92 protein-coding genes (2 of these 92 only partly in view) are annotated in these 115,343 nt (G+C 64.7%); 34 read left to right on the top strand and 58 right to left on the bottom strand.

All coding sequences use genetic code 11. From position 1 onward, the window contains the following. Positions 1 to 1,147, top strand: the 3' portion of a protein-coding gene (locus tag A3CW_RS0111515) for an MFS transporter (RefSeq protein WP_081771611.1). 227 nt of this gene lie to the left of the window's left edge; only the last 1,147 of its 1,374 coding nucleotides appear in the window; the start codon falls outside the window, past its left edge; the stop codon is at positions 1,145 to 1,147. A 99-nt stretch (positions 1,148 to 1,246) separates the two neighbouring features. Here A3CW_RS0111515 and A3CW_RS0111510 read toward each other — a convergent pair whose 3' ends face one another. The 4 genes from A3CW_RS0111510 to A3CW_RS0111495 form a co-directional block, all read right to left on the bottom strand. Then, on the bottom strand, positions 1,247 to 2,692 hold the full coding sequence (locus A3CW_RS0111510) for an aldehyde dehydrogenase (NADP(+)) (RefSeq protein WP_028203705.1): 1,446 nt from the start codon (positions 2,690 to 2,692) through the stop codon (positions 1,247 to 1,249). 17 nt (positions 2,693 to 2,709) lie between these two features. Continuing rightward, positions 2,710 to 3,885 carry a fumarylacetoacetate hydrolase family protein gene (locus tag A3CW_RS0111505; protein ID WP_028203704.1) on the bottom strand — a complete coding sequence of 392 codons (1,176 nt, stop codon included), beginning with the start codon at positions 3,883 to 3,885 and terminating at the stop codon, positions 2,710 to 2,712. Between the two features lie 141 nt (positions 3,886 to 4,026). Next, on the bottom strand, positions 4,027 to 5,256 hold the full coding sequence (locus tag A3CW_RS0111500; RefSeq protein ID WP_028203703.1) for a porin: 1,230 nt from the start codon (positions 5,254 to 5,256) through the stop codon (positions 4,027 to 4,029). A gap of 57 nt (positions 5,257 to 5,313) precedes the next feature. Continuing rightward, on the bottom strand, positions 5,314 to 6,141 hold the full coding sequence (locus A3CW_RS0111495) for a MetQ/NlpA family ABC transporter substrate-binding protein (RefSeq protein ID WP_028203702.1): 828 nt from the start codon (positions 6,139 to 6,141) through the stop codon (positions 5,314 to 5,316). Positions 6,142 to 6,358: 217 nt separating this feature from the next. On the opposite strand from A3CW_RS0111495, the gene A3CW_RS0111490 reads away from it, so the two are divergent. Then, positions 6,359 to 7,321, top strand: a complete 963-nt coding sequence (locus A3CW_RS0111490; RefSeq protein ID WP_028203701.1) for a sulfonate ABC transporter substrate-binding protein — start codon at positions 6,359 to 6,361, stop codon at positions 7,319 to 7,321. A 60-nt stretch (positions 7,322 to 7,381) separates the two neighbouring features. Here the strand turns inward: A3CW_RS0111490 and A3CW_RS0111485 are convergent, their stop codons facing one another. Genes A3CW_RS0111485 through A3CW_RS0111470 form a run of 4 tightly spaced genes read right to left on the bottom strand, consistent with a single transcriptional unit; the run spans position 7,382 to position 12,435 of the window. Then, positions 7,382 to 8,578: an acyl-CoA dehydrogenase family protein gene (locus A3CW_RS0111485; RefSeq protein ID WP_051481392.1), complete on the bottom strand. Its 1,197-nt coding sequence runs from the start codon at positions 8,576 to 8,578 to the stop codon at positions 7,382 to 7,384. Between the two features lie 18 nt (positions 8,579 to 8,596). Next, positions 8,597 to 9,676, bottom strand: a complete 1,080-nt coding sequence (locus A3CW_RS0111480; protein ID WP_028203699.1) for an aldo/keto reductase — start codon at positions 9,674 to 9,676, stop codon at positions 8,597 to 8,599. 42 nt (positions 9,677 to 9,718) lie between these two features. Continuing rightward, positions 9,719 to 11,314 carry an ABC transporter substrate-binding protein gene (locus A3CW_RS0111475; protein ID WP_051481391.1) on the bottom strand — a complete coding sequence of 532 codons (1,596 nt, stop codon included), beginning with the start codon at positions 11,312 to 11,314 and terminating at the stop codon, positions 9,719 to 9,721. Positions 11,315 to 11,370: 56 nt separating this feature from the next. Next, positions 11,371 to 12,435: an ABC transporter substrate-binding protein gene (locus A3CW_RS0111470; protein ID WP_028203697.1), complete on the bottom strand. Its 1,065-nt coding sequence runs from the start codon at positions 12,433 to 12,435 to the stop codon at positions 11,371 to 11,373. Between the two features lie 324 nt (positions 12,436 to 12,759). On the opposite strand from A3CW_RS0111470, the gene A3CW_RS0111465 reads away from it, so the two are divergent. Then, positions 12,760 to 13,995: an acyl-CoA dehydrogenase family protein gene (locus A3CW_RS0111465; protein WP_051481390.1), complete on the top strand. Its 1,236-nt coding sequence runs from the start codon at positions 12,760 to 12,762 to the stop codon at positions 13,993 to 13,995. Positions 13,996 to 14,023: 28 nt separating this feature from the next. Then, the gene (locus tag A3CW_RS0111460; RefSeq protein WP_028203695.1) at positions 14,024 to 15,376 is read left to right on the top strand and encodes an LLM class flavin-dependent oxidoreductase; all 1,353 of its coding nucleotides are present in this window, start codon (positions 14,024 to 14,026) and stop codon (positions 15,374 to 15,376) included. Between the two features lie 44 nt (positions 15,377 to 15,420). Here A3CW_RS0111460 and A3CW_RS0111455 read toward each other — a convergent pair whose 3' ends face one another. Continuing rightward, positions 15,421 to 16,620, bottom strand: coding sequence for an LLM class flavin-dependent oxidoreductase (locus A3CW_RS0111455; protein WP_028203694.1), 1,200 nt, complete (start codon positions 16,618 to 16,620; stop codon positions 15,421 to 15,423). 294 nt (positions 16,621 to 16,914) lie between these two features. Between A3CW_RS0111455 and A3CW_RS0111450 the strand changes: the two genes are divergently transcribed. The 6 genes from A3CW_RS0111450 (at position 16,915) to A3CW_RS0111425 (ending at position 26,501) form a co-directional block, all read left to right on the top strand. Then, a complete protein-coding gene (locus A3CW_RS0111450; protein WP_028203693.1) occupies positions 16,915 to 18,516 on the top strand; it encodes an ABC transporter substrate-binding protein in 1,602 nt (533 codons plus the stop codon). A gap of 43 nt (positions 18,517 to 18,559) precedes the next feature. Beyond that, positions 18,560 to 19,540: an ABC transporter permease gene (locus tag A3CW_RS0111445; protein ID WP_028203692.1), complete on the top strand. Its 981-nt coding sequence runs from the start codon at positions 18,560 to 18,562 to the stop codon at positions 19,538 to 19,540. A 13-nt stretch (positions 19,541 to 19,553) separates the two neighbouring features. Next, positions 19,554 to 20,531, top strand: coding sequence for an ABC transporter permease (locus tag A3CW_RS0111440; protein WP_028203691.1), 978 nt, complete (start codon positions 19,554 to 19,556; stop codon positions 20,529 to 20,531). A gap of 9 nt (positions 20,532 to 20,540) precedes the next feature. Beyond that, a complete protein-coding gene (locus A3CW_RS0111435) occupies positions 20,541 to 22,244 on the top strand; it encodes an ABC transporter ATP-binding protein (protein ID WP_028203690.1) in 1,704 nt (567 codons plus the stop codon). Between the two features lie 133 nt (positions 22,245 to 22,377). Continuing rightward, the gene (locus A3CW_RS0111430) at positions 22,378 to 23,103 is read left to right on the top strand and encodes a haloacid dehalogenase type II (protein WP_028203689.1); all 726 of its coding nucleotides are present in this window, start codon (positions 22,378 to 22,380) and stop codon (positions 23,101 to 23,103) included. A gap of 50 nt (positions 23,104 to 23,153) precedes the next feature. Further along, positions 23,154 to 26,501, top strand: coding sequence for an AAA family ATPase (locus A3CW_RS0111425; protein ID WP_028203688.1), 3,348 nt, complete (start codon positions 23,154 to 23,156; stop codon positions 26,499 to 26,501). Between the two features lie 126 nt (positions 26,502 to 26,627). Here A3CW_RS0111425 and A3CW_RS0111420 read toward each other — a convergent pair whose 3' ends face one another. Then, positions 26,628 to 27,767 (bottom strand): porin, encoded by a 1,140-nt coding sequence (locus A3CW_RS0111420; RefSeq protein ID WP_028203687.1) that lies wholly within the window; start codon positions 27,765 to 27,767, stop codon positions 26,628 to 26,630. Positions 27,768 to 28,216: 449 nt separating this feature from the next. Here A3CW_RS0111420 and A3CW_RS0111415 point away from each other — a divergent pair, with 449 nt between their 5' ends. The 4 genes from A3CW_RS0111415 to A3CW_RS50865 all read left to right on the top strand — a co-directional run bounded on the left by A3CW_RS0111415 (position 28,217) and on the right by A3CW_RS50865 (position 31,612). Then, positions 28,217 to 29,815, top strand: coding sequence for a tetratricopeptide repeat protein (locus A3CW_RS0111415; protein ID WP_028203686.1), 1,599 nt, complete (start codon positions 28,217 to 28,219; stop codon positions 29,813 to 29,815). 219 nt (positions 29,816 to 30,034) lie between these two features. Then, positions 30,035 to 30,235 (top strand): hypothetical protein, encoded by a 201-nt coding sequence (locus A3CW_RS0111405; RefSeq protein ID WP_028203684.1) that lies wholly within the window; start codon positions 30,035 to 30,037, stop codon positions 30,233 to 30,235. Between the two features lie 408 nt (positions 30,236 to 30,643). Next, complete coding sequence (locus A3CW_RS0111400; RefSeq protein WP_028203683.1) at positions 30,644 to 30,949, top strand: DUF4148 domain-containing protein; 306 nt, start codon at positions 30,644 to 30,646, stop codon at positions 30,947 to 30,949. A gap of 195 nt (positions 30,950 to 31,144) precedes the next feature. Beyond that, the gene (locus A3CW_RS50865) at positions 31,145 to 31,612 is read left to right on the top strand and encodes a septal ring lytic transglycosylase RlpA family protein (protein WP_081771618.1); all 468 of its coding nucleotides are present in this window, start codon (positions 31,145 to 31,147) and stop codon (positions 31,610 to 31,612) included. A gap of 80 nt (positions 31,613 to 31,692) precedes the next feature. Here A3CW_RS50865 and A3CW_RS45970 read toward each other — a convergent pair whose 3' ends face one another. Genes A3CW_RS45970 through A3CW_RS0111370 form a run of 5 tightly spaced genes read right to left on the bottom strand, consistent with a single transcriptional unit; the run spans position 31,693 to position 36,631 of the window. Further along, positions 31,693 to 32,997 (bottom strand): MFS transporter, encoded by a 1,305-nt coding sequence (locus tag A3CW_RS45970; protein ID WP_051481389.1) that lies wholly within the window; start codon positions 32,995 to 32,997, stop codon positions 31,693 to 31,695. A 46-nt stretch (positions 32,998 to 33,043) separates the two neighbouring features. Continuing rightward, positions 33,044 to 33,643, bottom strand: a complete 600-nt coding sequence (locus A3CW_RS0111385; RefSeq protein ID WP_028203682.1) for a peroxidase-related enzyme — start codon at positions 33,641 to 33,643, stop codon at positions 33,044 to 33,046. Beyond that, positions 33,640 to 34,152, bottom strand: coding sequence for a CMD domain-containing protein (locus A3CW_RS0111380; RefSeq protein WP_028203681.1), 513 nt, complete (start codon positions 34,150 to 34,152; stop codon positions 33,640 to 33,642). Before A3CW_RS0111380 ends, A3CW_RS0111385 begins: the two co-directional genes overlap by 4 nt. Positions 34,153 to 34,184: 32 nt before the next feature. Then, positions 34,185 to 35,654 (bottom strand): flavin-containing monooxygenase, encoded by a 1,470-nt coding sequence (locus tag A3CW_RS0111375; RefSeq protein WP_028203680.1) that lies wholly within the window; start codon positions 35,652 to 35,654, stop codon positions 34,185 to 34,187. After that, positions 35,654 to 36,631, bottom strand: coding sequence for a LysR family transcriptional regulator (locus A3CW_RS0111370; RefSeq protein ID WP_028203679.1), 978 nt, complete (start codon positions 36,629 to 36,631; stop codon positions 35,654 to 35,656). The genes A3CW_RS0111375 and A3CW_RS0111370 overlap by 1 nt, the downstream gene beginning before the upstream one ends. Before the next feature lie 1,102 nt (positions 36,632 to 37,733). Between A3CW_RS0111370 and A3CW_RS45965 the strand changes: the two genes are divergently transcribed. From A3CW_RS45965 to A3CW_RS0111350, 4 genes are all read left to right on the top strand, one after another. Next, on the top strand, positions 37,734 to 39,020 hold the full coding sequence (locus A3CW_RS45965; protein WP_081771608.1) for an efflux RND transporter periplasmic adaptor subunit: 1,287 nt from the start codon (positions 37,734 to 37,736) through the stop codon (positions 39,018 to 39,020). Between the two features lie 11 nt (positions 39,021 to 39,031). After that, positions 39,032 to 42,250: an efflux RND transporter permease subunit gene (locus tag A3CW_RS0111360; protein WP_028203678.1), complete on the top strand. Its 3,219-nt coding sequence runs from the start codon at positions 39,032 to 39,034 to the stop codon at positions 42,248 to 42,250. 1 nt (position 42,251) lies between these two features. Further along, a complete protein-coding gene (locus A3CW_RS45960) occupies positions 42,252 to 43,745 on the top strand; it encodes an efflux transporter outer membrane subunit (protein WP_035512776.1) in 1,494 nt (497 codons plus the stop codon). 91 nt (positions 43,746 to 43,836) lie between these two features. Continuing rightward, positions 43,837 to 46,563 carry an MGH1-like glycoside hydrolase domain-containing protein gene (locus tag A3CW_RS0111350; RefSeq protein WP_028203677.1) on the top strand — a complete coding sequence of 909 codons (2,727 nt, stop codon included), beginning with the start codon at positions 43,837 to 43,839 and terminating at the stop codon, positions 46,561 to 46,563. Positions 46,564 to 46,768: 205 nt separating this feature from the next. On the opposite strand, the gene A3CW_RS0111345 is transcribed toward A3CW_RS0111350, so the two are convergent. Next, positions 46,769 to 47,620, bottom strand: coding sequence for a 3-hydroxybutyryl-CoA dehydrogenase (locus A3CW_RS0111345; RefSeq protein WP_028203676.1), 852 nt, complete (start codon positions 47,618 to 47,620; stop codon positions 46,769 to 46,771). A 34-nt stretch (positions 47,621 to 47,654) separates the two neighbouring features. Continuing rightward, positions 47,655 to 48,842, bottom strand: a complete 1,188-nt coding sequence (bktB, locus tag A3CW_RS0111340; RefSeq protein WP_028203675.1) for a beta-ketothiolase BktB — start codon at positions 48,840 to 48,842, stop codon at positions 47,655 to 47,657. A 316-nt stretch (positions 48,843 to 49,158) separates the two neighbouring features. Between bktB and A3CW_RS0111335 the strand changes: the two genes are divergently transcribed. Continuing rightward, a complete protein-coding gene (locus A3CW_RS0111335) occupies positions 49,159 to 49,761 on the top strand; it encodes a phosphatase PAP2 family protein (RefSeq protein ID WP_028203674.1) in 603 nt (200 codons plus the stop codon). Between the two features lie 22 nt (positions 49,762 to 49,783). On the opposite strand, the gene A3CW_RS0111330 is transcribed toward A3CW_RS0111335, so the two are convergent. Both A3CW_RS0111330 and A3CW_RS0111325 read right to left on the bottom strand, forming a co-directional pair. Beyond that, positions 49,784 to 50,437 carry a response regulator transcription factor gene (locus tag A3CW_RS0111330; protein ID WP_051481388.1) on the bottom strand — a complete coding sequence of 218 codons (654 nt, stop codon included), beginning with the start codon at positions 50,435 to 50,437 and terminating at the stop codon, positions 49,784 to 49,786. Between the two features lie 84 nt (positions 50,438 to 50,521). Continuing rightward, positions 50,522 to 51,184 (bottom strand): response regulator, encoded by a 663-nt coding sequence (locus A3CW_RS0111325; RefSeq protein WP_028203672.1) that lies wholly within the window; start codon positions 51,182 to 51,184, stop codon positions 50,522 to 50,524. A 614-nt stretch (positions 51,185 to 51,798) separates the two neighbouring features. Here A3CW_RS0111325 and A3CW_RS0111320 point away from each other — a divergent pair. From A3CW_RS0111320 to A3CW_RS50855, 4 genes are all read left to right on the top strand, one after another. After that, positions 51,799 to 52,962 carry a porin gene (locus A3CW_RS0111320; protein WP_063750823.1) on the top strand — a complete coding sequence of 388 codons (1,164 nt, stop codon included), beginning with the start codon at positions 51,799 to 51,801 and terminating at the stop codon, positions 52,960 to 52,962. 64 nt (positions 52,963 to 53,026) lie between these two features. After that, positions 53,027 to 54,019 carry a YncE family protein gene (locus A3CW_RS0111315; protein ID WP_028203670.1) on the top strand — a complete coding sequence of 331 codons (993 nt, stop codon included), beginning with the start codon at positions 53,027 to 53,029 and terminating at the stop codon, positions 54,017 to 54,019. A 148-nt stretch (positions 54,020 to 54,167) separates the two neighbouring features. Further along, complete coding sequence (gene oxlT / locus A3CW_RS45955) at positions 54,168 to 55,460, top strand: oxalate/formate MFS antiporter (RefSeq protein ID WP_035512774.1); 1,293 nt, start codon at positions 54,168 to 54,170, stop codon at positions 55,458 to 55,460. 222 nt (positions 55,461 to 55,682) lie between these two features. Continuing rightward, positions 55,683 to 55,943: a DUF4148 domain-containing protein gene (locus A3CW_RS50855; protein WP_081771606.1), complete on the top strand. Its 261-nt coding sequence runs from the start codon at positions 55,683 to 55,685 to the stop codon at positions 55,941 to 55,943. Positions 55,944 to 56,100: 157 nt separating this feature from the next. On the opposite strand, the gene A3CW_RS0111305 is transcribed toward A3CW_RS50855, so the two are convergent. Both A3CW_RS0111305 and A3CW_RS0111300 read right to left on the bottom strand, forming a co-directional pair. Beyond that, positions 56,101 to 57,666 carry an alpha/beta hydrolase gene (locus A3CW_RS0111305; RefSeq protein ID WP_028203669.1) on the bottom strand — a complete coding sequence of 522 codons (1,566 nt, stop codon included), beginning with the start codon at positions 57,664 to 57,666 and terminating at the stop codon, positions 56,101 to 56,103. 92 nt (positions 57,667 to 57,758) lie between these two features. Next, positions 57,759 to 58,505, bottom strand: a complete 747-nt coding sequence (locus A3CW_RS0111300) for a carbonic anhydrase family protein (RefSeq protein ID WP_028203668.1) — start codon at positions 58,503 to 58,505, stop codon at positions 57,759 to 57,761. Between the two features lie 337 nt (positions 58,506 to 58,842). On the opposite strand from A3CW_RS0111300, the gene A3CW_RS0111295 reads away from it, so the two are divergent. Next, positions 58,843 to 60,549, top strand: a complete 1,707-nt coding sequence (locus A3CW_RS0111295) for a site-specific integrase (RefSeq protein WP_028203667.1) — start codon at positions 58,843 to 58,845, stop codon at positions 60,547 to 60,549. 152 nt (positions 60,550 to 60,701) lie between these two features. On the opposite strand, the gene A3CW_RS0111290 is transcribed toward A3CW_RS0111295, so the two are convergent. Further along, complete coding sequence (locus tag A3CW_RS0111290) at positions 60,702 to 61,136, bottom strand: winged helix-turn-helix transcriptional regulator (RefSeq protein WP_028203666.1); 435 nt, start codon at positions 61,134 to 61,136, stop codon at positions 60,702 to 60,704. Between the two features lie 109 nt (positions 61,137 to 61,245). On the opposite strand from A3CW_RS0111290, the gene A3CW_RS0111285 reads away from it, so the two are divergent. Beyond that, entirely contained in the window at positions 61,246 to 61,866 is a 621-nt protein-coding gene (locus A3CW_RS0111285; protein WP_028203665.1) for an FMN-dependent NADH-azoreductase, read from the top strand. A 370-nt stretch (positions 61,867 to 62,236) separates the two neighbouring features. Here A3CW_RS0111285 and A3CW_RS0111280 read toward each other — a convergent pair whose 3' ends face one another. The 3 genes from A3CW_RS0111280 to A3CW_RS0111270 all read right to left on the bottom strand — a co-directional run bounded on the left by A3CW_RS0111280 (position 62,237) and on the right by A3CW_RS0111270 (position 68,012). Beyond that, entirely contained in the window at positions 62,237 to 63,853 is a 1,617-nt protein-coding gene (locus A3CW_RS0111280; protein ID WP_051481386.1) for a hypothetical protein, read from the bottom strand. A gap of 276 nt (positions 63,854 to 64,129) precedes the next feature. Next, entirely contained in the window at positions 64,130 to 65,881 is a 1,752-nt protein-coding gene (locus tag A3CW_RS0111275; RefSeq protein ID WP_028203663.1) for a thiamine pyrophosphate-binding protein, read from the bottom strand. A gap of 385 nt (positions 65,882 to 66,266) precedes the next feature. Beyond that, positions 66,267 to 68,012, bottom strand: a complete 1,746-nt coding sequence (locus tag A3CW_RS0111270; protein WP_028203662.1) for a methyl-accepting chemotaxis protein — start codon at positions 68,010 to 68,012, stop codon at positions 66,267 to 66,269. Positions 68,013 to 68,751: 739 nt separating this feature from the next. On the opposite strand from A3CW_RS0111270, the gene A3CW_RS0111265 reads away from it, so the two are divergent. Further along, positions 68,752 to 70,767 (top strand): hypothetical protein, encoded by a 2,016-nt coding sequence (locus A3CW_RS0111265; RefSeq protein ID WP_051481385.1) that lies wholly within the window; start codon positions 68,752 to 68,754, stop codon positions 70,765 to 70,767. 96 nt (positions 70,768 to 70,863) lie between these two features. Here the strand turns inward: A3CW_RS0111265 and bfr are convergent, their stop codons facing one another. Continuing rightward, entirely contained in the window at positions 70,864 to 71,340 is a 477-nt protein-coding gene (gene bfr, locus A3CW_RS0111260; protein ID WP_028203660.1) for a bacterioferritin, read from the bottom strand. 174 nt (positions 71,341 to 71,514) lie between these two features. Beyond that, the gene (locus A3CW_RS0111255) at positions 71,515 to 72,747 is read right to left on the bottom strand and encodes an MFS transporter (protein WP_028203659.1); all 1,233 of its coding nucleotides are present in this window, start codon (positions 72,745 to 72,747) and stop codon (positions 71,515 to 71,517) included. Between the two features lie 102 nt (positions 72,748 to 72,849). On the opposite strand from A3CW_RS0111255, the gene A3CW_RS45950 reads away from it, so the two are divergent. Continuing rightward, on the top strand, positions 72,850 to 73,515 hold the full coding sequence (locus A3CW_RS45950) for a TetR/AcrR family transcriptional regulator (RefSeq protein ID WP_051481384.1): 666 nt from the start codon (positions 72,850 to 72,852) through the stop codon (positions 73,513 to 73,515). Between the two features lie 47 nt (positions 73,516 to 73,562). Then, positions 73,563 to 74,798, top strand: a complete 1,236-nt coding sequence (chrA, locus tag A3CW_RS0111245; RefSeq protein ID WP_028203658.1) for a chromate efflux transporter — start codon at positions 73,563 to 73,565, stop codon at positions 74,796 to 74,798. Positions 74,799 to 74,808: 10 nt separating this feature from the next. On the opposite strand, the gene A3CW_RS0111240 is transcribed toward chrA, so the two are convergent. The 10 genes from A3CW_RS0111240 to A3CW_RS0111195 form a co-directional block, all read right to left on the bottom strand. Continuing rightward, positions 74,809 to 75,429: a DAK2 domain-containing protein gene (locus A3CW_RS0111240; RefSeq protein WP_028203657.1), complete on the bottom strand. Its 621-nt coding sequence runs from the start codon at positions 75,427 to 75,429 to the stop codon at positions 74,809 to 74,811. Then, positions 75,426 to 76,454 carry a dihydroxyacetone kinase subunit DhaK gene (locus A3CW_RS0111235; protein WP_028203656.1) on the bottom strand — a complete coding sequence of 343 codons (1,029 nt, stop codon included), beginning with the start codon at positions 76,452 to 76,454 and terminating at the stop codon, positions 75,426 to 75,428. Before A3CW_RS0111235 ends, A3CW_RS0111240 begins: the two co-directional genes overlap by 4 nt. A 58-nt stretch (positions 76,455 to 76,512) precedes the next feature. Beyond that, the gene (locus A3CW_RS0111230) at positions 76,513 to 77,517 is read right to left on the bottom strand and encodes an ABC transporter permease (RefSeq protein WP_028203655.1); all 1,005 of its coding nucleotides are present in this window, start codon (positions 77,515 to 77,517) and stop codon (positions 76,513 to 76,515) included. Beyond that, positions 77,514 to 79,052 (bottom strand): sugar ABC transporter ATP-binding protein, encoded by a 1,539-nt coding sequence (locus A3CW_RS0111225; protein WP_154677907.1) that lies wholly within the window; start codon positions 79,050 to 79,052, stop codon positions 77,514 to 77,516. Before A3CW_RS0111225 ends, A3CW_RS0111230 begins: the two co-directional genes overlap by 4 nt. A gap of 82 nt (positions 79,053 to 79,134) precedes the next feature. Beyond that, complete coding sequence (locus tag A3CW_RS0111220) at positions 79,135 to 80,250, bottom strand: sugar ABC transporter substrate-binding protein (protein ID WP_028203653.1); 1,116 nt, start codon at positions 80,248 to 80,250, stop codon at positions 79,135 to 79,137. 137 nt (positions 80,251 to 80,387) lie between these two features. Beyond that, positions 80,388 to 81,023 (bottom strand): class II aldolase/adducin family protein, encoded by a 636-nt coding sequence (locus A3CW_RS0111215; protein WP_028203652.1) that lies wholly within the window; start codon positions 81,021 to 81,023, stop codon positions 80,388 to 80,390. A gap of 71 nt (positions 81,024 to 81,094) precedes the next feature. Beyond that, the gene (gene mtnA, locus A3CW_RS0111210) at positions 81,095 to 82,171 is read right to left on the bottom strand and encodes an S-methyl-5-thioribose-1-phosphate isomerase (RefSeq protein ID WP_028203651.1); all 1,077 of its coding nucleotides are present in this window, start codon (positions 82,169 to 82,171) and stop codon (positions 81,095 to 81,097) included. A gap of 60 nt (positions 82,172 to 82,231) precedes the next feature. Beyond that, positions 82,232 to 83,491: an S-methyl-5-thioribose kinase gene (gene mtnK, locus A3CW_RS0111205; protein WP_028203650.1), complete on the bottom strand. Its 1,260-nt coding sequence runs from the start codon at positions 83,489 to 83,491 to the stop codon at positions 82,232 to 82,234. A 36-nt stretch (positions 83,492 to 83,527) separates the two neighbouring features. Further along, entirely contained in the window at positions 83,528 to 84,283 is a 756-nt protein-coding gene (locus A3CW_RS0111200) for a GntR family transcriptional regulator (RefSeq protein ID WP_245623603.1), read from the bottom strand. 85 nt (positions 84,284 to 84,368) lie between these two features. Then, a complete protein-coding gene (locus tag A3CW_RS0111195; RefSeq protein ID WP_028203648.1) occupies positions 84,369 to 85,049 on the bottom strand; it encodes a MarC family protein in 681 nt (226 codons plus the stop codon). A gap of 182 nt (positions 85,050 to 85,231) precedes the next feature. Between A3CW_RS0111195 and A3CW_RS0111190 the strand changes: the two genes are divergently transcribed. Then, positions 85,232 to 86,335 (top strand): serine hydrolase, encoded by a 1,104-nt coding sequence (locus A3CW_RS0111190; RefSeq protein ID WP_035512825.1) that lies wholly within the window; start codon positions 85,232 to 85,234, stop codon positions 86,333 to 86,335. Between the two features lie 20 nt (positions 86,336 to 86,355). Here A3CW_RS0111190 and A3CW_RS0111185 read toward each other — a convergent pair whose 3' ends face one another. The 15 genes from A3CW_RS0111185 to A3CW_RS0111115 form a co-directional block, all read right to left on the bottom strand. Beyond that, positions 86,356 to 86,976, bottom strand: coding sequence for a histidine phosphatase family protein (locus A3CW_RS0111185; protein WP_051481383.1), 621 nt, complete (start codon positions 86,974 to 86,976; stop codon positions 86,356 to 86,358). A gap of 183 nt (positions 86,977 to 87,159) precedes the next feature. Then, a complete protein-coding gene (locus A3CW_RS0111180; protein WP_028203645.1) occupies positions 87,160 to 88,275 on the bottom strand; it encodes a porin in 1,116 nt (371 codons plus the stop codon). 117 nt (positions 88,276 to 88,392) lie between these two features. Further along, positions 88,393 to 89,676: an MFS transporter gene (locus tag A3CW_RS45945; protein WP_051481382.1), complete on the bottom strand. Its 1,284-nt coding sequence runs from the start codon at positions 89,674 to 89,676 to the stop codon at positions 88,393 to 88,395. A 90-nt stretch (positions 89,677 to 89,766) separates the two neighbouring features. Continuing rightward, entirely contained in the window at positions 89,767 to 91,422 is a 1,656-nt protein-coding gene (locus tag A3CW_RS0111170) for a GMC family oxidoreductase (RefSeq protein ID WP_028203644.1), read from the bottom strand. Continuing rightward, positions 91,419 to 92,849, bottom strand: coding sequence for an aldehyde dehydrogenase family protein (locus tag A3CW_RS0111165; RefSeq protein ID WP_028203643.1), 1,431 nt, complete (start codon positions 92,847 to 92,849; stop codon positions 91,419 to 91,421). The genes A3CW_RS0111170 and A3CW_RS0111165 overlap by 4 nt, the downstream gene beginning before the upstream one ends. Before the next feature lie 55 nt (positions 92,850 to 92,904). Then, on the bottom strand, positions 92,905 to 93,801 hold the full coding sequence (locus tag A3CW_RS0111160; protein WP_028203642.1) for a TauD/TfdA dioxygenase family protein: 897 nt from the start codon (positions 93,799 to 93,801) through the stop codon (positions 92,905 to 92,907). Between the two features lie 180 nt (positions 93,802 to 93,981). Next, complete coding sequence (locus A3CW_RS0111155; RefSeq protein WP_035512772.1) at positions 93,982 to 94,770, bottom strand: enoyl-CoA hydratase/isomerase family protein; 789 nt, start codon at positions 94,768 to 94,770, stop codon at positions 93,982 to 93,984. A 63-nt stretch (positions 94,771 to 94,833) separates the two neighbouring features. Then, entirely contained in the window at positions 94,834 to 95,967 is a 1,134-nt protein-coding gene (locus A3CW_RS0111150; RefSeq protein ID WP_028203640.1) for an acyl-CoA dehydrogenase family protein, read from the bottom strand. A gap of 9 nt (positions 95,968 to 95,976) precedes the next feature. Then, positions 95,977 to 97,173: an acyl-CoA dehydrogenase family protein gene (locus A3CW_RS0111145; RefSeq protein ID WP_028203639.1), complete on the bottom strand. Its 1,197-nt coding sequence runs from the start codon at positions 97,171 to 97,173 to the stop codon at positions 95,977 to 95,979. A gap of 22 nt (positions 97,174 to 97,195) precedes the next feature. Beyond that, positions 97,196 to 98,344, bottom strand: a complete 1,149-nt coding sequence (locus tag A3CW_RS0111140; RefSeq protein WP_028203638.1) for an acyl-CoA dehydrogenase family protein — start codon at positions 98,342 to 98,344, stop codon at positions 97,196 to 97,198. A 28-nt stretch (positions 98,345 to 98,372) separates the two neighbouring features. Then, positions 98,373 to 99,203: an SDR family NAD(P)-dependent oxidoreductase gene (locus tag A3CW_RS0111135; protein ID WP_028203637.1), complete on the bottom strand. Its 831-nt coding sequence runs from the start codon at positions 99,201 to 99,203 to the stop codon at positions 98,373 to 98,375. A 32-nt stretch (positions 99,204 to 99,235) separates the two neighbouring features. After that, complete coding sequence (locus tag A3CW_RS0111130) at positions 99,236 to 99,652, bottom strand: MaoC family dehydratase (RefSeq protein WP_028203636.1); 417 nt, start codon at positions 99,650 to 99,652, stop codon at positions 99,236 to 99,238. Positions 99,653 to 99,677: 25 nt separating this feature from the next. Then, positions 99,678 to 100,124 carry a MaoC family dehydratase N-terminal domain-containing protein gene (locus A3CW_RS0111125; protein ID WP_028203635.1) on the bottom strand — a complete coding sequence of 149 codons (447 nt, stop codon included), beginning with the start codon at positions 100,122 to 100,124 and terminating at the stop codon, positions 99,678 to 99,680. Between the two features lie 14 nt (positions 100,125 to 100,138). Continuing rightward, entirely contained in the window at positions 100,139 to 101,323 is a 1,185-nt protein-coding gene (locus A3CW_RS0111120; protein ID WP_028203634.1) for a lipid-transfer protein, read from the bottom strand. 59 nt (positions 101,324 to 101,382) lie between these two features. Continuing rightward, positions 101,383 to 102,939 (bottom strand): long-chain-fatty-acid--CoA ligase, encoded by a 1,557-nt coding sequence (locus tag A3CW_RS0111115; protein WP_028203633.1) that lies wholly within the window; start codon positions 102,937 to 102,939, stop codon positions 101,383 to 101,385. Positions 102,940 to 103,291: 352 nt separating this feature from the next. Between A3CW_RS0111115 and A3CW_RS0111110 the strand changes: the two genes are divergently transcribed. Continuing rightward, entirely contained in the window at positions 103,292 to 106,036 is a 2,745-nt protein-coding gene (locus A3CW_RS0111110) for a LuxR C-terminal-related transcriptional regulator (RefSeq protein WP_051481381.1), read from the top strand. A 16-nt stretch (positions 106,037 to 106,052) separates the two neighbouring features. After that, positions 106,053 to 106,526, top strand: a complete 474-nt coding sequence (locus tag A3CW_RS0111105) for a PaaI family thioesterase (protein WP_051481380.1) — start codon at positions 106,053 to 106,055, stop codon at positions 106,524 to 106,526. An 80-nt stretch (positions 106,527 to 106,606) separates the two neighbouring features. Here A3CW_RS0111105 and A3CW_RS0111100 read toward each other — a convergent pair whose 3' ends face one another. From A3CW_RS0111100 to cyoA, 5 genes are all read right to left on the bottom strand, one after another. Further along, positions 106,607 to 106,804 carry a CsbD family protein gene (locus A3CW_RS0111100; protein WP_028203630.1) on the bottom strand — a complete coding sequence of 66 codons (198 nt, stop codon included), beginning with the start codon at positions 106,802 to 106,804 and terminating at the stop codon, positions 106,607 to 106,609. A 107-nt stretch (positions 106,805 to 106,911) separates the two neighbouring features. Then, positions 106,912 to 107,286 carry a cytochrome o ubiquinol oxidase subunit IV gene (cyoD, locus tag A3CW_RS0111095; RefSeq protein WP_028203629.1) on the bottom strand — a complete coding sequence of 125 codons (375 nt, stop codon included), beginning with the start codon at positions 107,284 to 107,286 and terminating at the stop codon, positions 106,912 to 106,914. Next, positions 107,283 to 107,891 carry a cytochrome o ubiquinol oxidase subunit III gene (cyoC, locus tag A3CW_RS0111090; RefSeq protein ID WP_028203628.1) on the bottom strand — a complete coding sequence of 203 codons (609 nt, stop codon included), beginning with the start codon at positions 107,889 to 107,891 and terminating at the stop codon, positions 107,283 to 107,285. Before cyoC ends, cyoD begins: the two co-directional genes overlap by 4 nt. Positions 107,892 to 107,894: 3 nt before the next feature. Continuing rightward, positions 107,895 to 109,904: a cytochrome o ubiquinol oxidase subunit I gene (gene cyoB / locus A3CW_RS0111085; RefSeq protein WP_028203627.1), complete on the bottom strand. Its 2,010-nt coding sequence runs from the start codon at positions 109,902 to 109,904 to the stop codon at positions 107,895 to 107,897. 7 nt (positions 109,905 to 109,911) lie between these two features. Beyond that, complete coding sequence (cyoA, locus tag A3CW_RS45940) at positions 109,912 to 110,934, bottom strand: ubiquinol oxidase subunit II (RefSeq protein ID WP_081771605.1); 1,023 nt, start codon at positions 110,932 to 110,934, stop codon at positions 109,912 to 109,914. 172 nt (positions 110,935 to 111,106) lie between these two features. Between cyoA and A3CW_RS0111075 the strand changes: the two genes are divergently transcribed. The 3 genes from A3CW_RS0111075 (at position 111,107) to A3CW_RS0111065 (ending at position 114,478) form a co-directional block, all read left to right on the top strand. Continuing rightward, positions 111,107 to 112,501, top strand: a complete 1,395-nt coding sequence (locus tag A3CW_RS0111075; RefSeq protein WP_028203626.1) for an aminotransferase-like domain-containing protein — start codon at positions 111,107 to 111,109, stop codon at positions 112,499 to 112,501. 194 nt (positions 112,502 to 112,695) lie between these two features. Further along, positions 112,696 to 113,592: a fructose bisphosphate aldolase gene (locus A3CW_RS0111070; RefSeq protein ID WP_028203625.1), complete on the top strand. Its 897-nt coding sequence runs from the start codon at positions 112,696 to 112,698 to the stop codon at positions 113,590 to 113,592. A 148-nt stretch (positions 113,593 to 113,740) separates the two neighbouring features. Next, positions 113,741 to 114,478, top strand: a complete 738-nt coding sequence (locus A3CW_RS0111065) for a transglycosylase SLT domain-containing protein (protein ID WP_028203624.1) — start codon at positions 113,741 to 113,743, stop codon at positions 114,476 to 114,478. A gap of 214 nt (positions 114,479 to 114,692) precedes the next feature. Here the strand turns inward: A3CW_RS0111065 and A3CW_RS50120 are convergent, their stop codons facing one another. Then, on the bottom strand, positions 114,693 to 115,343 hold the 3' portion of the coding sequence (locus A3CW_RS50120) for a ProQ/FINO family protein (RefSeq protein WP_051481379.1). The gene runs 336 nt beyond the window's last position; 651 of the gene's 987 nt are visible here — the last part of the coding sequence; its start codon lies off the right edge, out of view — the gene reads right to left on this strand; the stop codon is at positions 114,693 to 114,695.

Genomic DNA, 115,343 nt, shown 5'->3' with positions numbered 1-115,343 from the left:
GCTGGGCGCGATCGCCAGCTGCTCGCTGGCGGGCATGATGATCGGCGCAATGGGCGCGGGTACGCTCAGCGACGTAATCGGTCGGCGCCGCATGCTGCTCGGCAGCGCGGCGCTCTTTTCCGCGATGATGGCGGCCGCCGCGCTCGCGCCCACGCCAGCGTGGTTCGTCGTCGCGCGGATCGTGGGCGGACTTGGGTTGGGCGGCGTCGTGCCGACCGCCGCGGCGCTCACCGTCGAATACTCGCCGCCTGGGCGCCGTTCTTTCAACTATGCCCTGATTTACACGGGATATTCGCTGGGCGGCATTCTGGTCGCGCTGCTCGCGATGAACTGGTTGCCCACGCACGGCTGGCGCTTGCTGTTCGGCGTGGGCGCCGCGCCGCTCATCCTCGTGGCGCTCACGGCGCGCCATTTGCCGGAGTCGCTGGAGTTCCTGCTGGCGAGAAACCGCATGGAGGAGGCGCGCAGCGTCGCCCGAACGCTCGGCGTTCGTCATTCGGCGCTCGAGAACGAAGCGGGAGCGAAGGCCGTGCACGCTACAAACGCCGAGAAAGCCACGCCGATTCGCGCGCTGTTCGACGCGTCCAACATGCGCGCCACCCTGGCGTTCTGGATCGCGATGTTCATGGGCTTGCTCCTGCTCTACGGACTGAGCACCTGGCTGCCGCAACTGATGCGCAAGGCCGGTTTCCCGCTCGGATCGAGCCTCGCATTGCTGGTGACGCTCAATTCGACCGCGGCGTTAGGCTCCCTGCTTGGCGGCGCAGTAGCCGACCGCCTCGGTTCGAAGGCCGTGGTCAGCGTGCTTTATCTGCTTGCGGCAGCCAGCCTGTGCGCGCTGCCGTTCGCCCATGGCACGCTGCAAACGTACGTGCTCGTGGGTATTGCCGGGGTGGGCACGATCGGGAACACGATGCTGCTTGGCGCGTATATCACGCGCTACTATCCGCCCCGTAACCGGGCGACGGGCATTGGCTGGGCGCTAGGCATCGGGCGCTTCGGCGCAATCGCCGGACCGTTGATCGGCGGCGCGCTGGCACAAGCGGGTGCGCCGCTGCCGTGGAATTTCTACGCCTTTGCGGGCGCGGGCCTCGCAGCGGCGCTTGCGGTGCTCGCCGTTCCGAAGCACGCTGCTGGCAGCCAGTAACAAAGGGCGGCGTCGCAGGCGCTGAAAGTGAAAAGCGGAGACCGGATTCAATCTCCGGTCTCCGCTCTTTTTTGCTGCTTCAATCGTGCGCGTGGCGCCTTATGCCACTGCCGTTCCGCTCGTCGCGGCAATCGCCCACTGCGGCGCATCCTGCAACGCTACGGGGCGCAGGAAGCGCTCGATCGCCGCATAGCCGACCGAGGTGGTTTGCGGCTGCGTCGAAGCGGGCCACGGGCCGCCGTGCTGCTGTGCATCGCACACGGCGACGCCCGTTGGCACGCCGCCAAACAGCACGCGACCTGCGATACGTTGCGCAGCAACGGCGAGCGCGCGATTGGCCGGCGTATCGGCTTGCGCGCCCCACAGCGTGACTGTGAGCGAACCTTCGACCGCGCCGAGCACGTCGAGCGTCTGCGCCTCGTCGCGCACCTTCACGATCAGCGCGGCCGGGCCGAACATCTCTTCGTGCAGTGCCGCGTTGGCGATGAACGTCTGTGCATCGGTTTCGAACAGACGCGGCGCGGGCGCTGCGGCTTCTTCGTCGTGTGCCGGCGCGGCGAGACGCACGCGCACGTCCGTCTGGCTCGCGATATGCGCGGCGGCGCTTTCGAAACCGCGGCGCATGGCGGACGTGAGCATGGCATGCGGCTTTTGCGCGGACAACGCTTGCGCCAGCGCCGCTACGAAGCGCTCGCCATTTTCGTCGTCGCGCACGACGATCAACCCCGGGCTCGTGCAGAACTGCCCGCAGCCCATCGTGATCGAGGCAGCAAGGGTGGCAGCAGGCGTGTCGACGCCTTCGGCGAGCGCTGACGGCAGCACGACGAGCGGATTGATCGAGCCGAGTTCGCCATAAAACGGAATCGGCCGGCGACGCGCGTTGGCCGCGCGCCACAGGGCCACGCCGCCCTGATACGAACCCGTGAACGCCACCGCCGCGACGTCGGCATGACCGACGAGATGCACGGCCGCCTCGCGCGAAGCCTGATCGACGAACGCAATCACGCCTTCGGGCAAGCCCTGTTCGCGCAGCACACGCGCGGCAAGCGCATGCACGCGGCGCGACAGTTCGGGATGGCCCGAGTGCGGCTTGACGATCACGGTGCAACCCGCAGCGAGTGCAGAGGCCGTATCGCCGCCGAGTACCGAGAACGCAAACGGGAAATTGCTCGCGGAGAACATCGCCACCGGCCCCAGCGGCAATTGCACGCGCGTGAGGTGCGGGCGGCCCGCGGGCGGTGCGCCGGGCACGGCTGCGTCGTCGACGTGGCGATTGGCGATGCCCGCTTCCACGCGCTCGGCAAAGCCGCGCAGCTGAAACGCGGTGCGCGCGAGCTCGCCATTCAAACGTGCGGCGCCAAGCGACGTTTCTTCGTCGGCGATGGCGACGAGTTGCGCGGCGTCGCGTTCGAGCGCGTCGGCGAGGCCGCGCAACAGGGCGCTGCGCACGGCGCGCGAAGCCGCGCCGTAAAGGGCCTGCGCTTCATGCGCGAGCGCGGCGGCTTCGTCGATACGCGCGAACGTCACGTTGTTTTCTGTCTGCATTACGAATTCACTCCAGATTAAAAAAGACCGCGCTCGGCGAGATTGGTATAGAGGGCGCGCACGCCGAACGTCCACGGTTCGATTTCGGTGCAAAGGCGCACGGTGTTGACGATGGCGCCAAGCGGCGGCGCGCTGATCGTGACCCGGTCGCCGAGGTGATGCGTGAAGCCGCCGCCGGGCGCGTCGCGGTCCTTGATCGGCGAGAACATCGTGCCGAGAAACAGCATGAATCCGTCCGGATACTGATGATGGCGGCCCCATGCCTGCGAAACGAGATCGAGCGGGTCGCGGCTGATTTCCTGCATGTGGCTCACGCCTTCGAGCAGGAAGCCGTCGTCCGTGCCTTCCACGCGCAGCGAGACGCTGGTGGCGCGAACCGTGTCGAGCGTGAAGGCTTCGTCGAATAAACGAATGAACGGGCCGATCGCGCACGAGCCGTTGTTGTCCTTGCATTTGCCGAGCAGCAGGGCGGAGCGGCCTTCGATATCGCGCAGGTTGACGTCGTTGCCGAGCGTCGCCCCGACCACTTCGCCGCGGCTGTTGACCGCAAGAACGATCTCGGGCTCGGGGTTATTCCACGCCGAGGCGGGATGCAGGCCGATATCGGCGCCGAAGCCCACCGCGGACATCGGCTGGGACTTCGAGAACACCTCGGCGTCCGGACCGATGCCGACTTCCATGTATTGCGACCACGCGCCTCGGCGCTGAAGTTCTTCCTTCAGTTTGGTCGCGGCCTCGGACCCGGGCTTGATTGTCGAAAGATCGGTGCCGATCAGCTTCGTGATATCGGTGCGCACGTCCTGGGCTTTGGCGGGATCACCGCCGGCCTGTTCTTCGATCACGCGTTCGAGAAGACTCACCGCGAACGTCACGCCGCAGGCCTTGATCGCCTGCAGGTCGCAGGGCGCGAGCAGCCAGGGGCGATCCGCGGGGCGATCGCCCGCGAAGCTGTGTTCGAGCAGCGCCTCGGCCGTGCCGAGCAGCTCGCCGGGCGTGTGGCGCACGACATCGAGCAGATCGTCGTAGTCGAACAGGTCGGCCGTGGTGGGGGCCACCTCGGAAATATCGAAGACCATGCCCCCGCGCACGACGACGACGCAGGGTCCGTCACCCTCCGGGGTGGGCCGCCAGACGCGGCCGACGAGCAGCGCGCTATCGAGATCGTGCGGGAGATAAGCGGATGTTGAGGACATGGCAGGCATTCCGGAGTGAGTGTTGCGACACGCATCGTAGGGCGGATGCGCGTGCGCGTCCAAAGGAACGCCTCTTTGTCCAACAGGCTGGACGATCGCGCGGCCCGGTCAAACTGACCGGGCCGCGGCTCGTATTGCGGGTTAGAAGAGGTGCTTGATGCCGGCCGACACCGCAACCTGATTCGAGGTTGTCGAGGGCGAGAGATAGCCGATGTCCGCGACCGCCTGGCGGCCCCACGAGTCGACGCCGCTTGCATGCTGGTACGCAGCCGTTGTGTACAGTTCGGTGGCTTTCGAGAGTGAGTAGCCGGCGCCCAGATTCCACTGCTCATAGCGCGCGCCGCCCGTCCCGTTCAGGTTGCCGCCGTTCGTGTAATCGAACGAGGTGCCTACGCGCAGGAACGGCGTAACCTGGTAACGCACGCTCGCCCCCACCGTATTGAACGAGGCCGTGCCGTGGTAGTTCTGCGTGTTCAGCGCGGCAGTGGCGCCGAGGTCGCGATATTGCGTATTGGACCAGGCGAGGCCCAGGATGGCCGACCCGATCGTCCAGGTCGAGGCCACGGCGACCGTCTGCTGCGTGCGGGCGGAGGCGAAACCCGAGATGGACGGGTTCGATGCCGGCGTCGTGGCGGACCCGGCGGAGCCGAGATTGTTGCCGGTGGCGCTCGCATTCGCATTCGTGCCATAGAGCGAAGTGTTCGGGTTGCGCGCGTTGATGATGGACGCCGCGACCGCAACGCTCGGCCCGGTATAGCTAACGCCCGCGGACCAGTACTGGTTCTGCGTGAAGTTGCCGGCTATCCCGCCCAGGCTGTACAGCGCGCCGAACCGGAATCCTGCGAAGGAGTCCGAACTGTACTTGATCGCGTTGTTGATGCGGTGCGTGAAATTCAGATTGTCGTAGTCGGCCGGATGGATCGCGAGGTTGCCGAAGTACCAGGCGTAGAGCAGCGGCGACACATAATCCACCGCGGCGTCGGACTGGCGCCCGAGCGAGGCGATGCCGTAATTGGGTGCGGTGACCCCGATCCAGGCCTGACGGCCGAACAGGGTGCCGCCCTGGCCGAGCGTGCCGTTGCTGACGCTGAAGCCGCTTTCGAGCACGAACAGCGTCTTCACGCTGCCGCCCAGATCTTCGGTGCCTTTCAGGCCCCAGCGGCTCGAACTCGGGCCCGAGGTGCCGCTGTCGAACTGGGCGACCTGGCCGCCACCGGTGGGCTTGCCACCGGCAGGCGTTGCCGCCGTCTGAACGTTGTTCGTGTAGGTCACGTTGCCCGTGACGATGCCGTAGAGCGTCACGCTACTTTGGGCATAGGATGCGACGGGGGACAGTGCAATGGTAGTGAGCGCGAGAAGTGTTCTTTTCATGGTTGTGGGCTTATTCAAGCCGTGGTCGAGGCAAAAGCATCGGAAACATCGAACGAGTTAATGCGGAAAATAATCGGGCAGGCGATAGCCCTGGTAGGTCGGGTTGCGCAGGATCGCCGCACGGAACTCGTCCGAACGATAGGCCGCGACGATATCGGCCGTTTCCTGTGACTGACGGTTTGCCGATTTGACGACCACCTGATTCACGTAAGGCGAGCGCATTTGTTCGAGTGCGAGTGCTTCGGTCAGACGGTGCCCGCTGGAAATGGCGAAGTTGCCCTGGATGGCCGCGAAATCGACGTCCTCGAGTGCGCGCGGCGCCTGTGCGGTTTCGAGCGGGACGATGCGAATGCCGGCGGGATTGGCAACCACGTCACGTTCGGAGACATCGACGGGATTGGGATTCTCGCGAATGCGAATCCAGCCGATCGCCTGGAGAATCTTGAGCGCACGTTCGAGGTTGACGGGGTCGTTCGGCACGGCAACCGTTGCGCCGGCCTTCACCTCGGAGAGCGAATGATGGCGGGTAGAGTAGAGGCCCATGGGTGGCGTCGGCACTTGCACGACGCCGACGAGGTCGGTGCCGTTCCGGTCGTTGTATGCCTTCAGATAGACGCTGTGCTGCATCACGTCGGCGGCGATTTCGCCGTGCCACACGGCCTGGTTCGCCTCGAGCCCGGTGCTGAAGTTCACGTACTGGATGGTGTAGCCCTTGCGCTTGAGCTGCGGCTCGACGCCTTCGCGGAACTCGTCGGCGTACGGTCCGGGCACAAAGCCGACCCGCAACACGTGCGCGGCGTTATCGGCGGCGTGGACCGCCGGCGTTTGCAGCGCAAACAGCGCGATAGTGGAAAATAATATTTGGATAACTAATCGATATCGCATGATGAGTGACTTCGTGATCTGGAAAGGCCGATTATGGTTGGGGCTTTCGTGGGCGGCCAATATTAATTCGAGATTTACATATCGGATGCCTGCATGGATTACGAAACCGCGTGGTTATCTTTAGCGGGAATTAGAAGCGCAGGATTTGATGGTTTTCACGCTGCCGCGCGGCTTATAACATCGGCTTCTTTCTTATCTATCGCCGAGGCAGCCACGCATGAACGCACGCCGCAACTTCATTCGAATCTCAGCCAGAGCCGCTGCGCTCGCCGCCTTGCCGGTGCTCAGCGCGTTACCCGCGCGCGCGGCCAACGCATCGCGTACGCTGCGCATAGGCAATCAGAAGGGTTATCTGAGCCTGCTGAAAGGACGCGGCACGCTGGAGAAACGGCTGGCTCCCCTCGGTGTCGCGGTCACATGGACAGAGTTCGATGCAGGCCCGGTGCAACTCGAAGCCCTCAACGTCGGCTCGATCGACTTTGGCGACGTCGGCGAGGCGCCGCCCATCTTCGCGCAGGCGGCCGGCGCGCCGCTCGCCTATGTCGCGGCCACGGTGCCACGGCCGCAAGCGGAAGCGGTGCTCGTGCCGCACGCCTCGGCCATCCGCAACGTGGCGGATCTCAAGGGCAAGACCATCGCGCTCAATCGCGGCAGCAACGTCCATTATTTCCTCGTGAAGCTGCTGCAGGCGCACAACATTCAGTATGGCGATGTGAAAATCGTGTTCCTCGCGCCCGCCGATGCGCGCGCGGCGTTCGAGCGCGGCGCCATCGACGCGTGGGTGATCTGGGATCCGTTTCTCGCCGCCGCGCAAAAGACCCTCGACGCCCGCATTCTCGCCGATGCGAGCGGCGTGGTCGGCAACCGCGCCTACTATTTTTCGTCGCTCGGTTACGCGAAACAAAACCCGGATGTCATCAAGATCCTCATCGACGAATTGAGTCAGATCGATCAGTGGGGGCAGGCTAACCGGGCCGCGCTCGCCGCCCAGCTCGCCCAGGTGTGGGGCCTGCCGAACGATGTGGTCAGCGAGGCGATCGGGCGCGTGCAATTCGGCACGGGTCCGATCACGAAGGCCATCCTCGCCGAGCAGCAGCAGATCGCCAATACCTTCTTCGACCTCAAGCTGATTCCGAAACGCGTAAACGTGCTCGAAGCGGCAGCGCCAGGAATCGTTTAGCGCGACGATTTTTTCATCAGCCCCGGCCGCTTCCCGCGCACGCCGGGGCTTTCTCACAACTCACAAGCCCAGCGCGCGACGCGCCGCCATGGCGCGCAACAAGCTGTTGGAGGGCGCGTGAATGCGTGCGCACTGCACATTGCGGTGATGGCGCTCGAGCGGATTGTGCCGCGCAATCCCGTGGTTGCCCGCGAGTTCGAGCGCGATATCCACGGCCTGAATGGCGTTGTCCACCACGTTGTGCTTGACGACGGCAGACAGCTCGGCGGGCGCGGTGCCTGTGTCGATCGCTTCGGCATGGGTGCGCAGCAGCCAGTCGTTGCTCGCCAGCAGCATCTCGATGCGCCCCACGCTTTCCTGCACGATGGGAACGGTGGCGAGCGCGGCACCCCCTAACGCGGCGGGCTTGCGCTCGGTGAGGAAGGCGAGCAGCCAGTCGCGCGCCGCACGCGCCGCGCCGTCGTAGACCGTACCGACCAGGCTGAAGTACCACGCCGTGGCGTGCGGATCGCGCTGCACGCCGAGATGGGCCGGCCTCAAGCCGACCACATCGTCGACGGAAATCGCCACGTCCGTGAACACCACATCGTGGCTCGCACTCGCCCGCACGCCTAGCGGGTCCCAGGTCTCCACGATGCGCACGCCCGCCGCCTCGCGGGGCACGAGAAAATGGCCGAGACGCGGCTCCGGTTCGTCGGTGCGGGCGAGCACGTTGATCCACGTAAGCAAGGGCGCGCCCGTCACATAGAGTTTGTGTCCCGTGATGCGCCACGTGGCGCCTTCGCGGCGCGCGAGCGTTTCCGGCAGGCCGCCGTGCGAGGGCGAACCGAGCGCCGGCTCGACCTGGGCCGCGTTGACGAGCGCGCGGCCTGCCACGCTCGCCCGCGTGAGGCGCTGCGCGAGCGCCGCGGGCCAGTTGCCTGTGTTCTCGCGCGCGTCGTGCACGATCATGGCGTGCTGGCTGTAGTGCATCGAGAGAATGAGCGCGACCGACGGATCGCCATAGGCGATTTCGGCCACGATTGCGCGCGCCAATGCGAGCCCCGCGCCGAAGCCGCCGTCGCTGCGGGCGATATTCGCGCGCAGCAGGCCCGCTTCGCGCAACGCGTGGAATTGATCGAGCGGCGGGGCGGCATTGCGGTCATGCTCGTCGGCCACGGTGGCAAACGCGCGGCCGAGCCGCGCCGCGCGCTCGAGCAACGCGGTGGCCTGATCCTCGTCGCGCGCGAGCGCGGCGTCCGGAGTGAATGCGTTCACGGTGCTCTCCCTGGGCGATCAGCGTCCACCGCCCGGCGCACGCGGGTCTTGCGCGGCGCCGTGGCGCACGAGGCGTCCGAAGAACGGGTGACCGGGGTCGTTGAATCCCGGTGTCGAAGGATGTCCGCTTGCCACGAGCGAGTCGACAAATGCTTCGTCATCCTCATCGAGGCGATACTGCAGCGCGGGCAGATAGTCGCGCCATTGCGCTTCGGTGCGCGGCCCCGCGATCGCCGATGTGATATAGCGGCTATTGAGCACCCACGCCAGCGCGAACTGCGCGGCGGTGAGGTTGCGCGCCTGTGCATGCGCCTCCACGCGCCGCGCGAGTTCGATCGTTTCGGCGCGCCATTCGGTCTCGCTCAAGCGGCGGTCCTGCCGTCCCGCGCGCGTGTCGGCGCCGGGCTGGGCACCGGGCTCGTACTTGCCGGTCAGCACGCCGCGCGCGAGCGGGCTGTATGAGATCACGCCGAGTCCATAGTGCCAGGCGGCGCTCAACTGCTCCGCCTCGACCTGCCTGTTGGCAAGGTTGTAGAGCGGCTGGCTCGCAACGGGCCGCGGCACGCCCAGCAAATCGGCCACGCGGCTGAACTCGGCAATGCGCCAGGCGCGATGATTCGACAGCCCGTAGTGTCGCAGCTTGCCGGCCGCGATCAGATCGCCCAGCGCCCGCACGGTTTCCTCGACCGGTGTCTGGTGATCTTCGCGATGCAGATACACGAGGTCCAGATAATCGGTATTGAGCCGCGCGAGGCTCGCTTCGACCGCGCGGATCACATGCTTGCGCGACGCGCCGGCCGCGTTGATATCGCGGCTGCCGCTGCCGGGCGCGGAACCGGACGGGTTGCCGATGGGGTTGCCAAACTTCGTGGCGAGCACCCAGCGATCGCGTTGCCGGGCGATATGCCTGCCCACCACGCGCTCCGATGCGCCCTGGTGGTAGACGTCGGCGGTATCGATCGAATTCACGCCTTGCTCCTGCGCGGCGCCGATGATGCGTTCGGCCGTGGCGTCGTCGGTTGGTCCGCCGAACATCATCGTGCCAAGCGTCAGCGTGGAGATTTTCAGGCCGCTATGGCCCAGTTGCCGGTAGTCCATGTAGTATCCCTGGTTCATTCAAACAGTGCGACGTGAGCGCGCTCAGCGCGACAGCCAGACATCGGCGAAACTCGCGGCCGTGCCGTCGGGTGAATTGGAGTGGTCGTGCACGCGCTTCGAGGCCAGCGTCACCCACTGCGGCGCCACGAGATTCAGGTCCGGTAGATCGTGCTCCAGAATGCGCTGGATCTGCGCGAACTGCTGCTTGCGTTTCGTTTCATCGCTCTCGCGCGCGGCTTGCGCAAACAGGCCGTCGATTTGCGGGTTGCCGTAATGCGAGCCGTTGGTGAAGGGCACGCCGGGGCGGAAGTTGTCGGTCGTATACAAACGCGCCACACCCACCACCGGATCGAACAGATTGCTCATGCCATTCACGGTGAAGTCGAATTGCCGGTCGGTATAAACGCGTTTCAAATAGGCCGCCAGATCCTGGTTGCGGATCGTCACGGCGATGCCCACGCGGGCGAGCGCCGACTTGATGTACTCGCCCGTGCGCGCCGGCAGGTCGCCAATGGGCAGCGGGTCGAGCGTGAGCGCGAAGCGCGTGCCGTCCGCCTTGCGCGGATAACCGGCCTCGTCGAGCAGACGATTCGCGCGCGCCACGTCGAACGGGTAGGGCGCGGGCGCCGCGTCGTAGTAGGGGTTCGACGGCATCAGCGGGCTCGCGGTAGGCGTCGCGTAGCCGTAGTAGATCACCCTGCGGATGACTTCGCGATCGATCGCCGAGGCAATCGCCTGTCGCACCTTCAACGTCTTGAGCACCGGATTGTCGAGATTGAACTCGATCCGCGCCACGCCCGCCTGAAACTCGTAGCCGCGCGTGTCGATACCGAGCTTCGGATTGGCCTTGAGGCGGTCGAGGTCGGCGAGCCGCACGGGCGTATCGCCGCCGAGATCGACCGAGCTGTCCTCGAACGCCACGGCGCGCGCGGCGGGATCGGCGATGATCTTCACGATGATGCGATCCAGATACGGCTTGCCGGCGTTCCAGTAGTCGTCGTTGCGCGCATATTCGATGTAGCTGCCGCGCACCCACTTGACGAAGCGAAACGGGCCGGTGCCGATGGGCGCATTGTTGGCCGGATTGGCGAGCACGTCCTTGCCCTCGTAGAGGTGCTTCGGCAGGATCGGCGTTTCCGAAGCCGAGAACGCACGTATCAGCCATGGCGTGGGCTCGCTGAGCGTCAGCACGACCGTATAGGGGTCCGGCGTGGCGATCGCGGCGACGTTCGCGAAGGTGGTGCGCGCTCGCGGATGCACCCGGCGCAAGGTTTCGATCGACCATGCAACGTCGGCCGAAGTCAACGGCGCACCGTCGTGCCATTTCACGCCGTGCCGCAGATGAAACACGTAGCGGCGGCCGCCATCCTCGATCTCCCATGCGGTGGCGAGCAGCGGCTTGGGCTTCAGATCAAAGTCGTAGTCGAGCAAACCTTCAATCACTTTCGGGCTGACCTTGAGGACATTCACGGCCGTCGTGGCGACATCCACGAGCGCCGTCGGTTCCGGCGTCACCACGAAATTGAGCGTGCCGCCGCGCGTTTGGGCGTGCGCGGCAACGTGTGCGGCCACGCTCGCCATGACGAGGAGCATCAGAACGGCACGGCGTGGCGCCGTGCGCAGGAGGAGAGCAATCATCGGTTCGGCAACAGGCGATTGGAGAAAATGCGCGCTGGCAGGCAGCGCCCCTTGGATTAACCTGCGAGCACGCCGGCGCGCTGCGCGCGCCGCGCCAGCGCCGCCTCGAGCGGCGCCGGATCGACCCAGTGTGCGAAGTCGAAATCCGCCGCGATAAAGCCGTGCTCGAAGAGAAAGCGCTTGAAGTGCGCGAGCGCGTCGAGTGCCCCGGCATCGAGTCCGATCGCGAGTTGCCTGTGCAGGCCGGCGCCATACGCGCGTGTGACCCAGTGCTCGGCGCTGCGCACTTCGCGGGCGACATAGCGCGTGATTTCGCCGGGATGCGCGCCGGCCCACGCGGCCACGTCGAGCGTGCGCGCGAGCACGCGTTCGACGAGGTCGGGACGCTCGCGCAGGAGTTGCGCATCGACCGTGAGCGGGCGCGGCGTACCGTTGTTCGCGTGCGCCCGCCGGTCGGGATGCGCGCTGATGTCGACCAGCACGCACGCGCCGAGCACGTTGGCGATGTCGAGGCCCGTCGCGCCCTTGACGAACACCACGTCGGCTTCGCCGCGCAGCAGGGCCGCGGCCTCGCGCGAGAATTCGTGGGCGCGCTGTGCATCGAGCCACTCGGCGAGCGCTGCGGATTCGTCGGGCTTTGCGTGGGCGAGGCCACGGGGTTCGTGCGGCAGATCCACGCTCTCGACGTCGGCTGGCGAAACGCCGATGGCCTCAAGCAGCGTATGCAAGCCACGCAGCGCGGTGGCGCGGTGAAAATCGACCACTTCGCCGGCGGTATTGATCGGCAATCCGAATCGACGCCCCGCGAGCGAGGCGCGCGTGGGCGTGAGGTGCGGGTCGAGCGTGATGAGCGCCTGAAACTCATCGACCCAGCTCACGCCGATGAGCCGCGTGTCGCTGCCTTGCGCCCGCGCCCATAGCGCCGGAATGTTGCCGCCCTGACGAAACGACCACGGCTGCGTATGCGTGAAATGCGAGCGGCGGATGGCCGGGTCGTCGGCGTCCTGCAATGCCTTGACTTCGATGCCGTCGGCGGCGAATTCCTCCTGCAGCAATCCTTGCTGCGCGGCGATGCCAAATGGCGTCGGCGCAGGGCAACGGGTGTACCAGAGCAGCGTCATGAAGATTCCTCGGTCGCGAACAGGCGCATCGCGCAGAACCTCTGCGCGGGCGGCATGGAGCAATCGATTATCGGCAAGCGCCTGCGGCCAGGTCAAAGAACGAATCGTGAAATAGGTCCGCGCGCGGAGGTGATTTGCTTTGGCCGCAACCTCGTGCTGCCCGACTGCATGGACTGCGGGCCAATGCAGACAGGCGAATAACAAAATGCGAATTCGGTGGTTAGTCGCGCGCAATGTGCTCCCTATACTTTTCCTTCTGGCAAAACGCCTTGTGGCCGCCCGGGAATCCAATCCATTCGCGGGCCTGACAAAAAGGAAAACTCCATGTCTGCTCTTCCCACTCAACTTCCAGTGCGCGCTCGCGCGGCCAGTTTGTCGTTGCAGGAGGCGCTCGCCGACTTGCCCGCGCTTGCGAATGAAATCGGCAACGACGCGGCTGCGCGCGAAGGGCGCCGCGAATTGCCTTTCGAGGGCTTCGACGCGTTCCGGCGCTCAGGGCTGGGACGCCTCAGGCTGCCGGTGGAGTGGGGCGGCCTGGGCGGCTCGCTCGTGGACGAATTCGATGTGATCGCGACGCTGGCCGCGGCCGACAGCAATCTCGCGCACGCGCTGCGGATTCATTACGACCAGACCGAAGCGCTGCTGCTGTCGGCTCGCACGCCGTTCAACGATTTGCAGATCCAGCGCGTGATCGACGGCGCCATTTTCGGGGGCGCCTCGACCGAGCTGGGTACGTCGCGTCCGGGCGAATACACCACGGCGCTCAGGCGCGACGGCGAGCATTACCGGCTCGACGGCCGCAAATACTATTCGACCGGCACGGCCTTTTCCGACTACGCACGCCTGAGCGTGCTGAACGACGAGGGCCAGCCCGTGGTGGCGATCGTGCCGGTGCGGCGCGAAGGGCTCACGGTGCTCGACGACTGGGACGGCATGGGCCAGCGCATGACGGCGAGCGGCAGTCTCGTGTTCGAGAATCTGCTGGTGCGCGCGGACGAGATCACCGAACGCGGCCTTGCCACGCTCGCCGGCCGTCATGGCGGCGCGCTGCGGCAGCTCCACCTCGTGGCGGTGGCCGCGGGCATCGTTCGCAACGTGGTCGCGGATGCCAGGCGTTACGTGCTGGAGCACGGTCGCCCCGTACTGCACAGCACGGCGCCCTCCGCGCGCGAGGACGCCTTCATTCAGCAGGTCGTCGGCACGCTCTCCGCGCACAGTCATGCGATCGACGCGCTGGTGCGCGAGAACGCCCGCACGCTCGATCGATCGGCGCAGGCGATCCGCGCGGGTGCGCGGGACGCAGATCAGCTCGTGCTGGAAGGCGCGCTGGCGACGGCGCGCACGCAACTCGTGGTGAGCAAGCTGGCGCTCGAAGCCGGCGAGCGCCTGTTCGAAGCCGGCGGCGCGTCGGCCACTTCGCGTGCGCACAATTTCGACCGGCACTGGCGCAACCTGCGCACGATCTTCAGTCACAACCCGCTGCTGCACAAAGCGCGTGTGGTGGGCGACTATGCCTTGAACGGCGTGACGACGCACCTCACCGAAGGCCGCGTATTTTGAAACCCATGATCCAGGGAGAGTCCAGAAAATGAGCCGAACTACGTCGCGCCGCCTGCATTTGAACGTCAATATCCTGCATTCGGGCTTCGTGCCATCGGCGTGGCGTCTTGCCGATGCCGATCCGCGCGCGTTCGTGGACGTCGCGCACTATGTGCGGGTTGCGCAACTGGCCGAACGCGCGAAGTTCGACGCGGTCTTTCTCGCCGACAACGCGGCGATCATCGACCAGATCGACTTCCGTCCGATCACGGCGCTCGAGCCCACGGTGCTGCTGGCCAGCATTGCGGCGGCGACCACGCATATCGGCGTGATCGGCACGGCTTCGACGAGCTACAACGAGCCCTACAACATCGCGCGCCGCTTCGCCACGCTCGATCATGTCAGTCGCGGCCGTGCGGGCTGGAATGTCGTGACGACAGCCGATTTGCCGTCGGCGCGCAACTTCGGCCACGACACGGTGCCCGATCACGCGCAGCGCTATGCGCGGGCTGCGGAGTTCACGGAACTCGTCAAGGCCCTCTGGGACAGCTGGGACGACGACGCCTTCATCGGCGACAAGGCGAACGGCCGTTTCATCGACGCGACGAAGGTGCGGCCGGTCGCGCATGAAGGACGCTTTTTCAGGGTGCAGGGGCCGCTGAATCTTCCCCGTGCGCCACAAGGTCATCCTGTGCTCGTGCAGGCGGGCGGATCGGGGGATGGCCGCGATCTCGCGGCGCGACACGCCGAGGCCGTGTTTTCCGCTTCGCAATCGTTCGAGGAATCGGTGGCGTACCGGCGCGACCTCAATGCGCGCGCTTCGGCATACGGGCGCACGCAGGGCGTGCAGGTGCTCGCGGGCCTCACGACCATTATCGGCGCGACCGAGGCCGAGGCGCTGCGGCGGCGCGACGAACTCGTCGAGCAGATTCCGTGGCGCTACAGCCTCACGCGCCTGGCCGGCACGCTGGGCCTGTCGCCCGATCAGCTCGACCTCGATGCGCGCCTGCCGGAGGACCTCGCGCTACCCAACGGCGGCAACGGCAATCACACGTTCTTTCAGGCCACGATCGCCGAGGCGCGGCGAGGCGGCCATACGGTGCGCGAGTTGATCCGCGCGCTCGCGGGAGGCGGCGGGCATCGCGTGATCGTCGGTACACCTGAGCAGATCGCCGACGATATCGAGCACTGGTTCGAGGGCGAGGCCGCCGACGGCTTCAACCTCATGCCCGACGCGCTGCCGGACGGGCTGGAGGCGTTCGTGAACGGCGTGGTGCCGATCCTGCAACGGCGTGGGCTCTTTCGAACCGAATACGAAGGCAACACCTTGCGCTCGCATCTCGGGCTCGAACGGCCGGGCGTGCGTGGGGAGGCGATTGGCGCGGAACTCCAACGCGCCTGACGCGGGGCTTGCGCGGCGCGCTTCGGGCGCCGCGCGTACACGATTCAGCGGCGCAAGCCAGCCTCGTGCAACAGTGGCAGCACGCGTTCGCCGAAGAAATCGAGGTCGGGCTGAAAATCGTAGAAGCTCAGTTGCACGCCGTCGATGCCTGCCGCGTGAAGCTTGATGATCTTGTCGGCCACCTCGTCGGGCGAGCCTACGATCGTGATGTTGCCGCCCACCGCGCGTGAGGCCGCCTTCGCGCGATCCTCGAGACCGCCGCGCCATGCGTGCGCGTCGCTGTCGAAGCGGTGAAAGCTTCCTTCGTCGGCGTGCGCGACGATGGCGTCGTGATACGCGCGCGCCTCGGCAGACGTCTCGCGGCAGATCACCATCGGATTGATCAGCGTGCGCACCTCGCGCCCATACGCGCGCGCCGCGGCCTTCACGCGCGCGGTGTGTGCGGGCAGCGCTTCCAGCGCGCGATCGATCTGCGGTCCCGCCGGGCTCGTGATGAACACCACGTCGGAGTAGCGCGCGCCGAAGTCGATCCCCGCATCGGAGCCCGTCGCGTTGATGAGCAGCGGGCGTCCATAGCGCGGCTTGGGCGTGACGTACGCGCCTTGCAGGCGCCAGTCCGAGAGTTCCGGCTCGAAACTGAAGTTGTCCGGTTGCGCCCACAACTGCTGCACGGCGTCGAGAAATTCGCCGGCCATCTCATAGCGCCGGTCGTGCTCGATGCGGTTCCAGCCGAACATCTCGTGTTCGACGGCGCGGTGCCCCGTGACCACGTTGATGCCCCAGCGTCCGCGCGAGATGTGGTCGAGCGTGGCCGTGAACTTCGCGAAGTGCAGCGGGTGCCAGGGCCCATAGAGCACATGGGTCGTGGCGGCCAGGATGATGCGCTCGGTGCGTGCGGTCAGCGCCGCCAGCGTCATGAACGAGTCGAGCGCATGGCCGTCGAACACGCCGCCATAGCCGCCTTTCGGCAGCCATTGCGACAGGGCGAAAACGAGATCGAATCCGAGCGCTTCGCACTTCTGTACGAGCGCGGCGTTGTAGTCGAACGACCAGTCCGTGCCGCGCGGCAGCGTCGATGCGCTCCATCCGCCAGCCTGGATCGGCAGGAACAGTCCCAGCATGAGCGGCTGCGCGAAGGCACGCGCCACCGGGCTATCGGAGAAGGCGGCCGGGGAGGCTACGGACACAAAGGGCGTCGATGCAACAGAAGATGCACGCGGCGCGGCCACGGAAATTTCGCTCAAGACAGACACCCTGGAGGTTCGTTGCGGCGCCGGGCGCCGTGCAGGTCGATCCATCGATTAAACACGCGCCGCACGCGAATAACAAAGAAGCTTTTCTGCTTTCCAATTGCGTTGTCGTGCTGCTGCGTTTGCAGTTCGGCGCGCCACGTCATATGGATAGCAGCATCGCTTGGTTAGCGCGCGAGGAGGCCGTTGCTACGATTGCAGCACTGTCGCCACGGCGCGATTTTCCCGGCTCTCGCAGATCGCAACGTTTAGCCTCGCTTAGCCTCATTGATATCGGAACGCATCAGCATGTCACGTTTGACTCGTCGAGAATTTCTTGTTGCGACCGGCGCGGCCGCCGCCGCAGCGGGGTTGCCAGCGCTCGCCCGCGCTCAGGGCGCCATTACGCGCCAACGCGGTGGCACATTGAACGTGCTGATCAATCCCGAGCCGCCCGTGCTGGTATCGATCTTCCAGACCACGGGACCGGCGCTCGCCGCAAGCTCGAAGGTACTGGAAGGATTGCTTGCCTATGACTTCGACCTGCGAGCGCAACCGCAGCTGGCTACCGCCTGGACTGTGAGCCCCGACGGTCTGCGCTACACGTTCAAGCTGCGGCAGAACGTGCGCTGGCACGATGGTCAGCCGTTCACTTCCGCGGACGTGGCGTTCTCGGTCGATTTGCTCAAGGCGATTCACCCGCGCGGACGCAGTACCTTTGCGAACGTGACGAAGGTGCAGACGCCCGACGCGAGCACGGCCATCATCGAATTGTCGAAGCCCGCGCCATTTCTGCTCAAGGCGCTTTCAGCCGGCGAGTCGCCGATCGTGCCGAAGCACCTGTACGCCACGGGCGATCCGCTTACGAACCCGCACAACAACGCGCCGATTGGCACCGGGCCGTTTCGCTTCAAGTCGTGGACGCGCGGCGCGAGCATCGTCTACGAGCGCAATCCCGACTACTGGGATGCGGGCAAGCCGTATATCGATGCGCTCGTCTACAAGGTCATTCCCGATCCGGCCGCGCGCTCGGCGGCGTTTGAAACCGGCGCGCTCGATCTGGGCGGCGAGAATCCCGTGCCGCTCACCGACTTGCCGCGCCTCACGCAACTGCCGCAGCTCGTGACCGAAACGCGCGGCTACCGCTTCCTCGAGCCTTTGGCCGAGATCGATTTCAATCTCGATCATCCGGTGCTCAAGGACCCGCGCGTGCGCCAGGCCATCGCGCATGCGATCAATGCGCAGGTCGTGCAAAAGACCGTGGCCTACGGTTATGCGGACGTCTCGCCCACGCCCATCACGCCCGCTTCGCCGTATCACGATGCGCAGATCACACCCTACGCGTTCGACCCGCATGCGGCCGAGGCGCTGCTCGATGCGGCAGGCAAGCCGCGCGGCGCGGATGGCGTGCGCTTCAGGCTGACGCACGATTACCTGCCGTATGGCGACATGTACCAGCGCCAGGCCGGCTACGTGAAATCGGCGCTCGCGCGCGTGGGTATCGACGTCACGGTGCGCTCGCAGGATCTGCCGTCATTTCTCAAGCGTGTCTACGCCGACCGCCAGTTCGATTTCACGAGCATCGGTGTCAACACGCTGTTCGATCCGGCCGTGGGCGTGCAGCGCCTTTACTGGTCGAAGAATATCCGCCCCGGCGTGCCGTTCTCGAATGCGCCGCATTACAGCAGCGCGGAAGCGGACCGTCTGCTCGAAGCGGCGTCGGTCGAAATCGACGAAAGCCGCCGCGTGAGCCTCTACAAGCAGTTCCAGCAGACCGTGTACCGCGATCTGCCGATCCTCAATCTCGTCGCGCCGCGCATGGTCACGCTCGCCAACCGGCGCGTGCACGATCACACGGTGAGCGCGCAGGGTCTGGAAGGCAACTTCGCCGATGTCTGGCTGAGCGCCTGACTGCGCGCCTGCCGCGCATCGCAACCCTCGACGGAGCCCAACGATGAGCCGAAGCGCCCGCTGGCAAACGATCCTGCGCCGCACCGCCTGGCAGGCGCTGCCCACGGTGCTGGGCATCGTGATCCTCAACTTCTTCCTGCTCAAGCTGATGCCGGGCGACGCCGCCGACGTGATCGCCGGCGAAGCCGGCTCCGCGACGACGGAAACGATGACGATGCTGCGCGCGAAGTTCGGGCTCGACCAGCCCTTGCTCGTGCAGCTCGGGACGTATCTGAAGCATCTCGCGCATTTCAGCCTTGGCTATTCGCCACGCTACGACATGCCCGTGATGCAGCTGATTCTTTCGCGGTTGCCCAACACCTTGCTGCTGATGGGCGTGGCGCTTTCGCTCGCGCTCATCGCCGGCGTGGTGCTCGGCGCCGTGATGGCGCATTGGGCCGGCAAGTGGCCCGATCGCGTGCTGTCGGTGTTCGCGCTGCTGTTCTATTCGACGCCTGGGTTCTGGATCGGCCTGCTCGCCATCATTCTGTTCGCGGTCCGGCTAGGGTGGCTGCCGAGCGGCGGCAACGTCACGATCGGGGCGGACCTGCACGGCTTCGCATACCTCGCCGATGTCGCGAGGCACGTGTTGCTGCCCGCGGCGACGCTCGCCAGCTTTTTCGTCGCGATCTACGCGCGCATTACGCGTGCCGCGATGATCGAAGTGCAGCGCCAGGACTTCGTGCGCACGGCGCACGCGAAAGGTCTGCATCCGTGGCGCGTAACGTTGCGGCACGTGCTGCGTAACGCGCTGATGCCGCTCACCACGCTCGTGGGGCTGCATTTCGGCACGCTGCTTGGCGGCGCGGCGGTGACCGAGACCGTGTTCAGCTGGCCTGGGCTGGGCCGCCTGGCACTCGATGCGGTGCTGGCGCGCGACTTCAGCGTGCTGCTGGGTGTGCTCCTGCTGTCGTCGCTGCTCGTCATCGTCGCGAACGTCGTGGTCGATCTGCTGCAGGCGTGGCTCGATCCGCGCGTTGGCTAACGGAGGAACCTCAATGAGTTTCGAATCGCCGGATCTGCCGGTTGACGCACGACGCGCAGCCGCGCGCCAGGGTTCGCCGTGGCGGCGTCAGTTGGCGTTCGCGCTGCCTGGCCGCCGCGGTGTCGATCGCGAAAGCGCACCCACACGCCGCGCCGGACACGCTTTCTGGCGCGCGCTGCTGCGCAATCCTTCGGCCTGCGCAGGCCTGGCGCTGCTCGCGGCATTCGTTGTGCTCGCCGTGCTCGCGCCGCGGCTCTATCCGGGCGACCCGCTCGACATGGTGGGCGGGCCGTTCGAATGGCCGGGCAGCGACCCGCAATTCTGGCTTGGCACCGATTCGCTCGGGCGCGATGTGGCGGCCGGCATCGCACATGGTGCGCGCGTTTCGCTGCTGATCGGCGCGGCCTCGGCAGGTATCGGACTCGTGATCGGCACACTGGTGGGCGCCATCGGCGGCTATTTCGGAGGCCTGATCGACGACGCGCTGGTGCGTCTCACCGAACTGTTCCAGACCGTGCCGTCCTTCCTGCTGGTGATCGTGCTCGTGGCGATCGGGCGGCCCAATGTGGTGGTGATCGCGCTCGCCATTGGCATTGCCTCGTGGCCCACGGTCGCGCGGATCGTGCGCGCGGAATTCCGCACGCTGCGGCGTTCGGACTTCGTGCTCGCGGCGCGCAGCCAGGGGTTCAGCAACACCCGAATCATGTTTGGCGAAATCCTGCCCAATGCGCTGCCGCCCGTGATCGTCACGGCTTCGGTGATGGTGGCGAGCGCGATCCTGATCGAATCGTCGCTGTCGTTCCTCGGCATGGGCGACCCCAATGTCATGAGCTGGGGCGCGATGATCGGCGCGGGACGCGATTCGCTGCGCACGGCGTGGTATCTCACGGCGATTCCCGGCGCGGCCATCGTGCTCGCGGTGCTCGCCCTCAATCTGCTCGGCGACGGCCTGACCGAGGCCCTCAATCCGCGCCAGCGGCAACGACCGTAAAGGTGTCCCGTGAGCCAATTGCTTGAAGTGCGCGATCTGCGCGTGAGTTTTGGGGCGCACGAAGCGGTGCGCGGGGTGAGCTTCGACATCGCGGCGGGCGAGACGCTCGCGCTGGTGGGCGAGTCGGGCAGCGGCAAATCCGCCACGGCGCTTTCGCTCATGCAGCTCGTTCCCGAGCCCGGGCGCGTCACGGGCAGCGTGCGCTTCGAAGGGCGCGAGCTGTTGGGCTTGCCGCCCAGGTCGGTGCGCGAGCTGCGCGGCAAACAGATCTCGATGATCTTTCAGGAGCCGATGACCTCGCTGAATCCCGTGCTCAGCGTCGGCGCGCAGATCGTGGAAACGCTGCGCCAGCACGAAGCGCTGTCGCGCCGGGCCGCTCGCGCGCGCGCCGTCGAACTGCTCGATCTCGTGCGCATTGCCGAGCCGCAGCGCCGCTTCGACGACTACCCGCACGAGCTGTCGGGCGGCCAGCGACAGCGCGTGATGATCGCGATGGCCGTGGCGTGCCGCCCGCGTCTGCTGATCGCCGACGAACCCACCACCGCGCTCGACGTGACGATCCAGGCGCGCATCCTCGAACTGCTCGACACGCTGCGCCGGGAGCTGTCGATGTCGCTCCTGCTGATCACGCACGACCTGGGCGTCGTGGCCGATCATGCGGACCGCGTGGCGGTGATGCTGGCCGGGCACAAGGTCGAAGAAGCGCCGACGGCGGATCTCTTTGCGCATCCGCGCCACGCCTATACGCGAGGGCTCCTGGGCGCTTCGCTCAATCTCGCCGATGATCTGCACTACCGCTCGTGGACCTTGCCGGAAATCCGCCACACGGCATCGGCCGATCGGGCCAGCGAGGAGGCGGCCTTCGTGGTAGTGCCGCGCAAGGCGCCCGAGCGTACGGCGTCGGAGCTTAAGACGACGGACACCGCGCCGTTGCTCGCCGTGCGCGACCTGCGCGTGGCGTACCCGCAGCGCCATGGCGCACCGGCGCTCCACGCCGTCGACGGCGTCTCGTTCAATATCGGCCGGGGCGAGTCGGTCGGGCTCGTGGGCGAGTCGGGCTGCGGCAAGTCCACGCTTTCGCGCGCGATCATGCGCCTCGTGCCGGTTGCGGGCGGCTCGATTGCGCTTGACGGCACGGAACTCGTCCCGCTCCGCGAGCGCGCGTTACGTCCTTTGCGGCGCAAGGTACAGATGGTCTTTCAGGATCCCTATGCATCGCTGAACCCGCGCCGCACGGTGGGCGATATTCTCGAAACCGTGCTGGCCGTGAATGGGGTTGGCGACGCGGCGGCGCGCCGTGTACGTGTGCGCTCGGCGCTCGAACGTGTGGGTCTCCCCGCGGCGGCGCTCGCGCGCTTTCCGCATGAATTCTCGGGCGGGCAGCGGCAGCGCATCGGCATTGCGCGCGCGCTCGTGCTCGAACCCGCGTTGTTGATCTGCGATGAGCCGGTATCGGCGCTGGACGTCTCGATCCAGGCGCAGATCCTCAATCTGCTCGTCGAACTCAAACGCGAACTGGGGCTTTCCATGCTCTTCATCTCGCACGATCTTTCGGTCGTGCGCTACATCGCCGACCGAGTACACGTGATGCAACAGGGCAAGATCGTCGAGAGCGGCGACCATCAGGACATCTGGCGCGCGCCGCGCCACCCTTATACGCGTGCGCTGCTCGCCGCGATTCCAGGGCGCGAACTGGAGGCCGAAGCGGCCTGAAGCGCGCAGGGGAGAGGCGCAGCAGTCAGCGTGAATCCGGTTTGAATGCTTCAATGTGCATTGCGCCGCCTTTGCCGGTTGGCCGAGGCGGTTCGCCGTGCCGTGCTCCGATCCACTCCCAATTCTGGCCCCTATGACGAACCCTACCGAAATCAAGGCTCTTGTATTCGACGTCTTCGGCACCGTCGTGGACTGGCGAAGCGGCGTCGCGACGGAAGCCGCCGCTTTTCTGCAGCGCCACGCGCCGAACCTCGATGCTTTCGAGTTCGCCGACGCCTGGCGGCGCGAGTATTCGCCTTCCATGGAGGAAATCCGCAGCGGACGCCGGCCCTACGTGCGCCTCGACGTGCTGCATCGCGAGAATCTCGTAAAGGTGCTGGCGCATCACGGTATTGCCGGCGTGACTCACGCCGAGATCGACGAACTCAACCTGGCCTGGCATCGTCTCGATCCGTGGCCGGACGCGGTCGAGGCGCTGAATCGCCTGAAACGTCGCTTCATCATCGCCCCCTTGTCGAACGGCAACATCCGGCTCATGGTGGATGTGGCCCGGCGCGCCGGTCTGCCATGGGACGCCATTCTCGGCGCCGAAGTGGTGCGCGCGTACAAACCCTCGCCGCAGGTGTACAGCGAGACGGCGGACATTCTGGGTCTCGCGCCCGCCGAACTGTGCCTTGTCGCGGCGCATAACGGCGACCTGGCCGCGGCGCGCCGGCTCGGCCTTTCGACCGCTTTCGTCGTGCGGCCGACCGAGCACGGTCCCGCTCAGAAAACCGACCTGAAAGCGGAGCAGGCGTGGGATTTCGTGGTGGACGACTTAAACGAGCTTGCGAGTCAGCTTGATGCCTCGATAGATTGAGCTTTTAATGGTAATTGCCATGGAGGGCGTCTCTCGAGATCAGGGGCCATATGCGCTGCACAAACTGTGGCTTCGAATGCCGCGACGGCGCGAGATTTTGCGAGCAATGTGGCGCCATCGTCGCTCATACGCCGTCGCTTCGGCCCCCTGCCGATTACACGCCTTCGCACCTGGCCGAGCAGGTCCACGCCGCGCAGGCGGCGCTCGAAGCCCGCGGCAAGGCCGTCAGCGAACGTAAGACCATTACCGCGTTGTTTGCGGACATGGCCGGCTCGACGGCACTCATATACGGTCTGGATCCGGAAGAGGCGCATCGGCTGATCGCCCCCGTCCTCGAGTTGATGATGGAGGCCGTTCACCATTACGAGGGCTTCGTAGCGAAATTGCTCGGCGACGGCATTCTGGCCTTGTTCGGCGCGCCGATCGCGCACGAGGATCATCCGCAGCGCTCGCTCTACGCGGCGCTCAGAATGCAGCAGGCGATGCGTCGTCATAGCGACCGCATTCGCCTCGAGCGCGGCATTCCCTTGCAGATCCGGGTGGGTGTCCACACCGGAGAGGTTCTCATGCGCTCCATCCACAAGAACGACTTGCAAGCGGACTATGACCCGGTCGGCAACACGATCCACATCGCCTCGCGCATGGAGGCCATTGCTACCCCGGCATCGATACTGGTGAGCCAGTCCACCTACAGGCTGACCGAGGGGTATTTCGAGTTCAAGGCCTTGGGGCAGACACAGGTCAAAGGCGTGGTCGAACCGCTTGCCGTCTACGAGGTGCAGGGGCCGGGCGTGCTACGCACACGTCTTCAAGTGGCCGAGCGGCGCGGGTTGGCCCGGTTCGTCGGACGCGAGCCTGAACTCGAATCGCTGCGCAGGGCGCTCGATGCGACGCGAACCGGGCAATGCAGCATCGTCGGCGTAGTCGGCGATGCGGGCGTGGGGAAATCGAGGCTTTTTCACGAGTTCAAACGCTCGGCGTTAAAAGGGTGCCTCGTGGTGGAGACATTCTCGGTCTCGCACGGCAAGTCGTTCGCGTATTTGCCACTCGTCGAATTGCTGAAGAACTACTTTCAGATCACATCGGAAGACGACGAACGGCGATGCCGTGAAAAGGTGACGGGCCGGGTGCTTTCCCTCGACCGCAATCTCGAGGACGGTGTGCCGTATTTGCTTCATCTGCTTGCGATCGGCGATCCCGGTCCGGCTCTCGCGCAAATGGATTCGCAAATCCGGCGCGACCGAACGTTCGAGGCGATCACGCAGCTCTTCGTGCGCGAAAGCGCGAACGAACCCGTGGTCCTGGTGTTCGAGGATTTGCAGTGGCTCGACAGCGAGACGCAAGCCTTCCTTGCTTACCTCGTTGAGCGCGTATCGAGTGCGCACCTTCTGTTGCTGCTGAACTATCGCCCGGAGTATCAGCATGACTGGGGCGATCGCGCCGGGTATGCGCAACGGGTGCTGGAGCCGCTGGATCGTGCCGATGCGCAGGGGCTCATAAGCGCGCTCGTCGGCGACGACCGGACGCTCGTTGGCGTCAAGCAGCATGTGCTCGACAAGACGGAAGGCAATCCGTTTTTTATTGAAGAAGTGGTGCAGACATTGGCCGAGGAACGCGTGCTCGTGGGGGCGCCTGGCCACTACCGCATGGAAGTGGCGCCGGCTGCGCTACATATTCCGACCACGGTGCAGGGCGTGCTCGCGTCGCGTATCGATCGGCTGCTCGCCGTAGACAAAGATTTATTGCAGACGCTCGCCGTGATTGGGAAGACGTTCCCGGAAAATCTTGTCCAGTGTGTCGTCGACCTGCCCGACGACGAACTGCACGCGAGCTTGTCACGTCTGGAAGCGGGGGAGTTCATTTACGAGCAGCCCGCTTTTCCGGCTGTGGAATATGGCTTCAAACATGCGCTGACGCAGGAAGTGGCGGGCAACTCGATGCTTGCCGAGCGTCGCCGGCTGCTGCACGAACGCATCGGTCAGGCAATAGAGGCGCTTTTCGATGGACGCATCAAGGACTACTGGAACGAACTCGCGCATCACTACAGCCTCAGCGGCAACGTACCGAAAGCGGTCGAGTATTTGCATCGCGCCGGTCAACAGGCGTGGCAGCGCTCGGCAAACTCCGAGGCGCTTCGCCAGCTCGGCATGGCGCTCGATCTGCTCTCAGGGCTGCCTGAAACGCCCGAACGCGCCGATCGGGAGCTCGCATTGCGGCTCGCCATTGGGCCAGCCTTGATGGCCGCGAGAGGATGGGCCTCGCGCGACGTGGAGGCGACGTATTCGCGCGCGCTGGAGCTGTGCAGGCTGGCTGGGCAAACACCGCATCTGTTCCGCGCTCAAACCGGGCTGCGGATGTTTTATCAGTTGAGCGCCGAATATAAAACGGCCAAAGAAATCGCCGAGCGGCTGCTCGAACTGGCAGAGCGCGCTGAGAATCCCACGCAAGTCATGGAAGCGCACTATCTGCTCGGCATGAGCTTGTTCAGGCTCGGTGAGCTTCCATCCGCACATGCCTACCTGGCCGGCTTGGCGAAGTCTTCTATGCTGCAGGACACCGGGCACCTCGATGAGGAAATCTTTGCGCACGGGCGGGATCCGCGAAGCGTGGGCGAAGGCAGCCTGGGCCTCGTTCTTTGGCATATGGGCTACCCGGACGGGGCGTTAAGGCATGCAGAACAAGCGCTCACTCGCGCCCGCTCGTTACACGATCTGGTCAGTCTCGGACAAACGCTCATTTTCAAGGCCGAGCTTCATCAATTACGTCGCGAGGCCACGCAAACTGATGCCTGCGCCGAGGCTGCCATCGCCCTTGCGACGGAGCAAGGCTTTCCGATGATTCTCGCGTGGGCGACCATGCTCCACGGCTGGGCGCTATCGGAGGCAGGGAAAAAAGAAGAGGGGATTGCGCAAGTGCGCCGGGGCCTCACCGACTATGAAGCGACAGGCGCTCGCCTTGGCCGCTCGTACTTTCTGGCGTTGTTGTCTGAAACCTATGCAAGGGCGGGTTTGCGCGACGCCGGGCAACATGCGCTGTCCGAGGCACTCTCGGCTTGCGAAACGTCGGACGAACGGTATCACGAGCCCGAGCTGTACCGCCTGAAAGGCGAGTTGTCGCTGCTTTCAGCGGGTCTTGCCACCGGCGCAGCCGCGCAGCGCGATGCAGCGCAGGCGAGTTTCAACGAAGCCATGGCAACGGCTCGCGGCCGGGGTGCCAGATCGCTCGAACTTCGTGCGGCGTTGAGCCTGGCTGCGCTTCTCAAGGAAGAAGGAAGCATGCATGCAGCCCGGCAGATACTCGCTCCTGTGTATGACTCGTTCACGGAAGGTTTCGGAACGGCAGACTTGCAAGAAGCCAGGGAATTGCTTGACGCGCTCGCGACGAACCTGAATCGATAATCGCCTGTGTTTGCGCGTCAGCGTGGCGTATCGGGAAAGCACATGGGCGGGCAGGCGCCGAAACGTCTGCCCGCCCATGCTTAGTCCGCCGCTTGCGCGGCGCTCACGTTGCGAGCGATCGTCGCGTTAGAAGCGATGGCGAATGCCCACGGTCGCTACGGCTTGCGAGTTCGAATCCGACGCGGAAACACCCATGATGTCCGCGTGAATCTTGCCCTCGCCATCCACGACACGCTGATACGCGGCTTCGGCGTACAGGTCGGTACGCTTCGAAAGCGCGTAGTCGCCCTGCAGCGTGAACTGATGGAACTTCGGATTCACGCCTTCCAGGCTCGCGTCCGTGTACGTATAAGCGCCCGACACGGTGAACGCCGGCGTGAACGCATAGCGGCCATTGAGTTCATAGTTGCTGAAGCGCGCGCTGTTGCCGCCGAGCGACGTCGTCGAGCTCGAGCCCGAGTTCGACGAGTTGATGGCCGTGAGATTGCTCAGCTGCGTCTGCGTGAACACGAAGCCCACGTTGGCTGCGCCGAAGGCGTAGTTCAGGCCGGCGCCGTAGGTGCGCTGACGCGAAGCGGAGAAGGTGGCGTCGTCGCTGACCGCGCCGCTGCTGTTGATGGTCGAACCCGAGTTGTTCAGCTGAAGATAGCCCGCACCTGCCTTGAGGCCGCCGAACGAGTACGTGGCGCCGACGCTGTATGCGCGGTTGTTCGCGAAGCCTCCGGCGGCGTTCGAGAAGCCGTACAGTGCATTGAACTTGAGGCCGCCGTAGTTCACGCTCTGGTACTTGAGCGAATTGCTCACGCGGAACGAGTTGTTGAGGTTGTCGTTGTCGTACGGGTGCGCGGCGAGCGTGCCGCCGTACTGCGTGCCGTTCAGCGACAGTCCGCCCAGGTTGTCGACCACGCTGTCGTACTGGCGACCCAGCGTGACCGCGCCGGCCTGGTCGCTCGAAAGACCGATAAACGCCTGGCGGCCAAACATGCGGCTGCCTTGCTTCGCCGCGCCGGTCGAGATGCTGAAGCCGTTCTCGAGCACGAAGATCGTCTTGAGGCCGCCGCCGAGGTCTTCGCTACCGCGCAGGCCCCAACGGTTGCCGTTGAGTGCGCCGCTCGACTGTTGCACGTTCGAGCTGCCCGACTGGTTGCTCGTGTACAGGACGCCCGCGTCAATCAAGCCGTAAAGCGTAACCGAGCTTTGCGCGTGTGCGGCGCTGGCGAAAGAAGCTGCGGCGACTGCGAGAGCGGATAGGGTGTTCTTTTTCATCGTGACTCCATTGCTTTGTTTATCGCTCGAATGCGAGCGAGCGGAGCATAACGCGATATCCAGAATGATTTTCAGAAATTGTGGCATGCCTGCCACGATTATTGGCTAACATTTCCTTACCTGTTCCAGACTATTACATCCGCAGCTTGAACGATCGAAATATCCAGTAAAACAAGGGACTTTCCTCACGCCGATGCGCTACTGGAAACGCGCCATTTACCGTATTTTGATCGTAATTTCGGGAAACATTTTGCGATCCATATTCCTGATTATTACCGTGAATGAATAACGCGAAGAAATACACGTTGTTCCACGTTTCAAATCGACTGCGCGGTTCCCTGGCAAGATTCCCGGCGACGGGGTGCGACGAAACTGAGCAGGCGCGGCTGAGGTAAAATGCCGCCTTGAGCCCTCATCCATGCATTCGGGCGCGAGCGCCCCGCGTACCCATGACTGACACCATCGTCGCGCTGCTCGCCCAGGCGAAGCAGCATTTCACCGCCGGCCGCATCGACGCCGCGGAGCACGACCTGCAATCGATCCTGCAAGCGCATCCCGATCACGCGGGCGCACTGGAAGCGATGTCCTTCGTCTACGCCGCGCGCGAGGATTACGCGGGCGCCGCCGAGTTCGCCTGGCGCGCAGCACAGCCGGCCGCAACGCTTCCGGAGCAGTTGCAGCAGGCCGCGCGCATTTGCCAGCTCGCGCAGCGTCACACCCAAGCCGTCGCGCTCTACGAACGCCTGCTGGCGCTCGCGCCCGATCAGGCCGGAGCGCTGCACGGCGCGGCCATGTCGCTTATCCAGCTGGAGGAGACCGAGGCCGCGCTCGCGTATCTCGCGCGCCTCGCGCGTCGCTATCCGCACGCCGCGGAAGTGCACTACAACCGCGGCACGCTGCTCGGCGAGCTGGGCCGCTACGACGAGGAACTCGACGCGTATCGGCGGGCGATCGAACTCAAGCCGAATTTCGTCGCCGCGTACGTGAACCTGGGCGTCGCGTTGCGCGATCTGCATCGCTTCGACGACGCGCTGCGCCAGTTCAAGAAGGCATTGTCGATCGACACGAACGACGCCGGTGCGCGCACGAATCGCGCGCAGACCAATCTGCTGCTCGGTGAATTCGAGCACGGCTGGCGCGAATACGAATGGCGCTGGCGCGACGGCACGATGACGCACGATTTCCCCGACGCGACGCAATGGAAGGGCCAGCCGCTTGCGGGCAAGACCGTGCTCGTGCACGCAGAACAAGGTCTCGGCGACACCTTGCAGTTCGTGCGCTTCGTCGACCGCCTGCACGCGAAAGGCGCGAACGTGATCGTGCGCGTGCAGGACGCGCTGCTGCCGTTGCTGCAGAACGTAGCGGGCGCGGCGAGCGTAGTCGGCGACTCGTCGGCGCTGCCCGGATTCGACTACCACGTGCCGATGTTGAGCCTGCCGCACGCACTCGTGCTGCGCGAAGCGGATTTCGCGACTTCGGGCGCGTATCTCAGCGCCGACGCCGACGCCGCGGCGCGCGCGTCGTGGTCCGACGTGACCGGCGCCGAAACGAATGACGATCGACGGCTGCGCGTCGGCCTGGTCTGGTCGGGCAGCACGACGCACGTAAACGATCGCAATCGCTCGATACCGCTTGCGGACCTCCAGCCGCTTTTCGACGCCGATGTGCGCTTCGTGTCGCTGCAAAAAGAGCTGCGCGAGCGCGACCGCGCGTGCATGGACGAACTCGTGCAGCGTGGCCGGCTGATCGACGCCGGCGCGCGCCTGACGACGTTTTCGGCGACGGCGTCGCTCGTCGCGCAACTCGATCTGGTAATCGCCGTCGATACGGCGGTCGCGCATCTGGCGGGCGCGCTCGGCAAGCCCGTGTGGATTGCACTGCCGTTCACACCGGACTGGCGCTGGCAACTGAATCGCGACGACAGCCCGTGGTACGCGGATGCGCGTCTGTTCCGCCAAACGCGCCGCGGCGAGTGGGCCGACGTGGTGAGCGCATTGCGCACGGCGCTCGATGCGCGGATCGCCGCGCGCCAGGCCGCTCACGAATGACCGTACCTGGCCGACTGCCGCGCGACGCGGCCGGCCTGTTGGCGATTGCCCAACATCGCCTGGCCAGGTGATGGGCGCGCCCAGACTCGCATCATCGCGATGCACGTCGGGAAGGGCGCTGCGCGGAGCGCTCCCGGTTGGCATGACATCTGCATGACGTCCTGCAGGCGGCTTGCCGCTTGACTATTCCTGCAATCGTCCTGCTCCAGGAGACCCATCATGACCACGCTCACCATCCGCGACCTTCAAGAGTCGGTAGAACTCGATCACCGGGAGATGGCCAGGTTCCAGGGCGGCCGGATCAAAATCATCGGCCAGCACCCCGGCTCGCTGCTCACGTCCGCCGATGGCGACCCGGTTGGCGTATATGTCGACGGCGTGCTGGAAAACTCCGTCGGCGACGGCTACTACCACGGCTGAGCGTCCAACGACACATGAGGCGTGCAAGCGCTGCGCTGTAACCGGGGAGGCTGACGTGGACCCAACCTGGCTGGGTATGGCTGCCGGCACGATCGTACTCGCGATCGCGGTGGCTGGCGTGACGGCGCACTACCTCCGTGAGCGTCGCCGCGCCGATTTTCTGCGCAATTTCGATCACCATGCATGGTGGCAACGGACCCACGGTGCAGCCTGCGCTTCGGGTGGATTCGACACAGGCCGCTGGGCAGTGCAAACAAAAACGTGGCGGACACAACGAACGGGGAATCAGGCCTCCGTCAAGTAATGGAGGCCAGCGGGGGCGCGGGAAAATTTGCGAGAGTGTATTGAACCTGCGCATCAGTTCAAGCTTGTCGCACCCTACGTGGTAATCGTTAGAGGAACCTCATCATGAAATTCTTTGGTCAAACCTTCGTTATCCTTACCATCCTGGCTGCTCCGGCTGTCTCGTTCGCACAATCGAACAGCGCCGTGACGCCTGAACAGGTCCGCGCCGAGCTTATCCAGCTCGAACAGGCGGGCTACCGCCCAGGTGACGGCGACAACACCAACTATCCAGCCGATATCCAGGCTGCCGAAGCACGCGTGGCCGCGCAGAACGGCGCGAGCAGTTACGGCGGGATGGCGGGCGGTGCGTCGGCGTCGGGTGCGCCTGCCGCCGGTGACAGCATGAAGCCGGTTTACTTCGGCCAGTAAGCCATTGCGTTGGCGAGGCCCTTCCTCCGTAGCGAGGGGGGCTTTTTCGGGGGCTTGCCACGAAAAGAGGGTCGGACTTGCGAGCCCATTGCATGAAACCTGAAAAGTTGCCAGGATTTTAAATCGGCCGGGCACGCGGTATGCTCGGCACCTTTGAGAACCTTGAGCCATCGCTCACTGACTGACATGTGGTCCATGACGCCATCACTGCGCTATTTGAGCGTTTTCGCAATCTGTGCGTTATTCACAGCTTGCGGGCAAATGGCGTCCCGGCAAGCGGCGTGCCGGGGTGAATCCTGTCATATGCGGCACGAGGTGGTGCAATCCGGCGAGGCATCCTGGTATGCGGAGAAGTTCCAGGGGCGTGAGACCGCAAACGGAGAGCGCTTCAATACCGGCGCATTCACTGCTGCCCATCGAACCTTGCCGCTCGGCAGCTATGTGCGCGTCCGATCGGTCGCAACCGGAAAGTCGGTCGTGGTGCGCATCAACGATCGCGGCCCCTACGTGAAAGGCCGGATCATCGATCTCTCTTATGCCGCGGCGAAGGCGCTGGGGTTGACCGACGCACGGTCGATGCAAGTGCAGATCGAGCGTGTAGCGAACACGTCGAACGCACAGACGGGGTCGGACGGCGACGGAATCCTGGCGACAGGAAGGTGACGCGAGGGGGGCCGCGTCACGGCACGCGCCAGTCGCCACCTCCTCGACTTCCCCCCTTCAACCTGGAAAAGCCCGCTGCCTCATCCGGTGGTTTGAGCGGCGTTTGCGCTGCCCCGCCTGAAATGACCCGGCTTCAGCGCCACAACGGCCACGAGACTGAGCGCGACGCCGATCATCACATAGAGCACCGGCGCCAACGGTGAACCCGTGAGCACGATGAGCCAGGTCACGAACGTCTGCGCAAAGCCGCCGAAGATCAGGACGACGACGTTATTGACCACCGCGAGCGAGGTCGCGCGCGTGCGCTTGGGGAACATCTCGGCAAGCGTCGTGCAATAGACGCCGAGGAAGGTCGCGCTCAACACGCCGATCACGATCTGCGCGACGAGGAGCCGCGAGACGGACGGCGCTGCCACGATCCACGCATAGAGCGGATAGATCGCCACCAGGTAGGCCCCCAGCGAGCCGACCAGCAGCGTCTTGCGGTCATAGCGGTCGGAGAGCGCGCCCGCGATCGGCGTGACGATCAGCATGACGATGGCCGCGATCATTTGCACCATGAAGCTTTCCGAAACGGGCAGCTTGAGCACCTGCTTCGCATAGGTGACGGTGTAGCCGAACGTGACGTAGAACGTGACGGTGCTCGCCACCACCATGCCCATCCCGATCAGATAGTCGGACAGTCCGCGCCTGGCCGCGGCCGCCTCCGTCGCGCGGGCGTGGGGCGTTGCGTGGATGCGCGCATAGGTTTCACTTGCGTGGCGGCGCAGATAGATGGTCAGCGGCGCGATGAGCAGGCCCACCGCGAACGGGATGCGCCAGGCGCCCGCGAGTTGTTGCCCGGGCGTGAACACCTGCGTGACCACCATACCGAGCGCGGCGCCCAGCATCGTCGACATGAGTTGTCCGCTCATCTGCCACGAGCCGTAGAAGCCGGTGCGATTCGGCGGCGCCAGTTCGATCAGGAACGCGGTCGACGTGCCGAATTCGCCGCCTATCGAAAACCCTTGCAGCAGCCGGGCCGCGAGCATCAGGAGCGGCGCGGCGAGACCGGCCGTTGCATACGTCGGCGCGAAGGTCATGATCGCGGCGGCCAGCGCCATGATGCCCATGCCGAGCGTCATGGCCGCCTTGCGGCCATACGTGTCCCCGTAGAGACCGAGCAGCACGCCGCCCACGGGCCGCATGAAAAAACCCGCACCGAACAGGGCCGTGGTCAGCAGGATCGCGTTCAGATCGCCGCCCGCCGCGCCGTGCGAGGCCGGAAAGAATAGCTTGCTGATGATCGGCGTCATCGCGGCGAAGATGGTGAAGTCGAACCACTCCATCGCATTGGCCAGCACGGCGGCCACGATGACAGGCTTGATGCCAGGTTGAGTGCCCATCGGCTATCCCCGGGTATTGGTTGAAGGACGGTCCAGCGTTGGTCGGTCAGGAGGCGGGTGTCGGCGCGGGAAACACGGGTTCGCCGAGATTGAGCATCAGGCGGTTCGCCCACGCGAAAATGGCAATCGAATGGATCAGGTCGAGAATTTCGGCATCCGTTAGACCGGCCTCGCGCAATGCCTGCAACTGGGCCGCCTCGATCTCGTTTGGGTGCTCGGTCAACGCGGCCGAGAAGCGGGCGATCGCCTCTTCGCGCCGGGTCGTGCCGGCGCTGTGAGGATCGGCGAACACCTGCCGGATCACGTCGTTGCGCCGGGCGAGCTGCTCGAAACGCTGGGCGTGCACCGACGCGCAATACACACAGCCGTTGAGCCGCGAAACCACGGTGGTCGAGAGCTCCCGTTCCGCGCGAGGCAAGCCGCCGGGCGCGTACATGATCGCGTTGAACGCGGCGGAGCGCTGCCGCAGGATTTCGGGCTGATGGACGAGAAACCGGTAGTAGTCCGAGACTTTGGCCTTGGGGTGGCTTTCCTCGAGCACGGCGATCTGACCCGTGGTGGCCTGGTCGAGGTCGACGACGTCGAGCCACGCGTCCCATTCCAGCGATTCGTTCGTGAAGCCGTGCGATCGGATAATGTCGCTCATGATGCGCGCTCCAGCTGCTTGAGGGCTTGCAGACCCGCGACGAGGCGCGTCTGGTACGAAAGGAAGGCGATCAGCTGTGCGAGCGCGACGACGGCCGGCGTCGTCAAGCCGGCGGCGGGCAGCGTCTGCAGCGCGGCCTTGTCGCCAGCGACCGGATTTTCGATCAGCGTGCGCGTGAACGCGAGGATCGCGCGCAGGCGCGGCGCAGTGAGATCCTCGGGCGCTCCCGTTTCCACGGCGGCGAGTGTCGCCGCATCGACTTCGTGTGCGGCCAGTTCGGCGCGGTAGTGGACAGCGAGCGCCGGTGAAGGCGCGAGGCGGCTCGCGTAAAGCGCGACGAGCAACCGCTCGACTAGCGTGAGACCTTCCAGCGTGGGGGCGAACAGCGCGTCGTAGCTGCCTTGCGTTGCTTCCACCACCTTGGCGCGCTGGTGCCGCAATGCGCGGGTGGCCGAGTCGGGCGCCAGCTCGGCAACGCGATCGACGATGTCGTCAGTGTCGTATGTCATGGTCAACTCCGGAAAACGGCAGATTCACGCGCTCATTTCGCTTCGCGCTCGGCGAGTGCCGGAGGCGGTGGCGCGGGCGTCCATTCGTCGCCTTCGATTTCCGGCTCGGCGAAGGCCGCCATGTTGGCGTAATGCAATTCGACATCCTCTCGATAGAAGGTCGCGGCAAGCCCCTGTGCGAGCCGCTTCGCGCCTTCGCTGACAGCCGGGATGTCGCCCGACAGCGCGCCGTGCGAGAGCGTCGCGGGCGCGCAAAAGCAGTGGATGCGTTCGAGTCCGGGACACGCACCAGGCGTCTTTTCCTGGAACTCGAACACCGGTCCGAGGTCGGGCGAATCGGCAAGCTCGATGTCGTCGTCGCCGGCAGGCATCGCGTAGCGGTCTTTCCACGCACGGACGTGGCGGGCAAACGGCGCGAATTCGGCGCGGCTCGTCAAATCGATGCGGAAGCCCGTTGCGAACACCAGAAAGTCCAACGCAAAGTCACCTTTCGGCGTGCTTACGCACAGTTCGTCGTCCACTTGTTCGATGCCCGTGATTGGCGCACCGAGGTTGAATCGGGCGTTGGCGTGGCGCGACACGCGCAGCGTACTGCCGCGTGGCGGCGGCACCTGCTGCACGTTGATGTAGTGGCGGATGCGCCACTTCCACTCATCGGACAGCGCAGCATGGCCGTGCGTGAGGCCTGGATTGCCCGCGCCCTTGCCTTTGTTGATGCGCGGAATGTCCGCGCGGCGGATCAGCAGATCGACCGAGGCCGCACCTGCCTCCAGCGCGGTGGCCGCGCTGTCCATCGCCGATGCGCCCGCGCCGATGATGCCGACGCGCTTGCCGCGCAGCGTGCCATAGTCCATGACATCGGACGAGTGGGCGTAGAAGCGGCGCGGCAGATCGCGCACGAATGCCGGCACGGCAGGGCCGCCCAGGCCGTCACGGCCCGTCGCGAGGACGACGTGGCGCGCATGGACGGTCTCGCTGCCCGCTGCGCTCGTGACAGACAGCGCGACGCTGCCGTGCGCGCCTGGCGTGATTGCGATGACCCGGTGTTCGTTGCGCACGTCGATGTCGAGCACGTCGCGATACCAGCGCAGATAGTCCATCCATTGCAGGCGCGGGATCTTGTCGAGCGCATCCCACGCCGCTACGCCGAACTGCGCTTCGAACCACGCACGGAACGTGAGCGAGGGCAGGCCGAGCGCCGGGCCGGTCAGCTGCTTCGGAGAACGTAATGTTTCCATGCGCGCCGTGGTGGCCCAGGGCCCTTCGAAACCGCGCGGCGACTGATCGTAGATGACGGCGTCGATGCCGAGATGGCCGAGCGCGGCAGCCAGCGCGAGTCCGGCCATACCGCCGCCCACGATCGCCACGTCGATCACGGGTCGGCCTTCGAGGGTGCGTTCGGGTATCCAGCGCTTCGCGGGCAGTTCGAGCCACGCGAGATCCTCGCGCAGACGGGCTTCGAGCGCGGCGAGACCTGCGGACGATGGGGGGGTCGGATTCATTACGGCAAAGCTTCCTTGGTGGCGGGCAGATCGCCATACAGCGACTGCAGGACTTGGGCGTGCTCGGCGCTCGCGCGCAGCGCGAAATCGGGCAGCACGGCGCGGGCTGCGTCTGCGAGCGCGTCGATGAGCGTCACGGCCGCGGGGGGCAGCGCGATGGCGTCGCGCGAGATCACGCCGAAGAAATACGGAATGTCGGCGTCGATCGGGCGGATCGCGACGCCGGCAAGCGGCATGCCGTAGGCCGTGACCGGTTCGAGCACCGAGATGCCGAGACCGGCGCGAACCGCGGTCAGCGCGTTCATCGACGAATTCGTCTCGATGAGTCCGGCCGGCTCGACATCGGCCTGCGCGAACGCATGATCGAGCCGGCGGCGCAGGCGATACGGGTTCTGCATCGTGACGATGCGCCGGCCCTCGCAGGCCGACAGCGGCAGCCGGTCGGAGCGGGCAAGCGGATCGTCGTCGCGCAGCGCCGCAACGCACGCGGATTGCCCGATCCAGTGCACGACCACGCCGCGATGTTCGAGCGGCAGGCTCGCCACGCCGATGTCGGCCGCGCCGGTCAGGACATCGTGCACGACCTGTTCCGGGGCCATGCTGCGCAGCTGGATCGTCTGCGCGGCGACAGCGAGATCGGTGCGCGCGAGCGCGACGGGCACGAGGCCGGCGGCGAGGGCGGACGTCGCGGCAATGCGCAGCGGGCGGCTTTCGCCGCGGCCAATTTCGCCGGCGCGCTTGCGTATCTGTTGCACGCCCGTCAGCACGTGCTCGACGTCCTCGTAGAGCAGGATGCCTTGCCCGGTTGGCGTGACGCGCGGGCCGTTGCGCGTGAACAGCGCATAGCCGACCTCGGTTTCGAGCTCCTGGATCAGCCGCGTGATCGCTGGCTGTGAGCGCCCCAGCAGGCGGCCGGCGGCGGTGACGCTACCGGTCGTGATCACTGCGGCGAAGGCTTCGAGCTGGCGTAGTTCCATCTTCCGGTTGATGTTGGGATGCACAAGAATGCAGAAATCACATTCTGACGCAGTAAGAATGCGTTTTTCAAATAATTGATCTACCTATCGTTATTCCGGAAGAGGGGTTTCCCCTAACGACGGGCAGTGGTATCGGGTCGGTGGCCTTCGCCTGGCACACGACCTACACTCTTTGAGACGGCGACGGGATGGCGATCGACGCTTCATCGATCATGCGCCAGTCACGTTTTGGCAGAACCTTCGGGAGACCGCCATGAAGATCGTATTGCTAGTGGCTTGCTTAATCATCAGTTCAAGTGCATTTGCGGAATGCGCGACCAATAACCGTGGACAAACAGTCTGTGGCAATGGGTCCTCCGCGGGCGGTTACAACCGGAATACGGGCACCGCCTGGACATCCCAGACGAATCAGAACGGCGTTCGGACGACCCAAAACAATCGTGGCGGCGAGGCGAAGACGGCCAACGGAAAAGGCGTCGCGCGTGGGCCCGGCGGCACGACCTGTTATCGGACAGCGAATAGTCACGGTTGCAATTGACCGCGTCCGGCCACGCTCCCGGCGTGGCTTTCAACTTCAACGGTTGAGCAAAGTCCCATAGCCGGTTTGCGCCGCGCCTCCTGACCTGGGCGTGCCGCGTGGCGGTTGCATTGGCAACCGCTGCGTCTTCGCCGTGAACAGCAAGAGGCGTGCTCAGCGGGATATCGGACCAAAGTCCCATTGTTTTTGCCTCGGACCGCTACCAAACTTCACGACTACGAGCGCCGTGACCATCCGGCGCCGATACCAAAGCGCCGGGTGGCGCCGGTGGCGCTTTCGAGCGCGCCGCCTGCGCGGCACCCCAGCCAGGAGACAAAAAGTCATTCCGGTGTTCGCGCAAATCATCGGGGCGCGATGTATCGCGGAAGTCATAACCGGCGTGGGCAATTGTCCGGGAGCGGCAAGTCGGCTGGCCCCGTCCTGCCTCGGCCGGCGTCGCGTCTAGCGTAGTGTGCGGATCCTTGCCGATCCGGATCGCGAACAGTAAGCGGGCAACGAAGAGGTGACCATGGCGCGCGCGTACCGGGGCGATGCGCAGGTCCAGCGCGTTGCGGGAGGCCATTCATGAGCGGACCGTTCTTTCCCGAGCATCGATCGTTACCCCGGGTTGCGGCACGCCGGGACCGCCTGCCGCTAATCCTCGTCGCCATTGCGTTGACGCTCTTCGCCGGCTGCAAAAAGGCATCGGGGCCGCCGGCGCTCGGCGCGCCGGAAGTCACGGTGATGACGATCACGGCTCAGGACACCCCGGTCCAACTCGAGTTCACCGCGCAGACACAGAGTTCGCGGGAAGTGGAAATTCGTGCGCGCGTGGACGGCTTTCTCGACCGGCGGACGTACTCCGAAGGCGACAAGGTGAAAGCCGGCCAGACGATGTTCCTGATGGATCCGAAGCCGTTTCAGGCCGCGCTGCAAACGGCGCGCGGCGAACTTGCGCAGCAGCAGGCGCGGCTCACGGTCACGCAGCAGAATCTTGCCCGGGTCAAGCCGCTTGCCGCGCAACAGGCATTGAGCCAGAAGGATCTCGACGACGCGATCGGCAACGAGAAGCAGGCCCAGGCCGCGGTGATTTCCGCGCAAGGGCAGGTGGAGACGGCGGAGCTCAACCTCGGCTACACGACGATCAAGTCGCCGCTGGATGGCCTCGCGAGCTATGCGAGACAGCAGGACGGCAGCTATCTGATCGCCAATTCATCTGGGCTCCTTACCTTTGTCTATCAGCTCGATCCGATCTGGGTGAACTTCAGCATTTCCGAAAACGAAATGCTGCACTTTCAGGACGAGATTGCGGCGGGCAAGCTGCTCTTCCCGCCGAACAGCGAGTTCGTGGTGGCGGTGATACTCGCCGACGGCACGGAATTTCCCCAGCACGGCACTATCAGCTTTGCGAATCCGGCGTTCAGCACCGACACGGGCACGTTCCTCGTGCGGGCCTCGCTCGCGAACCCGAAGGGTACGCTGCGGCCGGGGCAGTTCGTGCGCGCACGCGTGTCGGGCGCCACGCGGCCGAATGCGATCCTCGTGCCGCAACGCTCGGTGCTGCAGGGCGCGAAGAGCCACTTCGTCTGGGTCGTGGACAATGAGTCGAAGGCGAAGCAGCGAGTGGTCGAAGTCGGCGACTGGAGCGGCGACAACTGGTTCATCAACGATGGTCTGAAGGCCGGAGAGCGCATCGTGGTGGACGGCGCGATCCGCGTCGTGCCCGACGTGCCGCTCAAGATCGCCGGAACGCTCCCCTCGACCCAGACCGGCGGCAAGACGGTCGTGGAGAAGGGCGGTGCGTCGGCGCCGCAGGTGAGCGGGGGCGAGCGAGCGATGGCGCCGGCCAAATCCAGCGGCGCGTCGCAGTAAGGGGCGACTCGATGAACATCTCGCACTTCTGCATCGACCGGCCCATCTTCGCGTCCGTCATCTCGATCGTGATCACGCTCGGCGGCGCGTTGACGATGCTCGCGCTGCCCATCGCGCAGTATCCGGACGTCACACCGCCGCAGATCACGGTCTCCGCGACCTACCCGGGAGCCAGCGCCGACGTCGTGGCGAACAATGTGGCCGCGCCGATCGAGCAACAGGTCAACGGTTCGGACAACATGATCTACATGTATTCGTCCGGCTCGTCGACCGGCAACTACACGCTCAACGTGTTCTTCGGCATCGGCACCAATCCGGAACTTGCCCAGGTCGACGTGCAGAACCGCGTGAACCTTGCGCTGCCGCAGCTGCCGCAGCAGGTGCAGTCGCAGGGCGTCCAGGTCCAGAAAAAGTCGAACGCCTTCATGATGGTGATCGCGATCTACTCGCCGGACGAGCGCTTCGATCCGACCTATATCGCGAACTACGCGAACGTCTACGTGCTCGACACGATCAAGCGGATTCCGGGTGCGAACCAGTCTTCGATCTTTGGCACTCCAGATTATGCGATGCGGATCTGGTTGAAGCCCGATCGCATGGCGCAGCTCGGCATTACCGCCGGCGACGTGCAAAACGCCGTACGTGGCCAGAACCAGCAATTCGCGGTCGGCACCGTCGGCCAGGCGCCAACCGGCAACCCGGTCGAGCAGTCGTTCGCGGTGACGACCACCGGGCGGCTCGCGACGCCCGCCGAGTTCGACAACATCATCATCCGCGCAGCGAGCACCGGCGCCGCGATCGTCCGGCTGAAAGACATCGGCCGGGCCGAGCTGGGTCAGAAGAGCTATTCGAACCGCACCACCTATCAGGGCAAGCCGGCGACGATCATCGCGGTCTACCAGCAGCCGGGCGCGAATGCGCTCGACGTCTCGAAGCAGGTGCGCGAGACGCTCGCGGAGCTCAAGACTTCGTTTCCCGAAGGGCTCGACTACCAGGTCGCGATGGACACGACGGAGTTCACGCGTGCGTCGATCGCCGACGTGGTCCACACCTTCTTCGAAGCGCTCGTGCTGGTGGTGATCGTCGTGTACGTGTTTCTGCAGAGCCTGCGCGCGACGCTCATTCCGGTGCTGGCCGTCCCGGTGTCGATCGTCGGCACGGCCATGGGGATGGCGGCGCTGGGCTTCTCGATCAACATGCTGACGTTGTTCGGGATGGTGCTCGCCATCGGCATCGTCGTGGACGACGCGATCGTCGTGATCGAGAACGTCGAGCGCAACATGACCGTCTTCAAGCTCGGTCCGAAAGACGCGGCCAAGCGGGCGATGGACGAGGTGTCGGGCCCGGTCATCGCCATCGTGCTCGTCATGTGCGCCGTGTTCGTGCCGGTTGCGTTCCTTGGCGGCATCACCGGACAACTGTACAAGCAGTTCGCGATCACGATTGCGATCTCGGTGGTGTTCTCGGGCATCGTGGCGCTCACGCTGTCTCCGGCGCTTGCCGCCATCCTGCTCAAGCCCACGCACCATGAGAAAAAGGGCTTCTTCCGGTGGTTCGACCATCAGTTCGAGCGCATGACGGCCGGCTACGGGCGCGCCGTGCGGTTCATGATCCGGCGCTACGTGCTGGGCCTCCTTGTTTTCGGTGCCGTGATCGTGCTTGCCGTCATGATGGGGAAGTCGATCCCAGGCGCTTTCCTGCCGCCCGAGGACCAGGGCTATCTGCTTGGCGCGATCATCATGCCGGACGCGGCGAGCCTCGACCGGACCGCGGGCGTGGGCGACAAGGTCACCGACTATTTCATGAAGCAGGCGGCGGTCAGCAGCATCACGATCGTGAACGGCTACAGCCTGCTCGACAGCGAGAACAAGAACAACGCGGGCACGTTCTTCGTCGGCCTGAGGAGCTTCGATGAGCGGTACAAGTTCTCGAACATCAGGGAGCAAAACGCGCGCGCCGTGCTGATCAAGGCTTACGAAACGCTCTCGAAAATTCAGGAGGGCCTCGTCATACCGGTGAATCCGCCGTCCATTCCGGGTCTCGGTACGACGGGCGGCAGCGAGATGTGGATCGAAAGTCACGGAGACGGCTCGATTCAGCAGCTCGCGGGCGTCGTGCAGGACTTCATTGCGAAGGCGAGGGCGCGCCCCGAGCTCACCGGCGTGACCACGACGTTCAACGCGAGCTCGCAGCAGTTGCTCGTGAACGTCGACCGCGACCAGGCGGAGACGCTCGGCGTGCCGGTCGAAGAGGTGTACAGCGCGATGCAAACGATGTTCGGCTCGCTTTACGTGTCGCAGTTCAACAAGGACGCGCGGCTCTGGCAGGTGATCGTTCAGGCCGATCCGCGCTACCGGCTCACGCCCGCCGACCTCGACCAGATCTACGTGCGCAGCCGCTCGAACAACATGGTGCCGATCAAGGCGGTGATGACCTACAAGTACGTCACGGGACCCGATCTGATCACACGCTTCAACAACTTCCCGGCGGTCAAGATTACGGCGAACGCAGCGCCGGGCTACAGCTCGGGCCAGGTGATCGGCACCTTGAAGGAACTCGCCGCGCAGATGCCGCCGGGCTACGCCGTCGGGTGGAGCGGCGAGGCGTTCGAGGAAATCAAGTCGGGTTCGGCCGGGGGGCTCGTGTTCGTGTTCGGGATCATCATGGTGTTCCTGATCCTCGCCGCGCAATACGAGAAATGGTCGCTGCCGGTCGGCGTGCTCATGGCGGTGCCATTCGCGCTTTTCGGCGCGCTGCTCGCGATCCTGCTACGCGGCCTGAACAACGACGTGTACTTCCAGATCGGGCTGACCATGCTGATCGCGCTCGCCGCGAAGAACGCGATCCTGATCTTCGAGTTCGCGGTGCTCAACCGGGAGGAGGGCAAGACGCCGTACGACGCTGCGCTGACCGCGGCGGAAGAGCGCTTGCGGCCGATCGTGATGACGTCGCTTGCGTTCATCCTCGGCTGTGTGCCGCTCGCGATTGCGCTCGGCGCCTCGCAAAACAGCCGCCATTCGATCGGCACCGGCGTGATCGGCGGGATGCTGGGGGCGACCGCGATCGCCGTGTTCTTCATTCCGATGTTCTACTGGGGGATCGAGTCGCTTGGTTCGCGCAAGGGCGGCGGCAAGGACACACCCGTGGCTGGCAGCGGAACGCCGCCGCCGGCATCCGGCGGCTCCGGCTCGCCGACCGTCACGCCGTCCGCGCGGCATGAGGACGACTGACATGCGCGCCGCTGCCTTCGTGCGCGTCGCCGCGCCGGTCCTCCTCATCGGCTTGTTGAACGGCTGTCTGCTCGGCCCCAACTACGAGCGGCCGAAAGTGGCCGTGCCGGCGACGTACCGGTTTGCGTACCCGGAAGTGGCCGACGTCGCCAACACCACGTGGTGGGAGCAGTTCGACGACCCGGTGCTGAACGACCTGGTGAAGACCGCGCTCGAGAACAACCTCAACGTGAAGCAGGCGGCCGCGCGTGTCGACGAGTTCATGGGCCAGTTCGTGAGCACGCGTTCGGCGCTGTTCCCGCAGGCGAGCGTCGGTTTCAGCGCGGCGCGCGAGCGCGCATCGCAGGATGGACCGACACCGATACCGGCCGGCGTCTCGCCGGTCTTCAACGAATTCCAGCCGAGCATCTCGGCCTTCTGGAACATCGACCTGTTTGGTCAGGTACGGCGCGAAACCGAGGCGGCACGCGCCAACGTGAACGCGGCCGAACAGAGCCACCGCGCGACGATTCTGACTCTCGTCGCGTCGGTCGCGACGTCCTATATCACGCTGCGCAGCCTCGACATGCAACTCGAGATCGCACAGAGCACGACCGCGAGCCGCGCCGATTCCGTGCACGTGTTCACACTGCGCCAGCAGTTCGGACAGACTTCCGATATGGAGCTTGCCCAAAGCCAGTCGGACTATGCGGCGACGAAAGCGACCATCCCGCAACTCGAGCAGCAGATCGGGCAGCAGGAGGACGCGCTCTCGGTCCTGCTTGGCAGCAATCCGGAGCCGATCCTGCGCGGCCGCGCGCTGGTGGATCTCTCGACGCCGGCCGTGCCTGAGGGCATGCCGTCGGAACTGCTCGAACGCCGGCCCGACCTGCTGCAGGCAGAGCAGAACCTGATCGCGGAAAATGCGCTGATTGGCGCGGCGCGCGCGCTGTATTTCCCGCAGATCTCGCTCACGGGACTGTTCGGCTCGGTGAGCACGCAGTTCTCCAATCTCTTCACCGGACCTGCGCGCGTGTGGTCGTTTGCCGGTTCGGCCGTGATGCCGATCTTCACGGGCGGCAACATCTACGGTCAGAACAAGCAGGCCGAGGCGCGCCAGCAGGAGGCGTTGTTCGCCTACGAAAATGCGATTCGGGTGGCGTTCCAGCAGGTCGACGACGCGCTGCTCGCCGTGCAAAAGTCACGCGAGCAGTTCGAGATCCAGACCCAGCAGGTCGGCTCGCTGCGCAAGTATCTGCGGCTCGCGCGGCTGCGTTACGAGGGCGGCTACACGAGCTACCTGGAGGTGCTGGATGCCGAGCGCAATCTGTTCAGCGCGGAGCTGCAGCAAACGCAGACCCGGGCCGCGACGCTGACGAACCTCGTCAGCCTCTACATGGCGATGGGCGGCGGGTGGGTCGTTCAGGCGGAGGAGATGAGCGTGCCGCAGCCGGCGAGCGGACCGCCGCCGGCGCAGCCCGCTACGCCGGAACCCGTCGCGCAGGTGCCGCAGTGATCCTCGCGGGGGCCTCGTGCGCGCCACAAAGGCGAGCGAAGGCCCATCACTACGGTAGTTCACGACTATCTCGCGGATCGGGAGGCGAGGCATGTGCCCTGCAAACGTCGACGCAGCAGAGGAAAGGCGTCTGAACGAGTCGCGTACCGCGCAGCTGCCGTGGAAGAAGTGGGGGCCGTATCTCAGTGAGCGTCAGTGGGGGACGGTCCGCGAGGACTATAGCGGCGACGGCGACGCCTGGCGTTATTTCACCCATGATCAATCGCGTTCGCGTACCTACCGATGGGGAGAAGACGGGATCGGCGGTCTCTGCGACGACAAGCAAAGGTTGTGTTTCGCGCTTGCAGTCTGGAACGAACACGACCCAATCCTGAAGGAGCGCCTCTTCGGTCTGACCAATAGCGAAGGCAATCATGGCGAGGACGTGAAGGAGTACTACTTCTATGTCGACAGCACGCCCACGCACTCGTACATGAAGTATCTGTACAAATATCCGCAGCGGGAATATCCATACCGGGATCTGGTCGAGACAAACGGAAAGCGTTCGCGCGGTGAACTCGAGTACGAACTGCTCGATACGGGCGTATTCGATGAAGACCGGTATTTCGACGTGTTCGTCGAATACGCGAAGGCGGCCCCAGAAGACATCTTCATACGCGTCACCGTGCACAACCGGGCAAGGGAAGGGGCGCGGCTTCGCGTCCTGCCGACGCTGTGGTTTCGCAATACCTGGTCGTGGGGCTACGACGATTACAGGCCTTCGCTATGCGAAGCGGATTCAGGCGTGATTCGCGCGACACATCGGGAACTGGGCGAGTACTGGCTCTATTGCGACGGGGAAACGGAACTGCTCTTCACGGAAAATGAAAGCAACGCACGGCGTCTGTGGAACCAACCCAACGCGTCGCCCTATGTGAAGGACGCGTTCCACGCGTATGTCATTGACGGGCAACGCGACGCCGTGAATCCGGCGAGGGCGGGAACCAAAGCTGCGGCGCATTACGCATGCGAGGTCCCCGCGGGCGGCGCCGCGACCATCAGGCTGCGCCTGAGCGCTGTCAAGCTGGACAACGCCTTCAATGACTTCGAGAGGACTTTCGACGATCGCATGACCGAAGCGGACGCGTTCTACGAACGTATTGCGCCAACGGTACTGACCGACGATGAGCGACGCGTACACCGTCAGGCGTTGGCAGGCATGTTGTGGAGCAAGCAGTATTACTACTTCGATCTCGAGCGGTGGTTGCGCGAGCACCAGAGCCATCCATTGCTCGAAGCCAGCCAGCACGCGGTGCGCAATACTGAGTGGTTCCATATGCTGAACGCCGACGTGATCTCCATGCCGGACAAATGGGAATACCCGTGGTTCGCAGCGTGGGACCTGGCGTTTCATACGATCGCGCTGGCCCCCGTCGATTTCGATTTTGCCAAGGAGCAGCTGCTGTTGATGCTGCGCATCCTGTATCTTCACCCAAGCGGGCAGATCCCGGCCTACGAGTGGAACTTCAGTGACGTGAATCCCCCCGTGCATGCCGCCGCCACGCTCTGGCTCTACAAGTATGAGAAAGCGTTGGGACGCGCCGATCCGCGCTTTCTCGAGCGCTCGTTCCAGGGCTTGATGCTCAATTTCAACTGGTGGGTCAACCGTAAGGATCCTTCGGGTCGAAGCGTCTTCGCCGGAGGCTTTCTTGGGCTCGACAACATTGGCGTGTTCGATCGCAGCGCCCAGCTTCCTACGGGGGGGGCGCTCGAGCAGGCGGATGGCACTGCGTGGATGGCGTTTTATTGCCAGAGCATGCTGGAGATGGCCATGCTCCTGGCCGAGCACGACCCCATGTACGAAGAGATTGCGTTCAAGTTCGTCCAGCATTTCATGTGGATTGCCTACGCAATGAACCGTCTTGGAGACCAGCCGGACGACATGTGGGACGAACAGGACGGATTCTTCTATGACCTGTTGCGTCTGCCTGACGGCCAGACGATGCGCCTGAGAGTCAGGTCGATGGTCGGCTTGCTGCCGCTGTGCGCGTCGACGGTTTTCGAGGCCGATTCAGTCTCGCGCTGTCCGAGACTCATGGAGCTGATCGCCCAGTTTCGAAGTCGTTACCCCGAGTTGCTTGCCCATGTGGCCCCGACCGATGCTGGCTTCATCGGCCATAGAGACCGCAGACTCCTGTCGATCCTGAATACGCGGAAACTGGAGCGCGTGCTCGGATATCTGCTCGACGAGAACGAATTCCTCGGGCCGTACGGCATCCGGTCGCTGTCTCGCTACCATCTCGACCACCCGTACACACTCAACGTGGGCGGACAGGAATACAAGGTGCAGTATCTGCCGGCGGAATCGAATACCGGCATGTTCGGCGGCAACTCGAACTGGAGGGGGCCGGTCTGGATGCCCGTGAATCTCCTGATCGTCAGGGCGCTGACGAATCTATACGGCTTTTTCGGCGACGAGTTCAAGGTTCAATGCCCGACGGGATCCGGGCAGATGATGACGCTGTTCGAGGTGGCGCAGGAGATCGTCCGCCGTCTGACGGGTACGTTTCTTCGCGGCGTGGATGGTCGACGCCCGGTTTATGGCGGGACAGGCATGTTCCAGGACGACCCGCATTGGCGTGACCTGATCCTGTTCTACGAGTATTTCCACGGCGACAACGGTGCGGGGCTCGGTGCAAGTCACCAGACGGGTTGGACCGGGCTCGTTGCGTCGCTTCTGGATCTGTTCAGGCGCATCGACGCACAGACCGTTCTGGAAAGCGACCGCTGGCGTGTGAAGGCAGGTGTCGTCGGGCAGCAAATGGATGAGGGGCGCTGAGGGAGTCGGATCGCGAGGAGCATGGCGCCGGAAGTTTGGCCGACGTTGCCTGTGGGCCAATTTTCCGTGTGAATGTCATTTTACATAATGCAAATTATCGCATTTTTATAATGTTCGCAAACATCAAAACTCGGTGCATCACAGCTCAACAATGACCTTCGACGCCCGCGGGCTGACCGCCCGCGGAACCTCCGCCACAATCTTTCTAGCTGTAACTGTAGACCCCGCGCCCAGTCTTCCGGCCCAGACGTCCTGCGGCCACCAGTTCACGAAGCAGCGGGCACGCGCGGTATTTCGAATCGCCGAAGTCATTGTAAAAAACGTCCATGACCGAAAGCACCACATCGAGTCCAACGAGATCGGCAAGCGCCAGCGGCCCAATCGGCTGATTCGCTCCGAGGCGCATGCCGGTATCGATATCCTCGGCTGGCGCGACGCCTTCGGCGAGCAGGAAGAAAGCCTCGTTGATCATCGGCACGAGAATGCGGTTCACCACGAAGCCCGGCGAATTGCGTACGCTGATCGGCGTCTTGCCGAGCCGCAACGTCAGCTCGTGGACCGCCTCCGCTGCGGCGCTACGGGTTTCGAGGCCCCGGATGATTTCGACGAGCGGCATCAACGGCACCGGATTGAAGAAGTGCATGCCGACGAGGCGCGACGGGTCGGCAAGCGCGGCGCCAAGCGTGGTGATCGAGATTGAAGACGTATTGGAAGCGAGAATGGCGTCGGGACGCGCGACCGCTTCAATCTGCTTCAGGATGCGCAGCTTCAGATCGAGGTTTTCGGTGGCGGCTTCGATAATCAGCCCCGCAGCACCGAGCCGCTGATAATCCGTGGATGTCTCGATGCGCGCGAGCGCGGCCTCGCTCGCCGCCGCGTCAAGCTTGTCTTTCGCAATGAGCCGATCGAGGCTTCCCTTCAGCGCGGCGAGACCTTTGTCGAGCGCGGCATCACTGACGTCGACCACGATCACGCGGAGGCCAGCGAGCGCGGCGACCTGCGCGATGCCGGAACCCATCGTCCCGGCGCCGACGATTCCCAATGTTTCGATTTGCATGGCTTTATATGGCGCGCCCGAAGGCGCACTCAACTTACTGGACGTTTTCGAAAATGGCGGCGATCCCCTGCCCGCCGCCAATGCACATCGTGACGAGCGCGTAACGGCCACCAATGCGCTTGAGTTCGTGCAGCGCCTTCACGGCGATCAGTGCGCCGGTCGCGCCAATCGGATGGCCGAGCGAAATACCCGAACCATTGGGGTTCACCTTTTCAGGGTCGAGACCCAGCTCCTGCGTGACCGCGCATGCCTGGGCGGCAAACGCCTCGTTCGACTCGATCACGTCGAGGTCCGCGACGGACAGTCCCGCGCGCTGCAACGCAAGACGCGTAGCCGGCACCGGGCCGATGCCCATGTAAAGCGGATCGACGCCCGCGTGTGCGTACGCCACGAGTTTCGCCATCGGCACGAGGCCGCGCGCCTCGGCCGCTGCGCGCGACATCAGCAGGACGGCCGCGCCTGCGTCGTTGATGCCGGAAGCGTTGCCCGCCGTGACCGTACCGTTTTCCTTCGCGAATACGGGCTTGAGCTTCGCGAAGTCGTCGATCGTTGCATCGTGGCGCAAATGTTCGTCGGTGTCGAAGACGATCTCGCGCCCTTTCACCGTGCGCTTGACCGGCACGATCTGGCTGGCGAAGCGGCCCTCGGCGATCGCTTGCGCCGCGCGGCGATGCGACTCGAGCGCGAGGTTGTCCTGACGCTCGCGCGTGATGCCGTAGCGGCCCGCGACATTTTCGGCCGTCACGCCCATCGGCACGGCGTGGAAAGGATCATTGAGCGCGCCCAGCATCATGTCGATAAGGCGCGCGTCGCCCATCCGTGCGCCGAAGCGCGCCTCGGTCGAGATGTACGGCGCGCGGCTCATGTTCTCGGCGCCGGCGCCGATCGCCACCTCAGCATCGCCGAGCAGAATGGTCTGGGCGGCGGAAACGATCGCCTGCAGGCCCGAACCGCACAGCCGGTTGACGTTGAACGCAGGCGTCGATTCGGGAATGCCGGCGTTGATCGCGGCGACGCGAGACAGGTAAAAATCCCGCGGCTCGGTGGCGATCACGTTGCCGAACACCACATGCCCCACGTCCTTTGCCTCGACGTGGCTTCGCGCGAGCAGTTCGCGCACGACGATTGAACCGAGTTCGGTTGGCGGCACGTCTTTCAGGCTGCCGCCGAATTTGCCGATCGCGGTCCGCACACCGCCTACCACCACGACTTCCCTGCTCATATGGATTCCTCAATTATCTGTTTGCCGCCTGCCAGGCGCCGGCACAGCCTGTTTCTACGCCTGGTCCCGACCCGTTCAGGAAGTCCCGAGGGCGCGTCGTGGCAATCCTAGCGCCAACAGGCGCCGGACAGACTGATCAAACCGGCCGACATACTGACAAAACTGGCCATGTCATGCCGTCCACGCCGGCCCGACCGTGGATCCCGGTCGCCCCTGTTAAGGTTTCGTTAAGGGGCCGGTGCGTAGAATCGCCTCTGACAACCGGAACCGCTTGCCAGCGGTGACGCAAGAACGGGCATGAAAACAGAGGGCCCCTATGGATGCAGTCGAAACATTGAACCGAAGCATTTTTCTCGCACTCAACGCCACACCCGCAACGCCGCATTGGCTCATTGCTGCGGGCACGCTGATCGCGGACTATGCGATCCTGCTGGTCCCGGCCATGCTGGTGGCACTATGGCTGACAGGCTCGGACGAGCGCCGCGCGTTGGCCGTGCGCGCCTGTTTTGCCGGCTTGCTGGCCCTCGGCATCAACCAGCTGATCGGTCTGGCGTGGTATCACCCTCGCCCTTTCGTTAGCGCAATGGGCCATACGTTTCTCGCCCATGCTCCCGATTCTTCGTTTCCTAGCGATCATGTGACGTTGCTTTCCGCAGTCTCGTTCACCTTACTGTCCGGCGGGAAGCGGGGAATCGGCTTGCTTGCCTTGATCGTCGATATCGCCGTTGCCTGGGCTCGCATCTTTGTCGGGGTGCACTGGCCATTCGACATGATCGGCGCGGCAATCGTCGCCTGGCTGGCCTGCATGGTTGGCAGCCCGTTCTGGCGCATTGCGGGCATGGCGACGACCCGCGCGTTGATCGCGCTGTACAGGAAAGTTCTCGCTGTGCCGATTGGCCTGCGGTGGTTACGGCCTTAGTGAGAAGTGAGCCGTGCCTGCGTCACGCGGCCTGGCGCATCCGATAGCCCACGCCTCGTATCGTCACGATCTTCTCCGGGCCAAGCTTGCGCCGCAAGCCGTGAACGACGACATCGACAGCGCTGCCCGAGGCCGCGCGCGTGCGTCCAAAGAGATGCAGCGCCAGCTCCGAACGCGAGAAGACTCGCATGGGCTCGTTGACCAGTGCAGTCAACAACCGGTATTCGCTCGGCCTCAAGGTCACCGGCATGTCGTCGAGCAGTACCAGATCGTCGAGTTGGTTCACTGTCAAATTTCCCAGCACCACCGGGCCTTGCACGCGATGCGGCCGCCGCATCAAAACGCGAACCCTCGACCTCAGATCTTCGAGATCGAACGGCGTGATCAGATAGTCGTCGGCCCCGCCGTCCAGCACGACCATCGGACTCGCCAGCAGACCGCGTGGAATCAGTGCGACGACCGCGGCATTTCCACCGAGCCTGCGATAACGGCGCAACAGCTCGAACGCGTCCACGCCAGATTCGCCGAAAGCGAGCAGCACGATGTCGTGGCATCGATACCGCAAACTCAGTTCTGCTTCGTATTCGCTGCTCGCCCAATCCACCTCGTATCCCGCGAGGTGCATTTGCGTCACGACCTGCAGCGCGATTGAATCGTCGTCATGGACCAGTAGCATCCTCACATGGGTCTCCAGCCACCGGGATGGCATTGTCGCTGCGTCATGCGCAACCGTTTTTCCAGGCCACCGCGCGCGCCTGCCTCACGCGAGTGTCCCGATGCGATAACCCACGCCGCGCACGTTCAGGATGGCGTCTCCCCCCAGTTTGCGGCGCAGATTGTGGATATGCACCTGGATGGCGTTGCTCTCGATTTCCTCGTTCCATCCGTACATCCGTTCTTCGAGCTGCGCCGGCGTGACGACGATTGCCGGATCGCGCATCAATTCATGAAGCAGCGCGAACTCTCGCGTCGTCACCGATACTTCCTTGTCGCGCAACCACACACGGTGTTGCGCAGGATCGAGCCGTAGCTCGCCCACTTGCAGCGACGACTGCACACGCCCCGTTCGATGGCGGCTCAGGGCGCGCATGCGCGCCAGCAGTTCATCGAGTGCAAACGGTTTGACGAGGTAGTCGTCGGCACCTCCGTCGAGGCCGGCGACAGCGTCCGGACCGGCATTGCGCGCTGTCATCACAATCACGGGCGTCGCATCATTGCGCCGCCGCAATCTCGCGAGCAGCGTCAGTCCGTGATTCCCGGACGACCCGATATCGAGCAGCACCAGACCATAAGAGGTCGTTCGAAGTGCAAGCATGGCCGTTTCGACATCATTCGCCCAATCGACGGCAAATCCCTCCTTGCGCAACCCGCGTTTCAACCCACCGTCTATCGAGGCGTCGTCTCCCACCACCAGTATGCGCATGGCGCTCCCCGTTGTTCACTCCTGTGCTGCACATAAAGTGGGTGAGGCTACCGCCGCCAACCTTAAGGGAAGGTTAACGCGCTAGCTCGCCGAATGTTTGAACAACAGCAGGCGCTCAGTGAATTCCCTGACCGTCGTCCCCTTGCGTCTAATCGATCGGCGAACACCGCTCTCTTCTCTTTACGTTTTCCTTCATCCGCTTCTTGCGCAAGCTCGTGCCGTGCGCAAGCAGACGCAGCCAGTGCGAACCGGCGTCTGCCTTTTCCCACGGCGCTTTCCAGCGTTCAGGCATGCAGGCCTTGTCAGGAAACGGTCAGGTTAAGACGGTCGCGCCGTAACCTTCAATCATTTAAACGGCTTTCAGACATAACGAACCTTTTATCGTGCACATAAAATTATTCGATTATCCGAAAGCTGGGCACGCCGTCAAAGTTCGACCCGGGACAGCCGATGCCCGCCTCGCATCCCCGCTGGACAGCACGCACCGCAGCGCACCATCCCCGGCGCCAGACAGGGTGACTCGCGTGGATCCGCAGGCCTGCCGCCCTGGCGCCGGGCACCAGCCCTAAGCACTGAATTCTTCATTACGCACTTCGCACTACAAATTATTATTAATGAAAGGAGAGGTTGTGAGACATTTCAGGTCAGGCTTTATTTGCGTCGGAGTACTTACCGCATTCTCATCCGCTGCCGTGCATGCACAGAGCAGCGTCACGCTATACGGTTCGCTCGACGAAGCCGTCGCCTGGTACAACAACACCGGCGGCCATTCTCTCGTGGCCATGCAAAACGGCGACAACGCAGCGACGTATTGGGGGCTCAAGGGCAAGGAGGAACTCGGCGGCGGTCTGAACGCGATCTTCACCCTGGAAAGCTCGTTCGACATCACGCATGGATCGCTTTCCGGCGGCCGTCTTTTCGGCCACCAGGCCACGGTGGGACTTTCTGACGATGCCTATGGCACGGTGACGATGGGACGCCAGTTCGACCCTACGGTCGACCTGATCCAGCCGATCACCGGCGACAACTTCGCGGGCCCGGTTTTCACCACCCCAGGCGACGCCGATAACAACGACAACTCGGCGTGGATCAATAGCTCGATCAAGTACGCGAGCCCCACTTACGCCGGCTTCCAGTACGAGTTGATGTACGGCGTTGGCGGCATTGCCGGCAATACGACGGGCGGTCACGCGTATGGCGCCGCCGCCGCGTACAACAACGGCGGCCTGACGCTTGCCACCGGCTATCTGTTCATGAAGAACGACGTGAACGGCAACGGCGCGGCGGACCTCATTCAGAACAACTCGGTGACGCCGCTGTACGGGGCGACGCCGATGTTCGGTTCCCGGCAGATCTTTCAGGTCGCCGCCCAATACGTCATCGGCAACCTCACCGCCAACATCCGGTACAGCAACGCGCAGTACAAGCCATACACGGACTATGGCGCGTTCAACCGCACGCAGACCTTCAACGTTGGCGGCGCGGCGCTTCAGTACCAGTTCAGTCCGGAACTGGCCGCCGCGCTCAACTATGTGTACACGCACTCGAGCGGGGCCTCGTCGGCGACGTACAACAACTTCGGCGTGAACGCCACCTACGCGTTGAGCAAGCGCACGAGCTTCTATACGGCCGTGGCCTATTCCCACGCCAGCGGCACGACGTTCAGCGAAGACGGCTCACAAATCGTCGCGGCGGGCGGCACGGTGGGCGATCTTGCGGCGAGTTCGAGCACACGCTCGCAAGTCGTGACGATCCTCGGCATCACGCATAAGTTCTGACCTCGCATCCAGGCCAGTCGATAGAACCAGGCACACAAACGCATACATTTCCTATGGAGGCAACATGGCTTTTCTCACGCACAAAGCATTGACGGTTTGTCTGGCAGCAATGGGGCTGTGCTCATTGGCGGCCCACGCGCAAACATCGCAGTATCAACTCGTCAAGACGATTGATTTGCCGGGGACCAAGGGCGGTCACGGCGATTGGGTCACCTATGACAAGGACACCCACGCGGTTTGGCTGTCCCAGTCGCCCGATCACAACGTCGTCGTGATCGACGCAAACAGCATGGCGGTGAAGAAAACGCTTGCGGGCGTCGATTCCGGCAACGGCATCGATTTCGACGCAGACCACGCCTATGTCACCGACGCGACGACCGGCAAGTTGATTGTCTATGACAAACATTCGTTCGAGCGCATCGCCGCCGTCGACAGCGGCGGCAAGACTCCCGACGGTGTCAACGTCGACACGAAAACGGGCACGATTCTGCTCGCGAACGACGACAGCAACAACGAGGCCGTTTTCGAGCCGAAGTCGCCGTACAAGCTGACCGCCACGTTCAAGCTGAAGCCCGAAGACGACAAGGACGGCCCGGACGTTGCGCTGTATGTGGCTTCCACCGACCGCCTGTATCAGCCGGTTGGCGGCAAGATCGACGTGATCGATCCGAACACGCACCAGATCGAAGCGGTGTGGGACTTCGGTTTGAAGAAGGACGCCAAGGGCGGCGTCTATGACAGCAAAACGAATCACCTGATCTTCGGCACCAGCGACAAGAAGATGCTCGTCGTGGACCCGGCAACGGGCAAGCTGGTCACGACCATCGCCGTTGCCGGCGCGGTCGACCAGACCGCGATCGACACCGACAAGCGCCGCGCATTCATCGGCGACAAGACCGGCAATCTCGAGGTGATCGATCTGGACTCCAATCAGATCGTCGACCACATCCGTACCGAGCCCAAAGTTCACACGCTGACGGTCGACACGGCCACCCATCGCGTCTACGTCTATCTCAACGAAAGCAACAAGGTTGGGGTGTACGAGAAGAAGTCGTGATATCGCAGGCCGGGCCCGGGTAGCGCGGCAGTCTGCGCTGCTGCCCTGCCCGCCCGGCGTCCGCACTGCATGCAACACGCTACGGCGCGCGCGTGGCGTGGCCCCCCTCGCGCCGTAGTCCGAACTTCAATTCGTGGGAGAAGTCGTCATGTCATCCGCTGCCTCGCCGGCAGGCAATGCTTTCCTGAGAAACCGGTGGACTCAACTCTTCATCGGCATTGCCTGTATGGCACTCGTCGCCAACCTACAGTATGCCTGGACACTTTTTGTGATCCCGATGAAAACGCAAAATCTCTGGACCGGCGCCGCGGTCCAGCTAGCGTTTTCCATCTTCATTCTGGTCGAAACCTGGCTCGTGCCGATCGAAGGCTGGCTCGTCGACCGCTTCGGCCCCCGCCCCGTCGTCATGTGCGGCGCGGCGTTCGTCGGGCTGAGCTGGGTGCTCGATTCGTTCGCCACGACTCTACCCATGCTCTACACCGCTTCGGTGATCGCCGGACTGGGAGCCGGCTGCGTCTACGGCACCTGTGTCGGCAACGCACTCAAATGGTTCCCCGACCGTCGCGGCCTCGCCGCGGGCCTGACCGCTGCGGGCTTCGGCGCCGGGGCCGCGCTGACGGTGATACCGATTGCCAACATGATTCACGACTCGGGCTATCGGCAAACGTTCTTCGTGTTCGGCGTATTCCAGGGCATCGCCATCTTCATTCTGAGCATCGCGTTGATCCGCCCGAGTCCTGGCCCCGGCATCAAGCCCGTCGCGCGCGTCGTGACGAGCAAAGTCGACTACACGCCACGCCAGATGGTCAAAACGCCCCTCTTCTGGATGATTTATCTGTTGTTCGTGCTCGTCGCCGCCGGCGGTCTGATCGCGACCGCCCAACTCGGCCCGATCGCGAAGTCATTTGGCTTTGCCAGGCTGCCCGTACAATTCTTTGGCGCGACGCTGCCGTTGCTGACGCTGGCGCTATCGATCGACAATCTGCTCAACGGGCTGACCCGCCCCATTTGCGGCCTCCTGTCCGACAAGATCGGCCGCGAAAACACCATGCTGATCGTGTTCGTTGGCGAGGGGCTGGCGTTGCTGGGCATGAATGCGTTCGGTCACGATCCCTATGCATTCCTGATCTTCGCGCCGCTGATCTTCCTGTGCTGGGGAGAAATCTTTTCGATCTTCCCGGCAATCTGCGCGGATACGTTCGGTAGCAAATACGCGGCGTCGAATGCGGGCACGCTCTATACCGCCAAGGGCACGGCGTCGTTGCTCGTCCCGATTGCTTCGCTTTTGGCCGCCGGCGGATCGTGGGAGCATGTCCTGATCGGCTCAGCCGTCGTGTCGATCATCGCGGGGCTGTCGGCCAAGTTCATTCTCGCGCCCATGAGAAAGCACCGCTTCGCAGTTACGTCCAGCGAGGTTGCCCCGGCCATGCAAACACAATGAGAAGTTGGGTGGCTGCGACGGTTCGGCTTTGGAGCGTGCCCGGACCGTCGCGGTAGCAGGCAGCGAATTGTCGGACTTCTGTAAGCAAGGCGGCTTATGTGAAGATTACAAGTCGCCTGTTCGACGTTAACTATTTCTTAAGTCTGCCGCGTCAAGCTATCGGTGCCAGCTATCGACCCACCCCGGGTCCGTAGCGCTGACACCTGGCTGGAGGCACAGACCATGAACCGGACACTCAAACTGGCCGCGCTTGCGGCCGCCCTGCTGGTGCCGCCCCTTTCTTTCGCCCAACCCTCGAATGGATCGCCCACGCGTGCGCAGGTTCGCGAGGAGTTGGCCCAGCTCGTACGAGCCGGCTACAAACCGACTGGACGCGACAACAAATATCCTGACGACCTGCATGCGGCCCAGGCACGCGTTGCAGCTGAAGCCGCGGCACAGCGAGCGGCACCCGCGCCCGCCTCGAATGGGCAAAGCGATTGATACGATGTCGTACGGTGGTTCCCAGGGCGCTTGACGGACGTTCAACGTTCGTCAAGCACGTCTCAATGCGTGCGGCTGCCAGGCTAATCCTTCGAAGCGGCTTCCTGTTCGGGACCTACTCGCTGGCGAGCCCATTGCGCCTTTGAAGCAGCCTGGTCTAAGGCTCATCGGCCCCAACCTGGTCGAGTGCATTCAGGTCATCGGAGAAATCGTCAGGCTGCCCGGCAGCGGTTTCATGGGTGCGCGGCGGAGACTTGACGACCGGCGGCGGCACTGCGCCCATGCCTTCATCGATACGCTGCAGCAAGTAAGGAAAGAACGGATTCGACGCGATGCGGAACATCGAATCGAGCGTCAGGATCAGGGTGCCGCGCTCGCCGCGCGGCGCAAGCGTGCCGAGGTGCTCATTGAAATTTTCCGAATCGTCCGGTGCAATGCCGTACAGCGGGTCCGTGATCGGGAACGGTATCGCGACGTGCGATAAGGAGAAGATTTCCTGCGGATAATCGATATCCAGCGGTTTGGTTCTCGTCTGCACTTCACCCGCGTAGGTGCTGCGCTCGACGGTATGCGCGGAGTCCGGCGAGGCGTTGCCAATCACCGTCGTGCGATAGTTCTGGGGACCGGTACGCAGCAGCCGTGAAATCGCCGTGTAGGAAGCGACGCGCAGGAACGTCCTGAAACGCACGCTGCGGTTCACGTCGAATAACACCACTTCGCTGCCGTTCTCAGGAAGCTTGTCATAGAGCGACGACATGATCGCCGGCGTGCTGACCGTGAAGTCGGTCACGGACTGGAAGGTCAGGACCGGCGGCAGCGTGTCGAGCCGGTTCTCACGCTCGAGCCTCGCCATTTGCTCCTGGATCGCGGCGGTCAGCAGGTACGATTGACGCGCGCCGTTCACCGGGAACGAGTTGTATTTGAACGGATTGAATTCCGGAATGACGCCAAGCCATGCGGCGCGCGCGAACGCCGGCAATATCGCCGGCAATCCGGCGAGGCCGGCAAAGCGCGCGTAACGCGTGACGCCTATCATCGGGGAAATCAGCACCAGTCGGCTCGGGCGCGTCAGCGCGGGATTCTCGATCGCGTCGAGCGCGTATTGCAATGCCAGCGCCCCGCCGTTGGAGAATCCCACCAGTTCGAGCGGCTTGTCCGGGCCCACACGCCGGCGCGCTTCCCGTATGGCGAGCCGGGTGGCCGCAGCCCAGTCCTGCCAGTGGACGTTTGCCAGCCCGGCCGGCACCGTACCGTGCCCCGGCAAGCGGATGCCGATGGCGACGAAGCCGCGATCGCGATAGTGGCGCGCGATGTGACGCAAACTGAACGGCGAATCCGTCATGCCATGCAACAGCACCACGGCGCCAACGGGTGGACCCTGCGGCTCGAGAATGTACGAACGGTTCCAGTCTTGCGCGAAGTGCCCCGGATAGATCGGCGCCCCTTCGTAGTACCGGTTCGTCGGGATGCGCTCGGACGGCTTCAATTTCTCGACGACGTTGACGCGAACGTCCTCGAAAATGCGCGCTTCCGCATTCATATAGGCGTTCCAGTCCCCCACATCCATTTCCTCGACCGTCATTTCGCGCGGCACGTACGTGTGCCAGACAGCGAGATCCGGGCTGCGCTGTGAATACCAGGCGCGCAGACCGAATGCGAGTATCACCAGCAGGACCGCAACCCATGCACCTATCTTTATTACCTTCAATGAGGTGCGTAACATTGTCGTTCTCTTTCGTTATTGATATCGGGGATATCAGAAAATACACGCACCTCACAATAGCCGCGAATCGCTTGCGAACCGGCTTCGAATGCTCACAGGAACGTTAGCTTGCCGTTTCGAATGTCATACATCGAGCCCGCCATTTTCACGTTCCCCTTATTTTCCAGATCGGACAGAATCTGACTCCCACTGCGGATAGCGGCTATCGCACCCTGAACGTTCGATCGCGCGACAGCATCGACGAATTCTTCATTTTTACTGGATCGCTCTCCGGAATATTGCGTTGCGTCGATCGCCGGCTGGATCTTCTGAAGCAAACCCGTCAAATTTCCCAATTGCACGTTGTCGATTGCACCTTTTATCGCCCCGCATGCGGTATGACCCATCACCAGAATTACTTTCGCACCCGCAACGGCACACGCAAACTCCATACTGCCGAGTATGTCCTGGTTTGCGATGTTTCCCGCAATCCTTGCATTGAAGGTGTCGCCGATTCCCATATCCAGAATGATCTCGGCTGGCGCGCGAGAGTCGATACAACTGAGGACGATTGCCGCCGGGTACTGGCCACTGGCGCTCGCTCTCTTCTGCGCGAGAAAGTCCTGCTTTTTCATCTTGCCGGTGCGAAACCGTTCGTTGCCGGCTTTCATCATTTCGATGATCTGATCGGGAGTCAGCGCATTGCGCTGCGATTCGGACAACGCCGCCGCCTGTATGTCGCCCGCAGTGAACGGCATGCCGGCAACGAGCGTCGCCACGCTTATGCCAGCCTTGATCCATCTGCGTCTTCCGCCATCGGCCGGGTCGTCGGAAACATCAATCGCCGTGTTTGCAGACATTGGAATCTCCTTTTTTTGACGGAGGTCGAGCCTTGACTCGGAAACGGATCTTGATCGACGTTCGCTAACAACCTCATATTAGCGGGAAGTAAATGTGTAGGTGATCAGCCAGAGTATAGGCGGCGCGAGAAATCGTGATATCTGGCTGTGCCATTGTCAGGCGGATTGAACCTCTTTCCGGCATTCGCTTTCGGTGGCCGCCAGGCGGCGCCCACGCGCCTGGGCCAACTCCTGCGGGAGCATCTTTCGTTCTTCAGCGGAAAATGCATGCCTTCTGCAACTATAAAGATAATCCTTCTTATCACAAGACACCCATTTTCACGTTAAACTTCGGCATATGAAAACGCGTCACACCCCCCTTCCCGCACCCGCTTCCGCCGAGCCCCCCGGATTCCCCGACGCCGACGAACTCGCCATGCTGCGCGCGTGGTATGCAGGCCTCGCCGTGCGGCCCGCTGTCGAGCGCTATCTACCCTCGGCGCTCGGCGACGGGAAGTCGGCGCGTGGCGTGCTCGGGCGCATCCGGCGCAGGCTCGTTGCCCTCGCGCGCGCGGCGCATCGCGACGATCTGGTGGCGCTGTTCGAACATCCGGTGGAAGAACGCGAGCGGCACGCCAAGGCAGTCGCGCAGGCAATCGACAGCCTGCGCACCGCGCGCCCTCCCGAACCCCAGATCGCCGACGACATCGCACAATGGTTCACGCCGCGCGCCGTGCGGGTGCTGTACGCGCACGGCATTACCACGCTCGCCGACCTGACCGTGCGTATCCCGCGCCGCCGCCAGTGGTGGAAAGCCGTGCCGGGACTCGGTGTGGCGAGCGCCCGCGCGATCGAGGCGTTCTTTGCGGTCTGGCCGGCACTCACGGAAAAGGCGCGCGCGCTCATCGTGGCGAGCCAGCGCGGCGACATCGCACCATGGGAGTCCCTGAAGCTGCCGCACGAAGTCGACGGCTCCGAAGGCACCTTCCGTGCACCGCGCGCGACCTGCACGCTGGACGCATCGAACGACTATGAAGCCATCCAGACCTGGCTTGCGCTGCACGAGTCGCCCGCCACGCAGCGGACCTACCGGAAGGAAGCCGAACGCCTGATCCTCTGGGCGATCGTCGAGCGTGGCCGCGCGCTCTCGTCGCTCTCGACCGAAGACGCCATCGCCTACCGCGCGTTCCTGCGCCATCCGTCCCCGCGCGGCCGCTGGGTCGGCCCCGTGCGGGCGCGCACGTCGCCGGACTGGCGGCCGTTCAACGGCAGCCTCTCGGCGCGCTCGGTCGCGCATGCGCTGTCGATCCTCGGCGCACTGTTCCGCTGGCTCATCGAGCAGCGCTACGTGCTCGCCAATCCGTTTTCCGGTGTGAAAGTGCGCGGCGCGAGCGGTGCGCAGGCGCTCGACACCTCGCACGCATTCAGCGAAGGGGAATGGGCGCTGATGCGCACGATCGCAGACGGCCTCGAGTGGTCGTACGGCTGGTCAGCGCCGGCGGCACAGCGGCTGCGCTTCCTGCTGGATTTCGGCTATGCGACCGGTCTGCGCGCGAGCGAGCTGGTTGGAGCCACGCTCGGCCACGTCGAGACGGATGCGCGCGGCGATCACTGGCTGCGCGTGACGGGCAAGGGAAAGAAGCTTGCGCGCGTCGCCTTGCCGCCGCTCGCGTGGGAGGCGCTCGCGCATTATCTGGCCGAACGCGACTTGCCTGTCGTGCCCGTGCGCTGGAATCCGGCGACTCCGGTCATCGGCAGTCTCGAGGCCGACAGCGACGCCGCGATTAGCAGCGTGCGTTTGTGGGGGGTGCTGCGGCGCTTCTTCCTGCTGGCCGCCAAAGCCATCGAGGCCGATCATGCGCCGCTTGCGGAAAAGCTGCGCCGCGCGAGTCCGCACTGGATGCGCCACACGCACGCCACGCACGCGCTCGGTCGCGGCGCGGAACTCACCACGGTGCGCGACAACCTGAGGCACGCTTCTGTCTCGACCACCTCGATCTATCTGCACAGCGACGAGGTCAAGCGCGCACGGCAGATCGCGGACGCGTTCGGCAAGGCGAAATGAATCCACGTTCACCGGATCATTCGCAACTCGGCAGGCGGCAAATACGCCTAGGCCGTTCGTCACCTCCGCTAGCGAAACCAGCTTCGTCGACTGAAGCTGCCACGATTGCGCACGGCCCTATCGCCAACGATGCGTTATATGACCTCTGCTTGTCAGCGTCGCTGGTAGACGACGCCCTGCGGTGAGAAGCGATCCGGTTCAGGTTCTTCGTCGAAGCGTCGATGCGCTTCAGCAATGGCCGGCTGGTTGTTGTTCGCCCAGTTGACCAACGCCATTACCGGCTCCAGCAGCGTGCGCCCCATTTCGGTAAGTGCGTAGTCGACACGCGGCGGAATCGTCGCATACATCGTGCGGGTAACCAGCCCGTCGCGTTCAAGCCCACGTAACGTCAGCGTCAGCATGCGTTGCGAGATGCCGTCTATTTTCCGCTTCAGTTCATTGAATCGCCGCGGCTCACTGGCCAGCGTAGCGATGATGTAGAGGCTCCATTTGTCGCCGATCCGATCGAGGATTTCACGGGTGGCCTTGCAGCCACCGGCGTCGGGTTCGGGCATCTCCCAGGGGAGATCAGTGTGACTCAGTGACATGCATGTGCCTTCTTGTGAAGCAAGGACGGGAACAATACCATCCTGCGTATGGTTAGGTAATCGACAACCGAAAAGTTACCTAGTTCTTGTTATATACCAAGGAGCCAACATGAGCCACATCCTGCTGATCACTTCGAGCCCTCGCGGTGCCGACAGCCTGTCAACGAGATTCGCCAGCGAGTTCGCCCAAAGACTCCGCGAGCAGCACCCAGGCAGCACACTGACCATTCGGGATCTCTATTCCGATCCGCTGGCCCATATCGATGAAGCCTACGTCGTCGGCCGCACGCTTGCACCAGAGGCACGTACCCCGGCGCAGGCAGAGGCTGTCGGCGTGGCAGAAGCCCTTATTGGCGAGCTGGCCGCCGCCGACACCGTCGTGATCGGCTCGGGCATGATCAATTTCGGACCGCCCACGCAACTCAAAGCATGGTTCGATTATGTGACCTGGCCTGGCGTGACCTTCAAGTACGACAACAGCGGCGTAGAAGGCCTGCTGACGGGTAAGAAGGTCTATTTGTTCACTGCCGCCGGCGGCGTATTCTCGAATGGTCCCTACGCGCCGCTGGACTACCAGTCAGGCTACCTGAAGCATCTTCTGGGCTTCATCGGGCTGACCGAAGTGGAGCATCTACGCGTGGAAGGCGTGGCTCATGGACCTGAAGCGGCGAAGACGGCAATCGCCAACGCCGAGGCGGCAGTGCAATCGCTGCTGGCGGAGGCTGTCTGATTCCATGGCGGCACAAAGACGATCGCCCTCTTCTGGCGCTGGAACCTGACCGGGGGCTTCGCTGGCAATCCGCTGCGCTTCGTGCATGAGCAGGCTGAAGCGCTGAACTTCGGCGTTGGCGTGGAGCGGGTTCCCTGGGGCGAGCATGATGACGACAACGACCCGAAGGATCTGTTCCGGTACACACGAACCGGCAGATCGCGCAAGGCCATTCGACGAATCGCCTGACTCGCACGATTCTCCGAACCACGCGCGATACGCGGACATCCGTTTCGCGCCCGGCGCTACATCTGTCGCCCGTAGAGCGGCCCGGAACCTCCGGGCCGCCCTTTTCCATCAAGCCCGGACCGACATGCGGCCCATGCTGGCTTCAGTGCGTCGGCGTGAAAGAAACGCCGCGCAATACTTCTGCAAACCCTGCGCTACGCACCGTGACGAACTGTTCCCGGGTGCCTGGAGCGGTCGTATTCTTCAGCAAATCGCGGATTGCCACCAGCTTGTTCGGGTCCGCGCCCTGGTCGCCGCTGCCGCTGACTGTCGACGTGATCGCCCACAACATCACGGTGCCGTCGCCCTCGACCTGGCCCGTCAGGTTACGCAGGCCGTCGGTTGCCGGAGCCCACGGCAGACTGGTTGCCTGGTTCGCTCCGGTCGGATAGCCGTTCACCGTGTACGATTTGCCGAGGTTCAGGCCGTTCTGCAACGTGTAAGCGAGCGTCCAGCTCTGCGTCGTCGCGTTGTACACCCACTTCTGCAACCCGGCGAGCTGCTGTGCGGCCGCATGCGTGTACAGATCCGAGCCGCCCGCGTAGCCGTCGCCCTCGTCTGCCACGTAAAGCGTATGCGCATCCGCGAACCACAGGCCGAATGGGAAGTGCGTCGGATTCGTCGTCTTGTTCGACGTCGTCGGGAAGCCGCGGAGCACGCACATGTTGTTCGGCAGGCCGTTGGCCTGCAGCGTGGCGGCGTTATACGTGAGCGGTTGGGTCGGCAGCTTCGCGTTCGGCGCCGGCACGCCCACGCCGTTCGGGCAGGCGGTACCCGTCGTATCGAGGAAGTACACCGTGTTTACGCCGTTGCCGCCGCTGCCCTTCGTGTAGTACAGCACGTTGTTGTAGATCGTCAGGCCGCGGAAGTTGTCGTCCTTGCCAATCTTGTCAGCCTTCGCGCCGAGTTCGGTAACGGAAAAGCTGCCGAGCGGCGTCGGCGTGCCCGGCGTTTGCTGCGCTTCGTGTTGGCTCGATCCGTCCATCACCTGCGCGCCGGCGCCGAGCACGATGCCGTTCGGCTGCGGGTTCCCGCCGTTGCCTGCGTTGCCGGACGTGTAGATGATGTTCTGGCCGTTGCTGTCGTTGAGAATCGCGGCCCGGCCATTGTTCCCACTGTACGCGTTGGTCTCCGTGAACTTGAACTGGCCGTTTTCATCGACACGCGCCACTGCCCGATAGACGTTCTCGCCGACGGGGTTGGTCGGATCGACCGCGCCCGGCGTGTTCGAGTTGGACACATCGATCGCGTTGACCGAAGCGACGTAGCCCATGAACGTCAGGTACTTGCCGTCCGTCGACAGGTTCAGCGCCATTTCCGATTTCGACGAGAAGCTGGTCACCATCTGGTCGCCACCGTGGCCCGGATTCATGCTGTTCGGCACCTCAAGCGTGTTGACGAGTCGGCCGTCCGGCGTGATCTGGTCAAGGAAGGCTCGTGCGGTGATGCCGAAGCTCGAGTCATAGAGCGCGTTGTTAAACACGTACGGATAGGTACCGTCGTTCGTCGCGCCGGTCGCTGCGGCGCAGCCGCCTTGCGTGCTCGAACAATTCGGCGGCAGCACCGTGCCCGGTTGAACGTTGCTCGACAGATTGTCGTAGACACCGCGGCTGACGACCAGGTTGCCGTGCTGGAACTGGCTTGCATGGGCCGCTTGTGTACCCACGCCGGCGGCGATCAGGGTGAGGGCAATCGCGGGCCGCAGGAAAATTGTTTGCATGTACAGACTCCCAATATTATGAAGAAATCGGTTTGGTCTTCTGGCTCTCTGCATGACACAACGTGGGTACGACGCTGCGACTTTAGACATCCTGAATGAAGGAATGATTGCTGCGGCCTTTCAAACTTACTGGGATTTACTAACAGGAACGTTGCAACTGCAACCGGACTCGGCCGGACCGGGTCGTTTCGGCGTGAAGTGGTGGAAAGGACTGGAGAGCGGCCGCGCAGTCCATGAACGCGCCGGGTCTAACGCGAAACACATCAAGGCCGTTGTTCATGACAAGGCTTGCGCTTCCGAATAGTACCGGTTTGGCGCGGGAAAGACTCCTGTCATGACTTCAATCAGGAACGGGCCGTCATATCGACTTGCTTCACCGAGAACGTCATCCAGCTCGTCGATTCCGTTAACCACGCGTGCCGCCACACCAAGCGACGATGCAAACGCGGTCCAGCTATGACGGGGCAGTCTGGTGAACTGCTCCGAAATCAGACCGCCCCTCATCGCATCGATGTGAATTGCACCGTGAGCCGAGTTATTCAGGACGACGTAGATCACTTTGACGCCGTAGCGAGCTGCCGTCTGAATCTCCGTTCCGTGCATCATCATGCATCCGTCGCCCGTGACTACGACGCAAGGGCGTTCGGGGGCCGCAAGCTTGACGCCGATTCCGGCTGCGATAGCCCAGCCCATCGGTGCGAGTGAGTTGGACGAAAAGTAGTTGCCCATGCCCGAAGACAGCCAGTAGTGGGCCATGAATATACGATGGGCGCCGGAGTCCACCACGACGTTGCTGTCGCAGGGCAACAATTGGCAAAGGCGCTTGATGACGGCGCCAGGATAAAGCAATTCATTGCCGCTGGAAGCCTGCCGCGCGGCAAAATCCTCGAACTGGCCGTCGTACAGGGGAGTCTGGCTGACCCCGGCGACCCATGCCCTTCTTCTTTCGAGCACTTTCTGGAACTCGTCGAGGGCGCCCGTGTTCATCTTGGCGAGCAACCGGAAGGTGGCTCCAATTCCGGAGAAAATGCTGCGCTGGGCAATGTGCCCCATCGGCGGGTGATCAAAGCTGTCATCGAAGACAAGCAGATCCTTCCCCTCGGTCAGCTTCCTGCTCCAGTTCATGCTGTCACGCTGGTTCAGATCGCTGCCAAATACAACGAGCGCGTCAAGCTCGTCCGAATTGATCACACGTGCGGCACGCGAATGGCTCGAGAACCCGTAGATGCCCAGCGCGAGTTTGTGTCCCTCGGGAAATGCCCCCTTGCCTGCTAGCGTCGTCGCGACCGGAACGTGAAATTTCTCCGCAACCTCAAGAAGTGCCCTTGCAGTTTCGGCGTCATTCCCGCGACTACCGATCAGAAACGCGACTTTCTTCGACTGAAGTAGATAGAGACTGCACAGGGCATCCAGCGCGGTACGGTCAGGGGGCGCTTCACCCAGATTGAATTCGTGCTGGGCGTAGGGTTGCCGTGCTATCTGCGGACCGGGAGGAACGTCCTGCTTTTGAACATCAACAGGAATACTGACGAATGACCGCGCTCGACGCATCCAGTTCAGCCCGTCCGTAGCACGACGCAGCTCCGCCTGAACATTTTCCTTGTTCTTCAGCTCGACGACGTTCGTCATTAAGCCTTTGACCACGCCACTTTCAAAAATGCCACCTGAAGTCGCGTCCTGGAAGGCGCCCTTACCCTCCGCACTCGATGAGATGCCTCCGGCAATATAGAGCATCGGAATCCGGTCTGCGTGAGCTGCGGCCATGCCGGGCACGAAGTTCATCGTGCCGGGACCGGAAATTCCTGCGCAAACGCCGAATTTGCGGCTGGCGCGCGCATAGCCATCGGCCATGAAAGCGCTGCCCGTCTCATGAGCGCCAACGATGCCGCGAATGGAAGGCGACTCGTCAATTGCATCCAGCAGCGGGTAGATCAGCTTTCCGGGAACCAGGAACACGTGGTCGATTCCTGCGGACTCCAGCGACTTCACAACCATCTTCGAAACGTTGAGCGGAGCGGAAGATCTCATGGTCTTTGGTTACGATCCGGGCAGAAATCAACAATCGAATCCTGCCGCTCTCCATCCCGGGGTGATACGCGGCCTTTGGGCTTGAAACGCACCGAAGCCGGCGACAACCGGTGCCGGGAGACAGCAGGATGGCCTTTGACGCGCTGCACTTTCTGCTGCAGTCGCGTCTCGCGCTACTTCCCCGGGCCCGCTCGTAACGGGCCCGCGTGTCTCCATCCAGGGCGTTCCTCGTCGCCGGCTGCGGCGTCACTCGCACGCGCTGTCTGCGCGGCTGATACCGTTTCCGCTGGCCGTCGATGATCGTACGGCGAGCGTCATCGTGGATCTGCGTCCACTCGACCTCGACTTGCCTTTCTGAATCGCCGCCCAAACCTCGCAGTCCGGTTCAGAATGTCTGCCAGTCCGATGTGCCGGCAGCGGTGGCAGCCAGAACCTTACTCCCGCCCCCGGAAGGCTCTGGCATCACCGCGGCCTTTGTCGTTGTTGCAGGAGAGGACGTGAGGCGGTTCCGGGCGACGGTTTGCGGGGCCTTCTCCCGCTTCGTCGCCCGCGATGAAGTCGCTTCGTTGCCATTGAACCTGAAGAAGGCCACGGCTTTACGCAGGCTCTCCGCCTGCTGTGCCATTGTCTGCGCGGCCGCCGAAGCCTCTTCCACGAGCGCGGCGTTCTGCTGCGTGACCTGGTCCATCTGGTTGACCGCCTGATTCACCTGCTCGATACCGGTGCTTTGCTCGCTCGATGCCGACGAGATTTCGCCCACGACGTCCGTCACGCGCTTCACCGATTGCACGACTTCCTTGATTGCGCCGCCTGCTTCTTCGACGAGCCTCGAGCCTGTTTCCACCCTGTTGATGGAGTCGGAGATCAACTCCTTGATCTCCTTCGCGGCAGTCGCACTGCGCTGCGCGAGCGTGCGGACTTCACCCGCAACGACGGCGAAGCCGCGCCCCTGTTCTCCTGCGCGAGCCGCCTCGACTGCTGCATTCAGTGCGAGGATGTTGGTCTGAAAGGCGATGCCCTCGATGACGCCGATAATCTCGGACATTCGGGTCGAACTCGTGGAGATGTCACGCATCGTCTCGACGACGCGACCAACGACTTCGCCGCCGCGCTGCGCCACGCCGGAGGCTGCACCCGCGAGCGTGGCAGCCTGCGTTGCATTGTCCGTGTTGTGGCGGACCGCTGCGGTCAGTTGCTCCATGCTCGACGCGGTTTCTTCGAGCGACGCGGCCTGCTCCTCGGTGCGGCTCGATAGATCGAGGTTGCCTTGTGCGATCTGCGCGCTCGCCGTCGCGACACCCTCAGCGTTTTCGCGCACGTCCGACACGACCCGCATCAGGGCCTCGCACATGGACTTCAGCGATGCCATGAGGCTGTTTGTGTCACCGGCGCGCAGGTCAATGCTCACGTTCAGGTCACCCGCCGCCACGCTTCTGGCCACGGCGGCGGCGGTCGCAGGCTCCGTACCCAGTTGCCGGGTTACGCTACGCATCATCCAGATGCCGATACCGAGGCCGATCGAGACGGACATCGCCACGAGGACAAGCATCAGATTGCGGCCTTCGCCATACACGGCGTCGTTGGATTCCGCCGTCGTTTGCGCGTCGCCCTGCTTCAGGGCAACCAGATTGCCCATCAGGACCAGCGTCCTGAAACCCTTCCTGTGGTACTCACCCAGCATGTATTCAGTCAGGCCATCCCGATCCTGTAACGCGGCCGAATTGATCTTGCCTTTCATTTCGTTGAAGGCCTGGATGTAGTCCTGCCAGCCCTGGTCGAGCTCGGCGAAGGTCGCCTTCCCTTTGTCGGTATAGACGAGAGGCTCTGCCTGGTTGAGGTGATCGCGCGCCTGGGCCAGTGCCTTGTCAGCCTGGTCCAGCGAGCCAGCCCGCTGCTCGGCCGTAGTGGCCAGAACCGCATTGCGTAGATAGGTTCCGACTCGTAGTACGTCCGCATTTGCCTGCTGGATCAGATTCAGTCCGACAAGATCCTGTCGATACGTCTTGTCCGCATTTGTGCTGATTTGCGCCATATTGTGCAGACCGATCCCGCTGACGGCAGCGCTGATGGCCGAAACCAGGATGAAAGCGCCGATCAGTTTGGTGCCGAGTTTCATGTTGCCGATATTCATAGTTCACGTTGGTGAGGATGAAAGAACCAGAATGCAGAAGCGGGTTCGTGCACAGGTTGACGCGGTATCAACCCGGAATAGTCCAGCAAGCGTGTTTCGATTAAACGAACAAGCGCAAACTCCCGGCACGTGTGACGCCTGGCACCGGTGCACTGCCACGCCAACACCGGAAGCAGCACCGTACATATCTGGTTATCGGCGGCATTATTTATTTCTTCATACAAATTGTTCATCTGCCGGCGAGATTTTTTTTACATCGATGCAAGGCCATTGGAACCGTGCGCGCGGTCCAATGCAGCTGCGAGGTGCAGGAATTTATCGTGCCTTCTCACAGGCGTATCCTGGGAATCCGAAAACGTTTCCAGTAACACAGCTGTCATAGATTTGCCATCGATTTCATTACACAAATCTTTCATTATTGTCTGGCGCGACATGGTCCAATGTCCGGCAAAGCGAACGGTGGCAACACTGAAAAAAGCTTGCGACAGCGGCTTGATTGCCAGAATTCAGTCGTAATTTTCTGGTGCCGCTGTCATTTCTTACAAAGATTATCTGCATATCCAATTGCCGGAATATTTATCGTTAAGGCGCTTTTCCAGGGTTTTAGTATTGACGCCATTCCGCCCGATGAATATCTTTTTGCGTGAAACGACGACGCCATTCTTCTCGCCTTCAGGCTGCCGGCATTCCCGGTGCTCGTTTCTCTAAAAGAACCACATACGCCTTCAACGGGGAAATAATGAAACACAATAAGCGGGCGAACCCGCAGCGTTTCAAATCGGAACTCACGCTTCTGGCCAGCGCCATTTCACTGTCATTTCTCGCGGCGTGCGGTGGCGGTGGCAGCAGCCAGTCGGCAACCTCCACCTCAACGACCACACCTTCGAGCATCGGCGGCACCGTAGCGGTCGGCGACGCGCTCGCGGGTGCGAACGTCACGCTGATCGATTCGACGGGCAAGAGCGTTACGACATCAAGCGACGCAGGTGGCAACTACTCGATCTCCCTCACCGGCTTCACCGCACCGTTTGTCCTCGTCGCAACGGATCCGGGCGGGGTCAATGCGCCGCTCTACTCGGTGACGGCCACCGTTCCCACGGGTTCCAGCGCACCGATTGTCGCCAACGTCACGCCGTTGACGACGGCGGTCGCCGCCCAGTTGACGAGTGACGGCAATCCGCTCGAGCTCACGAAGGCGGCCACGCTCGCGGCCGATGTTTCGACAACGTCCGTCAACAACGCGATCTCCACGCTCAACACGATCCTCACGCCGATCCTGTCAGCCAACGGCGTATCGCCTTCCGCGTTCAATCCCATCAGCCAGCCTTTCACGCCAGATCAAACGGGCGCAGACGCCGTGATCGACTCCGTGGCGGTGACCACCGGCGCGTCGGGTGGCCTCCAGATCTCGAGCACTTCGGCACCGGGCACGGCCGTCGCGCTCAACACGTCGACCTCGGCCAGCACCCAGCTTGCCGTTCCGCCAGTGGCGGCCAACTATCTGGCCGCTACGCTGCAGGCGCTGTCGCAGTGCCTGTCAGGGACGACATCGGCGTGCTCCACGGCCATCGATACGAACTATCTCGAGAATGGCTACAGCAGCACAAACGGCGGGTTTCAGGCGTACCACGCGGATCTCAGCGCGAGCGGTTCAACCATCACGGGCGCGAAAACGCTGGTCTACTGGCCGGCTGGCCAAAGCCCGCTCCCCAACGTCACCCGGGCGAGCGCGCTGGTGCGCATCTTCTACACCAACAAGGCCGGGCAGCATAACTTCGCCCTCACGGTGGTACAGGCGAATGGCAGTGGCGGCTGGGACATTGTCGGTAACCAGCAGGCATATAACGTCACGATCAGCTCTTTCGTGGCTGCCCGCCAGTACCTCGACGCGAGCGATGCGTCGAGCAACCGCTATGAAACCGGCCTCGGCATCACCGTCCCGACGAGCAGCGCCTCAGCAGTCAACCCGTCGAACCTCGGTTCGGTGAATGTGGCCGGTGCAGGGCTGCCGTCCGGAGGTGTGTGGCTGGAGCCGCGCAGCGGTACAGGCAATACCTCGCTCGCACTCACGACCCGGATCGTGACGAGTGCGCCCACGGCGGCAGTTACGACAAGCTCCAACACGTCACTCTACCGTTGGGCCTGGCAGGCTCTGCCCAGCGACACCAGCACGTTCGCCTTCGCACCGAATAGCAGCGACGAGGGTTATATGGCGGCGACGCCACTGACCGCCCAGACGCTGCCGGCGCCGTACGCGAGCTATACCGTGACCTTTTACGACACGACGGGCGCGCAGATCGGCAGCCCGCTCAATGTCGTGAACTCGACCCCGCCGCTGCTTCCCTCTGCGGCGCAGGGCGTGGCGTGGCAGACGCTCGGCAGCGACGTCACCAGCAACTTTCTGAGGCCCTCCGGCTCGCTCGCAGCGGCACAGGCGACGGCCGCCATCGACTGGTCGGGTGTGGTGAACGGACAAAACGTCTCGCCGCTTGTGACCGGTATCCAGATTCAGGCAGGGACGGACACGAGCGCGAGTACTCCGGCTGAGGTGGACGGCTGGTGGACGGGGGTGCCGACGGCACAGAACGGTCAGTATTCGGCAACGGTGACGGCCGGCCTCGCGCAAAACGGTGTGCAGACTTGTACCAGCGCGTGCTCGTTCCCGGCGCTCACAACGGGAGTTTCGCGTCTCGTACAACTCAATTGGGGAGCTGAAGGCGTGAGCTACTACAACATCTGGAAGTACAACGACTAAACGTTGCCGACCACTGGCTCCGTGAAGCAGGGTGCGTGGGTGCCCCGCAAGTGGCATCCACGCTTTTTCCCGGCATGCTCCACGCCGGATTGCGTATCAGCTGGCCGAGCCCATCGCCGATTGCTGATAGTTTTCGAGGCCGATCTTGTCGATCAACCCGAGCTGGATTTCCAGCCAGTCGATGTGATCCTCGGTGTCGTCCAGGATCTCGACGAATATTTCCCTCGACACGAAGTCCCGAACCGATTCGCAGTACGCAACAGCTTCCTTGCACTGTGCCTGCGCAGTGCGTTCGAGCTTGAGGTCGCACTCGAGCACTTCGCGAACGTCCTCGCCGATCAGAAGTTTGCTAAGGTCCTGCAGATTGGGCAGGCCGTCGAGCATCAGAATCCGCTCGATCAGTTTGTCGGCATGCTTCATCTCCTCGATCGACTCGTCGTATTCATGTTTGCCGAGTCCTGCGAGACCCCAGTGTCCGTAAAGCCGCGCGTGCAGAAAGTACTGGTTAATCGCCGTCAGTTCGTTCTTCAGTTCCACATTGAGATATTCGATAACTTTCGGATCTGCTTGCATGACTCCCTCCGGAGCGCTGTGTCGGGACAATTACAACGAGCATAGACATTTGATGCGCGCAGCGCACGAACGAGAGCATCAATGAGAAGAATTCCGCGTGCTATCGGCTCGATTTACGCAGAGGAATGACGCTTTAACCGCCTATTGACCGTGCGTTGTTTGCGAACAACCGGATCAACCGAGCCCGATGTCGACACGATCCGCTTGCCTGATGGCGGGAAACGCGATCATCCACACCACTGCGGCGACGATCGTTCCGATTCCGCCAAGCGCCACCGCCGGAACCGTTCCAAGCCACGCGGCGGCCACGCCGGACTCGAAGGCGCCCAGTTCACTCGAAGCCCCGATGAACAGCGCGTTGACGGCCGACACGCGCCCGCGCATCGCATCGGGCGTGGCAAGCTGAATCAGAGAGGTACGGATGTTGACGCTGACCATGTCGCTTGCGCCCACCACGGCAAGCGCCAGCCACGACACCCACGCCGAGCGCGAGAACGCGAATACCAGCGTGGCCGCGCCGAATACGATCACTGCCGCAAAAAGCTTGGGGCCGACGTTGCGTTCAGCCGGGAAGCGGGTCAGCACGAGTCCGACGAGACACGCGCCCACGGCTGGCGCGCTGCGGAGCATGCCCATGCCTTGCGAGCCCACCTTGAGAATGTCCTGGGCGTAGACCGGCAACAGGGCCGTCGCACCGCCGAGCAGCACGGCGAAGAGATCGAGAGAAAGCGCACCGAGCACGACCGGTTGCGACCGCACGAACGCGAATCCCTCCTTCACACGCGCGATTCGCCCTTGTAGCGGCATCCGCACGGGGCGCGGCCGCTGCGCCCGCAACGTCAGCGAGCCCGCCATCGCCGTGAAGAAGGCGACCGCACAGACCAGATAAGCGACGCTGGAGCCCATCGCATAGCCAAGGCCACCCACGACCGGCCCGAGGACGATCGCCATCTGCCACGCGGTCGAACTGCAAGCGATCGCGCGCGGCAACCGGTGCGGCGGCACGAGCAGCGGCAACAGCGCCTGCGCGGCCGGTTCTGCGATCGCTCGTGACGTGCCGAGCAACAGCACCACGCCGTAGAAGAACCCAAGCCCTTTCATATGCAGCGTGGACAACGCGAAGAATGCAAGCGCGCAGAAACCTTGAAGCGCGAGGCCGGCAACAACGAGCGGGCGCGGCGACAAGCGATCGCAAAGCTCCCCGGCGGGCAGCGTCATCAACATAGCCGGGATGAACTCCACGATGCCGACGATGCCGAGCGTGAGCGGCGTCTGCGAAACCTTGTAGACGCTCCATCCAACCACGACGGACAACGCAAGCGCCGACGCTTCCGAAAGGAAGCGCACACCGAGACACACCGGCAGGTCCCGCCGTCGATAAGCCTCTTCGCACGCTTGCGTGTTCATCGAAATCTCCGAGCCCTGCGCACCGGCCCATGCCCGCTGGCGCGCGCTGGACTCGCGCCGGGAATGCGAGCATATTGCTCATGTTCGCACTGGAGCCCGCACATGGCTACTCGCATTCCCCGAACCTCCGGCGCCATGCGCAAAGCGCCGAAACAGGCGCGTTCGAGGGCGACGATCGACGCCATTCTCGACGCGGCGGCTCACATTCTGGGTGAGCGCGGCTGGTCGGCATTCACGACCAACGCGGTGGCGGAGGCGGCGGGCGTGAGCATCGGCTCGCTCTATCAATACTTCCCCGACAAGCTCGCGCTGATCGACGCTGTCCGTCGGCGGCATTTCGACGACGTGCTTGCGGTGCTGCAAGCCGCGGCGAATCCGCAGATTCCACGCACGCGCCGCATTGCGGCACTCGTGGACGGCATGATTGCGGTACACAGCCGCCATCCGGCCGCGCATCGGGTCCTGATGGAAGAAAGCCCGCGTGGCGACACGTCGCGCAGCGCGCACGACCGCTTCGAGATCGAATGCCGGAAAGCCTACGAGGCGCTGTTCATGGCGAACGCCGGCGGCACGCCCGACCATGTCCGCCTCGCCGCCCAGGTGCTTGCAGGAGCGCTCGCGGGCGCCGTTCACGAGGCGGCGCGGCAGGGTCAGCTTGCGTCGCCGGTCCTCAGGTGGGAACTCGTCACGCTCGTGCATGCCTACCTGTCACGCGCGCGGCCCGTGAAAGCTTCCCGGCCTGCGAGCGTGGCGGCGGATCGGGTATGATCGCGGCAGCATCGAGTTCCATTCGTATTCCTTACGACTGAATTTCCATGGAAACAGATATGTCGACGTCAGAGCCGGACCGTGCGGGCTCCGTGTTCGAAGTCCTGCGGGTCTTTCTGAAGCTGGGCCTGACGTCCTTTGGCGGTCCCATTGCCCATATCGGCTACTTCCGCCGCGAGTTCGTCGAGCGGCGTCGCTGGCTCGACGACGAAACCTTCACGGATCTGGTCGGTCTCTGCCAGTTTCTCCCGGGCCCCGCCAGTAGTCAGACCGGGTTTTCGATCGGTCTGCTGCGCGCCGGCTGGCCAGGCGGCCTGGCAGCCTGGTGCGGCTTCACGTTGCCATCCGTTGCACTACTGATCGCCTTTGCCATTATCGCGCCTGAGCTCGGCGGCCCCGCAGGAAGCGGTTTGATTCACGGACTGAAACTCGTCGCCGTTGCCGTCGTCGCGCAAGCCGTATGGGACATGGCGCGCCGCTTGTGCCCCGACCACCGCCGCGCCGGCATTGCACTCGTTGCGGTCGTGCTTCTCGCGGTCATGACGACGGCGTATGCACAGTTGATCGTCATCGTGCTGGGCGCGGCGCTCGGTATCGTGCTGTGCCGGTCCACGACTGCGGGAACCATCGCCGGCACGCGTCAGCATACGCAGGCGTTTCGCGTGTCGCGCACCGCCGGTCTGTTCGCGCTCGCCCTCTTTTGCGGCCTCCTTTTCGGGCTTCCGGCGCTTGCCGCGTTCGACACGACGCATACCGTCCGCGTGTTCGACGCCTTCTACCGCTCGGGCGCCCTGGTGTTCGGCGGCGGTCACGTGGTGCTGCCGTTGCTGCAGCGTGAGACCGTGGCGACGGGCTGGGTCTCGCCGAACGACTTTCTTGCGGGCTACGGAGCCGCCCAGGCCGTGCCCGGCCCACTCTTCACGTTCGCCGCTTTCCTTGGATGGATCATGAGCGGTCCGTCCAGTCATGCGCTGGGTGCCTTTGTGGCGCTGGCGGGCATCTTTTTACCGGGCCTGCTTCTCGTGCTCGCCGCGCTGCCCTACTGGCAAGCGCTTCGCGCCCATCCCTCCATGGCGGCCATGCTGGCGGGCGTGAATGCTGCCGTGGTCGGACTGCTCGCCATGGCGCTCTATTCGCCGGTGTGGACGAGCGCCGTCCAGTCACGGTTCGACTTTGCGGTGGCGACCATCGGCTTCTTTTTGCTCACGCGCTGGAAAGTGCCGCCGCTCGTTGTCGTCGTGGTTTCGGCGGCGGCCGGCGTGGCCGAAATGCTTTTCCGCTGAGTGGCAAAACTCACCCTCGCCAGGCTTGAAGAAACCTGAGCCACGCCGTCGCGCCAGGATCCGCGTGACCGATACTGCGTTCCTGCACCCAGGCCGCGCGCCCTTTCTTCGACTGCAACGCGGCCGTGGCGCGCACCTGTCGCTGCGCCGTGTCGATCATCGCGTCGAGGAGCGCGCGCTCGTCGACGCCTGATTCGAACGCTTCGAGCGTATCGAGGCTCGGCACGAGTGCATCGAGCACCGTCTTGTCGCCGAGCTGCGATTTGCCCCGCTCGGCTATGCGCGCGGCCACCGCGCGCCCCATGGCGAGCGCTTCGGCCCGGCCCGCAACGTGGCTGCCCACCACGGTCTTCGCCGCGGCGAGCAGCCCGCCGCCGACGAGCGCGCCGAACGTCGAGGGGTTCGCCGTCGAAAACGCCTTGCCCGTCGCGATCAGTACGTCGCCCAGCGCGGCCTCGGGCGGCAGCTTCGCGATGGCATCGGCTGCCGCGAGCGAGCCTGCCTTCACAGTCACGCCCAGGTCGCCGTCGCCGAGCGCGGCGTCGAGTTCGCGCAGTTCCTCCGCGCTGGCGGGCATCGCGTTCAACGCGCCGATGAGCCGCGCCCTGATTTCGCTGACCGAAAGACTCATCGCGCACCTCCCTCGTCCACGCGCCATCCTTCGCGCCAGAACGGCGAGCGCACCGGCGCGTCGAGCAGCGTGTCGAGTTCCTCGTCGATTTGCATCACGGAGATGGAGGCGCCCGCCATTTCGAGGCTCGTCACGTACTCGCCCACATAGGCGCGCGCCACGCGCAGTCCGGCGGCGGCAACGGCCTGCGCGGCGCGCCGGTACAGCAGATACAGTTCTTCGAGCGGCGTCGCGCCGAGTCCGTTGACGAGCAGCGCCACGCTCGACCCCGCCTTGGCCTGCAAGTCGCCGAGGATCGCGCCCGCAAGCCGTTCGGCGATGGCATCCGCGCTCTCCAGCTTGCCGCGGTGCGTGCCCGGCTCGCCATGAATGCCGATGCCGATCTCCATCTCGCCATCGGGCAGCGTGAAGGTCGGCTTGCCTGCCGCCGGCAGGATCGTCGGCGAAAGGCCCACGCCCATCGTGCGCGTCGCGCCGTTCGCCTTCGCGGCAATGCGCGCGACGTCGTCGAGCGTGTCGCCGCGTTCGGCCGCCGCGCCCGCGCACTTGAAGCCGAACACCATGCCTGCCACGCCGCGGCGATCCGAGGCCCGCTCGGGCGGCGCGGAAGCGACATCGTCGGCAACGAGCACGGTGCGGGTCTCGATGCCGTCCGCGTCGGCCAGGTCCGCGGCGAGATCGAAGTTGAAGACGTCGCCGCCGTAATTGCCGTACAGGTACAGCACGCCCGCGCCGCCGTGCACCGCCTTGGTGGCCTCGTAGATCTGCTCCGACGAGGGTGACGAAAACACGTTGCCCACCGCCACGCCGCTCGCGAGCCCCTTGCCCACGTAGCCGAGAAAGCCTGGCAGGTGCCCGGAGCCGCCGCCCGTCACGATGCCGACCTTGCCCGCGTTCGGCGCGTCGGCGCGCACGAGCGCGCGGCGGTCGGCAGTGACCGGCTTGAGCCAGCCCGGATGGGCGAGCAGCAAGGCGTCGATCATCTCGTCGACAAAATGATCAGGATGATTAATGATCTTTTTCACGTGTCGCGTCTCCAGTAATGAGTGGTCTTCGCACCACCGCTCACGTTGACTTCTGCGTTCAAAGCTTGCGCCGTTGGCTCAGCGCGTCGAGCAAAACGGCCGCGAGAATCACGCCGCCCTGGATGAACTGCGTCCAGAACGGATTGACGCCGAGCAGCGAGAGCCCGACATTGATCACGCCGATCAGCACCACGCCAATGAATGTGCCGACGATCGAGCCGCGCCCGCCCGCGAGCGAGGTGCCGCCGATCACGACGCCTGCGATCACTTGCAGCTCCAGCCCGTTGGCCGCGGAAGGCAACGCCGAATTGAGCCGCCCCGCGAGGACGATGCCCGCAATGGCTGCGGTCACGCCCGCGAACATGTAGGTGAGAAAGATCACGCGGCTCACCGGAATGCCCGCGAGCCGCGCCGCTTCCTTGTTGCCGCCCACGGCGAACACCTGGTGGCCGAATTCGGTCTTGCGCAGCAATACGTGGCCAATGACGAATACGGCCAGCATCACGAGCATCGGCGCGGGCAGGCCCGCAAACGTCTTCGCGCCGAACGCGGTAAACACGGTGGGAAAGTCGAATTTCGTGCGCCCGTCCGAAATCGCGAGCGTGAGGCCGCGCCCCATCGCCATCATCGCGAGCGTGACGATGAACGGCACGAGCCGCAGCCACGCAATGCCGAAGCCGTTGAGCGCGCCCACCGCCGCGCCGGTGACGAGCGCGATAACGAGCCCCGCCACGCCGAGCCCGACCGCGTCCGGGCTCGCGCCGGCCATGACGGTCGCGGCCACCATGCCGCTCAGCGCGACGAGCGAGCCCACCGAAAGGTCGATGCCCGACGTGATGATCACGAACGTGCCGCCCACTGCCGCGATGCCGACCACGGACACCTGCACCATGATGTTGGTGAGCGTGCTCGTGGTGAGAAATTCGGGCGACGCCAGCGAGAGCGCGACACAGATCAGCACGAGCGCCGCAATGAGCGGCCCGAGGCCGCTGCGCATCTGGCGCAGTACGCGCTGTTGCAGGGTTGGCGTTTCTTCACGCGGTCGAACCGTGGTGGACGTCATGCCGCAACTCCGGTGGTAGCCCATTGAATGATCGTCTCCGAGTTGGCGTGCTCGCGCGCGACTTCGCCGACGATGCTGCCGCGATACATCACGAGCACGCGGTCCGACATGCCGAGCAGCTCGGGCAGTTCGGAGCTCACGAGTACGACGGCCGCGCCCGCGCGTGCCATCGCGACGATATGCGCATAGATCTCGGTCTTCGCGCCGACGTCGATGCCGCGCGTGGGTTCGTCGAGCAGGATCACAGCCGGCGACGTCGCGCTCGCGCGTCCGAGAATCACCTTCTGCTGATTGCCGCCCGAAAGATTGCCAGTGAGCGACGTGACCGAGGGCGCGCGCACCGCGAAGCGCTCGACCGTCTCGCGCGCGAGCCGGCGCTTTCTCGCCGCGCTCACGAAGCCGCCGCGCACCAGCGCCCGCAAGCTCGAAAGCGCAACGTTCTCTTCGATGCTCGCGTCGAGCACGAGCCCTTCTAGCTTGCGGTCCTCGGCGGTGTAGACAATGCCCGCGCGCATGCCTTGCGCGGGGGAGTGCAGCGCGAGCCTGCGCCCGCGCAGCCGCAGTTCGCCACCGGTGAGCGGCAGCGCGCCGCAAAGCGTCTTCAGAAGCTCGGTGCGCCCCGCGCCCGCAATGCCGCCGATGCCCACGATCTCGCCCGCGCGAATGCCGAAGCTCGCGTCGCGCAGCACGGGCGCGCTCGCCACGTTGTGCGCTTCCAGCACGACGTCGCCATAAGGCCGCGCCTCCCACGGATAGAACGAGTCGAGATTGCGCGCGACCATCGCCTGCACGAGCGCCGGTTCGTTCCATTCAGACATGGGCCGCGCGCCGACCGTTGCGCCGTCGCGCATCACCACGGCCGAATCGGCCAGTTCGAACACCTCTTCGAGATGGTGCGAAATGAAGATGATGCCCATGCCCGCCGCGCGCAGTCGCCGCACGACGGCGTAGAGATGCTCGATGTCGTGATGCTGGAGCGCGGCCGTGGGCTCGTCCATCACGAGAATGCGGGCGTCGCGCGCGAGCGCCTTGGCGACCTCCACGAGCTGGCGTTTGTTGAGCGGCAGATCGCCCAGGCGCATGGCGGGCGGCACGCCTTCCAGCCCGACCTGGGCCAGCGCCTCGCGCGCCATCGCGTTGGCGCTGCGATGATCGACGAGGCCATAGCGCCGCGGCATGCGGCCGAGAAAGAGGTTTTCGGCCACCGTCATGTCGTTGACGAGCGAAAGCTCCTGATAGATCACGGCCACGCCCGCGTCGATCGCGGCCTGGGTCCCGCGCGCGAGGCGTACGCCGTCGATCTCGATCGTGCCTTCGTCCGGCTCGTAAGCCCCGGAGAGCGTCTTGATGAGCGACGACTTGCCCGCGCCATTCTCGCCGACGATCGCCATCACGTGCCCCGCATGCAGCTCGAGGCTCACGCCGCGCAGCGCCTTCACGCCGGGAAAGCTCTTGACGATGCCGCTCATGCGCAACAGCGGCGGCGCGCCTGTCCTGCCGCCCGCGCTGGTGTTCTCCTGCTGCGATACGTCCATTGCGGAACCTGATTCGCGTTTCATCCGTTCATCCCGGGCGCCGGCGCACGCGTCGCGCGCGGCCGGCGCTTAAGACCGCCCGTTACTGCTTGACTTCGAGGGCCCACAGACCGTATTGCTTCGCGGCGTCCGAATCGATGTTCGACTTGTCGATCAGATAGGTCGGCCACGCGTAGTTCGCGGGCACGTCCTTCTTCGCCTCGTAGTCGGTGATGAACGTCATCGCCTTGGCGGACATGCCGATCGGGTTCTGCGAGATCGTCGCGTCCTGCTTGCCCGCGCGGATCGCCGAAAGCGCCTGCGCCGTGCCGTCCGCGCCGATCACCATGATGTGGCCCGGGTCGCCGAGCGGCTTGTAGCGGCCCGCATTGTCGATGGCTTTTTCCGCGCCCACCGTGTTGTCGTCGTTCGCGCCGAATACCGCGTCGATCTGCGGATACTTCTGCAGAATGCTCGTCATCGCGTTGAGCGACTTCTCCTGGTCGAAGCCGCCTTCCTGGCGCGCGACGACCTTGATGTCGGGATACTTCGCGATCTCTTCCGAGAAGCCCTTCTCGCGATCCGTGGCCGCCGTGGTGCCGATGAGGCCGATCAGATCGACCACGTTGCCCTTGGGCGAGCCATAACGCTTGCTCAACTGGTCGGCGATCCACTTCGCGCCGGTGGCGCCAAGCGCTACGTTGTCCGAAGCGACGAACGAGGTCACCTTGCCGCCGTCCGAGCCCCGGTCGAGCATGAAGACCGGCACGTTCATCGAATTGGCCTTCTCGACGGCCGGGATGATCGCCTTCGAATCGATCGGATTGAGCACGATCGCCTGCACGCCCTGGCTCAGCAGATTGAGCGTGTCGTTGACCTGCTGTTGCGCGTCGCCGTTCGCGTTCGTCTGCACGAGATCGAAGCCCTGCGTTTCCGCGCCGCGCTCGACACCGTTCTTCAGGCCGACGAAGAACGCGTTATTGAGCGTGGCGATCGAAAAGCCAACCTTGATCTTCGTGACTGCCGGCGCTGCAGCGGCGGCCTGCGCCGGCGCACTCGCGGCGGCGGCGTCGGACGCAGCCGCCGTGGTTGAAGGCGACTCGCTCTTCGAGCAGCCTGCCAGCATTGCCGCGGCGGCGAACATCGTCACGCCGGCCGTGGCTCCAATGCGCGCGCTGCGCGCCACCCATCTGTCGAACCCTGCTGAACTCCACGCCATCACCGTCTCCTGTCTTTGATCTGCTGGTTTTTGACTGACCTGCGAACCGCCAACCGACTGCGTAATCGTGTCTACCGCGTGTCTACCGCGTGTGTTTTGCATTGCAACGACTGCCTGGACGCGCGAGCGAGCGCGTATTACTTGCGCGGGCCGTAGCCCTTGAACTTCTCGATGACTTCCTCCATTTGCGCGTCGGAAAGCAGCGGCGGCTCGCCGAGCTGGCAGGCCAGCAAATACTGCTTTGCGAGCACCTCCACTTCGTTCGCCAGCCACAACGCCCGTGCAAGATCGCGGCCCAGCGCAATGACGCCGTGATGCGCGAGCAGGCACGCGAGCCGCTCGTCCAGCGCTTCGAGCGCGTGATCGGAAAGGGCCTGGCTGCCGAAGGTCGCATACGGCGCGCAGCGAATCGAATTGCCGCCCGCCGCGGCCACCATGTAGTGATGCGCGGGTATGCCGCGGCCGTGAATCGCGAGCGCCGTCGCGGCTTGCGAATGCGTGTGGATCACGGCGTTCACGTCGGCGCGCGCGCGCAGGATGTCGCGATGAAAACGCCACTCCGACGAAGGCCGCTGCGCTTCGAAGAGCGGATCGTCGTCGCGCACGTCGAGTGGCATCCAGACGATGCGCTCGCGCGTCAGCGCGGCGCTCGGCACGCCACTCGGGGTAATCAGGAGTCCGTCATGCCAGCGCGCGCTCACGTTGCCCGACGTGCCCTGATTGATGCCGAGACGCTCCATCTCGCGCGCGGTATCGACGATCTGCTGGCGCACTTCGGTTTCCGCCCGCGTATCGCGCGCACGTTCCGCCGTCTCGCCCGCACGGCGGCCTTCGCCCGCGCCGCTCACGCTGCCGCTCCGGTCGCGAAAAGCGCAGCAAGACCCGCCTCGAACGGCGCGCGCACGATGCCCCGCTCCGTCACGATGCCGGTCACGAGCGCATGGGGCGTCACATCGAACGCGGGGTTGCGCACCTGTATGCCCTCGGGCGCGGTGCGTTGCCCTGCGAGATGTGTCACCTCCGCCGCGCCGCGCTCCTCGATCACGATGTCCGCGCCGCTGGCGGTGCGCAGATCCAGCGTGGACGAAGGACACGCCACATAAAAGGGAATGCCGAAGTGCTTCGCGGCGATCGCCACGCCGAGCGTGCCGATCTTGTTCGCGACGTCGCCGTTCGCGGCCACGCGATCCGTGCCGACGATCACGAGATCGATGAGCCCCTGGGCCATCAGGGTCGGCGCCATGCTGTCGGTGATCAGCGTGACGTCGAGCCCCGCCTGCTGCAGTTCGTAAGCGGTGAGCCGCGCGCCTTGGAGGAGCGGCCGCGTCTCGTCTGCATAGACGCGAAACGCCACGCCGTCGCGGTGCGCGCGATAGAGCGGCGCGGTCGCCGTGCCGATGCCCGCCGTGGCGAGCGCACCGGCATTGCAGTGCGTGAGCACGCCGCTGCCGGGCGCGATCAGGGCGCGTCCGGCTTCACCGATGCGCGCGCACAGCTCGATATCCTCTTGATGAATGCGCTTCGCTTCGGCAACGAGCGCTTCGTAATGCGCCGCGCCCGTCGCGCCGGACTGCGCGCGTGCGTGTGAGAGCATTCGCTCGAGCGCCCAGCGCAAATTGACCGCCGTGGGCCGCGCGCTGTCCAGATACGCGGCGTGCGCTTCAAGACGCGCGAGGAACGCATCGTGCGAATCCGCCGGCTCGTGCCGCATCGCCACACACAGGCCATAGGCGGCCGCGACGCCGATCGCGGGTGCGCCGCGAACGCGCAGCTCGTGGATCGCGCGCCAGACCGCCTCGACACTGTCCACGGCCTCGACCACGCATTCGCGCGGCAAACGCGTCTGGTCGAGCAGATAAAGGGTGCCGTCGCGCCACTCGATGGTGGGCGGAAGACTCGATTGCTGCGCCTGCAACGTCATACGTTCTCCGTCGATGCCGGTTGTCCGGGCGCTGCCGCTCATGCGGCAGCCTGTATTCACTTACGCAGGTTCGGTGAGCACCTGTGCGGCCAGCGCCGTGACCGCCTCGATCGACGCCAGCTCGCGGCGCCGTACCAGCAGCCCTTCGGCGAGCTTCAGGCAGCGCACTTCCACGCGCGCGCGCACCGCGTCGTCCTTGATGCCCGTAATCTCCGCCACCTTCGCCATGCCGACGACGCGGCGGATCATCTTGCAGCCCGCAAAGCCGAGCGTATCGGCGAAGAGTCGTTTGATGAAATCGTCGCGGAAGGCGTCCGCCGCGCGCGTACCCGCCGGACCGCCAATATAGGCGTGGCCGGTTTCGCGCTCGTGCAGCCGCCAGATCTGCCCGAACTTCTGCGCGAAGGCGTTCCACACGGCCTCCACCTGCTCGAGCAGCCAGCGCTGATAGGCTGCCGGGTCGCGCCCCGCCTCGCGGTCGTGCCAGTCGCGCGCGTAACAGGCGAGCAGCAGGTTCGCAATGAACGCGCCCGTGTCGAAGCCCATCGGCCCATAGAACGCGAACTCTGGGTCGATCACATACGTCTCATGCTCGTTCGCCATGATCGAGCCCGTATGCAGGTCGCCGTGCACGAGCGTTTCCGCATGGTTCATGAAGGCCCACTTCATCTCGCCTGCCGCGCGCCTCAGCGGCTCGTGCGTGCGCAGCCGTTCGATCGCAGCCGCAGGCAGCGCGGGACTATAGACGTTCGAAGGATGATCTTCGAATGGAAATGTGAAGACGAGTTCCTCGGTAATTCTGCACAGTTCCGTGTTGATGTCGCCGCCGACGGCCGCTTTCTTGGCATCCGGCGCAAGATAGAGATCGGAGCCATGAAAGAGCGTGCGGGCCAGAAAGGTGGAAATGTGGTCGGCGAGCCGCGGATACACGATGCCGTCTATCAGCCCCCCGCGCAACACGCGGTGCGAATCGAGCCGCTGCATCACCATCAGGAACTTCTCGCTATCCGCGTGAAAGACGCTCGGCACGTGCTCGGGACACAGCGCGCCGAAGCGGCGCAACGCCGCCACTTCGCGCTCCATGCGCTCGCGCGGCAAGGGCCACGCTTCGCCGACCAGTCGCAGGTATGGCGGCGCCTGCTTCACCACGACGCTCAAGCGCGGGTCGCGCGTGCTGCTCACGAAGTAGACGTAGTTCAGATTGCCATCGCCCACTTCGACGACCTGTAATTCCCTGTCGTCGCCAAGCCTTGCGCAAACCGCCGGAATGCCCAGCAGATAGGCGGTCAATTCGGCAGAGCTGAAAGCTTCGAAGTGCATACGTTCTTCCTGTCCGGAAATGGGCCGCTGGCCCGCCTAACGTCGCTTGCGCACGAGATCGAACCTGAAAATGCTGGCGTTGTAATAGTCGTTGCTGTAACAGACCGCGCGGCCGGTCTCGTCGAAATCCACTTCGTCGATCAGCAGGAACATGCCGATGCTCTCCTGCAGTTCCGGCAAATCCCGCGGCGTGAGAACGGTCGGCTGGATCGAACTATGGGTGTGGGAGAGCCGCACGCCCGCCCGCTCCAGCGTGCCGAACAGCGACTCGCCCAGTTCCTGCCCTTCGAGCAGTGCCTTGGGCACGATGTCGATGCAGTAAGCGGCGATCGCATCGTCGGCACGCCGCACGCGCTCGAAGCGCACGCAGGGTTCGCCCTCGGTGACGCCGAGCTTGTGCGCGAGACTGCCCGAAGCCGCGATCGTCTTCACCTGCAGGCGGCTCGTGGAAGGCACCGCACCGACACTGCGTATCATGTCCGTCACAGACATCAGATCATCCAGACCGCCTTGCAGCTTGAGCGTGATTTGTCTGACGAACGTCCCCTTGCCGTGCACACGCGTGAGGAGACCGTGGGAAATCATCTGCGCGACCGCCTCCCGCAGGCTCGAGCGGCCCACGCCCAACAGTTCGCAAAGCTCGGGCTCCGGGGGGATTTGATCGCCCGGCTTGAACGAGCGCTCGCGGATCATTTCCAGCAGCGAATCCTGGATTCGCTCGCACATCGACTGATCGACGCTCAGGCGCATGTCTTCCGCAAGATTGCGTGGGTTGGCTACGTTGGGCTCCAATCTACATCAGACGTCTGATGTTATGGGCTCGTGGTTTTCCCTTTCATGCGCCGCAACATGGCGAGGGCTGCGGCGGCGCGCTGCGCTATTTGACGCTCACCGAAAGCGGCACCGACTCGAGCAGATCTTCGATCCCGAGCCACAAGATCTGCAGACCGATGCACAGCAGCACAAAGGCGAGCAGGCGCATGAGCACTTCCGTCCCGACCGGTCCGAGCCGCTTGCCGACGTGCCCCGCGAAACGCACACAGAGATAGATGCAGCCGCAAAGAACGATCAGGGCGAGCAGCACGCCGACGACATTGACGAGTTGCACATGACCGCGCGGCCGGCCAGTGCCAAGCGCAATCGCGACCGCAATCGACCCCGGTCCGACGGTGACCGGCAGCGTGAGCGGATAGAACGCCGTGGCACGCAGCGTTGCCTGGCGCGCCGAGTCCGGCGGCGCCTGCGATTGTGCCGCCTCCGCGCCTCCGGGCGATTTGTGCAGCAGATTCCAGCCGGCGAACGCGATGACCAGCCCGCCCGCAACCCGCAAAACGGGTATCGATATGCCGAAGAACGAGAGCACATAGGCGCCCATGATCAGCGAACCGAGCAGAATGAACAGGCTGTTGATGGCGATGATCCGCGCGAGAAATGCGCGTTCGCTGGCCGTCGCATGCGGCAGCATGCTCAGCACGATGAACCCGGCCGCAGGCGGATTGAGCACCGGGAAGAGTCCGGCGAAGACGAGCAGGAAGGTGTCGGAGAGTTGATTGAGCATCTCTGTTCCCCCTTGGCATCACGGAGTATACGGACCCGCTCGCCGCCCGTTCAATACGACGATGGTCCGATTGAATGACGATTATGGAACCGGAATGGAACTTCATGGGCCGATGCGGCTCGAACAATGCCGCCAAATCTCGACGCGCGCCGCGCAGACCCAACGTTCAAGCCCATCTGTCGATGCCCCTTGCTTCCCGACTTCGATTGCTGCCCAGCCTGCTCGCCCTGATCGTCGCGGGCCTCGCGGCCGGCGCGGCGCCGGTCGGCGCCCATGCAGCCGCTCATCACACCGCGGCCGAAAGAACCGTCCACGCCACGCCCAAAAAGAAAAAGAGAGTCGCGCACAAAACGAAGCCCGCGCATCGTTCGATGCCCGCCGACGCGCCCTCCACCAGACTCTCCGGGCCGAAGCGCCGCACCAAACGCGCGAAGCCCAGACACGGCCCGCCGCCGACGCCGCATCTCGCCGCGCACGCGAGCGCCAGGAGCGCGCACGCCCCTCGCCTGCTCGCCCGCTGCGGCTTTACGCCGGCATCGCGCAAGCAGCTCTTTTCGCATGCGATCTACGTCGTCGACGAAAACACTCATACGCCGCTCTACGCGCGTCATGCCGACACGGTGGCGCCCATTGCCTCGGTGTCGAAGCTCATGACGGCCATCGTCTGGCTCGATAGTGCGCATGCGCCGCTGCAACAGCGGCTCTCCGTCACGACCGCCGATCTCGACACGCTCAAGTTCACGCATTCGCGCCTCGGCGTGGGAGCGTCGCTCACGCGCGCGACCATGCTGCACGTTGCCCTGATGTCTTCGGAAAATCGTGCGGCTTCGGCGCTCAGCCGCGACTATCCGGGCGGGCGGCCTGCATTCGTCGCGGCAATGAACGCGAAAGCGCAGCGTCTTGGCATGACGCACACGCATTTCGTCAATGCGACGGGACTCTCGCCGCAGAACGTCTCAACCGCGCGCGAACTGGCGAGCCTCGTGCGCGCCGCCAATGGCTATCCGCTAATTCGCCGCTATTCGATCGATCACCAGGAACGCGTGACTACTGGCCACGGGCAGTTGCAGTATGTGAACAGCAATCGGCTGGTGCGCTACGGGCAGGTGCGCGCGAGCGTACAGAAAACCGGCTTCATCAACGAGTCCGGCCACAATATGGTGATGCGCGTGATGGTGCACGGCCGGCGGCCCGTGATCGTCACCCTGCTAGGGAGCGCCACGCCCGAGGGTTCTCGACTGGACGGCGTGCGTATCGCGCACTGGCTGTCGTGCTCCTTGCGCTGAGCGAGCGCGTCGGGGCTCCGTCACATCAACGCCCTGCGCTCTCCGAGCGCATTCCAGCGGCGGATGGCGCGGCTTTCGTGGTCGAAGCCGAGAATGCTGACCGAAGCCGTGTCGAGATACAGATGCTCGCCGAGCGCCGCCGAACCGGAAGCCCAGCAGCCCCCCAATGCGCGCAGGAAATGCGCGTGCGAAAAGAGCGCCACGCGGCCCCGCATCGCCAGCAGCCCCTCGATCACCGCCGCGGCGCGCGCCTGAACCCGAGCGAGGTCCTCGCCATGCGCGATGGGCGAATGCCACACGCTCCAGTCGGGTTCGGTCTTACGGATATCCGCTGTCTTGAGGCCTTCGTAAATCCCGTAGTCCCACTCGTGCAAATCGGCCGAAATCGTCATCTCGTCGCCGAGGCCCGCAAGCTGGCACGTCTCGATGGCCCGCGCCATCGGGCTGCAAAGCACCGCGTCGAAGTGCTGTGCGGCGAGCGACGGCGCCAGCGAGCGCGCCTGCTCGCGCCCGTGCCCGGTGAGCGCGATATCGGTGCGACCGGTGTGCTGCCCGGAGAGGCTCCATTCCGTTTCGCCATGACGAATCAACCAGACTTCGCGCAGTCCGGAGGACACACTGGCAGCAGGATTGGCGGACATCGGGGACTCCACGTTCGTGCCCCGCGCGGGACACACGGGATGCCAGCAGCATACCTGTTTTGAGGGCGTTTCGCCGTGCCGCTACCCTCTTGTTGCACATGGCAAAATGAAGGCATATCGAAAGCGACGCGGCTGTCATGCCGCGCCGCCTCGCCATCTATTTGCACTCCGTAGTAGTTCGGTTCAGAAAAGATGCGACATGCCGAGCACCGCAAGCGTTTGCGAAGAATGCGGCGCCGTGACGGAAATGCCGGGCCAGCTCATCGTCGCCTGGCCGTGGTTCTTCAGATAGCCCGCGCGTGCGTAAAGGCTCGTGCGCTTCGATATCTGGCGATCGTAGCCAAGCTCAATGCCGAGTGTTTCGTCGTTGACGCCGTGAATGTTGCGCTGAATGCCGGCGATCTGGATCGCGTCGAACGAGGTGGCCTGAATCGTCGCGCCAATCTCCGTCACGTTATACGCATGCGCGGTGCCGAGCGCAGCCGCGAGCGAATGCGCGGGCGGTGTTTTCGGGCTCGCATACGAATAGTTCGCCTGCAGGTTGACAATGCCGATACGGTAGGCGAGCGCCGCCGTGTAGTGCTCCGTGCCCACGAGCGTGAGGGCGGACGGCAGGCCCGGCACGGTTTCCGTGCCTGCATGTTCGTTCATGTAGGCCAGGCCGACGAAGAGGCCATAGCCGGTGTAGGTCGCGGAAACGTCGAGAATATTGCCCGTGGTCGCCGGCACCGGCTGCGTGACGGTCGCAGCGAAGCCATACATGGCGTTGAGCTGGAACCCGGCCAGTTTCGGCGAGACATACAGGATCGAGTTGCTCGTGCGGCCCGCGGCGTATTGCGCGGAAAGTGTGTTGCGATCGGTCGCGAGCACGGCGGCCGAAAGCGGCGAAAGCACCTCGTTGGCGCGAAACGGATCGCTCGGGTAGACGGCCCGGAAGCTCGGCTGGTACTGCCTGCCGAACGTGAGCGCGCCGTAGTCGCCGTGCGCCACCCCTACCCACGCCTGGCGATAGAACAAGGCGGTCGTGTCCGCAAAACCCGCGCCGTTGTTGATGTTGTAGCCGTTTTCGAGCACGAAATTGGCCTTGAATCCGTTGCCCAGGTCTTCGGAACCCTTCAGGCCGAACATCGACCCCGTCGAACCGCCGCTGCGCTGGGAAACGGACGCGGCGCCGCCGTTGTTCAGGTACTGGAAGAACGTGTCGGCCACGCCGTAGAGCGTCACGCTCGTCTGGGCGCAGGCGGCGCCCGCGGCCATTGCGAACGTCGCGCCCATCACACCCTGGCTAATCAGCTTCAAACGCATGCATGTCTCCTCTTGTGTTGTCGGTATCCGCTCGTTGGCGGAATGGATCGCACTGCGAATTACCAAAGAACCCGGCCCAAAAATCTTCCGGTTGAATCGGGTACGCGAACCTCAGCGCACCCCACGGCCCTCCTTTGCGGGCTGCAGCCACAGAAAGCCCGCCACGCCCGCGAAGGCGAGCAGCACGCCCATCGCGCCGAAACCCGCTTCGTAGCCGCGTGGGCCCGCAGTCGAATCGACGAGATGGCCCATGAGCGCCGGCGCGAACAAACCGGCTGTCGTCGCGAGCGCATGAACGCTCGAGAGCATGGCCGCGCGGTTCGCGCCCGGCACGACTTCGGCCACGAGTTGCGGCCCGAACGTGAACGCCTGAGTGGCGAATGCGCAGGCCACGCCCACCAGCGCCACCTTCGCGAGCGGCGGCCACGCTGCAAACGAGACGCACAGCAAGATGCCGCCGACCGTGCAGCAGGCGCTCACGAGCGCGCCTCGCGCGATTCGCGTCGAGACGTTGCGCCTGAGCAGCATGTGCGAGAGCGTGGCCAGCGCGAACCCGACCGGCACTTGCAAAAGCACCTGCAGACCGAACAGCCACCCAGCGCGAGCGGGGGGGAAGCCCAGCCCGAGGCGGAAATACACGGGCATCCACGTGATGCCGCAGGCGACGACTGCATAGCCCGCGAACGACTGGAGCAAGACGGTCAGCACCGTGGCGCTGCCGAAGTGCGAGCGCAGCACGCGCCAGCCCGGCGTGACGGCGCGCGGGGCGGCCCCTGCCCGAACGCGCACGCGCGGCGCCCCCGCAAGACGTACCGCAAGCCATAGCGCGACCCACGCCACGCCGGCTACGCCGAGCGCGAGGAACGAGGCGCGCCAGTGCCAGCGCTGCTCGACGTACGTCAACGCGGGCCCGGCCAGCACGAGCCCCGCCGTCGCGCCGAGCTGCACGATCAGCGTGGGGAGGCTGCGCCGCCGGTCGTCGAAGGCCTCATAGGTCACGTGCATCGCGAGCGGCAACGCGGGGCCCTCGCCCGCGCCCAGCACGATGCGGCACAGCACGAGCGTCGCGAAGCTGGCTGGCCAGATCATCGGCAACTGCGCGGCCACCCAGACGAGCGCAAGCCCGGCGAGCAGCCACGTGGGATCGAGACGGTCCGCGATCGAGCCCACGCCGATGGCCGACACGGCGAACAGCACGAAAAACGCGCTGCCGACGATGCCGAGCTGCGCTGGGCTCAATCCCATGTCCCGCATCATCGGCACCGCGACCAGGCCGACCACGGCTTTGTCCGCGAAATTGAGCGCCATGAACAGAAACAGCGCGGCGACCGTGGCCCAGCCGTTACGCGCACGCACAGCGTGCGTCGCGGCCACGGGTTGTTCGATCTGAAGCATGTGTCTTGACCTCGGTTTCTAACGCGGCGCGTTTCGATTCGTTATCCGAATCAACTGAAAAGCAACAGAAAGGGTAATAACGGGCGCAGCCTAAATGTTGGCGCGCATCAGGTCCGCCGCCTTTTCCGCGATCATGATCGCGGCGGCATTGGTGTTTCCGCCCACGAGCGTAGGCATGACCGACGCGTCCACGACGCGCAGTCCCGCCACCCCTCGCACGCGCAACTGCGGATCGACGACCGATTGCGCGTCGGCGCCCATGCGGCAGGTCCCCACCGGGTGATACACCGTGTCGGCGTTGCGGCGCACGAACGCGCGGATCGCCTCGTCTCCATCTGCATCCCGCGCGATGTCACCGGTGAACAATTCGCGGCCGCCATGACGCGCAAGCGCGTCCTGCGCGAAGATCCGGCGCACCAGCTTCACGCCCGCGACCATGCCTTCCATGTCGCGTTCGTCGGCGAGAAAACGCGGGTCGATAGACGGTGCATCGTGCATGTGAGGCGAGCGCAACTTCACGTCGCCGCGGCTGTGTGGCCGCAGCACGCATGCGTGGCACGAATAGCCGTGCCCGCGCGGCGGCTTACCTTCACCGCGGTTGCCAAGCATCGCAGGCACGAAATGCAGTTGCAAGTTGGGTGCGGCGAGGCCCGGCGCACTACGCACGAATGCGCCCGCCTCGGCGAGATTCGATGTGACCATGCCGGTGCGCTCGCGCCGGTAGCGGTGAATTTCGCGCGCGAGCCGCATCAGGCCCGGCACGGAGCGCCCGAACAGCTCGGTCGACGCGACCTGCTTGTTCACGATGATGTCCAGATGGTCCTGCAGATTCTGGCCGACCTGCGGCGCGTCGTAGACGACCTCGATGCCGAAGTCGCGCAGATGCGTCGCCGGTCCGATGCCGGAGGCCATGAGCAGTTGCGGGGAATGAAACGTTCCCGCGCTCACCACGATCTCGCGGCGCACTCGCACGGCTTGCACAACGCCGTCACGCCATATCTCGACCGCCGCGGCGCGCGCGCCTTCGAACACGATGCGCTGCGCCCGTGCCCCGGTCGGCACCGTGAGCGATTCGCGGCCGCCATTGTGCGCCGTGTCGCCGCGATACCCGCCGTGCAGATAAGCGCGCGCCGTGTTCCAGCGTTCGCCGTCGCGTTGCGTGACCTGATAGAGGCCAACGCCCTCCTGGTCCACGCCATTGAAGTCGGGGTTCACCTTCAAGCCCGCCTGCAATGCCGCTGCGATGAAGTGCTGCGAGAAGGGATTGGGCGAGCGCAATTCGCTCACGTGCAACGGGCCATGCGAACCGTGAAAGGGATCGTCGTCACGGCCGGTGCAACGCTCGTTAGACTCGCTGCGGCGGAAATACGGCAGCACGTCTTCGTAGCTCCAGCCCGTGCAACCCGCGTTCGCCCACGCGTCGAAGTCCAGGCGATGACCGCGAATGTAGACCATGCCGTTGATCGACGAGCTGCCGCCGAGTCCCCGCCCTCGCGGCTGATACGAACGGCGGCCGAGCAGGCCGGCTTGCGGCTCGGTATGAAACGCGTAGTTGCGCGGCCCTTCGCTCGGCACCGTCGCCGCGATACCGAGCGGCGCCCACACCGTGTAGTGGTGGTCGCTCGGTCCGGCTTCGATGAGCGCGACGCTCGCGCCCGCGGTTTCGGCAAGGCGAGCGGCAATCGCGCAACCCGCCGACCCCGCGCCGATCACGACGTAGTCGAATTCCTGTGCGGTTTGGCTCATGCCGCGCAACCCGAAATCTGCTTGTATTCGAGGAACTCCGCGAGACCATACGCGCCGTGCTCCCGCCCATTGCCGGACGCCTTCATGCCGCCGAACGGCGCCGTGAGATCCATCTTCGCGCCGTTGATCTGCACGCTGCCCGCGCGAAGTCGTGCCGCCACGCGCCGAACGCGCGCCGCGTCGCCGGACCACAAGTAGGCGGCGAGTCCATACGGCGTGTCGTTCGCGATAGCGACGGCCTCTTCCTCCGTATCGAACGGAAGGATCGCGAGCACCGGACCGAAGATTTCTTCACGCGCGATCGTCATGTCGTTGCGCACGTCGGCGAACACGGTTGGCCGCGCGAAGAAGCCGCGTGACAAGTGCGCGGGCCTCCCCTCGCCACCGGCCACGAGACGCGCGCCCTCGTCAATGCCGATCGCGATCATCCGCTGCACTTTTTCGTACTGGGCACGATTGGAAATCGGGCCGAGGATCGTGTCCGCCGCGGCGGGATCGCCGACCTGCAGCGCGTTGACCGTCGCGCAGGCGACTTCGATGGCCGCATCGTACTGGCTGCGTTGTACGAGCAGGCGCGTGGGCGCGATACAGGTTTGCCCCGAATTCAGCATGCAGGCCAGCACGCTCGCCTTCACCGCGGTTGGCAGATCGGCGTCTTCGAAGATGAGGCTGGGCGACTTGCCGCCCAACTCCTGCGCCACGCGCTTGACCGTGCCCGCCGCGCTCGAGGCGACTTGCGCCCCCGCTCGCGTCGAGCCCGTGATCGACACCATGTCGATGTCGGGATGGCTGGCGAGTGCCGCGCCCACCGTCGCGCCGTCGCCGTAGACCAGGTTGAATACGCCGGGCGGCACGCCTGCCTCGTCGAGTACCTCTGCGAACAGACGCGCGTCGAGCGGCGCGATCTCCGAAGGCTTGAGCACGACCGTGCAGCCCGCCGCGAGCGCCGGCGCGACCTTCGCCGCGATCTGGTTGAGCGGCCAGTTCCACGGCGTGATGAGCGCGACAACGCCCACGGCTTCGCGCACGATCTCGGTCGTGCCGCGCCGTTCGCTGAATTCGAACGATTCCAGTGCGGCGCGCACGCTCTGCAGTTGCGCGAGGCCCACACGCGCCTGCAGTTCGTGGCTCAACTTGATCGGCGCGCCGATTTCCGTGCTCACCGCACGCGCGAGTTCGTCATAGCGCGCGGTATAGCGCTCGACGATGCGCGTGAGCAGCGCCACGCGACTCGCAACACGCGTGGCCGACCACGCGGGCCACGCGGCGCGGGCCGCGGCGACGGCGCGCTCGACATCGGCGTGGGTGCCGAGGAGCACGGTACCCGCCACCGCCTCCGTGACAGGGCAAACCATCTCATGAATATTCGCGCCTTGCGCGGGCGCGACCCACTGCCCGCCTATGTAGTACTGGTCGATCTTGTGCATGGCTAACAGTTCCTGTCGATTGGGATGCGCAATGCGCAGTGACATGCGCGATACGTCAGAACGGCTTGTCGCCGATGATCGTTGCACGCATCATGCGCCGCACGGCCGGGAAATAGTCCTGAATCGCGTAGTGCTGGGTCGAGCGGTTGTCCCAGAACGCGATGGTGTCAGGCGCCCAGCGCAGCCGAACCTGGTACTCGGGAATGGCGGCCTGGCGAAACAGATACTGGAGCAACTCGAACTCGCCGTAGCGGTAGTCGAAACCCACGCGAAACGTGCCCTTGCTCAGATAATTCGCGAGATGGGTCGTGAAGCCTTCGTTCACGTACAGGATTTTTTCGCCGCTTTCGGGATGCGTGCGAACCACGGGGTGCGTCACGGCGGGAAATTTCACGCGATTTGACGCGCGTTCTTCGGCCGACATGCGCGAGCCGAATGACGGCATGATGTCATGCACGGCTTCGAGGTCGGCGAGTTGCTCCTTCACGGCCTGGGGCAGTTCCGCATAAGCCTTCGCCATGTTCACCCAGATCGTGTCGCCGCCGCTGCGCGGGCATTCCACGCATCGCAGCATCGACGCCATCGAAGGAATCTCGCGCCAGGACACGTCCGAGTGATAGATGTTCTCGCGCGCCTTCGCGGCCTGCGTGCCGCCCAGCAGGACGAGTTCGGGATGGTCGGCGTGATGCGGAAACACGGGATGCACTTCGAGCTGGCCAAACCGGCGTGCGAGCGCCACGTGCTGCGCGGGCGTGATGTCCTGGTCGCGGAAGAACAGCACCTTGTGCTGCACCAGCGCGGCGCGCAGCGCGGCAACGGTGGCGTCGTCCAGCGTTTCGCGCAGGTCGATGCCGCTCACTTCAGCGCCGATGGCGGGCGAAACAGGGTCCATCGTAAAGTGGGCGTGCGCAGGGGTCCGGCTCGCCTCGGGCGTGGCGATCGCGTTCGTCATGTCTTGTCTCCGTTATTGGGCGCCGGCGGGATCGGCGCTGTCTGACAGGTGTTAACTTAAGGCGGACACAAATTGCTGTCGTGGTCCTAAAGCAGGAAGCGGCAGGAAGCGTTGCTGTGTTGCGCGGTGCTTCGAACGGAGCAAGGGTTTGCCCCGCGGCTCCTCCGTTCGATCGTGCGCTCAGGCTTCGAGATCGTTGCGCGGCCAGCGAAACAACGGTGCTTCCTTGCGCGCAAAGCGCGCCGCCGCCTCGCGCAGATACGGCGAGGTCAACGCAATGGCCTGTGCGCCCGCCTCCGCGTCGAGGAGTGCGCCGAAGTCGCGTTCGAACGTCTGCGCGAGCAAACGCTTGGTCATCGCGAACGCGTCCGGCGATTGCGCGCTCATGGCGAGCGCCAGGTCGTACGCTCGCGCGTACAGCGCATCGCCTGGCACCACCTCCAGCACGATGCCCAACGCCTGCGCCTCGCGCGCCGCCAGTTCGCGGGCCGAGTAGACGAGGTCGCGCGTGCGTTGCGTGCCGATGATGCGCGGCAGCGTATGCAACGCGCCCAGATCGGGCACGAGGCCCATGCGCGCGAAAGCGAGGCAAAAGCGCGCCCGCTCGCTCGCGACGATGAAGTCGGCCATCAACGCAATACTGAAGCCCGCGCCGTACGCCACGCCATCCACCGCTGCGATCACCGGCTTGTCGAACGTCGCCAGCACTGCGCACGGCCGCTGGCTCTCGATCATGCGGCGGCGCACGGCGGCCGTATCGGCGGGGCCTTGCATCGCGCTCACGTCGCCGCCCGAGCAAAAGTCGCTGCCTGCGCCAGTCAGGATCAACGCGCGCACCGTGGCGTCGCGGCGCAATGCTTCGATGGCATCCGCAAACGCGGCGAGCGCCGCAGCGCTCAGGGCGTTCTTGCGCTCCGCGTTGTCGAGCGTCAGCGTGGCGACGCCATTTTCAATGGTAGTCCTGATCATTTTCTGGAAAATCGAAGATCCGTAAAAGAACCGCCCCGCATGATGCGGAGCGGCGCGTGGGGCTCAGTCTTCCATCGCCTCGACGTAACTCGCGAGATGATGGTCGGTGTCGCCAAGGAGCGGATCGAACATCGTCAGGCGCTTGAAATAGTCGCCCACTTCCAGCTCGTCTGTCATGCCCATGCCGCCGTGGAGTTGCACCGCCTGCTGGCCAACGAAGCGTCCCGCCTGGGCTACCGTCACTTTCGCGGCAGCGAGCATGCGGCGGCGCTTGCGCGCATCGGGTTCGTCCAGCGCTTGCGCGGCGACGTAGGCCATTGAAAGCGCCAGTTCCTTCTGCACGAGCATGTCCGCCATGCGATGCTGTAGCGCCTGGAACGCGGCGAGCGGCTGGCCGAACTGGCGGCGCGTGCGCAAATACTCGCCGGTGATCTCGATCAGGCGCTCCATCGCGCCAGCCGCTTCCGCGCACAGCGCCGCGATCCCGTAGTCCACGCCGTGCCCGAGCGCGGCCACGCCAGCGCCGGGCGCGCCGATCAGGGCTTCCGCGCCCAATACGACCGCCTCGAACGAAACGTCGGCGGCGCGCTGGCCGTCCATGGTCGGATAGCCGGCCACGCTCACGCCCCGGCTCTCACGCGGGACGAGGAAGAGCGCGATTTCGCCCGTGGCGGCGTCACCCACGCGTGCGCTGACAATGAACGCATCCGCAGCCTCGCCATGCCAGACCAGCGCTTTCGCGCCATCGAGCACGTAGCCGCGCCCAACCGGCGTCGCGAGTGTGGCGACCGCATCGAGCCGGTAGCGCGACGCGGTTTCCGCGAATGCGGGCACGACGACCTGCTGCCCCGTGGCGATCGCGCCCAGCCAGCGGTCCTGCTGCGCGGCACTGGCGTAGGCCGCGAGTATCGCGGTTGCCATGACGCTGCACGGAACGACCGGTTCGAGCACCAGCGCGCGGCCCAGTTCGCGCTGCACCACGAGCCGGCTCGCCGCGCCTTCGCCGAACCCGCCGTATTCGGCGGGCGCCGTGAGGCCGAGCACGCCCATTTCCGCAAGCCGCGTCCAGATCGCGCGATCGAAGCTCGCGCCCTCGCGCGCGCGCCGGCGCCGCTGCGCGAACGTGTATTCGCTTTCGACGAAACGACGCAGGCTATCCGCGAGCATTTGCTGCTCTTCGCTATACGTGAAGTCCATGTGCGTGTCCTAAAAGCCGATGATCATCTTGGCGATGATGTTCTTCTGCACCTCGGTCGCGCCGCCGTAAATCGAGGTCTTGCGCATGTCGAAATAGGTGGACGCAGCAGGCGCCGCCCATTGCGGCCCGCTTACGGGGGCATGGGCGCCGGGCTCGAGCCATTGCGGCGCGTAGGGCCAGCCGTGCGGTCCGGCCACTTCCTGCTGAAGCATGGCGATGTCCTGCTGCAGTTCCGAGCCGCGAATCTTCACGATCGATGCTTCGGGGCCGGGGCCGTGTCCGCCATCTGCCGTCGCCACGCGCAGCAGCAGCATTTCCAGCGCCATGAGGTTCATTTCGAGGCGAGCGATCTTGTCGCGCATGCGCGCGTCGTCGAGCATGCGGCCGCCCGTGCCGTCCGCAGCCTGTGCCGCGTAGTGCTTCAACTGCCGCAACTCGCGATAGCAATGGCCAATGCCCGCAATGGCCGTGCGCTCGTGCCCGAGCAGATACTTCGCGTAAGTCCAGCCTCGGTTCTCCTCGCCCACGAGATTCTCCACGGGCACTTCCACGTCCTCGAACCATGTCTCGTTCACGTCGTGGCCGCCGTCGAGCGTGACGATCGGCCGGACCGTGACGCCCGGCGACTTCATATCGATCAGCAGCATCGAAATGCCTTCCTGCGGCTTCGCTTCGGAGTCCGTTCTAACGAGACAGAAAATCCAGTCAGCGAAATGCGCCATCGTGGTCCACGTTTTCTGGCCATTCACGATGTACTTGTCGCCCTTGCGCACCGCGCGCGTTTTCAGCGAGGCGAGGTCGGAGCCCGAACCGGGCTCGGAATAGCCCTGGCACCAGAAGTCGTCGAGGTTCGGAATGCGCGGCAAAAAACGCGCCTGCATCTGCGGGCTCGCGTACTTCATGAGCACCGGGCCGATCATCGTGAGGCCGAACGGCAACAGGCGCGGCGCGCCCGCGCCGAGCGTCTCGATCTCGAAGATCAGGCGCTGCAGCGCGTTCCAGCCCGTGCCGCCGAATGCCCTGGGCCACGTGGGCGCGCCCCAGCCGTGCGCGTTGAGGATGCGGTGCCAGCGCACGTAATCGTCCTTCTCCACCCGCTGGTGCGCGAGCACTTTCTCGCGGATATCGCCAGGCAGGTTCTCCCGCACGAACGCCCGCACTTCTTCGCGGAACGCCTGTTCCGCTTCGGTATAACGCAAATCCATCTGGTGCTCCCAAGTAGCGACGTTACAACGTACGGGCGATCAGTTCCTTCATGATCTCGTTGGAGCCGCCGAAGATCTTGCTCACGCGCGCATTCACGTAGAGCCGCGCGATCGGATACTCCATCATGTAGCCGTAGCCGCCATGCAGCTGCAGGCATTCGTCGATGATTTCGCAGCTGCGTTGCGTGCACCACCATTTCGCCATGGCGGCCGTCTCGCCGTCGAGCTCGCCGCGCAGCACCTTCGCCATGCAGTCGTCGATGAAGGTTCGCGCAATGGTCGCGTGAGTCTTGCATTCGGCGAGCTTGAAACGCGTGTTCTGCATGTCCAGCAGGCTCATGCCGAACACCTTGCGCTCGCGCACGTAGGCCGTGGTGACATCCAGCGCCTTTTCCATCGCGCTCAGCGCGCCGAGCGCGATGATCATGCGTTCCTGCGGCAACTGCTGCATCAGTTGATAGAAGCCCTTGCCCTCTTCCGTGCCAAGCAGGTTTGCGCACGGCACGCGCACGTCGTCAAAAAACAGCTCGGCGGTGTCCTGGCCCTTCTGCCCCATCTTCTCGAGTACGCGTCCGCGCCGGAAGCCAGGCAGATCGTCGGTTTCCACGACGACGATCGACACGCCTTTCGCGCCCTGCGCCGGGTCCGTCTTGACGACCACGCAGATCAGGTCGGCGAGCAAGCCGTTCGAAATAAAGGTCTTCGAACCGTTGATGACATAGTGATCGCCGTCACGTACCGCACGCGTCTTGATGCTCTTGAGGTCCGATCCCGCGCCCGGCTCGGACATCGCGATCGCCGCCACGCGCTCGCCGCTCGCCATTTTCGGCAGCCACCTGCGCTTTTGCTCCTCGGTGCCGTAGCGCAGGATGTAATGCGCGACGATGCCGCTATGCACGTTCGTGCCGAGGCTCGACACCATCGCGCGCGACTGCTCGAGCGCGATGATGGCCTCGTGCGCGAAGGTGCCGCCACCGCCGCCGTATTCCTCGGGAATGCTCGCGCAGAGCATGCCGAACTCGCCGGCCTTGCGCCACACCTCGCGATCCACATGCTGCTGCTTCCACCAGCGCTCCTCGTGTGGCACGAGTTCGCGCTCGATGAACTTGCGGATCGAATCCTGGAACAGCACGAGATCGTCCGTGATCCACGGACTGCGGTATTCAGCCATGTTCGACTCCTTCTTTGTGAGCCACGTATTACGGACGGCCGCCGCCGACCACCAGCACCTGTCCCGTCACGTAGTTCGATTCGGGAATGCACATGAGATACACCGCGCCCGCGGCTTCTTCCGGCGTGCCGCCGCGGCCAATGGGAATCATCGCCTCGATGCTCTTCATGAGCTGCGCGTTGACGCCCACCTTGATTGCCTGGCCCGCGATGTCGATGGTCGAGCTATTGCCCTCGCCCGCCACCGCCTCGGTGAGGCGCGTCTTGATGAGGCCGAACGCCACGCTGTTCACGTTGACCTTGTAGCGGCCCCACTCTTTCGCGAGCGCCTTCGTGAGGCCGTTGATCGCGGCTTTCGCGGCCGAATAGTTCGCCTGGCCCGCGTTGCCCATCACACCTGAAACGGACGAGATGTTCACGACTTTGCGGAACACTTCCTGACCCGCATCGGCTTCGGCCTTGGCGCTTTCGCGGAAGTAGTCGGCGGCGGCGCGCAGGATGCGGAACGGCGCGCTCACGTGCACGTCCATGATGGCGTTCCACTGCTCGTCGCTCATCTTCTGGATCACGTTGTCCCACGTGTAGCCCGCGTTGTTGACGATGATGTCGAGGCGTCCGAATTCCTTGAGCGCCGCGCCGACGAAGCGCGTGCCGAAGTCCGCGTCCGTCACGCTGCCCGTGCACGCCACGGCCTTGCCGCCCGCGGCGACGATCTCGGCCACCACGCTTTGCGCGGGTTCGGCGTCCAGATCGTTCACGACGACAGCCGCGCCTTCGCCCGCGAGCTTCAGTGCAATTTCACGGCCAATGCCGCGGCCCGACCCCGATACGATGGCGACCTTGCCAACCAGCTTGCTCATCTTCTGTCTACTCCGTGTGTGTGATGGATCGTTCAGGCGTCGAGCGCGACGAGCGCTTCGCCTGACAGCTTGATTTCGCCTTGTGCGTCGCGCGTGGTGAGCGCGACTTTGACGGTGCGTGCCGTCTCGTCACGCTCGGTGACGACGCCGCTGCAGGTAATGGCGTCGCCCACCTGCGTAATCGCCGCGAAGCGCACCGAGAACTCGCGGATGGCCTGCTGTGGCACCCAGTTCGTGAGCAGCCGCCCGAGATATGCCATGGACAGCATGCCGTGCGCGAACACGTCGGGCATGCCGGCGCGGCGCGCGAAGTCCAGATCGACGTGAATCGGGTTGTGGTCGCCGGAAGCGCCCGCGTAAAGCGCGAGCGTGAGGCGCGTGAGCGGCGCGGCGACGAACTGCGGCAACGCGCTGCCTACGGCCAGGTCGTTCAAACGAATCGATTGCATGTTGGCTCCTGCTTCTGCTTTTCTATCAACCGTTGCGCACGACGATCACGCTGCGCAGGTCTGCAACGGGCGCGTCGTCTTGTGCGTTCGTCACACGCGTTTCGCGCACGACGAATTCCAGTGCGCCGCCCTTCTTGCCGTAGATGTCCGCGATGCGCGTTTCGAATGCGAGGCGTTCGCCCGCAAACGCCATGCTGTGATAGCGGAAACGCTGTTCGCCGTGCAGCACGCGGGCGATGTCGATATTCAGACGCTCGACGGTCGCGCGCGGATTGGGCGATTCCATTTCGAGGCAGAACAGGAACGTGGGCGGCACGGGCAGCGCGGGATAGCCGGCTTCTCTCGCGGCCTCGTCGTCGAGGTAACGGCGGTCCGTCTGGCCGGTCGCCTTCGCGAAGAAGCGCAGGCGACCCGCCTCGACGAGCGCCGTGTGGCGCGAGATCAGTGCACCGATATGGCTTTTGTCGATCATCGTCGAGCCTCGCGTTACTGGCGCTCGTAGAGCGTGACCACGCACGCGCCGCCGAGTCCGAGGTTGTGCTGGAGGCCGAAGCGCGCGCCGGCGACCTGGCGGTCCTGCGCCGTTCCGCGCAGTTGCCACACGAGTTCGGTGCATTGCGCAAGACCCGTCGCGCCCAGCGGATGGCCTTTCGAAAGCAGGCCGCCCGAGGGGTTCGTGACGACGCGGCCGCCATAGGTGTTGTCGCCGTCGAGAATGAACTTCTCGGCCGTGCCCTCGGGCGTGAGGCCGAGCCCTTCGTAGGTGATCAGTTCGTTCGCCGTGAAGCAGTCGTGCAGTTCGACGACCTGAATGTCTTCGGGGCCGACGCCCGCCTTTTCATACACCTGTAGCGCCGCCGCGCGCGTCATGTCGTAGCCCACTACCTTGCGCATGTCGCCTTCGTCAAACGTGCTGTTGCGGTCCGTCGTCATCGCCTGGGCCTTGATGACCACGCGCGTGTCGAGTCCGTGCTTCTTCGCGAACGCTTCCGAGCACACGATCGCCGCCGCCGCGCCGCAGGTGGGCGGGCAGCACTGCAAGCGCGTGAGCGGATCGAAGACGGCGGGAGAAGCCATCACCTCTTCGAGCGTCACGGTGTTGCGAAACACGGCGAAGGGGTTGCGCGCGGCGTGCTGGCGCGCTTTCACGGAAATACGCCCGAACGTTTCCGGCTTGATGTCGTATTCCTTCATGTAGGCACGGCCGCCACCGCCGAAGAATTGCGCCGCGCGTGGCGCGGTTTCGTCGAAACCCTGCACCTCGAGCATGGTCTTGACGAAGCGCTCCATCGGCGTGGGACGGTCGGTGTACGCGCCCTTGAGCGCGCCGGGCACCATCTGCTCGAAGCCGAGCGCGATCGCGCATTCCACGGCCCCGCTTTCCACGGCCTGGCGCGCGAGGAAGAGCGCGGTGGAGCCGGTCGCGCAATTGTTGTTGACGTTCACGACCGGAATGCCGGTGAGGCCCACGCCGTAGATGGCGGCCTGCCCGGAGGTCGAATCGCCGAACACGTAGCCGACATAAGCCTGCTCGACGAGCGCGTAGTCGATGCGCGCATCGGCGAGCGCCGCCTTCGCGGCATTGGCGCCCATCGTGGCGTAGTCGTCGCTCGCGCCGGGCTTGGTGAACGGAATCATGCCGACGCCGGCTACCACAACCTTGTTGCTCATTTTGGATACCTGATTAAGTGAGATTGCAAGTTAACGATGACGATGCCCACCCCTGCGGATCAGCCCACCTGTCTTGACTGGCTCTGCCAGTACGGCGCGCGCAGATCGCGCTTGAGAATCTTGCCGGCGGCCGAAAGCGGCAGCGCCTCGCGGAACTCGATGCTCTTCGGGCACTTGTAGCCGGCGATGAACTGGCGGCAGTGCTCGCGCAGCGCGGCTTCGTCCACGTCGCTGCCGCTGCGCGCGACCACCACGGCGTGCACGGCTTCGCCCCAGCGCGCATCGGGAACGCCGATCACGGCGCATTGCGCAACGGCGGGATGGCGCGACAGCACGTTCTCGACTTCGGCGGAATAGACGTTCTCGCCGCCCGTCACGATCATGTCCTTCATGCGGTCGACGATGAAGAGGTAGCCGTTTTCGTCCATATAGGCGCCGTCGCCGGTATGCAGCCAGCCGTCGCGCAGCGTCTCGCGCGTTTCTTCGGGCTTGTTCCAGTAGCCGAGCATGACGTTCGCGCCGCGCACGGCGATCTCGCCCACGGTATTGCGCGGCACTTCCACGCCTTCGGCATCGACGATCTTGACGGTCACGCCGTAGCCCGCACGCCCGGCCGAGCGGTAAAGGCCGCTCGCACGCCCTTCGGGGCCGTGATTCGCGGGCGGATTGACCGACACCACCGGCGACGCCTCCGTGAGACCGTAAGCGTGAAAGAATGCGATGCCGGGCAGCGCGGCGAGCGCGGCGTCGAGCACGCCCGCGGCGATCGGCGACGCGCCGTAATAGATGCGCCTGAGCGAAGAAAGATCGCGCCGCTTGAAGTCGGGGTGCTCCAGCACGGCCTGCAGCATGGTCGGCACGAGCAGGACCTCGTCCACGCGGTCGCGCTCGATCGCTTCGAGCACCGCGCGCGGCTCGAACGTGGGCACCACCACGTGCGTGTCGCCGGCCACGAAATGGCCCACGGCGCGCGCCATCGCCGCCGTGTGGAAAAGCGGCGCCGCATGCAGCGAAACGGCGTGCGCGTAGCCGCGGAACTCCGCCATGCGCGAAGTCGCCGAAGACCACAGGTTCAGGTGCGACTGCATCACACCCTTGGGCCGGCCCGTCGTGCCGCCCGTGTACATGATGGTCGCGAGATCGTTGCCGCCGCGAAACACGTCTGCCACCGGCTGCGCTTCGGCGATCAGCGCCTCGTAAGCGAGCATGCCGGACGGTGCCTCGCGCTCGCCGGTGTAGACGAGCGTCGGGCGATGCGCCGCGCTCGCCGCGATGTCCCCGGCGAGCGGCAGGAAGTGGTCGTCCACCAGCAGGATGCGCGTATCGCAGTCGTCGAGCGAATAGACGATCTCGGGCACGCTCCAGCGGATATTCACGGGGTTGAGCACGCCGCCGCCCCACCACACGCCGAGCATGTATTCGAGGTAGCGGTCGGAATTGAGCGCGAGCATGCCCACGCGGTCGCCCGCGCCCATGCCGAGCGACTGGAGCGCGCCGGCTAGCCGCGCCACGCGGTCGCCCAGCTGCGCGAAAGTTCGCGTGCGCTCGCCGAAGCGGATCGCGACTTCCGCCGGGTGTTGCTGCACGCAGCGATGCAGGCCTTGTGTGAGGTACATGGTGTCTCCGGGCTTCCTTGTGTCGTTCCGGCTGCGCCGCTTGATCGTCGGTTGGTCGATCGTGGCGCGGATGCCGTGAAGTCGATGTCACTTTAGGCGCGCGCCGGCCTGCTGTCCTGAGCCGAAGGGAGGATTTTAGGACGCACAGGCGAATCGTTCGAAAGGAGTACGACGCCGGCCAGCCGCTGTGGAACAATAGCCCCACGGTTGCACCAGCAACGTAAAAACAGGGCGCGACCCCTCGCCCCAGCAACAACGACCCGAGTGAGACAGGTCCGCCGCCGCCTGACCCGCGCGGCCCGCGGACCCGAAGGGCGCGCCGCCGCGCGCGCCGCAGAAGGAAACAGCGCCTGTGAACATCGTCGATGCCCACGCCGCAAGCGGCCATCAGAATCCTCCCCGCGGGATCGTCGCGTCGAAGCTGACGCCGCCCGCAGACAGCCCGACACATCTGTTGCGCACGCAACTGATCGAGACAATTGCAGGCGCCCACACGGCGCGGCTCGTGCTGATCCGCGCATCGGCGGGCTTCGGCAAGACCACGCTCCTGCAGCAATACGCCGCGCACTGCCGCGGCCATCGCCGCGAGGTGGCGTGGCTGCGCCTCGACGCCGCCGACAACGACTTCGGGCGCTTCCTGCTGCATCTCGACGCCGCGTTGCCAGGCACACGCACGCCGCGCGCGCTCACGCTCGACCCGGACACGTTCGCGTCGAGCCTGATCGAGCGCGTGGCGGCGCACGGCAAGCCGCTCGCCATCCTGCTCGACGACTTCGAGTCGGTCCAGAGCCCCAGCGTGCTCGCCTTCATGCAGGACCTGATCGCCGCCCTGCCGCCTGGCAACCCGCTCGTGGCCGCCTCGCGCGTGACGCCCGAACTCGGCATCGGGCGCATCCGCGCGCGCGGCGAGCTGCTCGACATCAATCCCGCCGCACTGCGCTTCACGCTCGCGGAGGCGAGCGCGTTCATCCGCGAGAAATGCGCGCTGCCGCTGCGCGACGCCGACATCGCCACGCTGCATCGCTGCACCGAAGGCTGGGCCACGGCCATTTATCTGGCCACGCTCTCGCTGCGCACGCGTACCGACCATGCGGCCTTCGTCGCCTCGTTTTCGGGCACGAACCTCGAACTCGCGGAATATCTCGCCGAGGACATCCTCGCCCGGCAATCCGAAGCATGCCGCTCGTTCCTGCTGGAGACGAGCGCGCTGCCGCAGTTCTGCGCCGCGCTTTGCGACGCCGCCACCGGACGCAACGACAGCCGCGAGATGCTGGACTATCTGGAGCGCGCCAATCTCTTTCTCGTGCCGCTCGACGGCGAGCGCAGCTGGTACCGCTATCACCGGCTGTTCGCGAGCTTCCTGCAGCATCGGCTGCGTGGGGCGCAGCCGGAACGTGAACGCGAGGTGCACGGCGCGGCCGCGCGCTGGTATCTCGACGCGCAACGCCCCGTGCCCGCCATCGACCATCTGCTCGACGCGGGCGACGAAGCCGGCGCGCTAGCCGAAATCGCGAGCCATTCGCGGGCGTTGCTCGGCAGCGGCCGGCTGCGCCTGTTGATGCGCTGGCTCGACCGCATCGGCGCCGCGCGGCTCGCCACGCGGCCCGACGTCGGCCTCACCTATGCATGGGTGCTGCTCCTGAACCACCGCTATGCGGACGCCATGCGCACGACGCAGAGCATTGTCGAGGGCAGCCTCGGGCAGCCCAACCAGGATAGCGTCGCCCTCGTGGCCGAAGCGATTCGCGGCGTGCTGCTCGCGATCACCGATCAGGTCGAGGCATGCGCGCAAACGAGCGCCGCCCTGCTCGACCGGCTGCCCGACCGTGCGAACTTCTCGTTCTACAGCCTCACGAATTCGCTCGCGTTCAGCTACGTCTGCACCGATCGCTACGACGAGGCGCGCGGGGTGCTCTCGCGTGCGTTGCGGCGCACGCATGATCATCCCTATGTCGTGATGCGCACGATGTCGGAAACCATCGAAGGGATCATCGATCTAGTGCAGGGGCGGCTTGGCACGGCGCTGGCGCGGCTCGAAATTTCGGCGGCCAACGCCACGGCGAACCGCACCGTGGACTCGGGCGGCGGCCGCACCAGCGTGGACGGTGTGCGCTCGCTCGCGCTCTACGAGAAAAACGCGCTCGACGAAATGACGCATCTGCTCGCCGACGCGCTGCCGCGCGCCAAGCGCGTGGGCGTGACCGACGGGCTGATCGCCACGCATGTGCTTTCGGCGCGCGCGGCGCTCATCGAGGGCAATGTCGAGCAGTGGTTGCGCCTGCTCGCCGAACTCGAACAGCTGGGCCGGGCAGTCGAATCGGACCGCGCCGTGAGTGCCGCATGGCTCGAACGCACGCGCGTCGCCACGCTCGAAGGCCGCTTCGACGCCGCCGAGCAGGCGCTGCGCGCGGCCACGCTGCACGCGGACTGGGCGCGCCCGGGGGTCTCCTATCATGCGAGCGAGATCGACGAACCGGTGATCGCGCGCTGCCGCCTCGATATCGCGCAAGGACGCTACGCCACGGCGTGCGCGGCGCTGAGCGAAGCCCTCGCGCAGGCGAGCGCGCGGCGGCGCCATTGGCGCGCGCTGAAGTTGCGCGTCTTGCTCGCACTCGCGCTCGACGGCAACGGCGAGCGCACCGCGGCCTTCGACACGCTCACGGAAGCGCTGCGCATGGCGAGCCACGAAGGCTTCGTGCGCGCGTTCCTCGACGAAGGCGAAGCGCTCATGCGCCTGCTGGGCGCGTGGGCCGAGCGTGGCCCCACGCAGATCGGCTCGCTTGGCGTGGTGCCCGCGTTCGTCGCGCAGTTGCTGGACGGCGTGGCGCCCGCCCACGCGCGCATGGCGGACTCAGCGGCGGGCGCCGCCGATCTCTCGCCCTACGCCGCAGACTCTCCCGCCGACGCGCTCACCGCGCGCGAGCTGGACGTGCTGCGCATGCTTTCGGCGGGCCACCGCAACCGCGTGATCGCGGAGAAGCTGTTCGTCTCCGAACTGACGGTCAAGTCGCATCTTCGCAAGATCAACGCCAAGCTCGGCGCGGGCAATCGTACCCAGGCCGTCGCCATCGGCCGCGCGAAAGGGCTGATTCCCTGATTGTGGAACCCGGACAATGAACGATCGCCTACCCGTGAATGACATCCCGCTTAACGTTGCGAACGCCACCGTCGAAAGCGACGGCGACGTCCCGCCGCCCGGCTTCGTGGCGTTGCCGTTCCGCACGGGCTATATGGGCCAGTTCGGCACGCTTTACTTCGACGAAGCCCGCGGCGTGATCGGCACGCGCGTGGGCGAGCGCCATTTGAACAATCTGGATATCGCGCACGGCGGCATGCTGGCCACGCTCGCCGACACGGCCATTGGCGCGGCCATGATACGCGCGGCGGGACGCGAACGCCCGGCGGTCACGGCGCATCTGGGCCTCGATTACCTCGGTTCCGTGCGTCCCGGCGACTGGCTGGAAGCGCACGTGGCGCTCGACAAAATGGGGGCGCGTCTGCGCTTTGCCACCTGCCGCCTGATGGTGGACGAGCGCTGCGTGCTCAAAGCCAACGCGACCTTCGCGGTGCTGAACCCGCCGGCCTGAGCGCCGGGCGCGCCACATGCGGACAGCATGACGCCGCCGCCCCTTTCGAGGCGGCGGCGCTCTGGGTTAGCCATCGTTTATCAGTGATGGCGCTTCACGTCCTTCGCCATATCCTTTGCGGCCTCCTTCATGTCACCCACGTTCTTGCGTGCCTGGCCAGCTTCCTGCTGGAGGTCCCCCTTCACTTCGCGCGCCGGGTTGTCGGTTGCGCGGCCCACGGCCTCATTGACCTTGCCCTTCATCTTTTCAGCCGTGCCCTTCACCTGGTCCTTGTTCATGGTCACACTCCACGTAAAAGCGACGATGTGTCGCGACGCTTCGTATAGCGCATGCACTGTGCCCAAGATGCCCGGCGCGCATGTATTGAGGGACGCAACGTAACGCGTCAGTCGTGCGCCATGGCGCGGTCGATCGAGATCTGCGTGGGCATCATGTTGACGTTCGCGTTGTGCATGACCCACAGCGAAAGCCCGACGATCACCGCGATCAGAAACGCCGTGCAGACAAAAATGGCCGTGTTGGCGCGCTGGCTGCGCGACGCGCCGATATGCAGGAAATACACGAGTTGCACGACGAGTTGCGCGATGCACAGCACGACGATGGCCGCAAGCCCGAAGCCCGGCGAAACGACTCGAAACATCACCACGCCGAACGACGCGAGTGTCAGCACGAGCGAGAGCACCGTGCCGATCATGTAGCCCTTGAAGCTGCCGTGCGACGCATCATGCACGGCGTGATGAATGGCATGGGACTGGCTCACAGGAAACCCCGCAGGTAAACGAACGTAAATACACAGATCCACACGAGATCGAGAAAGTGCCAGAAGAGGCTCAGGCAGGCGAGACGGCGGCGGACCGTGCCGGTCAGACCGAACTTGAAGGTCTGGTGCATCATGATCGCGATCCACAACAGACCCGCCGTGACGTGCAGGCCGTGCGTGCCGACCAGCGTGAAGTACGCCGAAAGGTACGCGCTCGTGCCGGGCCCCGCCCCATCGGCGATGAGCTTGGCGAACTCGTTCACCTCCATCGCGACGAAGCCCGCGCCGAACAGGAACGTGATGGCGAGCCACACGATCACCTGGCCGCGCCGCTGCGCGTAGAGATTCAGCATGGCCATGCCGAACGTGACGCTGCTCGCAAGCAGCAGCAGCGTTTCGCCCAGCACGTAGGGCAGTTCGAATAGTTCCCTCGCGCCCGGACCGCCTGCCGTCGCATTCGCGAGCACGCCGAACGTGGCGAAGAGCGTCGCGAAGATGAGGCAGTCGCTCATCAGGTAGATCCAGAAGCCCAGCGTGGTTTTGGTGCTGTCGTGATCATGACCGTGACCATGACCATGGGCGTGAGTAGTAGCAGCGTGAGCCATGGTTTACGCCATCTCCTCGATGTGCTCGGATTGATCGAAACGCTGGATGCCAAGTTGTCTGAAGCGCGCGTTCTCGATGCGCTCGACCTCGGCGGCCGGAACCCAGTAATCCACGTCCTGGTTGTAGGTGCGCACGATGAACGTGGCGATCATGCCGATGAGGCCCACCGCCGCGAACACCCACATGTGCCACACGATCGCAAAACCGAACAGCAGGCTGAATGCGGCGATGATGAAGCCCGCGCCGGTGTTGCGCGGCATATGGATGTCCTCGTACTTCGCCGGCTGCACGTAGGCGCGGCCCGCTTCCTTGTTGTCCCAGTGCTGTTCCATCGAGGTGATCTCCGGCAGCACGGCGAAGTTGTAGAACGGCGCGGGCGAAGCGGTCGACCACTCGAGGCTGCGGCCATCCCACGGGTCGCCGGTCACGTCGCGGTTGGCTTCGCGATCGCGCAGGCTCACCACGATCTGCACGATGAACGAGAGAATGCCGAGGCCCACGAACACGGCGCCCACGAGCGCCACCACGAGCCACGGATGCCACTCGGCCACCTCATAGTGATTCATGCGGCGCGTCATGCCTTCGAAGCCGAGAATGTAGAGCGGCGTGAACGCGAGCCAGTAGCCGATCAGCCAGCACCAGAACGACACCTTGCCCCAGAACTCGTTGAGCGTGAAGCCAAACACCTTGGGGAACCAGAAGCTCACGCCCGCAAGACAGCCGAACACCACCCCGCCGATGATCACGTTATGGAAGTGCGCGACGAGAAAGAGCGAGTTGTGCAGCACGAAGTCCGCGCCCGGCACGGCCAGCAGCACGCCGGTCATGCCGCCCACGGCGAACGTCACCATGAAGCCGATGGTCCAGAGCGTGGCGCTGTGATAGCGGATGCGGCCGCGATACATCGTGAAGAGCCAGTTGAAGAGCTTCACGCCGGTCGGGATCGAAATGACCGTGGTCATGATGCCGAAGAACGCATTGACGTTCGCGCCCGAGCCCATCGTGAAGAAGTGGTGCAGCCACACGAAGAACGAGAGAATGCCGATCGACGCCGTGGCATAGACCATCGACTTGTAGCCGAACAGCGGCTTGCCCGAGAACGTCGCAATGATTTCCGAATACGCGCCGAAGGCTGGCAGGATGAGGATGTACACCTCCGGGTGACCCCAGACCCAGATCAGGTTGATGTACATCATCGCGTTGCCGCCCAACTCGTTCGTGAAGAAGTGCATGTCGAAGTAGCGGTCCATCGTGAGCATCGCGAGCGTGGCGGTGAGCACCGGGAACACCGCCACGATCAGGATGTTGGTGATGAACGCCGTCCACACGAACACCGGCATCTGCATCATCTTCATGCCCGGCGCGCGCATGCGCAGGATCGTGACGATGAAGTTGATGCCCGAGAGCGTGGTGCCGAGGCCCGATAGCTGCAGCGACCATATGTAGTAATCCATACCGACTGTCGGGCTGTAGCCAAGCTCCGAAAGCGGCGGATACGCCACCCAGCCCGTGGCCGCGAAATCGCCGACGAACATGGACACCATCACGAGCACCCCGCCCACCACCGAAAGCCAGAAGGAGAGCGAGTTGACGAACGGATAGGCCACGTCGCGCGCGCCGATCTGCAGCGGCACGACTACGTTCATCAAACCGAGAATGAGCGGCGTGGCCACGAAGAAGATCATGATGACGCCGTGCGCCGTGAAGATCTGGTCGTAGTGATGCGGCGGCAGATAGCCCGCGGCGTCGCCATACGCGAGCGCCTGTTGCGCGCGCATCATGATCGCGTCGGCGAAGCCGCGCAGCAGCATGATGACGGCGAAAATGATGTACATGACACCGATGCGCTTGTGATCGACCGACGTGATCCACTCGCGCCACAAATAGCCCCACTTGCCCGCGATCGTGATCGCGGCGAGCAAGGCGAGGCCGCCGAGCGCCACGACGGCGCCCGTGCCCATGATGATCGGCTCGTGCCAGGGAACGGCATCGAGCGTGAGTTTTCCGAACATGATGTGATTACTCCGCTGCCAGGATGGCACTACGGTTGAGCGTGAGCGCCGGGGCGCCTGTGCCAGGGACTGTGCTTGGGACCGTGGGGACCGTGCCGCAAATCGGGTTGCCGTGCACGTCGCGCATGTATTTGCCGACCACGCCGTCGAACAGGCCCGGCGCGACGTTCGAATAGAGCATCACCGGGGTCTTTTCGCCGGGCAACGCGAGCTGTTCGTAGGCCGCGCGGCTCAGCATCGTGGGCGACGCCTTCGCCTGCGCGATCCAGGCGTCGAAGTCGGCGCGGCTCTTGGCCAGCGTTTCGAAATGCATGTCGGAGAAGCCCGGGCCGCTGAACGCCGCCGAGCGGCCCGCATAGATGCCGGGCTCGTTCGCGATGAGGTGCAGCTTCGTCTGCATCGCAGGCATCGCATACACCTGGCTGCCCAGTTGCGGGATGAAGAACGAGTTCATCAGCGACTCGGCGGTGAGGTTGAACTCAACGGGCGTATCCACGGGAATCGCGAGCTGGTTCACGGAGGCCACGCCGTAATCCGGGTAAATGAAGAGCCACTTCCAGTTGAGCGCGACCACGTCCACGCGCACGGGCTTCGTTTGCGATTCGATCGGGCGATACGGGTCGAGCGAGTGCGTCGTGCGCCAGATCAGCACAGCGAGCGTAAGCACGATCACGCAGGGAATCGTCCACACCACCACTTCGATGGCCGTGGAATGCGACCAGCGCGGCGCGTAAGTCGCGTTCGTGTTGGAAGCGCGGTAGCGCCACGCGAACCACAGCGTGAGCACGATCACGGGAATCACGACGAGCAGCATCAGGCCGAGCGCGATCAGGATCAGGTTCTTTTCCTGCACGCCGATGTCGCCCTTCGGGGCGAACAGCGCCATGTTGCAGCCGCTGAGCAGCACGAGCGGTGCGCCCGCCGCGACGAGAGCGGCGCGGCGCAGAAAGCGGGTAATCAGGGGTGGACGGGACGAAGAAGGCGGGCCGGCCGTAGCGGCCCGCCCCGAGCGAGGGTCTGGATTGCGCATGTCTGGTTCCATGGTTGACGTTCGCGCAAACCCATCCATACGTGCTCACTCTGCTGCCGCACGAGCGGCCTCGGAGGGCCGCCGCAGAAGCCATACATAGCCTATATGTATGGATTTACGCGCTTCATGCACGCATGCTAGAGTAAGACATGACGCATACATCCGCGACAGAATGACACACGACCAACCTGCCGAAAGCGCCGGCGAGATCAATGCATGGGCCACGGCGATGCAGTCCGGCAACGGCCCGCGCTACCTGCGGCTCGCCGATTTCATCGAGGGCGCGGTGGCGCAAGGCAGACTGCGCCCCGGCGAGCGCGTGCCCGCGCAGCGCAGTCTCGCCACCCTGCTTGCGGTCGATCTGACCACCGTCACGCGCGGTTTCAACGAAGCCCGGCGGCGCGGGCTGATCGAGGCGCGCGGGCCGCTGGGCACCTTCATCGCCGCACCGCGCGCCGAGCTGCTCCAGCGCGTCGACCTCAGCATGAACATCCCGCCTGCGCCCGCCGGCCTCGACATGAATGCGCTGCTGCGTGAAGGCATGGCGCGCGTGCTGGTGCGCAGCGACGCCGATCTGCTCATGACCTACCACATGGGCGGCGGCGGCCGCGCCGACTGGCAGGCGGGCGCGAAGTGGCTGCAGCCCATGCTCGGCCACGTCGCGCCCAATCGCGTGGTGGTCTGTCCCGGCGCACAGGCGGCGCTTGCCGCGCTCATCCTCGCCTTTACGCAGCCGGGCGAGGTCATCCTCGCCGAGCCGCTGCTCTATCCGGGCCTGCCGCACGCGGCGGCGCAACTGGGCCGCCGTATCCTCCCCGTTGCCGTCGATGCCCACGGCATGCGCCCTGACGCGCTCGAAGCGGCTTGTCGCGAGCACGCGGCGCGGCTCATCTACGTGAACCCCACGTTGCAGAACCCGACGACGGCGACCATGCCGGAGACGCGCCGCCTGGAAATCCTGAGGGTGGCGCAGCGCTGCGGCGCGCGGATCGTCGAAGACGATCCTTACTGGCGTTTCGCGCCCGATGCGCCCGCGCCGTTTGCCCGGCTCGCGCCCGCTCAGGTCTGCTATCTCGCGACGCTTTCCAAGACGCTCTCGCCCGGCCTGCGCACGGCTTATCTCGCGCTGCCAGACGAAGAGGCACGCACACGCCTCGTGACCGCGCTGCGTACGTTCTCGCTGATGGCCGCGCCGCTCACCAACGCGCTCGCCACGCACTGGATCGAGGAAGGCGTGGCCGAGCAGATCTTCGCGGACGTGAAGGCCGAAGCGCGCGAGCGCCAGCGCATCGCGGCGCACACGCTAGGATCGTCGGCGGGCGCGGGCATTCATCTCTGGTACACGCTGCCGCGCTACTGGCAGGCGCGCGAACTGGCCGCGGCCGCGAGCACCGAGGGCCTCGCCGTGGCGCCCTCCACGGCGTTCCAGCAAGGCCCGGAAACCGCGAATGCGATCCGCATTTCTCTCGGCGCGACAGGCGGGCGCGAACCGTTGCAGGCGGCGCTGCGCAAGCTCTCGGCGCTGCTCGCGAACGACCGCAGCGCGCAGGCGCAAGTCATCGTGTGACGTCACGTGCCGCTCCCCCCTGGCACCGCAATTGCTACGGTTTATCGTTTCCCTTCTTCAGCGCGGCTGCGCGGCCATGCCCACATAATGGCAAAGACGCGGCGCAGCGGCGCAAGTACACTCGTCGCAGCAGGCGGCGACCGGATTCGAGTAACCGCGCCCGCAAGGGCGCCCCAAATACGGGAGATACGACGATGGCAAACGAGCAAATGCTTGCGCAGATGCGCGACAAACCGGGCTTCATCGCCGCGCTGGACCAGAGCGGCGGTTCGACGCCTGGCGCGCTGCGGCAGTACGGCATCGCCGAAAGCGCGTATAGCGGCGACGCCGAAATGTTCCGCCTCATCCACGAAATGCGGGTGCGCATCGTCAGCGCCCCCGCGTTCACGGGCGAGAAGGTGATCGGCGCGATCCTCTTCGAGGCGACCATGGATGGCCAGGCGCAAGGCAAGCCGGTGCCCGACTTCCTCTGGAACGAGCGCGGCGTCGTGCCGTTCCTCAAGGTCGACAAGGGGCTGGAGGCCGAGTCCGACGGCGTGCGCCTCATGAAGCCGATTCCGGGCCTCGACGCCCTGCTCGAACGCGCAGTGAAGGCCGGCATTTTCGGCACCAAGATGCGCTCCGTGATCGAGCACGCCTCGCCTTCGGGCATCGCTGCGATCGCCGCGCAGCAGTTCGCATTTGGTGCGCAGATATCCGCGCACGGACTCGTGCCGATTCTCGAGCCCGAAGTCTCGATCAAGGCACCCGACAAGGCCAAGGCCGAGAAGCTGTTACGCGACGAACTGCTCAAGGGGCTCGCCGCGCTGCCCGCCTCGCAGAACGTGATGATCAAGCTCACGATTCCCGATACGCCCGACTTCTATCTGCCGCTCATCGAACATCCGCGCGTGGTGCGCGTGGTGGCGCTCTCCGGCGGCTATTCGCGCACCGACGCGTGTGCGCGTCTCGCCAAAAACCATCGCATGATTGCCAGCTTTTCGCGCGCGCTCATCAACGACCTCACGAAGTCGATGAGCGACGCCGAGTTCGACGCCGCGCTCGCCGCGAGCATCGACGAAATCTGGAAGGCCTCGGTGCAGAAGGACTGAAGCCGGCCTGAACGCTGCCTGAAGCCGCGCCGGGCGCGACGCCCGCCGCCGACACCGGTCAGGGATGTGAAAACGGGATGACACGCAGCCGGCCTCATTAATCGGGGCCGGTTATACTTGCGCCTTCTTTTTCTCCTATGCACCGGCCATGAGGCAGTTACTCTGCCTGCTCGTCCTGTTGCCGGGCCTCGTGCAAACCGCGGCCGCGCAGGCGCAGCAGCAGGCGCCCGCTAGCGACATCGTCAGCGCATCGACTGCGAGCGAGGTTGCTCCCGCAAGTTCCAGCGCAATGTCCGTCGCGGTTTCAAAATACCTCACGCAAAAGTTCGGTATCGCGAAAGAGAAAGCCGCGCAAATCTCACAAGCCGTCACGGGCGCCGCCGAGAAATATTCGCTGCCGCCTGCGGTGCTGCTCGCCATCATCTCGATCGAGTCGCGCTTTCGCGAGAAGGCGCACGGCGCGAATGGCGCGACCGGACTCATGCAGGTGGTGCCGTCGGCGCATCGCAATCTCCTGCACAACAAGGATCTCACCAACCCCGAGGTCAACATCGACGTGGGCTCGTCGATCCTCTATGGCTACCAGCGCGCGGCCGGCGGCGACCTCAACGCAGCAATGAAGAACTATGGCGGCTCGAAGGCCTATGCGGAAAAGATCCGCACGCGCGCCGTGGAGTTCAGCCGGGTGCTCGACACCGCTAGCGCGCCTGCCGCGAGCGATGCGCCGGCGAGCGTCGGACTGGCGGCTTCGGCGGCTTCCGCCTTTGCGGCTGCGGCGGCAACCGCCGCGATCGGCGCATCCGCGCCTGCCGCCGCCCCCTCCGCGACGTCGGCGGCCTCCGCACAGGCTGCCGTGCAAAACGCCGCTTCGGCCAACGCGCGCTAACACCGCTTCCTGCTTCGTTTAGCCTGCCTTGTGCGGAATCGGCGCACATGCGATGCGCGCCGAAATCACCCCGAGATCACGATACGAAGGCCGACGTGTGTGCCGAACGTTGCGCACGCATCGATCGGCAGCGCCTCGCCGGACGTGCGAACGCCCCTCGCACGGCGGTGCCGCGAGAGGGGCGTTTCGAAGGCGGAACTTCCGGTGTGCCGGCTCAGGCGCCGCTTGCGGGCGTCTCGCCGTTTTCCGTTTGCTGGACCGCGGCTTCCGGCGCGTTGGACGGGGCTTGCGGCTCTGCGCTCTGGGCTTCGGGCTGGGGCGTGGATTCGGTCTTCGCCTCGGACCGGGCTTCGGGCTGGGCCTTCGCCTCGGCCTTGGCGTCGGGCTGGGCCTTGGCCTCGGGCTGGGCGTTGCCCTCTTCGCGCGCCTTGGCTTGCGCCTCGGCCTTGGCCTTCTGACGCGCAAGCGCCGCATTCGCTCGGCCGACGTGCGACGGATCGATGCCCGGGCCCTCCGAGGCCGCGCCGTCGAGCTCGTAGCGCGAGCCGCCCGCGGCCACACGCTCGTGATAGCGCGGATGGTTCACATGGCGCTTGAGCACGGCGACGATCATCGTGCGCTCGTACTCGGGGTGACGCGCGACGAGGTCCTCGGCGACGCCGATCTTGAGCGGCAAACGGTCGCGGAACGCCGGGTAGTGCTTCGCGAACACGTTCCAGACCGTGTTGAGCTGGCGGTTGCGCTCCATGCGCGCCTTTTCAGCCTCGCTCAGATTCGCGGCGGGCGGCTGCTGGGGCCGGGCCGGACGGCGGCGCTGCTGCTGCGCGGAACGCTCGCCCGCCTCAGGCCCGCGGGCCGGCTTCGG

Origin of the sequence: Paraburkholderia nodosa DSM 21604, assembly GCF_000519185.1 — a bacterium.
Classification (GTDB): Bacteria; Pseudomonadota; Gammaproteobacteria; order Burkholderiales; family Burkholderiaceae; genus Paraburkholderia; species Paraburkholderia nodosa.
The sequence above is the reverse complement of the archived record's forward strand: the minus strand, read 5'-3'. Positions and strand labels throughout refer to the sequence as shown.

Excerpts from the sequence above, each read along its gene's own strand:
- A3CW_RS0111160 (WP_028203642.1), bottom strand. The coding sequence starts at position 93,801 with ATGACGAACGCGATCGCCACGCCCGAGGCGAGCCGGACCCCTGCGCAC.
- bktB (WP_028203675.1), bottom strand. The coding sequence starts at position 48,842 with ATGAGCAGGGAAGTCGTGGTGGTAGGCGGTGTGCGGACCGCGATCGGC.
- A3CW_RS0111140 (WP_028203638.1), bottom strand. The coding sequence starts at position 98,344 with ATGGCTGAATACCGCAGTCCGTGGATCACGGACGATCTCGTGCTGTTC.
- A3CW_RS0111380 (WP_028203681.1), bottom strand. The coding sequence starts at position 34,152 with ATGACATACGACACTGACGACATCGTCGATCGCGTTGCCGAGCTGGCG.
- cyoB (WP_028203627.1), bottom strand. The coding sequence starts at position 109,904 with ATGTTCGGAAAACTCACGCTCGATGCCGTTCCCTGGCACGAGCCGATC.
- A3CW_RS0111125 (WP_028203635.1), bottom strand. The coding sequence starts at position 100,124 with ATGATCGACAAAAGCCATATCGGTGCACTGATCTCGCGCCACACGGCG.
- A3CW_RS0111230 (WP_028203655.1), bottom strand. The coding sequence starts at position 77,517 with ATGACGTCCACCACGGTTCGACCGCGTGAAGAAACGCCAACCCTGCAA.
- A3CW_RS0111335 (WP_028203674.1), top strand. The coding sequence starts at position 49,159 with ATGGATGCAGTCGAAACATTGAACCGAAGCATTTTTCTCGCACTCAAC.
- A3CW_RS0111420 (WP_028203687.1), bottom strand. The coding sequence starts at position 27,767 with ATGAAAAAGAACACCCTATCCGCTCTCGCAGTCGCCGCAGCTTCTTTC.
- A3CW_RS0111305 (WP_028203669.1), bottom strand. The coding sequence starts at position 57,666 with ATGTTACGCACCTCATTGAAGGTAATAAAGATAGGTGCATGGGTTGCG.
- A3CW_RS0111415 (WP_028203686.1), top strand. The coding sequence starts at position 28,217 with ATGACTGACACCATCGTCGCGCTGCTCGCCCAGGCGAAGCAGCATTTC.
- A3CW_RS0111065 (WP_028203624.1), top strand. The coding sequence starts at position 113,741 with ATGAGGCAGTTACTCTGCCTGCTCGTCCTGTTGCCGGGCCTCGTGCAA.
- A3CW_RS0111265 (WP_051481385.1), top strand. The coding sequence starts at position 68,752 with ATGAAACACAATAAGCGGGCGAACCCGCAGCGTTTCAAATCGGAACTC.
- A3CW_RS0111285 (WP_028203665.1), top strand. The coding sequence starts at position 61,246 with ATGAGCCACATCCTGCTGATCACTTCGAGCCCTCGCGGTGCCGACAGC.
- A3CW_RS0111345 (WP_028203676.1), bottom strand. The coding sequence starts at position 47,620 with ATGCAAATCGAAACATTGGGAATCGTCGGCGCCGGGACGATGGGTTCC.
- A3CW_RS0111370 (WP_028203679.1), bottom strand. The coding sequence starts at position 36,631 with ATGGAACTACGCCAGCTCGAAGCCTTCGCCGCAGTGATCACGACCGGT.
- A3CW_RS0111105 (WP_051481380.1), top strand. The coding sequence starts at position 106,053 with ATGAACGATCGCCTACCCGTGAATGACATCCCGCTTAACGTTGCGAAC.
- A3CW_RS0111450 (WP_028203693.1), top strand. The coding sequence starts at position 16,915 with ATGTCACGTTTGACTCGTCGAGAATTTCTTGTTGCGACCGGCGCGGCC.
- A3CW_RS0111325 (WP_028203672.1), bottom strand. The coding sequence starts at position 51,184 with ATGCGCATACTGGTGGTGGGAGACGACGCCTCGATAGACGGTGGGTTG.
- A3CW_RS0111155 (WP_035512772.1), bottom strand. The coding sequence starts at position 94,770 with ATGATCAGGACTACCATTGAAAATGGCGTCGCCACGCTGACGCTCGAC.
- A3CW_RS0111275 (WP_028203663.1), bottom strand. The coding sequence starts at position 65,881 with ATGAGATCTTCCGCTCCGCTCAACGTTTCGAAGATGGTTGTGAAGTCG.
- A3CW_RS45965 (WP_081771608.1), top strand. The coding sequence starts at position 37,734 with ATGAGCGGACCGTTCTTTCCCGAGCATCGATCGTTACCCCGGGTTGCG.
- A3CW_RS0111220 (WP_028203653.1), bottom strand. The coding sequence starts at position 80,250 with ATGGCGTGGAGTTCAGCAGGGTTCGACAGATGGGTGGCGCGCAGCGCG.
- A3CW_RS0111290 (WP_028203666.1), bottom strand. The coding sequence starts at position 61,136 with ATGTCACTGAGTCACACTGATCTCCCCTGGGAGATGCCCGAACCCGAC.
- A3CW_RS45945 (WP_051481382.1), bottom strand. The coding sequence starts at position 89,676 with ATGCTTCAGATCGAACAACCCGTGGCCGCGACGCACGCTGTGCGTGCG.
- cyoC (WP_028203628.1), bottom strand. The coding sequence starts at position 107,891 with ATGGCTCACGCTGCTACTACTCACGCCCATGGTCATGGTCACGGTCAT.
- A3CW_RS0111300 (WP_028203668.1), bottom strand. The coding sequence starts at position 58,505 with ATGTCTGCAAACACGGCGATTGATGTTTCCGACGACCCGGCCGATGGC.
- A3CW_RS0111465 (WP_051481390.1), top strand. The coding sequence starts at position 12,760 with ATGTCTGCTCTTCCCACTCAACTTCCAGTGCGCGCTCGCGCGGCCAGT.
- oxlT (WP_035512774.1), top strand. The coding sequence starts at position 54,168 with ATGTCATCCGCTGCCTCGCCGGCAGGCAATGCTTTCCTGAGAAACCGG.
- A3CW_RS0111165 (WP_028203643.1), bottom strand. The coding sequence starts at position 92,849 with ATGCACAAGATCGACCAGTACTACATAGGCGGGCAGTGGGTCGCGCCC.
- bfr (WP_028203660.1), bottom strand. The coding sequence starts at position 71,340 with ATGCAAGCAGATCCGAAAGTTATCGAATATCTCAATGTGGAACTGAAG.
- A3CW_RS0111320 (WP_063750823.1), top strand. The coding sequence starts at position 51,799 with ATGAAAGGAGAGGTTGTGAGACATTTCAGGTCAGGCTTTATTTGCGTC.
- A3CW_RS0111100 (WP_028203630.1), bottom strand. The coding sequence starts at position 106,804 with ATGAACAAGGACCAGGTGAAGGGCACGGCTGAAAAGATGAAGGGCAAG.
- cyoA (WP_081771605.1), bottom strand. The coding sequence starts at position 110,934 with ATGCGCAATCCAGACCCTCGCTCGGGGCGGGCCGCTACGGCCGGCCCG.
- A3CW_RS0111270 (WP_028203662.1), bottom strand. The coding sequence starts at position 68,012 with ATGAATATCGGCAACATGAAACTCGGCACCAAACTGATCGGCGCTTTC.
- A3CW_RS0111405 (WP_028203684.1), top strand. The coding sequence starts at position 30,035 with ATGACCACGCTCACCATCCGCGACCTTCAAGAGTCGGTAGAACTCGAT.
- A3CW_RS0111500 (WP_028203703.1), bottom strand. The coding sequence starts at position 5,256 with ATGAAAAGAACACTTCTCGCGCTCACTACCATTGCACTGTCCCCCGTC.
- mtnK (WP_028203650.1), bottom strand. The coding sequence starts at position 83,491 with ATGCACTTCGAAGCTTTCAGCTCTGCCGAATTGACCGCCTATCTGCTG.
- A3CW_RS45970 (WP_051481389.1), bottom strand. The coding sequence starts at position 32,997 with ATGGGCACTCAACCTGGCATCAAGCCTGTCATCGTGGCCGCCGTGCTG.
- A3CW_RS0111475 (WP_051481391.1), bottom strand. The coding sequence starts at position 11,314 with ATGATTGCTCTCCTCCTGCGCACGGCGCCACGCCGTGCCGTTCTGATG.
- A3CW_RS0111375 (WP_028203680.1), bottom strand. The coding sequence starts at position 35,654 with ATGAATCCGACCCCCCCATCGTCCGCAGGTCTCGCCGCGCTCGAAGCC.
- A3CW_RS0111170 (WP_028203644.1), bottom strand. The coding sequence starts at position 91,422 with ATGAGCCAAACCGCACAGGAATTCGACTACGTCGTGATCGGCGCGGGG.
- A3CW_RS0111385 (WP_028203682.1), bottom strand. The coding sequence starts at position 33,643 with ATGAGCGACATTATCCGATCGCACGGCTTCACGAACGAATCGCTGGAA.
- A3CW_RS45960 (WP_035512776.1), top strand. The coding sequence starts at position 42,252 with ATGCGCGCCGCTGCCTTCGTGCGCGTCGCCGCGCCGGTCCTCCTCATC.
- A3CW_RS0111145 (WP_028203639.1), bottom strand. The coding sequence starts at position 97,173 with ATGGATTTGCGTTATACCGAAGCGGAACAGGCGTTCCGCGAAGAAGTG.
- A3CW_RS0111295 (WP_028203667.1), top strand. The coding sequence starts at position 58,843 with ATGAAAACGCGTCACACCCCCCTTCCCGCACCCGCTTCCGCCGAGCCC.
- A3CW_RS0111240 (WP_028203657.1), bottom strand. The coding sequence starts at position 75,429 with ATGAGTCTTTCGGTCAGCGAAATCAGGGCGCGGCTCATCGGCGCGTTG.
- A3CW_RS0111315 (WP_028203670.1), top strand. The coding sequence starts at position 53,027 with ATGGCTTTTCTCACGCACAAAGCATTGACGGTTTGTCTGGCAGCAATG.
- A3CW_RS0111135 (WP_028203637.1), bottom strand. The coding sequence starts at position 99,203 with ATGAGCAAGCTGGTTGGCAAGGTCGCCATCGTATCGGGGTCGGGCCGC.
- A3CW_RS0111445 (WP_028203692.1), top strand. The coding sequence starts at position 18,560 with ATGAGCCGAAGCGCCCGCTGGCAAACGATCCTGCGCCGCACCGCCTGG.
- A3CW_RS0111490 (WP_028203701.1), top strand. The coding sequence starts at position 6,359 with ATGAACGCACGCCGCAACTTCATTCGAATCTCAGCCAGAGCCGCTGCG.
- A3CW_RS0111470 (WP_028203697.1), bottom strand. The coding sequence starts at position 12,435 with ATGACGCTGCTCTGGTACACCCGTTGCCCTGCGCCGACGCCATTTGGC.
- A3CW_RS50865 (WP_081771618.1), top strand. The coding sequence starts at position 31,145 with ATGACGCCATCACTGCGCTATTTGAGCGTTTTCGCAATCTGTGCGTTA.
- A3CW_RS0111460 (WP_028203695.1), top strand. The coding sequence starts at position 14,024 with ATGAGCCGAACTACGTCGCGCCGCCTGCATTTGAACGTCAATATCCTG.
- A3CW_RS0111130 (WP_028203636.1), bottom strand. The coding sequence starts at position 99,652 with ATGCAATCGATTCGTTTGAACGACCTGGCCGTAGGCAGCGCGTTGCCG.
- chrA (WP_028203658.1), top strand. The coding sequence starts at position 73,563 with ATGGAAACAGATATGTCGACGTCAGAGCCGGACCGTGCGGGCTCCGTG.
- A3CW_RS0111505 (WP_028203704.1), bottom strand. The coding sequence starts at position 3,885 with ATGTCCTCAACATCCGCTTATCTCCCGCACGATCTCGATAGCGCGCTG.
- A3CW_RS0111255 (WP_028203659.1), bottom strand. The coding sequence starts at position 72,747 with ATGAACACGCAAGCGTGCGAAGAGGCTTATCGACGGCGGGACCTGCCG.
- A3CW_RS0111070 (WP_028203625.1), top strand. The coding sequence starts at position 112,696 with ATGGCAAACGAGCAAATGCTTGCGCAGATGCGCGACAAACCGGGCTTC.
- A3CW_RS0111225 (WP_154677907.1), bottom strand. The coding sequence starts at position 79,052 with ATGGACGTATCGCAGCAGGAGAACACCAGCGCGGGCGGCAGGACAGGC.
- A3CW_RS0111480 (WP_028203699.1), bottom strand. The coding sequence starts at position 9,676 with ATGGACTACCGGCAACTGGGCCATAGCGGCCTGAAAATCTCCACGCTG.
- A3CW_RS45950 (WP_051481384.1), top strand. The coding sequence starts at position 72,850 with ATGGCTACTCGCATTCCCCGAACCTCCGGCGCCATGCGCAAAGCGCCG.
- mtnA (WP_028203651.1), bottom strand. The coding sequence starts at position 82,171 with ATGACGTTGCAGGCGCAGCAATCGAGTCTTCCGCCCACCATCGAGTGG.
- A3CW_RS0111075 (WP_028203626.1), top strand. The coding sequence starts at position 111,107 with ATGACACACGACCAACCTGCCGAAAGCGCCGGCGAGATCAATGCATGG.
- A3CW_RS0111195 (WP_028203648.1), bottom strand. The coding sequence starts at position 85,049 with ATGCTCAATCAACTCTCCGACACCTTCCTGCTCGTCTTCGCCGGACTC.
- A3CW_RS50855 (WP_081771606.1), top strand. The coding sequence starts at position 55,683 with ATGAACCGGACACTCAAACTGGCCGCGCTTGCGGCCGCCCTGCTGGTG.
- A3CW_RS0111330 (WP_051481388.1), bottom strand. The coding sequence starts at position 50,437 with ATGCTACTGGTCCATGACGACGATTCAATCGCGCTGCAGGTCGTGACG.
- A3CW_RS0111440 (WP_028203691.1), top strand. The coding sequence starts at position 19,554 with ATGAGTTTCGAATCGCCGGATCTGCCGGTTGACGCACGACGCGCAGCC.
- A3CW_RS0111120 (WP_028203634.1), bottom strand. The coding sequence starts at position 101,323 with ATGAGCAACAAGGTTGTGGTAGCCGGCGTCGGCATGATTCCGTTCACC.
- A3CW_RS0111115 (WP_028203633.1), bottom strand. The coding sequence starts at position 102,939 with ATGTACCTCACACAAGGCCTGCATCGCTGCGTGCAGCAACACCCGGCG.
- A3CW_RS0111400 (WP_028203683.1), top strand. The coding sequence starts at position 30,644 with ATGAAATTCTTTGGTCAAACCTTCGTTATCCTTACCATCCTGGCTGCT.
- A3CW_RS0111350 (WP_028203677.1), top strand. The coding sequence starts at position 43,837 with ATGTGCCCTGCAAACGTCGACGCAGCAGAGGAAAGGCGTCTGAACGAG.
- A3CW_RS0111150 (WP_028203640.1), bottom strand. The coding sequence starts at position 95,967 with ATGGACTTCACGTATAGCGAAGAGCAGCAAATGCTCGCGGATAGCCTG.
- A3CW_RS0111495 (WP_028203702.1), bottom strand. The coding sequence starts at position 6,141 with ATGCGATATCGATTAGTTATCCAAATATTATTTTCCACTATCGCGCTG.
- A3CW_RS0111510 (WP_028203705.1), bottom strand. The coding sequence starts at position 2,692 with ATGCAGACAGAAAACAACGTGACGTTCGCGCGTATCGACGAAGCCGCC.
- A3CW_RS0111360 (WP_028203678.1), top strand. The coding sequence starts at position 39,032 with ATGAACATCTCGCACTTCTGCATCGACCGGCCCATCTTCGCGTCCGTC.
- A3CW_RS0111425 (WP_028203688.1), top strand. The coding sequence starts at position 23,154 with ATGCGCTGCACAAACTGTGGCTTCGAATGCCGCGACGGCGCGAGATTT.
- A3CW_RS0111185 (WP_051481383.1), bottom strand. The coding sequence starts at position 86,976 with ATGTCCGCCAATCCTGCTGCCAGTGTGTCCTCCGGACTGCGCGAAGTC.
- A3CW_RS0111190 (WP_035512825.1), top strand. The coding sequence starts at position 85,232 with ATGCCCCTTGCTTCCCGACTTCGATTGCTGCCCAGCCTGCTCGCCCTG.
- A3CW_RS0111280 (WP_051481386.1), bottom strand. The coding sequence starts at position 63,853 with ATGCAAACAATTTTCCTGCGGCCCGCGATTGCCCTCACCCTGATCGCC.
- A3CW_RS0111430 (WP_028203689.1), top strand. The coding sequence starts at position 22,378 with ATGACGAACCCTACCGAAATCAAGGCTCTTGTATTCGACGTCTTCGGC.